92 protein-coding genes, 16 pseudogenes and 1 riboswitch (1 of these 109 only partly in view) are annotated in these 115,343 nt (G+C 69.0%); of the genes and pseudogenes, 67 read left to right on the top strand and 41 right to left on the bottom strand.

Going from position 1 to position 115,343, the window contains the following annotated elements; translation table 11 throughout:
- The 3 genes from OG953_RS04815 to OG953_RS04805 all read left to right on the top strand — a co-directional run.
- Positions 1-657, top strand: partial view of an ABC transporter ATP-binding protein gene (locus tag OG953_RS04815; protein ID WP_405691631.1) — the 3' portion only. It extends 261 nt beyond the left edge of the window; 657 of the gene's 918 nt are visible here — the last part of the coding sequence; its start codon lies beyond the left edge, outside the window; it ends in the stop codon at positions 655-657.
- A complete protein-coding gene (locus OG953_RS04810) occupies positions 650-1,342 on the top strand; it encodes an ABC transporter ATP-binding protein (protein WP_405682692.1) in 693 nt (230 codons plus the stop codon). Before OG953_RS04815 ends, OG953_RS04810 begins: the two co-directional genes overlap by 8 nt.
- A gap of 78 nt (positions 1,343-1,420) precedes the next feature.
- Positions 1,421-1,933, top strand: a complete 513-nt coding sequence (locus OG953_RS04805; protein WP_405682691.1) for a GNAT family N-acetyltransferase — start codon at positions 1,421-1,423, stop codon at positions 1,931-1,933.
- A 368-nt stretch (positions 1,934-2,301) separates the two neighbouring features.
- Here OG953_RS04805 and OG953_RS04800 read toward each other — a convergent pair whose 3' ends face one another.
- The 3 genes from OG953_RS04800 to helR form a co-directional block, all read right to left on the bottom strand.
- A complete protein-coding gene (locus tag OG953_RS04800) occupies positions 2,302-2,670 on the bottom strand; it encodes a DUF4180 domain-containing protein (RefSeq protein WP_405691629.1) in 369 nt (122 codons plus the stop codon).
- Between the two features lie 32 nt (positions 2,671-2,702).
- Positions 2,703-3,137 carry a helix-turn-helix domain-containing protein gene (locus tag OG953_RS04795; protein ID WP_405682690.1) on the bottom strand — a complete coding sequence of 145 codons (435 nt, stop codon included), beginning with the start codon at positions 3,135-3,137 and terminating at the stop codon, positions 2,703-2,705.
- A 146-nt stretch (positions 3,138-3,283) separates the two neighbouring features.
- Entirely contained in the window at positions 3,284-4,960 is a 1,677-nt protein-coding gene (gene helR, locus OG953_RS04790; RefSeq protein ID WP_405682689.1) for an RNA polymerase recycling motor ATPase HelR, read from the bottom strand.
- 91 nt (positions 4,961-5,051) lie between these two features.
- Here helR and OG953_RS04785 point away from each other — a divergent pair, with 91 nt between their 5' ends.
- The 4 genes and pseudogenes from OG953_RS04785 to OG953_RS04770 form a co-directional block, all read left to right on the top strand.
- Positions 5,052-5,453 (top strand): transposase, encoded by a 402-nt coding sequence (locus OG953_RS04785; protein WP_405682687.1) that lies wholly within the window; start codon positions 5,052-5,054, stop codon positions 5,451-5,453.
- 83 nt (positions 5,454-5,536) lie between these two features.
- A complete protein-coding gene (locus tag OG953_RS04780) occupies positions 5,537-6,454 on the top strand; it encodes a phosphatidylinositol-specific phospholipase C/glycerophosphodiester phosphodiesterase family protein (RefSeq protein WP_405682686.1) in 918 nt (305 codons plus the stop codon).
- A gap of 139 nt (positions 6,455-6,593) precedes the next feature.
- The gene (locus tag OG953_RS04775) at positions 6,594-6,788 is read left to right on the top strand and encodes a hypothetical protein (RefSeq protein WP_405682685.1); all 195 of its coding nucleotides are present in this window, start codon (positions 6,594-6,596) and stop codon (positions 6,786-6,788) included.
- A gap of 450 nt (positions 6,789-7,238) precedes the next feature.
- Positions 7,239-7,687: pseudogene (locus tag OG953_RS04770) on the top strand (hypothetical protein); the annotation flags it as partial.
- 169 nt (positions 7,688-7,856) lie between these two features.
- Here OG953_RS04770 and OG953_RS04765 read toward each other — a convergent pair.
- Positions 7,857-8,867, bottom strand: coding sequence for an alpha/beta fold hydrolase (locus OG953_RS04765; RefSeq protein WP_405682684.1), 1,011 nt, complete (start codon positions 8,865-8,867; stop codon positions 7,857-7,859).
- A 174-nt stretch (positions 8,868-9,041) separates the two neighbouring features.
- Positions 9,042-9,380: a DUF779 domain-containing protein gene (locus tag OG953_RS04760; protein ID WP_405691627.1), complete on the bottom strand. Its 339-nt coding sequence runs from the start codon at positions 9,378-9,380 to the stop codon at positions 9,042-9,044.
- 547 nt (positions 9,381-9,927) lie between these two features.
- Between OG953_RS04760 and OG953_RS04755 the strand changes: the two genes are divergently transcribed.
- On the top strand, positions 9,928-10,107 hold the full coding sequence (locus OG953_RS04755) for a hypothetical protein (RefSeq protein ID WP_405682683.1): 180 nt from the start codon (positions 9,928-9,930) through the stop codon (positions 10,105-10,107).
- Positions 10,108-10,132: 25 nt separating this feature from the next.
- Here OG953_RS04755 and OG953_RS04750 read toward each other — a convergent pair whose 3' ends face one another.
- Together OG953_RS04750 and OG953_RS04745 are read right to left on the bottom strand one after the other, a co-directional pair.
- A complete protein-coding gene (locus OG953_RS04750) occupies positions 10,133-10,831 on the bottom strand; it encodes a response regulator (protein ID WP_405682682.1) in 699 nt (232 codons plus the stop codon).
- Complete coding sequence (locus tag OG953_RS04745; RefSeq protein WP_405682681.1) at positions 10,831-12,426, bottom strand: ATP-binding protein; 1,596 nt, start codon at positions 12,424-12,426, stop codon at positions 10,831-10,833. The genes OG953_RS04750 and OG953_RS04745 overlap by 1 nt, the downstream gene beginning before the upstream one ends.
- A 218-nt stretch (positions 12,427-12,644) precedes the next feature.
- On the opposite strand from OG953_RS04745, the gene OG953_RS04740 reads away from it, so the two are divergent.
- From OG953_RS04740 to OG953_RS04730, 3 genes are read left to right on the top strand one after another with little or no spacing between them, the layout of a single operon-like run.
- The gene (locus tag OG953_RS04740) at positions 12,645-13,460 is read left to right on the top strand and encodes an ABC transporter ATP-binding protein (RefSeq protein ID WP_266355177.1); all 816 of its coding nucleotides are present in this window, start codon (positions 12,645-12,647) and stop codon (positions 13,458-13,460) included.
- On the top strand, positions 13,450-14,313 hold the full coding sequence (locus tag OG953_RS04735; RefSeq protein WP_405682679.1) for an ABC transporter permease: 864 nt from the start codon (positions 13,450-13,452) through the stop codon (positions 14,311-14,313). The genes OG953_RS04740 and OG953_RS04735 overlap by 11 nt, the downstream gene beginning before the upstream one ends.
- 52 nt (positions 14,314-14,365) lie before the next feature.
- Positions 14,366-15,403, top strand: a complete 1,038-nt coding sequence (locus OG953_RS04730; protein WP_405682678.1) for an ABC transporter substrate-binding protein — start codon at positions 14,366-14,368, stop codon at positions 15,401-15,403.
- Between the two features lie 111 nt (positions 15,404-15,514).
- Here the strand turns inward: OG953_RS04730 and OG953_RS04725 are convergent, their stop codons facing one another.
- Positions 15,515-16,771, bottom strand: coding sequence for a hypothetical protein (locus tag OG953_RS04725; protein ID WP_405682677.1), 1,257 nt, complete (start codon positions 16,769-16,771; stop codon positions 15,515-15,517).
- Positions 16,772-16,815: 44 nt separating this feature from the next.
- Positions 16,816-18,657, bottom strand: a complete 1,842-nt coding sequence (locus OG953_RS04720; protein WP_405682676.1) for a transglycosylase domain-containing protein — start codon at positions 18,655-18,657, stop codon at positions 16,816-16,818.
- 781 nt (positions 18,658-19,438) lie between these two features.
- On the opposite strand from OG953_RS04720, the gene OG953_RS04715 reads away from it, so the two are divergent.
- The 19 genes and pseudogenes from OG953_RS04715 to OG953_RS04625 all read left to right on the top strand — a co-directional run bounded on the left by OG953_RS04715 (position 19,439) and on the right by OG953_RS04625 (position 38,627).
- Positions 19,439-21,253 (top strand): enoyl-CoA hydratase-related protein, encoded by a 1,815-nt coding sequence (locus OG953_RS04715; protein WP_405682675.1) that lies wholly within the window; start codon positions 19,439-19,441, stop codon positions 21,251-21,253.
- A gap of 48 nt (positions 21,254-21,301) precedes the next feature.
- Complete coding sequence (locus OG953_RS04710) at positions 21,302-22,381, top strand: hydrogenase expression protein HypE (protein ID WP_405682674.1); 1,080 nt, start codon at positions 21,302-21,304, stop codon at positions 22,379-22,381.
- 83 nt (positions 22,382-22,464) lie between these two features.
- The gene (locus OG953_RS04705) at positions 22,465-24,249 is read left to right on the top strand and encodes a nickel-dependent hydrogenase large subunit (protein ID WP_383074164.1); all 1,785 of its coding nucleotides are present in this window, start codon (positions 22,465-22,467) and stop codon (positions 24,247-24,249) included.
- A complete protein-coding gene (locus OG953_RS04700) occupies positions 24,246-24,836 on the top strand; it encodes a hypothetical protein (RefSeq protein WP_405682673.1) in 591 nt (196 codons plus the stop codon). Before OG953_RS04705 ends, OG953_RS04700 begins: the two co-directional genes overlap by 4 nt.
- Positions 24,833-25,501, top strand: coding sequence for a DUF5947 family protein (locus OG953_RS04695; protein ID WP_405682672.1), 669 nt, complete (start codon positions 24,833-24,835; stop codon positions 25,499-25,501). Before OG953_RS04700 ends, OG953_RS04695 begins: the two co-directional genes overlap by 4 nt.
- On the top strand, positions 25,498-26,199 hold the full coding sequence (locus OG953_RS04690; RefSeq protein ID WP_405682671.1) for a DUF6084 family protein: 702 nt from the start codon (positions 25,498-25,500) through the stop codon (positions 26,197-26,199). The genes OG953_RS04695 and OG953_RS04690 overlap by 4 nt, the downstream gene beginning before the upstream one ends.
- Positions 26,196-27,644, top strand: a complete 1,449-nt coding sequence (locus OG953_RS04685; RefSeq protein WP_405682670.1) for a hypothetical protein — start codon at positions 26,196-26,198, stop codon at positions 27,642-27,644. The genes OG953_RS04690 and OG953_RS04685 overlap by 4 nt, the downstream gene beginning before the upstream one ends.
- A complete protein-coding gene (locus tag OG953_RS04680; protein WP_405682669.1) occupies positions 27,641-28,189 on the top strand; it encodes a hydrogenase maturation protease in 549 nt (182 codons plus the stop codon). The genes OG953_RS04685 and OG953_RS04680 overlap by 4 nt, the downstream gene beginning before the upstream one ends.
- A gap of 16 nt (positions 28,190-28,205) precedes the next feature.
- The gene (locus OG953_RS04675) at positions 28,206-28,310 is read left to right on the top strand and encodes a DUF6893 family small protein (protein ID WP_401265188.1); all 105 of its coding nucleotides are present in this window, start codon (positions 28,206-28,208) and stop codon (positions 28,308-28,310) included.
- Positions 28,311-28,433: 123 nt separating this feature from the next.
- The gene (gene hypA, locus OG953_RS04670) at positions 28,434-28,790 is read left to right on the top strand and encodes a hydrogenase maturation nickel metallochaperone HypA (RefSeq protein ID WP_405682668.1); all 357 of its coding nucleotides are present in this window, start codon (positions 28,434-28,436) and stop codon (positions 28,788-28,790) included.
- Between the two features lie 39 nt (positions 28,791-28,829).
- Entirely contained in the window at positions 28,830-29,600 is a 771-nt protein-coding gene (hypB, locus tag OG953_RS04665; RefSeq protein ID WP_405682667.1) for a hydrogenase nickel incorporation protein HypB, read from the top strand.
- Between the two features lie 23 nt (positions 29,601-29,623).
- Positions 29,624-32,035: a carbamoyltransferase HypF gene (hypF, locus tag OG953_RS04660; RefSeq protein ID WP_405691626.1), complete on the top strand. Its 2,412-nt coding sequence runs from the start codon at positions 29,624-29,626 to the stop codon at positions 32,033-32,035.
- Positions 32,036-32,088: 53 nt separating this feature from the next.
- Positions 32,089-32,409: a HypC/HybG/HupF family hydrogenase formation chaperone gene (locus tag OG953_RS04655; protein ID WP_093897385.1), complete on the top strand. Its 321-nt coding sequence runs from the start codon at positions 32,089-32,091 to the stop codon at positions 32,407-32,409.
- Positions 32,406-33,533 carry a hydrogenase formation protein HypD gene (hypD, locus tag OG953_RS04650; RefSeq protein WP_405682665.1) on the top strand — a complete coding sequence of 376 codons (1,128 nt, stop codon included), beginning with the start codon at positions 32,406-32,408 and terminating at the stop codon, positions 33,531-33,533. Before OG953_RS04655 ends, hypD begins: the two co-directional genes overlap by 4 nt.
- Positions 33,534-33,591: 58 nt before the next feature.
- Positions 33,592-34,647, top strand: a complete 1,056-nt coding sequence (gene hypE / locus OG953_RS04645) for a hydrogenase expression/formation protein HypE (RefSeq protein ID WP_405691624.1) — start codon at positions 33,592-33,594, stop codon at positions 34,645-34,647.
- Between the two features lie 487 nt (positions 34,648-35,134).
- Positions 35,135-35,992: pseudogene (locus OG953_RS04640) on the top strand (pyridoxal-phosphate dependent enzyme); the annotation flags it as partial.
- A 178-nt stretch (positions 35,993-36,170) separates the two neighbouring features.
- Positions 36,171-37,397 carry an MFS transporter gene (locus OG953_RS04635; protein ID WP_405682664.1) on the top strand — a complete coding sequence of 409 codons (1,227 nt, stop codon included), beginning with the start codon at positions 36,171-36,173 and terminating at the stop codon, positions 37,395-37,397.
- 55 nt (positions 37,398-37,452) lie between these two features.
- A complete protein-coding gene (locus OG953_RS04630; RefSeq protein ID WP_405682663.1) occupies positions 37,453-37,803 on the top strand; it encodes a hypothetical protein in 351 nt (116 codons plus the stop codon).
- 11 nt (positions 37,804-37,814) lie between these two features.
- Positions 37,815-38,627, top strand: a complete 813-nt coding sequence (locus tag OG953_RS04625) for a class I SAM-dependent methyltransferase (RefSeq protein ID WP_405682662.1) — start codon at positions 37,815-37,817, stop codon at positions 38,625-38,627.
- 19 nt (positions 38,628-38,646) lie between these two features.
- Here OG953_RS04625 and OG953_RS04620 read toward each other — a convergent pair whose 3' ends face one another.
- Positions 38,647-38,808 (bottom strand): hypothetical protein, encoded by a 162-nt coding sequence (locus OG953_RS04620; RefSeq protein WP_405682661.1) that lies wholly within the window; start codon positions 38,806-38,808, stop codon positions 38,647-38,649.
- Between OG953_RS04620 and OG953_RS04615 the strand changes: the two genes are divergently transcribed.
- From OG953_RS04615 to OG953_RS04605, 3 genes are read left to right on the top strand one after another with little or no spacing between them, the layout of a single operon-like run.
- Positions 38,800-39,234, top strand: coding sequence for an AMP-binding protein (locus tag OG953_RS04615; RefSeq protein ID WP_405691622.1), 435 nt, complete (start codon positions 38,800-38,802; stop codon positions 39,232-39,234). The two genes, OG953_RS04620 and OG953_RS04615, sit on opposite strands and share 9 nt — an antisense overlap.
- A complete protein-coding gene (locus OG953_RS04610) occupies positions 39,183-40,121 on the top strand; it encodes a non-ribosomal peptide synthetase (protein ID WP_405682660.1) in 939 nt (312 codons plus the stop codon). Before OG953_RS04615 ends, OG953_RS04610 begins: the two co-directional genes overlap by 52 nt.
- Positions 40,118-42,391 (top strand): M20/M25/M40 family metallo-hydrolase, encoded by a 2,274-nt coding sequence (locus tag OG953_RS04605; protein WP_405682659.1) that lies wholly within the window; start codon positions 40,118-40,120, stop codon positions 42,389-42,391. Before OG953_RS04610 ends, OG953_RS04605 begins: the two co-directional genes overlap by 4 nt.
- Positions 42,392-42,514: 123 nt before the next feature.
- On the opposite strand, the pseudogene OG953_RS04600 reads toward OG953_RS04605, so the two are convergent.
- The 3 genes and pseudogenes from OG953_RS04600 to OG953_RS04590 all read right to left on the bottom strand — a co-directional run.
- Positions 42,515-43,400: pseudogene (locus tag OG953_RS04600) on the bottom strand (FGGY family carbohydrate kinase); the annotation flags it as partial.
- A 45-nt stretch (positions 43,401-43,445) separates the two neighbouring features.
- Positions 43,446-44,291 carry an MIP/aquaporin family protein gene (locus OG953_RS04595; RefSeq protein ID WP_405682658.1) on the bottom strand — a complete coding sequence of 282 codons (846 nt, stop codon included), beginning with the start codon at positions 44,289-44,291 and terminating at the stop codon, positions 43,446-43,448.
- 160 nt (positions 44,292-44,451) lie between these two features.
- Positions 44,452-44,655 (bottom strand): annotated as a pseudogene (locus OG953_RS04590) (MarR family transcriptional regulator); the annotation flags it as partial.
- 90 nt (positions 44,656-44,745) lie between these two features.
- Here OG953_RS04590 and OG953_RS04585 point away from each other — a divergent pair.
- Positions 44,746-45,285, top strand: a complete 540-nt coding sequence (locus tag OG953_RS04585; protein ID WP_405682657.1) for a DUF305 domain-containing protein — start codon at positions 44,746-44,748, stop codon at positions 45,283-45,285.
- Positions 45,286-45,573: 288 nt separating this feature from the next.
- Here the strand turns inward: OG953_RS04585 and OG953_RS04580 are convergent.
- Positions 45,574-45,955: pseudogene (locus OG953_RS04580) on the bottom strand (ATP-binding cassette domain-containing protein); the annotation flags it as partial.
- Between the two features lie 480 nt (positions 45,956-46,435).
- A pseudogene (locus OG953_RS04575) lies at positions 46,436-47,050 on the bottom strand (ATP-binding cassette domain-containing protein); the annotation flags it as partial.
- A 712-nt stretch (positions 47,051-47,762) separates the two neighbouring features.
- Positions 47,763-47,949: riboswitch (cyclic di-AMP (ydaO/yuaA leader) on the top strand.
- A gap of 4 nt (positions 47,950-47,953) precedes the next feature.
- Here OG953_RS04575 and OG953_RS04570 point away from each other — a divergent pair.
- On the top strand, positions 47,954-48,700 hold the full coding sequence (locus tag OG953_RS04570) for a transglycosylase SLT domain-containing protein (protein WP_405682656.1): 747 nt from the start codon (positions 47,954-47,956) through the stop codon (positions 48,698-48,700).
- 138 nt (positions 48,701-48,838) lie between these two features.
- Here OG953_RS04570 and OG953_RS04565 read toward each other — a convergent pair whose 3' ends face one another.
- Positions 48,839-49,489, bottom strand: coding sequence for a DUF2461 family protein (locus OG953_RS04565; RefSeq protein ID WP_405682655.1), 651 nt, complete (start codon positions 49,487-49,489; stop codon positions 48,839-48,841).
- Between the two features lie 82 nt (positions 49,490-49,571).
- Positions 49,572-50,120: a GNAT family N-acetyltransferase gene (locus OG953_RS04560; RefSeq protein WP_405682654.1), complete on the bottom strand. Its 549-nt coding sequence runs from the start codon at positions 50,118-50,120 to the stop codon at positions 49,572-49,574.
- 325 nt (positions 50,121-50,445) lie between these two features.
- Between OG953_RS04560 and OG953_RS04555 the strand changes: the two genes are divergently transcribed.
- Positions 50,446-50,568: a hypothetical protein gene (locus tag OG953_RS04555; protein ID WP_405682653.1), complete on the top strand. Its 123-nt coding sequence runs from the start codon at positions 50,446-50,448 to the stop codon at positions 50,566-50,568.
- Between the two features lie 61 nt (positions 50,569-50,629).
- Here the strand turns inward: OG953_RS04555 and OG953_RS04550 are convergent, their stop codons facing one another.
- Positions 50,630-50,947, bottom strand: coding sequence for a hypothetical protein (locus OG953_RS04550; RefSeq protein ID WP_405682652.1), 318 nt, complete (start codon positions 50,945-50,947; stop codon positions 50,630-50,632).
- A 349-nt stretch (positions 50,948-51,296) separates the two neighbouring features.
- Here OG953_RS04550 and OG953_RS04545 point away from each other — a divergent pair, with 349 nt between their 5' ends.
- Complete coding sequence (locus OG953_RS04545; protein ID WP_405682651.1) at positions 51,297-52,691, top strand: APC family permease; 1,395 nt, start codon at positions 51,297-51,299, stop codon at positions 52,689-52,691.
- 56 nt (positions 52,692-52,747) lie between these two features.
- On the opposite strand, the pseudogene OG953_RS04540 reads toward OG953_RS04545, so the two are convergent.
- From OG953_RS04540 to OG953_RS04530, 3 genes and pseudogenes are all read right to left on the bottom strand, one after another.
- A pseudogene (locus OG953_RS04540) lies at positions 52,748-52,947 on the bottom strand (TolB-like translocation protein); the annotation flags it as partial.
- Position 52,948: 1 nt separating this feature from the next.
- Positions 52,949-53,077 (bottom strand): annotated as a pseudogene (locus OG953_RS04535) (MFS transporter); the annotation flags it as partial.
- A gap of 5 nt (positions 53,078-53,082) precedes the next feature.
- On the bottom strand, positions 53,083-53,973 hold the full coding sequence (locus tag OG953_RS04530) for an alkaline phosphatase family protein (protein WP_405682649.1): 891 nt from the start codon (positions 53,971-53,973) through the stop codon (positions 53,083-53,085).
- A 301-nt stretch (positions 53,974-54,274) separates the two neighbouring features.
- Between OG953_RS04530 and OG953_RS04525 the strand changes: the two genes are divergently transcribed.
- From OG953_RS04525 to OG953_RS04505, 5 genes and pseudogenes are all read left to right on the top strand, one after another.
- The gene (locus OG953_RS04525) at positions 54,275-55,354 is read left to right on the top strand and encodes an NAD(+)/NADH kinase (protein ID WP_405682647.1); all 1,080 of its coding nucleotides are present in this window, start codon (positions 54,275-54,277) and stop codon (positions 55,352-55,354) included.
- Between the two features lie 80 nt (positions 55,355-55,434).
- Positions 55,435-55,779, top strand: a complete 345-nt coding sequence (locus tag OG953_RS04520) for a hypothetical protein (protein ID WP_405682646.1) — start codon at positions 55,435-55,437, stop codon at positions 55,777-55,779.
- 290 nt (positions 55,780-56,069) lie between these two features.
- Entirely contained in the window at positions 56,070-56,978 is a 909-nt protein-coding gene (gene bla / locus OG953_RS04515) for a class A beta-lactamase (protein WP_405682644.1), read from the top strand.
- A 176-nt stretch (positions 56,979-57,154) separates the two neighbouring features.
- Positions 57,155-58,015 carry a Gfo/Idh/MocA family protein gene (locus OG953_RS04510; protein WP_405682642.1) on the top strand — a complete coding sequence of 287 codons (861 nt, stop codon included), beginning with the start codon at positions 57,155-57,157 and terminating at the stop codon, positions 58,013-58,015.
- Between the two features lie 884 nt (positions 58,016-58,899).
- Positions 58,900-59,688: pseudogene (locus OG953_RS04505) on the top strand (cytochrome P450); the annotation flags it as partial.
- Positions 59,689-59,776: 88 nt separating this feature from the next.
- Here OG953_RS04505 and OG953_RS04500 read toward each other — a convergent pair.
- A complete protein-coding gene (locus OG953_RS04500; protein ID WP_405691620.1) occupies positions 59,777-61,066 on the bottom strand; it encodes a cytochrome P450 in 1,290 nt (429 codons plus the stop codon).
- A 503-nt stretch (positions 61,067-61,569) separates the two neighbouring features.
- On the opposite strand from OG953_RS04500, the pseudogene OG953_RS04495 reads away from it, so the two are divergent.
- Positions 61,570-61,968 (top strand): annotated as a pseudogene (locus OG953_RS04495) (DUF6596 domain-containing protein); the annotation flags it as partial.
- Positions 61,969-62,165: 197 nt separating this feature from the next.
- Here the strand turns inward: OG953_RS04495 and OG953_RS04490 are convergent.
- The 3 genes from OG953_RS04490 to OG953_RS04480 all read right to left on the bottom strand — a co-directional run bounded on the left by OG953_RS04490 (position 62,166) and on the right by OG953_RS04480 (position 63,550).
- Positions 62,166-62,534 carry a SpoIIE family protein phosphatase gene (locus OG953_RS04490; RefSeq protein ID WP_405682641.1) on the bottom strand — a complete coding sequence of 123 codons (369 nt, stop codon included), beginning with the start codon at positions 62,532-62,534 and terminating at the stop codon, positions 62,166-62,168.
- A gap of 137 nt (positions 62,535-62,671) precedes the next feature.
- The gene (locus tag OG953_RS04485) at positions 62,672-62,788 is read right to left on the bottom strand and encodes a PAS domain-containing protein (RefSeq protein ID WP_405682639.1); all 117 of its coding nucleotides are present in this window, start codon (positions 62,786-62,788) and stop codon (positions 62,672-62,674) included.
- 141 nt (positions 62,789-62,929) lie between these two features.
- A complete protein-coding gene (locus OG953_RS04480; protein ID WP_405682638.1) occupies positions 62,930-63,550 on the bottom strand; it encodes a TetR/AcrR family transcriptional regulator in 621 nt (206 codons plus the stop codon).
- Positions 63,551-63,774: 224 nt separating this feature from the next.
- On the opposite strand from OG953_RS04480, the gene OG953_RS04475 reads away from it, so the two are divergent.
- From OG953_RS04475 to OG953_RS04465, 3 genes are all read left to right on the top strand, one after another.
- Entirely contained in the window at positions 63,775-64,008 is a 234-nt protein-coding gene (locus tag OG953_RS04475) for a hypothetical protein (RefSeq protein WP_405682636.1), read from the top strand.
- A gap of 230 nt (positions 64,009-64,238) precedes the next feature.
- Entirely contained in the window at positions 64,239-65,435 is a 1,197-nt protein-coding gene (locus OG953_RS04470) for a cytochrome P450 (RefSeq protein ID WP_405682634.1), read from the top strand.
- A gap of 31 nt (positions 65,436-65,466) precedes the next feature.
- Positions 65,467-65,655: a ferredoxin gene (locus OG953_RS04465; RefSeq protein ID WP_093897037.1), complete on the top strand. Its 189-nt coding sequence runs from the start codon at positions 65,467-65,469 to the stop codon at positions 65,653-65,655.
- A 21-nt stretch (positions 65,656-65,676) separates the two neighbouring features.
- On the opposite strand, the gene OG953_RS04460 is transcribed toward OG953_RS04465, so the two are convergent.
- On the bottom strand, positions 65,677-66,417 hold the full coding sequence (locus OG953_RS04460; RefSeq protein WP_405691618.1) for an SDR family oxidoreductase: 741 nt from the start codon (positions 66,415-66,417) through the stop codon (positions 65,677-65,679).
- A 708-nt stretch (positions 66,418-67,125) separates the two neighbouring features.
- Between OG953_RS04460 and OG953_RS04455 the strand changes: the two genes are divergently transcribed.
- The 4 genes from OG953_RS04455 to OG953_RS04440 all read left to right on the top strand — a co-directional run bounded on the left by OG953_RS04455 (position 67,126) and on the right by OG953_RS04440 (position 71,675).
- Positions 67,126-68,583 carry a multicopper oxidase family protein gene (locus OG953_RS04455; protein WP_405682631.1) on the top strand — a complete coding sequence of 486 codons (1,458 nt, stop codon included), beginning with the start codon at positions 67,126-67,128 and terminating at the stop codon, positions 68,581-68,583.
- Positions 68,584-68,690: 107 nt separating this feature from the next.
- The gene (locus tag OG953_RS04450) at positions 68,691-69,320 is read left to right on the top strand and encodes an alpha-ketoglutarate-dependent dioxygenase AlkB (protein WP_405682630.1); all 630 of its coding nucleotides are present in this window, start codon (positions 68,691-68,693) and stop codon (positions 69,318-69,320) included.
- Positions 69,321-69,672: 352 nt separating this feature from the next.
- On the top strand, positions 69,673-70,443 hold the full coding sequence (locus tag OG953_RS04445) for an SDR family NAD(P)-dependent oxidoreductase (protein WP_405682629.1): 771 nt from the start codon (positions 69,673-69,675) through the stop codon (positions 70,441-70,443).
- A gap of 284 nt (positions 70,444-70,727) precedes the next feature.
- Positions 70,728-71,675: an NAD(P)-dependent oxidoreductase gene (locus OG953_RS04440; protein WP_405682628.1), complete on the top strand. Its 948-nt coding sequence runs from the start codon at positions 70,728-70,730 to the stop codon at positions 71,673-71,675.
- Positions 71,676-71,755: 80 nt separating this feature from the next.
- On the opposite strand, the pseudogene OG953_RS04435 reads toward OG953_RS04440, so the two are convergent.
- A pseudogene (locus tag OG953_RS04435) lies at positions 71,756-71,931 on the bottom strand (cysteine hydrolase family protein); the annotation flags it as partial.
- A gap of 558 nt (positions 71,932-72,489) precedes the next feature.
- Between OG953_RS04435 and OG953_RS04430 the strand changes: the two are divergent.
- The 4 genes and pseudogenes from OG953_RS04430 (at position 72,490) to OG953_RS04415 (ending at position 79,986) form a co-directional block, all read left to right on the top strand.
- Entirely contained in the window at positions 72,490-73,053 is a 564-nt protein-coding gene (locus OG953_RS04430) for a hypothetical protein (protein WP_405682626.1), read from the top strand.
- A gap of 97 nt (positions 73,054-73,150) precedes the next feature.
- The gene (locus OG953_RS04425) at positions 73,151-77,743 is read left to right on the top strand and encodes an HAD-IC family P-type ATPase (protein ID WP_405682624.1); all 4,593 of its coding nucleotides are present in this window, start codon (positions 73,151-73,153) and stop codon (positions 77,741-77,743) included.
- A 195-nt stretch (positions 77,744-77,938) separates the two neighbouring features.
- Positions 77,939-78,108: pseudogene (locus OG953_RS04420) on the top strand (molybdenum cofactor biosynthesis protein MoaE); the annotation flags it as partial.
- Between the two features lie 96 nt (positions 78,109-78,204).
- Positions 78,205-79,986 carry an FUSC family protein gene (locus tag OG953_RS04415; RefSeq protein ID WP_405682623.1) on the top strand — a complete coding sequence of 594 codons (1,782 nt, stop codon included), beginning with the start codon at positions 78,205-78,207 and terminating at the stop codon, positions 79,984-79,986.
- A gap of 35 nt (positions 79,987-80,021) precedes the next feature.
- On the opposite strand, the gene OG953_RS04410 is transcribed toward OG953_RS04415, so the two are convergent.
- Positions 80,022-81,842, bottom strand: a complete 1,821-nt coding sequence (locus tag OG953_RS04410) for a molybdopterin-dependent oxidoreductase (protein ID WP_405682621.1) — start codon at positions 81,840-81,842, stop codon at positions 80,022-80,024.
- A 370-nt stretch (positions 81,843-82,212) separates the two neighbouring features.
- Here OG953_RS04410 and OG953_RS04405 point away from each other — a divergent pair.
- The 4 genes and pseudogenes from OG953_RS04405 to OG953_RS04390 form a co-directional block, all read left to right on the top strand.
- A pseudogene (locus OG953_RS04405) lies at positions 82,213-82,629 on the top strand (Dyp-type peroxidase domain-containing protein); the annotation flags it as partial.
- A 57-nt stretch (positions 82,630-82,686) separates the two neighbouring features.
- A pseudogene (locus OG953_RS04400) lies at positions 82,687-83,027 on the top strand (encapsulin); the annotation flags it as partial.
- 41 nt (positions 83,028-83,068) lie between these two features.
- Positions 83,069-83,704: a DUF1345 domain-containing protein gene (locus tag OG953_RS04395; RefSeq protein ID WP_405682619.1), complete on the top strand. Its 636-nt coding sequence runs from the start codon at positions 83,069-83,071 to the stop codon at positions 83,702-83,704.
- Positions 83,705-83,816: 112 nt separating this feature from the next.
- Positions 83,817-84,164, top strand: a complete 348-nt coding sequence (locus OG953_RS04390; protein ID WP_405691616.1) for a LysR family transcriptional regulator — start codon at positions 83,817-83,819, stop codon at positions 84,162-84,164.
- 238 nt (positions 84,165-84,402) lie between these two features.
- Here OG953_RS04390 and argG read toward each other — a convergent pair whose 3' ends face one another.
- Entirely contained in the window at positions 84,403-85,848 is a 1,446-nt protein-coding gene (gene argG / locus OG953_RS04385) for an argininosuccinate synthase (RefSeq protein WP_405682617.1), read from the bottom strand.
- 23 nt (positions 85,849-85,871) lie between these two features.
- Here argG and OG953_RS04380 point away from each other — a divergent pair, with 23 nt between their 5' ends.
- The 4 genes from OG953_RS04380 to OG953_RS04365 all read left to right on the top strand — a co-directional run bounded on the left by OG953_RS04380 (position 85,872) and on the right by OG953_RS04365 (position 88,843).
- Positions 85,872-86,114: a hypothetical protein gene (locus tag OG953_RS04380; RefSeq protein WP_405682616.1), complete on the top strand. Its 243-nt coding sequence runs from the start codon at positions 85,872-85,874 to the stop codon at positions 86,112-86,114.
- Positions 86,105-87,343, top strand: a complete 1,239-nt coding sequence (locus OG953_RS04375; RefSeq protein ID WP_405682615.1) for a sensor histidine kinase — start codon at positions 86,105-86,107, stop codon at positions 87,341-87,343. Before OG953_RS04380 ends, OG953_RS04375 begins: the two co-directional genes overlap by 10 nt.
- Positions 87,315-88,031: a response regulator gene (locus tag OG953_RS04370; protein ID WP_405682613.1), complete on the top strand. Its 717-nt coding sequence runs from the start codon at positions 87,315-87,317 to the stop codon at positions 88,029-88,031. The genes OG953_RS04375 and OG953_RS04370 overlap by 29 nt, the downstream gene beginning before the upstream one ends.
- A gap of 557 nt (positions 88,032-88,588) precedes the next feature.
- Entirely contained in the window at positions 88,589-88,843 is a 255-nt protein-coding gene (locus OG953_RS04365) for a hypothetical protein (protein ID WP_405682612.1), read from the top strand.
- A 267-nt stretch (positions 88,844-89,110) separates the two neighbouring features.
- On the opposite strand, the gene OG953_RS04360 is transcribed toward OG953_RS04365, so the two are convergent.
- Both OG953_RS04360 and OG953_RS04355 read right to left on the bottom strand, forming a co-directional pair.
- Positions 89,111-90,697: a N,N-dimethylformamidase beta subunit family domain-containing protein gene (locus OG953_RS04360; protein WP_405682610.1), complete on the bottom strand. Its 1,587-nt coding sequence runs from the start codon at positions 90,695-90,697 to the stop codon at positions 89,111-89,113.
- A 120-nt stretch (positions 90,698-90,817) separates the two neighbouring features.
- On the bottom strand, positions 90,818-91,009 hold the full coding sequence (locus OG953_RS04355) for a hypothetical protein (protein ID WP_405682609.1): 192 nt from the start codon (positions 91,007-91,009) through the stop codon (positions 90,818-90,820).
- A gap of 107 nt (positions 91,010-91,116) precedes the next feature.
- Here OG953_RS04355 and OG953_RS04350 point away from each other — a divergent pair.
- Positions 91,117-92,465, top strand: a pseudogene (locus OG953_RS04350) (IS30 family transposase).
- On the opposite strand, the gene OG953_RS04345 reads toward OG953_RS04350, so the two are convergent.
- Entirely contained in the window at positions 92,451-92,699 is a 249-nt protein-coding gene (locus OG953_RS04345) for a hypothetical protein (RefSeq protein WP_405682607.1), read from the bottom strand. The pseudogene OG953_RS04350 and the gene OG953_RS04345 sit on opposite strands and share 15 nt — an antisense overlap.
- 838 nt (positions 92,700-93,537) lie before the next feature.
- Here OG953_RS04345 and OG953_RS04340 point away from each other — a divergent pair.
- Both OG953_RS04340 and OG953_RS04335 read left to right on the top strand, forming a co-directional pair.
- A pseudogene (locus tag OG953_RS04340) lies at positions 93,538-93,969 on the top strand (transaldolase family protein); the annotation flags it as partial.
- A gap of 277 nt (positions 93,970-94,246) precedes the next feature.
- Positions 94,247-96,901: a SpoIIE family protein phosphatase gene (locus OG953_RS04335; RefSeq protein ID WP_405682605.1), complete on the top strand. Its 2,655-nt coding sequence runs from the start codon at positions 94,247-94,249 to the stop codon at positions 96,899-96,901.
- A 299-nt stretch (positions 96,902-97,200) separates the two neighbouring features.
- Here the strand turns inward: OG953_RS04335 and OG953_RS04330 are convergent, their stop codons facing one another.
- On the bottom strand, positions 97,201-97,695 hold the full coding sequence (locus tag OG953_RS04330) for an Lrp/AsnC family transcriptional regulator (protein ID WP_405691614.1): 495 nt from the start codon (positions 97,693-97,695) through the stop codon (positions 97,201-97,203).
- An 85-nt stretch (positions 97,696-97,780) separates the two neighbouring features.
- Here OG953_RS04330 and OG953_RS04325 point away from each other — a divergent pair, with 85 nt between their 5' ends.
- Positions 97,781-98,689, top strand: coding sequence for an SMP-30/gluconolactonase/LRE family protein (locus OG953_RS04325; protein WP_405682604.1), 909 nt, complete (start codon positions 97,781-97,783; stop codon positions 98,687-98,689).
- Positions 98,690-99,127: 438 nt separating this feature from the next.
- On the opposite strand, the gene OG953_RS04320 is transcribed toward OG953_RS04325, so the two are convergent.
- The 7 genes from OG953_RS04320 to OG953_RS04290 form a co-directional block, all read right to left on the bottom strand.
- On the bottom strand, positions 99,128-102,877 hold the full coding sequence (locus tag OG953_RS04320) for a S8 family serine peptidase (protein ID WP_405682602.1): 3,750 nt from the start codon (positions 102,875-102,877) through the stop codon (positions 99,128-99,130).
- 480 nt (positions 102,878-103,357) lie between these two features.
- Entirely contained in the window at positions 103,358-106,306 is a 2,949-nt protein-coding gene (locus OG953_RS04315; RefSeq protein ID WP_405682601.1) for an AAA family ATPase, read from the bottom strand.
- A 482-nt stretch (positions 106,307-106,788) separates the two neighbouring features.
- A complete protein-coding gene (locus OG953_RS04310; protein WP_405682599.1) occupies positions 106,789-107,601 on the bottom strand; it encodes an ABC transporter ATP-binding protein in 813 nt (270 codons plus the stop codon).
- A complete protein-coding gene (locus OG953_RS04305) occupies positions 107,598-108,578 on the bottom strand; it encodes an ABC transporter ATP-binding protein (RefSeq protein WP_405682597.1) in 981 nt (326 codons plus the stop codon). The genes OG953_RS04310 and OG953_RS04305 overlap by 4 nt, the downstream gene beginning before the upstream one ends.
- 5 nt (positions 108,579-108,583) lie before the next feature.
- Positions 108,584-109,471, bottom strand: a complete 888-nt coding sequence (locus OG953_RS04300; RefSeq protein WP_398632028.1) for an ABC transporter permease — start codon at positions 109,469-109,471, stop codon at positions 108,584-108,586.
- Complete coding sequence (locus OG953_RS04295; RefSeq protein WP_405682596.1) at positions 109,468-110,421, bottom strand: ABC transporter permease; 954 nt, start codon at positions 110,419-110,421, stop codon at positions 109,468-109,470. Before OG953_RS04295 ends, OG953_RS04300 begins: the two co-directional genes overlap by 4 nt.
- The gene (locus tag OG953_RS04290; RefSeq protein ID WP_405682594.1) at positions 110,421-112,052 is read right to left on the bottom strand and encodes an ABC transporter substrate-binding protein; all 1,632 of its coding nucleotides are present in this window, start codon (positions 112,050-112,052) and stop codon (positions 110,421-110,423) included. The genes OG953_RS04295 and OG953_RS04290 overlap by 1 nt, the downstream gene beginning before the upstream one ends.
- A 136-nt stretch (positions 112,053-112,188) precedes the next feature.
- On the opposite strand from OG953_RS04290, the gene OG953_RS04285 reads away from it, so the two are divergent.
- Positions 112,189-113,238, top strand: a complete 1,050-nt coding sequence (locus OG953_RS04285) for a LacI family DNA-binding transcriptional regulator (protein ID WP_405682593.1) — start codon at positions 112,189-112,191, stop codon at positions 113,236-113,238.
- A 7-nt stretch (positions 113,239-113,245) separates the two neighbouring features.
- Here the strand turns inward: OG953_RS04285 and OG953_RS04280 are convergent, their stop codons facing one another.
- Complete coding sequence (locus tag OG953_RS04280; RefSeq protein WP_405682592.1) at positions 113,246-114,880, bottom strand: amidohydrolase; 1,635 nt, start codon at positions 114,878-114,880, stop codon at positions 113,246-113,248.
- Positions 114,881-115,343 lie beyond the last annotated feature (463 nt).

Genomic DNA, 115,343 nt, shown 5'->3' with positions numbered 1-115,343 from the left:
GCCCACCTCACTCCAGTCCGTACGGTGCGCGCCCAACTGGAGGAGACCGTCCGTGAACTGACCGGCATCCGAAAGCCCACGCTGCGCACCGCGGCGGAGCAAGCCGCCGCGCGTGCCGCTTTCCCGGCCGGCCACCTGGACCGGTATCCGCACGAGCTCTCCGGCGGTCTCGCCCAGCGCGCCGCGACCGCGCTCGCCCTGATCGGTGACGCACCCCTCCTCCTGGCCGACGAGCCGACCACCGGACTCGACCGCGACCTGGTCGAGCGAACCGTCGACGAACTGCGCCGCCACACCGACGGGGGCAGGGCGCTGCTGATCATCACCCATGATCTGGCGGCGGCTGAGCGGATCGCCGACCGGGTCGCCGTGATGTACGCGGGCCGCATCGTCGAACTCGCCGACGCCGACCGGTTCTTCGGAGAGCCGGGACCAGGCCATCCGTACGCGCGCGGTCTCCTCGACGCCCTGCCGGAGCGCGCCTTCGCCCCCGTCCCGGGAATGCCGCCGGAGCTCGGAGCCCTCCCCGACGGGTGCGCGTTCGCGGCCCGCTGCAGCCGCGCCGACGACCGGTGCTCCGTACCACCCCCGTTCGACGGCCGTCTGGCCTGCCACCACGGTGTGCGGGCAGGCGCGGAGGAGTCCGCCCATGCTTGAACTCGCCCGTATCACTGCCGGATACGACCCCCGCGACCCCGTCGTCCGCGATGCATCCCTGACGATCGCGCCGGGGGAGTCCGTCGGACTGCTCGGCCCGAGCGGCTGTGGCAAATCCACCCTGGCCAAGGTCGCCGCCCTGCTGCATCGCCCGGACGCGGGCACGGTCGTACTCGACGGCCGGTCGGTACGGGGCTGGCGGCACCGCGCACCGCGGGCGCAGCGCACCGCGGTCGGCGTCGTCTTCCAACAGCCCCGGCTCTCGGCCGACCCCCGGCTCAGCCTGCGCGAACTCATGGCCCAGCCGCTGCGGGCGACCGGCCGGCGCGCGGAGGTGACGGACCGGGTGGCCGAGCTGGCACCGGCCGTCGGTCTCACGGCCGAACTGCTGAACCGGCGTCCCCACGAGGTGAGCGACGGCCAGTTGCAGCGCGCCTGTCTGGCCAGGGCGCTGGTCCTGCGGCCGCGCTGGCTGATCTGTGACGAGATGACCGCGATGCTCGACGCGTCGACGACCGCCGCTCTGGTGGCGGTGGTAGAGGCCTACCGACGCGAGTCCGGGGCCGGGCTGCTGGCCGTCGGCCACGACCGGGTGCTGCTGGAACGCTGGTGCGACCGTACAGTCGGCTGGCAGGGAATCTCCGGGCCTGTCGCAGCGCAGGAGTCCATGAGCCCGACCGGATGAGCCCACGCCCTTCGCGCATTCGACAATGAGGGTGCTGGGACAAGCCCCGCATTCGGCGGATCCAGGTGGAGGGGAAGCATGGCTGATCAGTGGGTAAAGCTGGAACTTGATGTCAGTGCGTTCGACGCCGACCGATTTGAGGAGTACGTGACGAGATGTCGCGCCGGCGGCATCCGGCTGACCACACTTGCCGAACTGGGAGACACCCCTGAACACCGTCGCGCCCTGTACGAGCTGAACAAGGAGTTCGCCGCCGACATCCCGGAGCGGGGCGAGTTCTACTCGTTCGACGAATACACCGAGCGCCGGCTGGCGGTCCCTTCGTATGATCCGTGCGGTGTCGTGATCGCACTGGACGGCGAAGCCTGGATCGGCATGGCGGCGACCTCCGACCATGGGGACTTCGTCTTCAACGAGATGACCGGAGTGAAGGCCGAGTACCGAGGGCGCGGCTTGTCCATTGCCATGAAGACGTTCGGGATGGGCTTCGCCAGAATGTGCGGAGCGCGCACGGTCCGCACATTCCACCATCCGGCGAACACAAGCGCTATCGCCATGAACCGGACGATGGGCTACGTCGACGCCGACTGACCTGACGGGGGAGCGGCGAAGACGCACCGCCGGGTCGGGATCGCGCCGCGCAACCACGGCACTGGGTATGGCCTGGCTCGTGAAAGGCGATTCGGCTGCTGGACGCCACCGCACGTATGGTCGGGCGGGCGGCGAAGGGCCAGACCGTCGGCTCGGAGTCCGGCTCTGCAGGATTCCTGTCCACTTGAGGCCAGTGGGTACTTGGGCAGCACCTGCAGCACCGTCACGTACCGTATGGTGCTCAACGTGCTCGACCTGCAGCACGCACGGTCCGCGAACTTCTTCCGCTGATCCGGGACAGCGACACCGACTGCGTGACTCGCTCGCCGTCAATACTCATGCTCGCTCGGCGTCTCCTTCTCACCCCGTCAGACCTCTCCCAGCCGTGCGTGCAGGGCGTCGATGTCGGGCAGGAACCAGAGCTGGGTGCCCCGGTTGCTTTCGCGGACGAAGTCCCGCAGGGCGTTGCTGGCATCGGTGTGCCGGGAGATGTCCCCGACGACGGCCAGTTTCAGACGGTAGTTGACGAACTTCTGGACGATGTCGCCCGCGACGCGGGTCCGCAGTCGGAAGAAGTCGTCCGTCAGCCGGCCGACCGGAACCGCGACCCAGGTGGCGTCGTGCTGGAGTCCTTCACCGATCAGGTCGAGCGCGTCCTGCTCGTCGCGCAGCGGTGCGCCGTCCGGCGCGCAGATGAGGACGGGTGTGCTTGCGAGGTGCTGGAGCGTGTCAGGCATGGGGCTGTGTTCATCGGAGGTGTAGGTGCTGCTCATTCCGGTTCCTCGATCAGGGTGTTGATGATCTTCAGCAGGTCCGCCGCGGTGTCCAGGCCGCCCAGGACGATGATCTTGAGAGCGGCTCGTTCCTCGTCGTAGACGGTTTCCACGCGCAGCCGGTCAGCACCTTGCTCGCGGTGTCGGCCCTGTGCGGCGGCCATGACCAGGTTGGTCAGGCGGATGGTCGCCTCAGGGCTGATCGCGTCGATCTGCACGATGCCGGACACCTCGGCATGGCGCGTACGACGGGCGGGGGAGGGGGCGGGGATGCCCGTGAACGCCTCCAGGTCCTCGCGGGTGATCCGGTACTGCCTGCCGACCCGGGTCGCTTTCAGTCGCCCGTCCCGCACATATCCCCGCACGGTTCTGACATGCAGCCCCAGCAGGCCCGCCACTTGCTCCACCGAGTAATAGAGCTGCCGCGCCACGTCGCCCCCAAACTGCTCTTCCGCTCGCCCTGCAGGCTCAATATTTCCTCTAAAGTACATGAGAAGCGGAAGGTGAGGTAATTTTAAGGAGTCTTGAGGCGGAGCGGTACGCAGGCGGAGCCGATCACCGACGCGTCCGGCCGACGTCAGGAGCTCGTGAGGATGACGAGCTGCTGGGTCGCTCGGGTCATCGCGACATAGCGGTCGACCGCTCCTTCGATGCCCTTGCCGAACGCCTCCGGGTCGATGAGGGCGACCAGGTCGAACTCGAGCCCCTTCGACAGCTCCGGGGGCAGCGACCGGACGCGGGACGTCGTCCGGAATGTGGGATCGCCGATGACGCAGGCGATCCCGTCGGCATGTGCGGCGAGCCAGGTGTCGAGGATCGAGCTCAGATCCGAAGCAGATCCGTGTACGACGGGGGCGTTGCTGCTGCGGATGGAGGTCGGCACATTGGCGTCCGGGAGCACGGCCCGGATGACCGGCTCGGCTTCCGCCATGATTTCTTCCGGTGTCCGGTAGTTGATGCTCAGGGAGGCCAGGTTGATCCGGTCGAGCCCGATCCGCTCGAGCCGCTCCTGCCACGACTCCGTGAACCCGTGCCTGGCCTGGGCGCGATCCCCGACGATGGTGAAGCTCCGGGACGGGCACCGGAGCAGCAACATCTGCCACTCCGCGTCGGTCAGTTCCTGAGCCCCGTCCACGACGATGTGTGCGAACGGGCCGGCGAGCAGGTCCGGTTCGGTGCCGGGCGATGCGGTCCCGTCGATCAGGGTGTCCTGAATGTCCTGTCCGCGCAGCATCGTCACCGCACCTTCGCCGTCGTCATCGGCCTCGAGCAGGGCGTCGATGACGTTGGCCATGTGCTCGCGTTCGGCGGCGACAGAGGCGTCATGCCGACGCTTGCGTCGCGAAGCCTCCGGGTCGCCGACCCGCTGCCGTGCCGCGTCCAGGAGCGGCAGGTCGGACACCGTCCAGGCCTGGGCGTCCCCGCGCTGCAGCTGCGACACGTCATCGGGGCTGAGCCAGGGAGCGCACTTGCGCAGGTAGGCGGGTACCGACCACAGGTCTCCGACGACGTCGGCCGCTTCGAGCAGTGGCCACGCGCGGTCGAAGGTCGTGAGCAGCTCCCTGTTCTGCAGCAGCGACTTGCGGAGCAGGTCGGCCGGGACGTCGTCGTCGTGCTCGTCCACCAGGATCGTGAGCAGCTCCTCCCAGATCTGGTCGCGCGCCTCGTTGTGCGGAGCACCGGGTCCTGCTGCTTCGAACGCCAGGGCCCAGTCGTCGGCGCTCAGCCGGATGTCGGACCACTGGGTCGTGATCGTCATCCCCTTGGTGGGCGGCTCCTCGTAGAACCCGACGGCCGTCTCGATCGCCTTCACCAGGTTCGCGGAGGACTTCAGGAGGGCCACGTGCGGGTCGGCCTCGACCGCTGCTGTGGCCCCTTCGGCGACGTAGCCCAGGTAGGGCTGGTGCGGACCGACGAACAGCACGCCGCCCCGGCGGTGACCGAGGCGAGGGTCGGAGTGGAGGAGGTAGGCGGAGCGGTGCAGAGCGACGGCGGTCTTCCCCGTACCCGGACCGCCGTCGACGACGAGAGCGCCGCGGGATCCCGCGCGGATGATGGCGTCCTGGTCGGCCTGGATGGTGCCGAGCACGTCTCGCATCCGTGGCGACCGGTTGCTGCCCAGGCCGGCGATGAAGGCGGACTGGTCGTCGAGCGCGGCGTGCCCGACAAACCCGTCCGACGTGAACACCTCGTCCCAGTAGTCGCTGATCCGGCCGCGGGTCCAGCGATACCTGCGGCGGCTTGCCAGACCCATCGGGTTGGCGTGGGTGGCTCCGAAGAATGGCTCAGCCGCGGGGGAGCGCCAGTCGAGCAGCAGTCGCCGGCGCGATTGACTGGCCCCGCGCGTGCGTGGACGGGTCTCACGTCCGCGCGAAAGAGGGGTTGCCGACAGCGGTCCGTCGCCGGCCGACCGCCGGAAGACAGGCACCAAGCACCACCTGATCTGCGACGGACGCGGCACACCGCTCGAGGTCATCACTACCGCGGCCAACGTCAACGACGTCTCCCGGACCCTCGCCCTGGTCAACAGCATTCCGCCGATCGCCGGCCGTCGCGGCCGTCCGCGCAGGCGCCCCGACGCCCTGCTCGGCGACAAGGGCCACGCGTACCACCTGCGCGCTGTTGTGCCGACGAAGCCCGCTCGGCACCAACGCCGGCAGCGGCATCGTCCACCACCGCTGGACGGTGCCGGCCGACAAGGGGAACGGCAGTCGACGAGCGGACGACGACCCGATCAACTCTTGTGAAGTGCCTTTCCGTTGCAGCGATCACGGTCGCATACTCGGTCGCGTCCGACCGTCCGATCCGCCCCTCGCTCTCGGGAGAATCCATGGCGTTCCCGACCCGCCGAAACGTCGTCACCACCGCGCTCGCCACCGTCGCCGCAGGCGCAGTCCTGTCCCTGCAGACGGCCGTCGCGTCCGAGGCGTCCGCCGCGCCCTCGGCCGCAGGCCGCCACTGTCCGCGCCCGCTGCGCCAGGCCCACGCGCACAACGACTACCTGCACACGCACCCCCTCCACGACGCGCTCGCCCACGGCTTCACCAGCGTCGAGGCAGACATCTTCCTTGTGGACGGGGAGCTGCTGGTCGCCCACGAGGCCACCGACCTCGACCCCACCCGAACCCTTGCTTCTCTCTACCTCGACCCGCTGCTGGCCAGGGTCCGGGCCAACCACGGCACGGTCCACCCCGGCTACCGCGAACCCGTCCAGCTACTGATCGACATCAAGACCGATGGGGCCGCCGCCTACCTCGAACTCGACCGGCAGCTCAGGCGATACCGGCAGATGCTGACGGCGTACCACCACGGCCGGGTGCGGCCCGGCGCGATCACACCCGTCATCTCCGGCGACCGCGCCGCTCGCGTCCCGATGGAGGCGCAGCGCACGCGGTACGCGTTTTACGACGGCCGGCCGGGCGACCTCGGGACCGCGGCCACCGCCTCGTTCATCCCGCTCATCAGCAGCAGCTGGAGCGACAACTTCAGCTGGCTGGGCGCGGGCCCCTTCCCCGTGGCCGAACGGGACAAACTGCGCTCGCTCGTCGCCACGGCCCACCGGAGCGGCCAACGCGTCCGTTTCTGGGCCACGCCCGACGTCGCGGGACCGGAGCGGGACGCCGTATGGACCGAACTGCTGGCCGCCGAGGTCGACCACCTCAACACCGACGACCTGGCAGGGCTCGAACACTTCCTGCGTACACATGACAGGGACGCGAGGACCGAGGCCACTCGCCTCGACGGCTGACCGGACGCGGGCGCACCGTCCGGACCGTGACAGCCAGTCAACACCCATATGGCGGACATGCCAGTCCGCCGGATGGCCTCTCCGCTACGCCACACTGGCGGCCGAATGCCGCATTCCGGCGCGGCGGAGGAGGTTGGCCATGGCCATTTCGATCTCACTGGTGCTGCTTCTGCTGATCCTTGCGGTGATCTTCCTCCGCAACGGGGGGCTGAAGATCACGCATGCGCTGGTCTGCGCCATGCTCGGGTTCTTCCTCGCGGGTACGAGCATGGCGCCGACCATTCAGAACGGCCTGACGGCCACCGCCGACGTCGTCAGCAGCCTCAAGCCCTGACTCCCGCAGCCCGTTCGGTGACCGGGGCCCCAGAGGCGGTCACGCGGACTGCCCGGAGGTCGGGCGCGGGCTTCCGTGCCCGCGGGAATCGATCGGAATCGATCCAGGGTGATCCGGAACAGGACGGACAAGGGCCGGTCCCACGAACAGAAGGTGATCGTCCTGAACAGTCGGCAGCACGATGCCGTCATCCGGGGGCGGCCGGTATGTGGGGATGAAAAGGCCACCGCGTGTACGCAATGCCGAAGGCCCGAGCATCGCTTCGTTCCCTCGATCGCCGACCTGCCGCCACTTCGGACCACGTACGGGCCACGGCCGCCGAGATCCGACGGGCGATGCTCGATCACCGCGACCGTGGGCGACGCCACGCGGCGGTCCGGTCCGTACCCGGCTGACCCCGGCCGGCCGTGGCGCGATGCGCCGAGTTGCGATGTCGTGAAGCGGGCATGAAACACCACGCACTCCATGCACGCCGATGCGGCGGAAAGCGCCACCCATCCGTACTCCGGGCCCCTCGGCCGCAGCCCCGGAGTCCGCAGCGAACAGATCGCCCCGCTCGGCGGGGAGTGCGCCACCGCCACCTTCGACTCGGCGGGCCGGCTGATCACCGTGTGCGGCACGTTCACCGGGGGTTCCTGCTCAAGGTCCTCGATCCCCGCACCCTCGACACACCGGCCGAGTGCAGGCTCCCGCAGCGCTCCTCGACCGTCGAGGCCATCACCCGACTCGACTTCTCGAAGATCTTCAAGGACACCTCGGACGGCGCCTACTTCTACCTCGACAACCAGGACCGGGTGGTTCTCGCCGACTCCCGGCAGCACATCCTGCGGATCGCCCATGAGCAGGCGGCGGACGGCGGCCGGCGCTTCGTCGTCGACATCGACGCCTGGTACCTCACCGCCGTGGACTTCCGCACCGGCGAACGCCGTTGGAAGAAGCTCACCGGCACCGGCCCCCTCGTACGACAACAACTGGGCGCCGATCACGATCGGTCCCGACGGCGTATGTGGGTGTGTTCAACGGCATCGTGGCGGTCCGGGACACGGAGTGACCGTGGCCGGACGCGGCTCACCGGGTGGCGCGCACCTGCGGGGAACGCAGCCATTCGGTGAGCAGACGATTGACGTCGACGGCGCGCTCCTGCTGGATCCAGTGCCCGCACCCCGGCAGGACGTGGGAGGAGACCAGGCCGGGAAGGGTCTCGGGGAAGCTCTCGATGGCGTCGGCCATCCAGGTGGTCGACGCGTCAAGCTCTCCGCCGATGAACAGCGAGGGCTGGGGGATCGGCGCACCGTCCCAGGCGGCGAGGTCCTCCCAGTCCCGGTCGACATTGCGATACCTGTTGAGCGCCCCCGTCAGCCCGGTCCGCTCGAACTCCGCCGCGTAGAAATCGAGATCGGCCTCGCTCAGCCAGGAAGGGAGGCTGTCGGTGGCGAACCGGTCGCGGAGCCGTGCCCCCGGCGGGATGAAGAAGAGACTGCCCTCACCGTCCGAAGGCATCGTGTCGGCGGAGAGTCCGGCGTAGAACCCGGCCAGCCAACCGCGCACATCGGGCTCGATCTCCGCCTCGGCCCGCCCCGGGGACTGGAAGTAACTGACATAGAACTCCTCGGCACCTCCAATACGGCTGAAGACGTCGCTCGGCCGGTGACCGTTCCGCGGTGCGTACGGGATGCTGAGCAGCGCCACGGAGGTGAAGACATCGGGCAAGAGCAGCGCGCTGCCGGCGGCGATGGTCGAACCCCAGTCGTGGCCCACGATCGTCGCGGTCCGTTCACCGAGCGCTTGAACGACACCGACGTTGTCCGAGACATGGGCCGGCATCCGGTACGCCTCCACATCGCCGGGCTTCGACGAGCGCCCGTAGCCGCGTACATCGATGGCAACCGCACGAAACCCTGCTGCGGCAAGGGCCGGAAGCTGGTGGCGCCACGAGTACCACGACTCGGGGAAGCCGTGGACCAGCAGGACCAACGGTCCGGTTCCCTGTTCCAGCAGGTGGATACGGCCTCCGGGCACCTCCACCAGCCGGTGGACGGCGTCCGGCAGCGGAGCGGCGGGAAAGTCGGTGGGCGGCATGTGCTTCTCCTCGCGGATGTGACCAGCTCTCGTGCGGTGGCCGTCGACGCGGAGGTCACCCGGCCGGGAGCGCCTCGCCCATCGGTGCCACCTGTGCCACGATCATTCGGCCACCGCCGTCTCGCCCACAAGAATTCTTGCTGTTACGGCAAACCCGCGGCATGCGGTGCCGCCTCAAAGGCCGACGAGCCGGGACCGGATCAGGAACCGCACCCCCTCCGGAGCCTCCAGAGAGAAGCCACTGCCCCGACCCTCCACCACATCGACGATCAGGCGGGTGTGCGCCCACAGCTCGAACTGACTCTTCGACATCCAGAACGGGACACTCTCCGCCACCCCGTCGACATCGAGCGAGGCCAGCAGCACGTCGGAGCCGCCGGTACGGAATTCTCCGTACGGGTAACACATGGGCGCACTGCCGTCGCAGCAGCCGCCCGACTGGTGGAACATCAACGGGCCGTGGGCCTCCCGCAGTCGACGCACCAGATCGGCGGCGGCGGGGGTGAGCTCCACGAGCGGCGTGTCCTGCGGACTCGTCCGGGATGCCCCGAACGGCAGCTCATCAGAACGCAGTTGGCCGGGGGGCGGATTCTTCGTCTCATCTCGGTTCATGCATCAGCCCTTGTCGCATCGGATGGCGCACCGGTCGGCTGGGACGATATGGGCGAACGCTACCAGTCCGGCTCCGTTCAGCAAGGGGTGTGCGAACGCAGCGGTCCGATCCGCAGCCCCGTTCGCCGCAGGTATCGGTGATCACGGGAAGTGCGCCGAGTGCGGAGCGCCAGGCGCCGGGTGCGGAGGTCACGTCGCTGTCGTGCAGCAGGGTGGTTCCCCACCTGTCATCCGCGCGGCGACGTGTCGCAGCAGTCCCCCGGCCGTCGGTCGCCGACGAAAGGGCGGGCAGCGGCACCCATGTCCGCGGAGCACGCGGCCGACGAAGCCGCCGCTGCGGTGGCCGGGGACCGGTGTCCGACGGCTCGCGATCGGCCGCGCGGCGCCGGCCACCGGTACGCCGCAGACTCACCGGGCGTCCTTCGCCCTCGCGGCCACATCCTGACCGGTGCCGCAGCGCGTCGCGGCCCTCATACGCACCCCGAAGCCTCATAGCCGTCGCACGCCCGCCGCGGTCGGCGCCCTGCTCGTCTGCGTGATGGCCGCCTCGCCCGCCGGGGTGGCGGCCGGTGTGCACGACCTGCACCGAAGCGTGGAGATCGCCCAGGGAGAGCAGCCGAACGGCTGAGATCGGCTGCCGCCTCGTACGCTACTCAGCACGCCTTCGCCCACGCGTAACGGTGTTCGGGCCGGCCGGTGTCGCCGTACTTGAGGCTGAGGCTGATGCGGCCCGCGCCCTCCAGGTACTTGAGGTAACGCTGGGCGGTGGAGCGGCTGAGGCCGGCCCGGGCGGCGACCTCGTGGGCGGACAGCGGCTCGTCGGCGGCCGACAGGACATGGCGGATGACGTCGGCCGTGGGTGCGGAGTGGCCCTTGGGCAGGGCTGCCGCGGGACCGGAACCCGCGGTGCGAAGGGCGCCGAAGATCTGGTCGACCTGCTCCTGCCCCGCCTCGCCGTGGCCGTTTCCCACGCCTTCGAGGGTGCGGCGCAGGGCCGCGTAACTCTCCAGCTTGGACCGCAGACCGGCGAAGCTGAACGGCTTGACCAGGTACTGCAGGGCGCCGTACCGCATGGCGGTCTGGACGGTCGACACATCACGGGCCGCGGTCACCATGATCACATCGGCCGGGTGGCCCAGCTGGCGCAGCCGCCGTACAAGTGTCAGCCCCGTCTCGTCCGGAAGATAGTGATCGAGAAGAACGAGGTCGACATGGTCACGCTCCAGGAAGGCGAGCGTCTGTGCTGCGGTGTGTGCGCGTGAGATGACACGGAAGCCGGGGACCTTGGCGACATATGCGGCATTGATCTCGGCAATGCGGAAGTCGTCGTCCACCACCAGGACATCGATCATCACAACTCTCCCACTTCGGACAGCGGCCGGACGCTGAGTGCCTCTGGCAGGACGACGGTGAAGACCGCGCCACCGCCGGCCCGGGCCGTGACGCGAGCCGCGCCACCGTAGCGCTCGGCCAGCCGGCGCACCAGCGCCAGACCCAGACCGCGTCCGCGATGCGCGGGGGACTCCTTGGTGGACCAGCCCTCGGTGAAGATCTGCTCGCGCATGCCGGGAGGTACCCCGGGACCGTTGTCGCTGACCCGCAGCACCGCGGTGGTGCCCTCGGCGAGAAGCTCGACCTCGATGAGCGAGGCGACGTCCAGCGCGTTGTCGATGAGGTTGCCGAGGACGGTGACCAGATCGCGCGGGTCCACCACCACGTCCGGGAGCCGGGTGGCCGGCGAGATGCGCAAAGAGGCGCCCCGCTCCGCCGCGATGGCCGACTTGCCCACCAACAGCGCCGACAGCAGAGGATCGTTGACGCGTTCCGCGACTTGCTCCGCCGAGGCCCGGTGACCATTGGCCACCTGCGCGACGAACTCCATCGCGGCATCGTGCCTCCCGAGTTCCAACAGTCCGAGCAGGGTGTGCAGCCGGTTGGCGTGCTCGTGGTCCTGGGCGCGCATCGCATCCAGCAGGCCGTGAGTGGAGTCCAGTTCACGGCCGAGCAGCTCCAGCTCGGTACGGTCGCGCAGGGTGACGACGGCTCCGCCGTCACCGGTGGGCATACGGTTGGCGATCAGCACGCGTCCATGGCAGACGGTGATCAGGTTGTCGCCGTCGACCCGTCCCACCAGCACCTCCGTCGTACGGCCTGGCGGTAGCACCTCGCCCAGCGCCCGTCCGACGGCGTCCTGGTCCAGCTCCAGCAGACGCTGCGCCTCATCGTTGAGCAACCGGATCCGGCCCTGGGCGTCGAGGGCGAGAACGGCCTCGCGAATGCTGTGCAGCATGGCCTCGCGCTCGTCCAGCAACGCGGAGATGTCGGCGAAGGCGAGTCCATGGGTACCGCGCTGCAGCCGCCGCGAGACGGCCAGGGCGGCCAGCACGCCCGCGGCGAGCGCCGCTCCGGAGTAGAGCAGCAGACCGGGAATGGCGCCGAGCAGCCGCTCATGGACGCTGTCGTAGGCGATACCCACCGAGACGGCACCCACGATGGTCCCGTCCCTGTCGCGCAGAGGAACCTTCGCGCGTGCCGAGCGGCCCAGGGTTCCGTTGTCGATCTGCATGACCTCCCGGCCGCCCAGAGCCGAGCTGGGATCGGTTGAGACGTGTCTGCTGATCTGTGCGGTGTCGGTGTGCGACCAGCGCACCCCGCGGGTGTCCATGACCACGATGTAGAGCGCTCCGGTGGCCCGCCGGATCCGTTCCGCCTCGGCCTGCACCGGTCCGGTGGGGCTGGGGTCGGTACTGGTCAGGTCGCGCACCAGACCGGGTTCGGCTGCGGCGGTCTGGGCGATGGACAGCGCCTGCTGCATCGCCTGGTCGTCGAGCTGGTGGCTGAGGGGGGCGAGGAAGAGACCTGTCACGAGCATGATCACGCCGGTGGTGATGGCCACCTGGGTGAGGAGCACCTGGGCGAAGACACGACGGGGCCAGTGAATCCGCATGTGCTCGCTCTCTGCCTTCCGCCGGCCAGGAACCTGATGCTCCGATTCGTCCTTGTGTGAACGCAACGTAAACGTTGCCGTCGCCGATGACCAGTCCTCGTGGTGCATTCGTTGCCGCAGCGCGAGCAGAAGGAGCAGAACCACTGGTTATGGGCAGAAGCAGGAGTTGTGGGCGCAAGGGTGCCCACGTCCCCGGGCCGCACTTAGCGTCCCGCTCCATGAACAGCGAAACGAGCCCCGCCATCGAGCTGCGGGGGGCGAGCAAAGCGTTCCGGACTCCGTCGGGGGCGCTCCACACCGCCGTACGGGATCTGGACCTCACGATCGGGCGCGGTGAGTTCGTCGCCGTGGTGGGCCCCACCGGATGCGGCAAGTCGACCACTCTGACTCTGGTCAGTGGTCTGGAGGAGCCCACCGAGGGGGAGGTGCTGGTGGGCGGTGAGCCGGTGCGCGGCATCGGCGACAAGGTCGGCTTCGTCTTCCAGCAGGACGCGGTCTTCCCGTGGCGGACCGTGCTGTCCAATGTGATGGCAGGTCCCCGCTTCCGCGGCGTGCCGAAGCCGGAGGCGAAGGAGCGGGCCAGGGAGTGGCTTGCCCGGGTCGGGCTGTCCTCGTTCGAGGACCGCTATCCCCACCAGCTGTCCGGCGGTCAGCGCAAGCGTGTCGCGCTCGCGGCCACGTTCGTCAACGATCCCGAGATCCTGCTCATGGACGAACCCTTCTCCGCACTCGATGTGCAGACCAGGGCCCTGATGTCGGACGAACTGCTGGAGCTGTGGGCCGGCACCGGAGCCTCCGTCGTCTTCGTCACCCATGACCTGGAGGAGTCCATCGCGCTGGCCGACAAGGTCGTGGTCATGACCGCGGGACCGGCCACGGTCAAGGAGGTCTTCGAGATCGATCTGCCCCGCCCCCGCAAGGTCGAGCAGGTGCGTCTGGAGCCCCGGTTCATCGAGATCTACCGGGAGATCTGGTCCTCGCTCGGCGAAGAGGTCCGCATCACCCGCGAGAGGGGTGCCCTCGATGTCGCCTGAAACGATCACCGCGAACACCGCCGTCACCAAGACCGAGCGGACCCGGGCCAGGGCGCGGGCCGCCCGCAACCGCAAGTATCTGGTGTTCGGGAGCCGGATCGCGGTGCTCTTCGCGGTCGTCGGACTGTGGGAGTGGCTGGCCCGAACGTCGGTCATCGACCCGTTCAACTTCTCCATGCCGTCGAAGATCTGGGACCAGATCCGCACCTGGGTCGTCGACGGCACCGCCCAGGGCTCCCTGTGGGAGCAGATCTGGTACACGCTCTACGAAGCGCTGCTCGGCTGGGTCATCGGTGTGATCGCCGGTGTGCTGCTCGGAATCGCGCTGGGCCGCGTCCGCTTCGCCGCCGATGTCCTCGGCCCGTACATCAAGGTGCTCAACGCCCTGCCGCGCATCGTGCTCGCCCCGATCTTCCTCATCTGGTTCGGCCTCGGCCCGGCCTCGAAGGTCGCCTCCGCGGTCGTCCTCGTGTTCTTCCCCGTCTTCTTCAACGCCTTCCAGGGGGCAAGGGAGGTCGACCGCAATCTCGTGGCCAACTCCCGCATCCTGGGCGCCGGCAACCGCCAGGTCACGCTTCAGGTGGTCATCCCCTCGGCCACGTCCTGGATCTTCACCAGCCTGCATGTGAGCTTCGGCTTTGCCCTCATCGGCGCCATCGTCGGTGAGTACATAGGGGCCACCAAGGGACTCGGGCTGCTGGTCGCCGCCTCTCAGGGCACGTTCAACGCCGCCGGTGTCTACGCCGCGATGGTCATCCTCGCGATCGTCGCGCTGCTGGCCGAAGGCCTGCTGACTTTCCTCGAAAAGCGGCTCTTCCGCTGGAAGCCGGCCGAGGCCGACACCGCCCGCTGACGCCGACCGTCATCCGCACACCCGACTGTTTCTTCACAAGGACGTGAATCAGATGCGTACATCCACCCGGATCTCGGCCGTCGCCGTCGCCGGTGCACTCACCCTGACCGGCCTGACCGCCTGCGGCGGCGGCTCCACCTCGGCCTCCGGTGGCAAGAACGACAAGGTCAAGATCATGGTCGGGGGCCTGGACAAGGTCATCTACCTGCCCGCGATGCTGACCGAGCGGCTCGGCTACTTCAAGGAGGAGGGAGTGTCGGTCCAGCTACTGACCGAGCCCGCGGGTGTCCAGGCCGAAACGGCACTCGTCTCCGGCGACGTCCAGGGCACGGTGGGCTTCTACGACCACACCCTCGACCTTCAGGTGAAGGGCAAGCAGGTCGAGTCGGTCGTCCAGTTCTCCCGGGCTCCCGGCGAGGTCGAGATCGTCTCCAACAAGGCGGCGGGGGACGTCAGGTCGGCGAAGGACTTCAAGGGCAAGAAGCTCGGTGTGACGGGCATCGGCTCCTCGACCGACTTCCTCACGAAGTACCTCGCCGTGAGCAACGATGTGAAGACCAGTGAATTCACGCCCGTGGCGGTCGGAGCGGGGCAGACGTTCATCTCCGCCCTTCAGCAGGGTTCCATCCAGGGCGGTATGACCACCGATCCGACGGTCGCCACCATCCTGGACAAGAAGCTCGGCCGGATCCTCATCGACATGCGGACCCCCGAGGGCTCCAAGCAGGCACTCGGCGGGCTCTACCCGTCCTCCAGCCTCTACATGCAGACCGAGTGGGTCAACAGCCACAAGGAAACCGTCCAGAAGCTGGCCAACGCCTTCGTCAAGACCCTGAAGTGGATGTCCACGCACAGCGCCGACGAGATCGCCGCGAAGATGCCCGCCGACTACGCCCAGGGCGGTGGCAAGGCTCTGTACGCACAGGCGATCAAGAGCACGCTGCCCATGTTCACCACGGACGGCGTCATGCCCGCGGACGGACCCGCCACCGTCGAGCGGGTCCTGAAGGCCTTCAACCCGAACCTGAAGAACGCGAAGGTGGACCTCGCCAAGACGTACACCACGGAGTTCGTCAAGAAGGCAGGCTGACCGAGGGCGTCGACGACGCCTGCGCACACCGGACCGCGGAGCCCCGACCTGAACGATTCGTCAAATCAGGCGAGTTGTTCAGCCGGAGCTCCGCTTTCCGCGTTCATCCGCCTACTGCTTCCAGTTCGGCGGCTGGGCGGGATCGAGTGTCCGCCAATGGGCGAGGACCTTGGGGTCCTGCGCATCGAGCCACTCGGTCAGTTCGCGGAAGGACACACAGCGCACCTCCTTGCGCGGGCAGACCTCTCGCATCGTTTCCTCGACGGCATCCATATAGATCCCGCCGTTCCAGTCCTCGAAGTGATTTCCGATGAACAGCGGTGCGCGGCTGCCGTTGAAAACCCGCTCGAATCCGGCGACGTAGGCATCCCGCGACTCCTGGCGCCACGTCTGGTACTTGCCCGGGTCGCCCTCGGTGCTGCCTTCCGACTGGTTGTAGAGGAAGTTGAAGTCCATGGACAGCACCTGGAAGTCCTTGCCGGGGAACGGCAGCATCTGCAGCGGGAGGTCCCAGATGCCGTTCTTCTTGGACGGCCAGATCTGGAAGTCCCCCGGGGAGCTGGCGTCGTATCGCCAGCCGAACGGCTTGGTCGCCGGCCGAAGGGTCTTCTGGCCTTCGAGGCAGGGGGCCCGACCGCCGACGACCTCGCGGGTGGGGTCGAAGGGCAGCGGATCGAGCTCCTTGAAGCCTGTGTTCGTCTTCCAGTTCTGTACGAAGGAGTAGAACTGGTTGATCTCGCTGATCCACTCGTTCGTACTCCAGTCCCCACCGCCCTTCTTGTCGCAGAAATGGCCGTTGAAGTGCGACCCGATCTCGTTGCCCTCCCGCCAGGCGCCGCCGAGCTGCTCCAGCGTCATGCGGATGTGTTCGCGCGTCGGGTAGGAGATCGCGGCCGCTCCGGGCTTGTGCTGGGGCGGCTCGTAGAGGTTGCTCTTCTCCTTCGGGAGCAGGTAGATACCGGTGAGGAAGAACGTCATGTGTGCATTGCTCTCCTTCGCCGCACGGCGGAAGCGCGAGAACATGCGATCGTCGCCCTCCAGCGCACCGTCCCACGAGAACACCACGAACTGGGGTGGTTTCTCACCCGGCTTGAGTCGCTCGGCCTTCAACTGGCCGGGCTGCGGCCCGGTGTAGGACGTGGAACCGTCTCCCAGAATCTTGACCTTCCCGTCCCACTTCTCCTCTTCCGTCTTCTTTCCGTCACCCCCGCGATGCTCCCGGGCGGTGGGCGTCGGCGCCGCGACGGCGCTCGTGCCCTGCTGAGGGGTCCGGTTGTCCGAGGATTCGTCGGACGCCAGCGGGATGAGCGCCGCGGAACCCGACGCGACTACGCATGCCGTGAGCCCCAGGACGATACGGGGCGTCAAGCGGGCCCGTATTCGGCGAACGGCAGATTTTTCTCTGGTATCTGTCACTTCGTCATGGCTTCCGTGTATGTGTTCCAGATCTGGGACGAGAGCTTCTTGCCGGCCGCCGATTCGCCGCCGAGCCCCTTCAGCGGCAATGGCGCCAGACTCTTCGTCAGGTCCATGCGGTACACGACAACGGCCGTGGACGCGTCCCGGTTGTAACCGACGTACCAGCGCGCGGTGTCGTCCTCGGTGGTTCCGGCCTTGGTGGCGACCGGCGAGGCAAAGGCGGTGCCGCTCGCCCCGCCGGGCCGTGCGAGCGATGCGGTGACCTCGTCGGCGACGGCGGGCCGTACTGCGCGCTTCGCCTGCGGCAGATCCAGCCGGATCGGCTCGCCGTTGCGCGTGACCTTTCGTACCGAGTACGGATCGGTGTGCACGCCGTGAGCCGCGAACGTGCCGTACGCGTCGGCCATGCGGATGGCGCTCGGTGTGGAGTTGCCCATCGAGAACGCGGGAACGGGTGGACCGAAGCTGGACGGGAGCAGCCCGGATGCCTCGGCCGTACTGCGAACCTGCTTCAGTCCCGCGTCCAAACCGAGTTGGAGGAACGGAGAGTTCACGGCCTTCGCCATGGCGTCGTGCAGACTGATGCGGCCGTAGGAGTGGTCGCCGTCGTTCTGGCCCTTGACCATCTTGCCGCTGCTGTCCCAGTAGGGACCTTCGGGCGTGATGACCGGAATGTCGTCGTCACCGTCGTACACGGTCGAGGGCGTCACGCTGGTCCGGGGGCCGTTGCGCTTGCGTGAGATGCCGTGCTCCAAGCCGGCGGCGTAGACGAACGGGGTGAACGCCGAACCGGCGGGGACGGTACTCGCGTTGGATTCGTTGAAGGCCTGCCGCTCGAAGTCCGGTCCGCCGTACACGGCGAGGATCCGGCCGTCCGGGGCGACGGACGAGGCCCCGAACCGGACATGGCGGTCGGCCTTGCGCTGCTCGGGATCGAGCGTGTCGCGCGCTTCCTTCACGGCCCGGGTGAGGGCGGTCATCCGCGGCTTCTCGAACGTCGTGTAGATCTGGTAGCCGCCGAGGTCGAAGCGTGCGTCGGAGATGTGTCCGGCACGCTTGGCGTACGACTCGGCGAGCTGAACGAGGTAACCGTCCTGCCCGGAAGTGCTGTTCGGCCTGTGAGGGGGCTTTGGCTCGGGAAAGGTGGTGTACCGGGCACGCTCGGCCGGGCTCAGCTTGCCGATCTCCACCATGCGGTCCAGCGTCCACTTCCACCGTTCGACGGCGCGGTCACGGTTGCGGGGTTTGATGGCGGGATCGTAGAGCGAGGCCCCCTTGAGCAGGGACGCGAGGAACGCGCCCTCGCTGGCGTTGAGTTGGGTGACCTCCTTGCCGTAGTAGGCCTGGGCCGCGCGCTGGAGACCGTAGGTGCCACGGCCGAACCAGCTGGTGTTCAGATACTCCTCGAGAATCTTGTCCTTGCTCACATGGCGGTCGAGTTTGACCGCGAGCAGCATCTCGGTGAACTTGCGGGAGAAGGACTGGTCCTGCGAGAGGTAGACGTTCTTGACGTACTGCTGGGTGATGGTCGATCCGCCCTGGGTGTCTCCCTCGCCGACCGTGCGCCACAGCGCGCGGGTGATTCCCTGCGTCGATATGCCGTGGTCCGAGTAGAAGTCGGCGTTCTCGGCCGCCAGTACGGCCCACCGGACATCATCGGGAATCTTCGACAGGGGCATCTCCTGGCGGCTCACCCAGCCCGTGCGGGCCATGGGGGTCCCGTCGGCCCAGTAGTAGACGGTGTCCTGCTGGGTGGCGAACGCGTTGAGGTCCTTGGGGATGTCCGTGCGCGCGTAGGCGATGCCCACCACGGTCGTGAGCGTTGCGATGAACATCAGGAACGAACCCACGGCCAGCCGCCACGAGGGCACCCATCTTCGCCAGCCGCACCGGCCCGTGCGCGGATAGTCCGGTTTGCGCGGCAGGCGCAGGTGTGGTCGCTTCACCTGGTTCCGGCGTCCCGTCCCGGGGCGCAGTGCAGACCGAGCGGCGTGCGCCGTTCTGCTGAATAAGTTGTGCTGTGTCATTCCGTCCAGCCATGACAGGCCGGGCCGGCCGCAGACTACGACCGTGCCCGTACACGTGTAGTGGTCATTGCTCCGCCGCCACACTCCATTTCGGCCGGCCCTCGCGGGGCCCTGCGGACGTCTGCCCGCGTCAGGCGGGCGGCGGAGTCATTCGTCTCGGCCGGTGTATGGCATGTGCATCCCCAGGTTCAGTTCAGGCCGTGCGGCTGCCGATTGGACCGAAACGCCCAGACGGCGGCCACACGCTTCCCCCTCGCCGACTCCACCACAGCAACGGCCAAAGCATGACCGAGAGTTGCGGCGCGAAGTCACGTAAAGATAACAGGCCGCCGGGGCGGATCACGCCGACCGGCCCCGATCGGCCTCAGTGGGGTGCGTAGGTGGGCTCGTATCGAACGCCCGGCTCTGCGTCATGTCGCTGCTCGGTTCATTCCGATCCGCTGGGCGCGCGGCTCGCCGCACGGGTTCCACTGAGTGGTCGCCGATGGGTTCGCTTTCGGGTGACTTCGCGGCCGGTTGCCGCTGGAGCCCCGCCCGCAGTGCCTCACCATCGCAACCAGCCGGATCGGCCCGGCGTTGGGAGATCGTTGTGCACATCCTGCTCGTGGCGAGCGCGTTCAACAGCCTTACTCAGCGTGTTCATGCCGAACTGAGGGACCGGGGCCACACCGTAGAGGTGGAACTCGCAGCTCCGGAGCCGTCCGTGCGCGACGAGTCGCTGCGGCGGGCTGTGCGCGAGTTCGCGCCCGACCTCATTCTGGCCCCGCTGCTGAAGACCGCCATCCCCCGGGATGTCTGGGCGGTGCACACCTGCCTCGTCGTCCACCCCGGCCCCCCGGGCGACCGCGGGCCTTCCTCCCTCGACTGGGCCATCCACGAGGGTGCGGACACATGGGGCGTGACGGTTCTGCAGGCCGACGAGGAGATGGATGCCGGGGGCATCTGGGCATCGGCCACCTTCCCGGTGCCCCCGGTGGGCAAGAGCGACCTGTACCGCAACGAAGTCTCCGACGCCGCATTGCAGGCCGTACACCTCGCCGTCGAGCGCTTCTCGTCCGGTACGTACGTTCCTCGACCGCAGACCGGCGGGGATGAGGAGTCACGCATCCGTACGCGGCCGTACCTACGCCAGGAGCACCGTCGCATCGACTGGGAGTCGGACTCCACGGAAGCGGTCCTGCGCAAGCTGCGGGCCGCCGACTCGTACCCCGGCGTGCGCGATGAACTGCTGGGGGACGAATGGTTTCTGCACGGGGGGCACCCGGAGCACGAACTGCGCGGCGGACCGGGCGAGCTGGTGGCCGTACGGGCAGGGGCGGTCTGCCGGGCGACAACCGACGGCGCGGTGTGGATCCCCGAGCTTCGGCCCTGCCGAAGGCCGGGAGGACCCACCACGTTCAAACTGCCCGCTGTGACGGCGCTCGCCGGGCGTCTGCCCGCACTGCCGGAGCACCCTGTGCCGCTGTACGAGGAAGGGCGGCGGCATGGCTGGAGCGACATCGGCTACCGGGAGGTGGGGCAGGCCGGTTTCCTCTCGTTCGCCTTCCCCGGCGGTGCGATGAGCACGGCGCAGTGCCGCCGCCTGCACGACGCCTACCGGCTGGCCTGCCGACGACCCACCTCGGTGCTGGTGCTGGGAGGCGGCCGTGACTTCTTCTCCAACGGCATCCACCTCAATGTCATCGAGGCCGCCGCCGACCCCGGCGAGGAGTCCTGGGCCAACATCAACGCCATGGACGACCTCGTGGAGGCCGTGCTGACCACCACCGACCGGCTGGTGGTCTCCGCCGTGGGCGGCAACGCGGCCGCGGGCGGGGTGATGCTCGCCCTGGCCGCGGACGAGGTCTGGTGCAGGACGGGGGCGGTGCTGAACCCGCACTACCGCCTGATGGGCCTGTACGGCTCCGAGTACTGGACGTACACGCTGCCGCGCAGGGTGGGCTCCGCCGCGGCGGAGCGCCTCACCGGCAAGGCGCTCCCGGTGAGCGCCGAGGCCGCTGTGCGGCTCGGCCTGGTCGACCGGACGGTCGACTGCGACGCGCAGTCGTTCGCGGGCGAGGTCGTCCGGCTGGCGGCCCGTCTCGCCGCGTCGCCCGCGGCACCGTCGCGGACCGCGGCGAAGAAGGCCGAACGGGACCGGGACGAGGCCGACAGACCCCTGGCCGACTACCGGGAGGAGGAGTTGGCCGTGATGCGGCGGACCTTCTTCGACCCACGGTCGCCCTACCACGCACTGCGGCGTGCGTTCGTGCTCAAGGATCCTCCGTCGGGCCGGCCGTCGCACCTCGCCCCGGCCTCGACCGGCAGATCTGCGGGGGACCGGCCCGCCCGGGAGCCCGACGTCACCGGACTGGCGGCACACCATGCCGCACTCGCACCGGGCGCTTGGTACCAAGAACAGTGAAGGTCGATATGTCGGCCTTCGTATGTCTCTTTCCAGGGAGGCATCCTCATGGATGCAGCAACGTCGAACACCGTGGACGCACCTGCTGCGGCCACCGGAGAAGAGTCCCCGATCCACATCCTCTGGATCAACGCGGGGCTGAGCTGTGACGGCGACTCGGTGGCCCTGACTGCCGCGATGCAGCCGAGCATCGAAGAGATCGTCGTCGGTGCGCTGCCCGGTCTGCCCAAGATCGAGGTCCACTGGCCGCTGATCGACTTCGAATGCGGCCCCGTGGGTGGTGCGGACACGTTCATCGAATGGTTCTTCAAGGGCGAGCGCGGCGAGATCGATCCCTTCGTCCTGGTCGTCGAGGGTTCCATCCCGAACGAGACGATCAAGCCGGAGGGGTACTGGTGCGGATTCGGTGACAACCCGGAGACCGGCCAGCCGATGACCACCAGCGAATGGATCGACCGGCTGGCGCCCAAAGCCCTTGCGGTCGTCGCCATCGGCACCTGCGCCACGTACGGCGGCATTCACGCGATGGCCGGTAACCCGACCGGGGCCATGGGCCTGCCCGACTATCTCGGCTGGGACTGGAAGTCGAAGGCCGGTATCCCGATCGTGTGCGTGCCGGGATGCCCGATCCAGCCGGACAACTTCTCGGAGACCCTGACGTACCTGCTGTACCAGGCGGCGGGATCCGCTCCGATGATCCCGCTGGACGACAAGCTCCGTCCGACCTGGCTGTTCGGCGCCACCGTGCACGAGGGGTGCGACCGGGCGGGGTACTACGAACAGGGCGAGTTCGCCCAGACCTACGACTCGCCCAAGTGCCTGGTCAAGCTCGGCTGCTGGGGCCCGGTGGTCAAGTGCAACGTACCCAAACGCGGCTGGATGAACGGCATCGGAGGCTGCCCGAACGTCGGCGGCATCTGTATCGCCTGCACCATGCCGGGCTTCCCCGACAAGTTCATGCCGTTCATGGACGAACCGCCGGGCGCCAAGGTCTCCGCCACCGCCAGTGGTGCGTACGGGGCGGTTATCCGCAGGCTGCGGACGATCACGGCCAGGACCGTGGACAAGGAACCGAAGTGGCGGCACAAGAGGGGCCGGCTGACCACCGGCTACCGGCCCCCGTGGTGAACACGCCCAGGACCTCGACCGCACTCCACACCTCCCGGTGACGACCCCACCTCACGCTTCTCAGAAGGGCTACGGCACACACGATGGCACCGAAAACGAAGGCGGCCGGCGACGGCAGCGGCCTGGTGGAGATGGCCTGGGATCCGATTACCCGGATCGTGGGCAGTCTCGGTATCCACACGAAGATCGACTTCAAGCAGAAGCGGGTCGCGGAGTGCTACAGCACCTCGTCGGTCTTCCGCGGCTACAGCGTCTTCATGCGGGGCAAGGACCCCAGGGACGCGCACTTCATCACCAGCCGCATCTGCGGGATCTGTGGCGACAACCACGCCACGTGTTCCGTGTACACGCAGAACATGGCGTACGGAGTGAAGCCGCCGCACCTCGGTGAGTGGATCATCAACCTCGGCGAGTCCGCAGAGTACATGTTCGACCACAACATCTTCCAGGAGAACCTGGTCGGGGTCGACTACTGCGAAAAGATGGTCCGCGAGACCAATCCCGGCGTCCTGGAACTGGCCGAGCGCACCGAAGCGCCGCACGCCGGGGAGCACGGCTACCGCACGATCGCCGACATCATGCGGTCGCTCAACCCCATCGAGGGCGAGTTCTATCGCGAGGCCCTCCAGGTGAGCCGCTACACCCGGGAGATGTTCTGCCTGATGGAGGGGCGCCATGTGCACCCTTCCACGCTCTATCCGGGCGGCGTGGGCACCATCGCCTCCGTCCAGCTCTTCACGGACTACCTCAGCCGCCTCATGCGCTATGTGGAGTTCATGAAGCGGGTCGTGCCCCTGCACGACGACCTGTTCGACTTCTTCTACGAGGCCCTGCCCGGGTACGAAGAGGTCGGTCGCCGACGGGTGCTGCTCGGCTGCTGGGGAGCGCTCAACGACCCTGAGCACTGCGACTTCACGTACGCCAACATGAGCGACTGGGGACGGAGGATGTTCGTCACCCCCGGTGTGATCGTGGACGGCAAGCTGGTCACCAATGACCTGACCGAGATCAACCTCGGCATCCGGATCCTGCTGGGCAGTTCGTACTACGACGACTGGGAGGGCAAGGAGCAGTTCGTCACCCATGACCCGCTCGGCAACCCGGTCGACCCCCGTCACCCGTGGAACCAGCACACGATCCCGGCGCCGCAGAAGCGGAACTTCGACGACAAGTACAGCTGGGTGATGTCGCCGCGCTGGTTCGACGGGAAGGACCACCTGGCCCTCGACACCGGCGGCGGCCCCATCGCCCGGCTGTGGTCCACCGCGCTCTCCGGACTCGTCGACGTCGGCTACGTCAAGGCCACCGGCCACAGCGTCGTCATCAACCTGCCGCGCACGATGACCAAGCCCGAGACCACCTTCGAGTGGAAGATCCCGAAGTGGAGCAACGCGCTGGAGCGCAACCGCGCCCGCACCTACTTCCAGGCGTACGCGGCCGCGATCGCGCTGCACTGTGCCGAGAAGGGGCTTGAGGAGGTCCGCGCCGGTCGTACGCAGACCTGGGAGAAGTTCGACGTCCCGGACGAGAGCATCGGCGTCGGATTCACCGAGGCCGTGCGCGGCGTGCTGTCGCACCACATGGTGATCAGGGACGGCAAGATCGCCAACTACCACCCGTACCCTCCGACGCCGTGGAACGCCAGCACCAGGGACACCTACGGAACTCCCGGTCCCTACGAGGACGCCGTGCAGAACACGCCGATCTTCGAAGAGAACCCGCCGGAGAACTTCAAGGGCATCGACATCATGCGCACCGTGCGCAGCTTCGACCCCTGCCTTCCGTGCGGCGTCCACATGTACGTCGGTGGAGGCAAGACGGTGCAGAAGATGCACGTGCCCACCGGGCTGAGCGGACTGGGCGGATGAGCGCGACAACACATACCGCGGCAGCGAAGGCGCTCGACGCGGAGCAGGCCGGACGTCGCATCGAAGAGGTGCTCGAGCAACTGACGGCGGCCGGTGACCGGAAGGCATCCGCGGCGGCCGAGGAACTGGTGCGGGTCCTGATGGACTTCTACGGCGCCGGGCTGGCCCGGATCCTCGACGGGCTCCGGGCCGCACCGGGCCGCGAAACCGGCGCCACGCTGGACGAACTCCTGGGCGACGAACTCGTGTCGAGCCTGCTGGTCCTGCACGACCTGCACCCCGAGGACATGGACACGCGCATCGGGCGGGCCCTCGCGGCCGTCCGCGATCCCGTCGAGGTGGTGACCTTCGACGAGAGCACAGGCACTCTGCGCCTGCGTAGCGCCGGCACGGGCGGATGCGGCTGCAGCGGCGCGTCGTCGGCGCAGCAGCCGGTCGAGAACGCCCTGGCCTGCTTCGCACCGGAGGTGACCACGGTCGAGATGGAGTCCGCCTCCGCCACTCAGGAGCCGGCACTCCTTCAAATCGGAACCCGCCCGCCGCAGGGCGCGGCAACCGCCCGGCCGGCCCAGGCCAGAACGTCATGAGCGCGCCCATGACGTGGGCCGGGCTGCCCGCGCCCGCCTCGGGCGTGCACACGCTACGGCGGTTCGCGGCACCGCGTGAACCCCGGCAGGAGCGTTGCGAACTGTGCGGAGTGCCGGTGGCCGAGGGGAACCACCGGCATTTGGTGGACACCGAGCAGCGTTCCCTGGCGTGCGCCTGCACCCCGTGCGCCCTGCTCTTCGAGCGGCCCGGCGCCGCCCACGGCCGGTTCCTGAGAGTCCCGGACCGTTACCTGGCCGACCACGACCACCGTCTCGACGACAACGCGTGGGAACTCCTGCAGATCCCGGTCAGCGTCGCCTTCTTCTTCCGCAACGCCGCACTGGGCCGGCTGGTGGCGCTCTACCCGAGCCCCGCCGGAGCCACCGAGAGCGAACTCGATCCGTCGACCTGGCAGACGGTCCTCGGCGGCAGCCGTCTCTCCCAACTGCTCGAACCCGACGTGGAAGCAATGCTGTTGCGCCGCACCGAGGGCCGGGCCGAGTGCTATCTGGTTCCGATCGACATCTGCTACGAGCTGGTGGGACGCATGCGCCTGCTGTGGCAGGGCTTCGACGGCGGAGCCGAGGCCCGTGCCGATCTGCAGGCCTTCTTCGAACACGTCGAACGCCGAGCCGAGGCAACGGTGGGGGAGCGACGACCATGACGGACTTCACCTTCACCTGCACCGGCGTACGCGCCGACCCGTACGCCGCCGGCCCCACCCTCGTCTTCCGGCTGCGCATCACCGCATCCGAAGAGGCGCGGGTGCACGCACTCGCGCTGCGCTGCCAGATCCGCATCGAGCCGGCCCGGCGCGGCTACGAATCGACTGAGGCCGAGGGCCTGACGGACCTGTTCGGAGAGCGCTCACGCTGGGGCAGCACACTCCAGCCCGTGCAGTTCGCCCAGGTCCCGGTCATGGTTCCCGCGTTCACCGGGGTGACCGAGACGGACGTCGTCGTGCCCTGCACCTATGACCTGGAGATCGCCGCAACACGGTACTTGAACGCGCTGACGGATGGTGAGGTGCCGCTCCTCATGCTCTTCTCCGGCACCGCTTTCACCGGTTCCGGAGGCTTCCGGGTCGAGCCGGTGCCCTGGGACCTGGAGGCGCCCTTCCGGATGCCGGTTGCGGTGTGGCAGGAGATGGTCGACCAGCACTTCCCCGGGTGCGGCTGGATCCGGCTTCCCCGCGACACGATGAGCGACCTGATCGCATTCCGCTCCCGGTACGCATTGCCCTCCTGGGAGGCGACCGTCCGCGCGCTTCTCGACGCGGCCGGGAACATGGCCCTCCCGCCGGCGGACCGGGCATTCGCCGACGCCGGGCTCGCCGGGCTCGCCGAGAGGACGGCGCAATGACCACATCCGCGCTCACTCCCGCGCTGGAATCCCGTTTCGCCGCCGCCCGGGGCGTGGCCGACGCCGTCCTCTTCGAGGGCTATGTCCTGTACCCGTACCGCGCGTCGGCGGCCAAGAACCGGCTCCGCTGGCAGTTCGGGGTGCTCGTACCACAGGCCTGGGCGGCAGCCGCCGAAGAGCACGACTTCCAGCACACCGAGTGCCTGATGGAACCGAAGACCGACGCGACTCTGGCGGCCGAGGCGCGGTTCCTGCACGCCCAACGGCGCACCGTGCAGCGGCTCCGCGACGACGGCACCTTCGAGACCGTCCCCGAACTCCACCTCACCGACCGGGTGCTGGTTCCGTGGGACGAGGGTGCGGAGGAACGGGTCGAAGTGCTCGCCACCGTGGCCGAGCTGACCGGCGACGGAGTCGTCGTCCCCTTCACACGCCCGGCACGCGAGGAGCACGAAACCGTCCGTGACGAGGACGGCCGGATCGTGGGCCGCCTGGTGCGCCGTAGCGAGGAGATCAGCGGCGCTGTGCGGCTGTCCGCTGCCGAACTCGACGGCCCGTACCGGGCGATGCGGCTCACTGTCGTCGTGGAGAACACCAGCACATGGACGCCGGACGCCGGTGACACCGACCGCGACGCGGCTCTGCCCAGGTCACTGGTGGCCGCCCACCTTCTCCTGGGCCTGAGCGCGGGATCGTTCCTGTCGATGACGGACCCTCCCGAGTGGGCCAAGGGAGCAGTCGCGGGCTGCCGGAATCTGCACACCTGGCCCGTACTGGCCGGGGAGCCCGGCCGCGCGGACCTGGTGCTCTCGTCCCCGATCATCCTTGAGGACCACCCGGCCATCGCCCCGGAGAGCCCCGGAGCGCTGTACGACTCCACGGAGATCGACGAGATCCTCGCGCTGCGCACGGCCGCCCTGACGGACCAGGAGAAGCGCGAGGCCCGGGGGACGGACGACCGGGCGGCCGCAGTGATCGACCTGGCCGACTCGATGCCCCCCGAGGTCCTGGAGCGGCTGCACGGCGCGGTGCGGGCCCTGCGGGAAGTCACCGAGCCGGGTGCGCCCGCGGCCGTTCCGTCCGACGGACTTCCGCACATGCCGGAAGGGTCCGACGAGTACGACCTGATCCGGCCGGACCAGCCGTGGTGGGACCCGGCCGCCGACACCGGCGCCGAACCGGCACGCGACCGGATCCTGGTGGACGGCCGGTCGGTGGGCGCGGGCAGCCGCGTACTCCTGCGGCCGGGTCTGCGCCGCACCGACGCCCAGGACCTCTTTCTGCAAGGTCGCAGTGCACTGGTCGAAGCAGTACTCCACGATGTGGACGGGGGAGTGCACCTCGCGGTCACCGTGGAGGGCGATCCGGGTGCGGACATCCGGCGCGAGCAGGGCCGGTTCCTGTACTTCCAGCCCGACGAGGTCGCACCGCTGGAGGACGCATGACAGCGCCCTCGGAGCAGAGAACGACGACTCTGGTGGCGGGCGTCGGCAACATCTTCCTCGGCGACGACGGCTTCGGCGTCGAGACCGTACGACGACTGGCGTCAGAACCCCTGCCCGGCCACGTCGAAGCGGTGGACATCGGGGTGCGCGGAGTCCACCTCGCGTACCAGCTCCTCGACGGATACGACACGCTGGTCCTGATCGATGCCACCGAACGCGGCGGCGATCCAGGAACGCTGTATCTGATCGAGGCCGACCGGCCCGGCCGTATCGCACCGCAGGAGGCTCTGCTCGACGGCCACCGCATGTCCCCCGACGCGGTCCTGGCCCTGCTGGAGACCCTGTGTGCCGGGACGGGCTGCATTCCCCCGAGACGCACGCTGGTCGTCGGATGCGAACCCGCCTGCGTCGAAGAGGGCATCGGCCTCAGCGGTCCCGTGGCCGCTGCCGTACCGGAGGCCGTGAACATGGTCCTGCGCCTTGTGCGGGACGACGAACGGACCGCGCCCACCGCACAGTCGGCGGTCGGCCAGGCCAACAACTGAGGAGAAGAAAACCGTCATGAAGAAGATCATCATCGGCGGCGCGGTCGCCGCCGCCGTTGCCGCACTCGTGGCCCAGGTACTGCCCGACATCAAGCGTTACGTGCGCATGCGGTGCATGTGACGGCACCCGGATCCGTCAGGTCCCGGGCTGCACCGAATGACGTACGTACCGTCCGGCGTCGGCGAGCCAGCCCGGCTGCGGTTGCAACCCACCGGTGTAATGACGGGGGCAGGACGGAGACCCATGCATGAGATGTCCATCGCCGTGGCCGTCGTCGGCCAGGTGGAAGAAGCAGCCCGAGCCGGCGGGGCCGTCGCCGTCACATCCGTCCGGCTCCAGGTCGGCGAGCTGGCCGGAGTGGTCCCCGACGCACTGTCCTTCTGTTTCGAACTGGCCTGCGCCGGAACCGTTCTGGAAGGCGCGGAGCTGGTGGTCGACTCCGTACGGGCGAGAGCACGCTGTGCGCCCTGTGCGGACGAATGGGCGGTCGGAATACCTCCGCAGCTGTGCTGCCCCTTGTGCGGCGAGGCAACCGCGGAGCTGCTCTCGGGCCGCGAACTGCAGATCGCCGACGTCCACTGGGACGAAGGACCTGCGTAGAGACGTACCCGTGAACCGATATCCGAGGAGCGCTGAACCATGTGCCGTGTGGTCGATCTGCAGCAGTCGGTACTCGCGAAGAACGACACGACAGCGCACCGCCTGCGCACCGAACTGGCCGCCCGCGGCACCGCGGTCGTCAATCTGCTCTCCAGCCCGGGCAGCGGGAAGACGGCACTGCTCGAACGCGAACTGGTCCTGGCCCGTGAGACGGGCGTCCCCGTCGCGGCGCTGACCGCCGACCTGGCCACCGAGAACGACGCCATGCGCCTTGCCCGCTCCGGAGCCCCGGTCAAGCAGGTGCTCACCGACGGCCTCTGTCACCTGGAGGCCCGGATGCTGGGCGGGCACCTCGACGGGTGGCTGCCCGAGGACACCCGGCTCCTCTTCGTGGAGAACGTCGGCAACCTGGTCTGCCCGGCCTCGTACGATCTCGGCGAAACTCTGAGGGTCGTCCTCGCCTCGGTCACCGAGGGCGAGGACAAGCCGCTGAAATACCCCACCGCCTTCGGGCTGGCGCACCTGGTGCTCGTCACCAAGACGGACATCGCCGAGGCTGCGGCCTTCGACGAGGACACGTTCCGCGCCCACGTCGAGCAGGTCAATCCCGGTGTGGAGGTGCTCCTCACCTCTGCCCGGCGCGGTGACGGCGTCGGGTCGCTCCTCGAACGGGCTCTGGACGCCGTGAGCGGAGCCCCGGTTCACCGGCCTGTCATGGCCCAGCAGCACCACTCCACGCACACCCATACACACGCAGAGCCCGGCGCTGCGACGGATGCGCCCGGCGCCATGGCGCAGACCCGCGCGTGACGACCCAACGGTCCGGCCCGGCCATGGGTGAGCCGGCGCAACGTCGCCGGGTCACCGTCCGGGGCGTCGTCCAAGGCGTCGGGTTCCGGCCCTACTTGTACACCCGCGCCCTCGCGATGGGCCTGGCGGGACACGTCACCAACACCCCCGAGGGCGTCGTCGCGGAAGTCGAGGGCTCACCTGCCGCCGTGGTCCTGTTCTGCGAAGGGATCGTCGCGAACGCACCGCCCATGGCCGTCCTCGATTCCGTCGAGCACAGGGAAGTCCCCGCCGAGGGCGGTGCCGGATTCACCATCGTCGCCTCCCGGACCGGCGGACCTTCCCGCACGCTGGTCCCCCCGGACGTGGCCACCTGCGCCGACTGCCTCGCCGAGCTGGCCGACCCCGCCGACCGGCGCCACCGGCATCCCTTCATCACCTGCACCAACTGCGGGCCGCGCTTCACCATCGTCACGGATCTGCCGTACGACCGAGCACACACCACCATGGCCCGCTTCCCCATGTGCCCCGACTGCGCCCGCGAGTACGCAGATCCCGCAGACCGCCGCTTCCATGCCCAGCCGGTCGCCTGCCACCGATGCGGGCCGCGCCTCGATCTGCTGGTGGCGTACCCGGATCCGGACAAGGCCCCGCGACGTATCACCGCAACGGACCCGGTCGCCGAGGCCCGCAGACTCCTGGCCGGCGGCGCGATCCTCGCCGTCAAGGGGCTCGGCGGATACCACCTCGCGTGCGATGCGACCAACGCCCGGGCCGTGGCCGCACTCCGCCGCCGCAAGGCCCGTGGAGACAAGCCGTTCGCCCTGATGGCCCGCGACATCGCCGACATCGAACACCTCGTCCATGTCGGCGCAAAGGAGCGGGCGCTGCTCACCGGCGTCGTCCGGCCGATCGTCCTGCTGAGGCGCCGCAGCCGCGCCGTCCCCGGGCCGGACGCCCCGGCACCGTCGGACAACGTCGCCCCGGGCAGCCCCGATCTCGGCGTCATGCTTGCCTACACCCCCCTGCACCACTTGCTCCTCGGCCTGCCCGGCGACCCGGCCGGTCCGCGCCTTCTCGTCATGACGAGCGGCAACGTGGCCGGGGAGCCGATCGTCACCGACGACGCCGAAGCGCTGGACCGGCTCGCCCGTCTGGCCGACGCCTGGCTGACCCACGACCGCCCGATCCAGGTACCGTGCGACGACTCCGTCGTACGCGTCTGCGACGGGGAACTGCTGACCGTGCGCCGCTCACGCGGCTACGCCCCCCGGCCCGTCGAACTGCCGCTCCCGGTACCGGCGATCCTCGCCGCGGGCGGCGACCTCAAGAACACCCTGTGCCTGGCGGAGGGGCGCAGAGCCTGGCTGTCCGCCCACATCGGTGACATGGACGACCTCGCCACACAACATGCCTTCGAGGACGCCGGACAGCAGTTGGAGACCATCACCGGGGTGCGACCCGCACTCCTGGCCGTCGATGGACATCCCGGATACCGCTCGGGACAGCTGACCCGCCGTCTGGCCGGTGAACGGCAGGTCGTACGCGTACAGCACCATCACGCACACATCGCCTCCGCAATGGCCGAACACGGTCTGGACGGCAGCCGACGGGTGATCGGTGTCGCGTTCGACGGCACCGGCTACGGCGACGACGGAGCCGTGTGGGGCGGCGAGATCCTGCTGGCGGACTACGACGGCTACCACCGGTTCGGGCATCTCGCGTATGTCCCTCTGCCGGGCGGCGACGCCGCCGTACGGCGTCCCTACCGCATGGCCCTGGCACATCTGCACGCGGCAGGAATCGGCTGGGCGCAGGACCTGCCGTGCACGGCCGCCTGCCCTCCCGACGAACTGGACGTATTGTCCCGGCAGTTGGAGCGCAATCTCAACTGTGTCCCCACCTCCAGCATGGGCCGGCTGTTCGACGCCGTCTCCTCCCTCACCGGCATCTGTCACCGGGCCGGATACGAGGCCCAGGCCGCCGTCGAACTCGAAACCGCCGCGCTCGGGACGGCCGAGGACGACTGCGCGGGATACGGCTTTGCGCTGCGCTCTCCCGCACGAGGCAGTGGCAGCGCGCTGATCGCCGACCCCGCGCCCGTACTGTCGGCGGTGGTCGAGGACGTGCGCGCGGGTACTGCGCCGGGCGTCATCGCGGCACGCTTCCACGAGTCGGTCGCCGCCCTCGTGCGCAGCACCTGCGTCCTGGCGCGTGAGCGGTACGGCCTGGACACCGTGGCCTTGACCGGCGGAGTGTTCGCCAACACCCGGCTCTCCTCGGCCTGCGCCCGGACGCTTCGCGGACACGACTTCACCGTCCTGCTGCACCACCAGGTGCCCCCGAACGACGGAGGGCTGGCACTGGGGCAGGTGATGGTGGCCGCCCGAACCCGCGCCGCCCGAACATTTGATGGCCGCATCGGTGCGGCGCAGGGGAGTGCGGCCATCCACTGACGGCGTGTCCCGGCAGGACCGGGCAGGCGGATCAACCACAGCAAGGAGAAGCCATGTGCCTGGCGGTGCCCGGCAGAGTACTGGAAATCGAGGAACGGGACGGCACACGCATGGCCACCGTCGATTTCGGCGGAGTGGTCAAGGAAGCATGTCTGGAGTATCTGCCGGACCTTCAGGTCGGCGAGTACGCCATCGTCCACGTGGGGTTCGCCCTGCAGAAACTGGACGAGGAGTCGGCCCGGCAGACACTGGAGCTGTTCGCCCAACTAGGCATGCTCCAGGAAGAGTTCGGTGATCCGTGGGAAATGGCGGCAGAGGCGGGCGGGCTGCCGCTGCCCGGTGCCGGTGAAGCGGCCCAGGAGGCGCAGCAGTGAAGTACATCGACGAATTCCAGGACCCCGCACTGGCCCGGCGACTGCTCGACGAGATCCGCTCCACCGTGACCAGGCCGTGGGCGCTGATGGAGGTCTGCGGCGGGCAGACCCACACCATCATCCGGCACGGCATCGATCAACTGCTTCCGGACCAGGTCGAACTGATCCATGGACCGGGCTGCCCGGTGTGCGTCACCCCTCTGGAGGTCATCGACAAGGCGCTGGAGATCGCCTCCCGCCCGGAGGTGATCTTCTGTTCCTTCGGCGACATGCTCCGCGTCCCCGGCACCGGCCGGGACCTGTTCCGGGTCCGCGGCGAGGGCGGCGACGTACGGGTCGTCTACTCCCCGCTCGACGCGCTGAAGATTGCCCAGCAGAACCCGGATCGGGAGGTCGTTTTCTTCGGAATCGGCTTCGAAACCACCGCTCCTCCCAACGCGATGACGGTCTATCAGGCACGCAGGCTCGGCATCCGCAACTTCAGTCTGCTGGTGTCCCACGTACGGGTGCCACCGGCGATCGAGGCGATCATGCAGTCGCCGAGCTGCCGGGTGCAGGCATTCCTTGCCGCAGGACATGTGTGCAGCGTCATGGGCATGGGTGAGTATCCCGAGCTGGCCGAACGGTTCGGCGTCCCGATCGTGGTGACAGGATTCGAACCGCTGGACATCCTGGAAGGCGTGCGCCGTACCGTGGCCCAGCTGGAACGCGGTGAACACACGGTGGACAACGCCTACCCGCGCGCAGTGCGCCCAGAGGGAAACCCCGCCGCTCTGGCCATGCTGGAGGACGTCTTCGAGGTGACCGACCGGGCCTGGCGCGGCATCGGCGTCATCCCCGGCAGCGGCTGGCGGCTCTCCCCGCGCTATCGGGACTACGATGCCGAATACCGCTTCTCGGTGAACGGTGTCGATACCCGTGAACCCGCTCAGTGCCGCAGCGGAGAGGTCCTGCAGGGCCTGCTGAAGCCTCATGAATGCGAGGCATTCGGCACCATCTGCACTCCTCGCACCCCACTCGGGGCGACCATGGTCTCCAGCGAGGGCGCCTGCGCTGCGTACTACCTCTATCGGCGGCTGGACATGAAGAAGACCGCACCTCTGGAGGCGAGCTCCGTTGGCTGAGACCGTCGAGACCCCCACACGCGGTGACGTAACCGCTTCGGCAACGCCTCCCTCCGGTATCCCGCCGCTCGATCCCACGGCATGGACGTGCCCGGCCCCGCTGCGGGATCACCCGCGCATCGTGATGGGCCACGGCGGTGGCGGCGCGCTTTCCGCAGAGCTGGTCCAGCACATCTTCGCTCCCGCCTTCGGAGGTGAGGTGCTCGCGCAGATGGGCGATTCGGCATCGGTGTCGCTGGGCGGCGCCCGCCTGGCCTTCTCCACCGACTCGTTCGTGGTGCGGCCGCTGTTCTTCCCCGGTGGCAGTATCGGCGACCTCGCGGTCAACGGCACCCTCAACGATCTGGCCATGAGCGGTGCACGGGCCGCCTATCTGTCCTGCGGATTCATCCTGGAGGAGGGCGTCGAGCTCTCTGTCGTCGCGCGCGTGGCCGACGCCTTCGGCGCCGCCGCGCGCAACGCGGGCGTCGAGGTGGCGACGGGGGACACCAAGGTGGTCGAAGCCGGTCACGGCGACGGCATCTTCATCAACACTGCCGGCATCGGCCTCATCCCGGCCGGCGTCGACCTGCGGCCGCAGCGTGTCGTCCCGGGTGACGTCGTGATCGTCAGCGGGGCGATCGGTGTCCACGGCGTGGCGATCATGAGCGTGCGCGAGGGACTGGAGTTCGGCGTCGAGATCGAAAGCGACTGCGCGGCCCTGGGAGGACTTGTGGAGGCCATGCTCGCGGTCACCCCGGACCTGCACGTCCTGCGCGACCCCACCCGTGGGGGGCTCGCCGCATCCCTCAACGAGATCGCGGCCGCGTCGGGCACCGGCGTCGTGATCCAGGAGCGACACGTCCCTGTCCCTCCTCCGGTGGCCAATGCCTGCGCCATTCTGGGCCTCGACCCGATGTACGTCGCCAACGAGGGGAAGCTGGTGGCGTTCGTACCGCGTGAACACGCCGATGCGGTCCTGGACGCGATGCGCGCACACCCGCTTGGCCGGGACGCGGCAGTGATCGGTGAGGTGGTGGACGCCCACCCGGGCATGGTGGTGGCCCGCACCGGGCTCGGCGGTACACGGGTGGTCGACCTGCCGGTCGGGGAGCAACTGCCGCGGATCTGCTGACGACCGCCGCCCTGCGTCGGATCCCACGGCATGCCCGGCCCGAGGGCACGCCGGATTCGGTTGCATCGCACGGGAGTTCACCGACCATGTCGGCGACCTGGCCGGCCTCTGTCCGGCAGTACGGGCCACTACGTAGGGCTTCGACCGCACAGCGATGGAACCGTTCCGGCACAGGGTCGGGACGGTTCTCGTCGTGCGGGTCCGGCACCGACGACAGGTGTTGCGCCGAACCGGCCATTTCGAATTGCCGACCGCACCCCGCGCGCGGCGGACCACTGAGCCGTCCCCCCGCCGGCGCTGGGATCCTCAGCAGGGATGTGGAGGGGCGCGAGGAGCCGTCAAGCGCTGTTCCGGCCAAGAGCGACTCGCGCGCCGGGCAGTGGCGTGGTGACACCGGGGGGTGCGTGCCTAAGGTCTGAGTGCGCGCAGCGGGGCAGACCGGTCGCACCATGGAAAAGGTCAAAGACGCATCGCACAGGGGGAAACAGTGCCGCGTGTCAAACCCGTCCTGGCACGGACCCTCCGCAAGACTCCCTTACTCCACCTGGACGTCGCCCACCGGGGCCGGGTGCGGCGTCCGGGACTGAAACTCGAGGAACACGGCCCCACCGGATCGGTGAAGGACCGCAGCGCCGTGGGGCTGTTACAGGCGCTGCACAACGAACGACCGCTCACCCCGGGCACGGTGGTGGTGGAATCCACCTCCGGCAATCTCGGCCTGGCCCTGGCCCGGCTGCTGCCCTCCATCGACTGCACCTTCCTCGCGGTGGTCGATCCCAAGACCCCGCACGCCACCCGCACCATGCTGACCGGACGCGGCGCCCGGTTGATCACCGTCGACCAACCGGACGGCCAGGGCGGCTACCTGCTGAACCGGCTGCGCAGGGTGCGCGAGCTGTGCGACCGCAACCCCGGATACCGCCGGCCCAACCAGTACGAGAACTGGGCCTCGCCCGACATCCATCGCCGCACCACCGGACCCGAGATCACCGAGCAGGCGGGACCGGAACCAGGCGCGGTGTACGCGCCGGTGTCCACCGGTGGCACCCTCGCCGGCATCAGCGCCCATCTGCACAGGCGCCGGCCCGACGTCGCCGCGGTCGCCGTCGACGTACGCGGTTCGCCGGCCGTCGCAGGCAGCGCCGGACGCCGGCTGCTTCCGGGCATCGGAGTCGGCCGCCCGTCCGCCTTCCTGAAAGGGCCGCACGGCTACGACCATGCCGTGCACGTCGACGACATCGAGGCGATCGCCGTCTGCCGGATCCTCGCCGAGGACGTGGGACTTGTACTCGGGGGATCCAGCGGCTGCGCCGTACGCGCGCTGCTGACCGACCTGGAGAACGGCCGCATGGACGACCGGCTCGCGGTCTGCCCGGCCGCCGACGGCGGTGGCAAATACCGCGACACCCTCTACTGCGACGACTGGGCGACCGAGCAGGGCGTCGTCAGGAGATCACGGCCGCCGTGGAGCAACTGCGCCGCGAAGGCCTCTTCTTCGACCGGAAGCACCAGGAGCACTGACAATGGGAACGAGCCCCACCCTCGACCGGCGGCGGACGGGCCCCGACTACCGGCAGTTCCTGCCGCTGGTCCAGGGTGCCACGCTGATCGAGTGGACAGGTACCGGACTGTTCCTCGCCGTCTCGACCATCTACTTCGTCAAGGTCGCTCATCTCAGCACGTCGTCCGTCGGCACCGGCCTGACGATCGGCGGCGCCGTCGCCATCGCCGCCGCCGTCCCCATCGCCCGGCTGGCCGGACGCTTCGGGCCGAAGCCGGTGCTGATCGGTGTGATGCTGCTGCGCGCCTTGGCAACCGTCGGCTATCTGTGGGTGGACGGCTGGTGGAGTTTTCTCCTCGTGGTCGCCGTCATCGCCGTCACCGAGCAGTCCTCGCCCCCACTGGTGCAGTCGTACGTCGGTGCGAGAGCCCCCGAGAGCCTGCGCGCGAAGGTGATGGCCGTGCAGCGCACCGTCGTCAACCTCGGCATCAGTCTGGGAGGGCTGATCGCCGGAGTCGCCCTGGGTTCCGGAGCGCCCGGTGCCTTCCGGCCGCTGCTGATCGGTGGCGCACTCGCCTATGTGGTGGTGGCCGTGGTGTACGCCACCGCCCAGGGAGAGGAAGCCGCGACCGCTGTCGAGAGCGCCCGTGTCGCGGATCTGCTCAAGGACCGACGGCTGCTGGGCTTCACCGCGTACAACGCACTGGTGTCGCTCTGGATGCCGGTGCTCAACGTGGCCTTCCCGCTGTGGCTCGTCACAGGGACCGACGTACCGGAGCGCTATGTCGGAATCCTGTACGCCGTCAACACCGTGCTGTGCATCGCCCTTCAGTACCCGCTCAACCGCTGCTACAGCACAACGCGCCGGGCGTGGTACTCGTACGCGACCGCGGCACTGCTGCTCAGCTGCGGCACCCTGGCCTTCGCCGCCGCGCCCGGCTTCGGAGCGCGGGAAGCACTGCTGGTGCTCGGTGCTGCCGTCGTCCTCCTGACGTTCGCCGAACTGCTCCAGGTCGGCGCCTCATGGACCCTCTCCTTCGACCTGGCACCCGAGCGGGCGCGCAGCGCCTACCTGGTGCTGTTCAACACCAGCCGCACCGTCGCCAACCGAGTCGCGGGCCCGGTGCTGATGACCGGCGTCGTCCTCGCCCTCGGCACGGCCGGCTGGGTCGCGCTCGCCTGCGTACTGCTGCTCGGCGCGCTCGTCCCCTTCGCGATGCTGCGCGGGCCGCGCGGCACCGGCGACTGAACCACCCCCGGACTCTCCCCACCACCGACCCTCACGCCAAGGAGCCCCGCCCGCAATGGACTTCGAGCAATACCCCGACAGCCGCTTCCGCTATCTGACCCGTGCGGACGTCATCGAGGCGGCCCGCGACGTGGACATCGTGGCGGCGGTGGCCGAGGCGCTCACGCTGCACTCCGCCGGACAGTCGGTCCTGCCCGAGGAGGCCTACCTCGGCTGGACCACGCCACAGGGCGACTCGGCCCGGCTGCTGGCCATGCCCGGCGCGCTGGTCCAGGACGGCCGCCGAGACCGGGACGAGATCGTGATCAGCAACCCGTTCGGTATGTCGATCCTCGACGTCGCTGTCGCCGACCGCATCCACGCCCGCGCCGAAGCCGCCGGTCCGGGCACCCGGCTCACACTCTGAGGGGGATCCGCATGACGATCGATCGACACGTCCAGGAGATCAACCGCACCATGTGGTCGTACGGTGAGTACCGGCACGTCGCCGATCTGCTGCGGCCCGGCGCCGTCGAGCTGGTCGACCGGCTGGCCCCGGAGCCGGACACCCGCCATCTCGACGTCGCCACAGGCAACGGCAACGTCGCGCTGCTGTCCGCCCTGCGCGGCTGTGACGTCACCGGGCTGGATCTGACCGACGAGTTCTTCCCCGACGCGCGCGCACGATTCTCAAGTGCCGGTGTCGAGGTGGAATTGCACCGTGGCGACGCACAGGAACTCCCTTTTGCCGACGCCTCGTTCGATCTCTTGACCTCCACCTACGGGATCCAGTTCGCGCCCGACCACGCCGCTTCATCCGGCGAGATGGCCCGGGTGCTGCGGCCCGGCGGCCGGATCGGTATGTGCAACTGGACGGCACGCAGCTGGACCGCCCACTTCCAGGAGATCCCCTCCGCCTACTTCCCCTCACCCAACGGCCATCAGGGGCAGCCCATGCTGTGGGGCGCCCCGGACTATCTCGCCGAACTCTTCGGCCCCGGATTCACAGTCACGTCCGAACGCCGGGAACTCTTCTACCCGTTCGACACGGCCGAGGATCTGGTCGCCTTCTTCGAGAACTGCTTCGGCCCCTGCATCGCAGCGAAGAACACCATCTCGCCGCCCTCGCGCTGGAAGGAACTGCGAGCGGAGACGGCCGAGATGACCGAGGGCTTCCACACCACCGATGAGCGTGGCACAGGAGTGCCCGTCGAGTATCTGCTCGTCATCGCGGAGAAGAAGGGGGCGTAGTGACCGGCATACCCGAGTATTATCCGACGCTCCCGCTGGCCGAAGGGGCACGGGAGCGGGCCGTCGCCCTGGCGCTGACCCGCAGCGAGCCGTACGAGCTGGGTGAGGGAGTCCACGCGTACGTCGAGCGGTACGCGGCCAGACCCCCGGGCAGGAACCCGACGACGACGCGCTGTTCCACATCGTCTACACCTCGGGGACGACCGGAAACCCCAAGGGCGTACGCATCAGCCGACGTTCGGTCCGCGGACGGCTGGAATGGATGTGGCAGGACCACCCGTTCCCCGACGACGCGGTACTGGCCGTGCAGAAGTCCCTGGCCCTGGTCGCCTCGCCCTGGGAGCTGCTGGGCGGACTGCTGAAAGGCATTCCGTCCGTCGTGCTCGGTACCGACGAACTACTCGACCCGGTGCTGTTCGCCGCCGCCGTCGAGCAGGAGCGGATCACGCATCTCTTCCTGACCCCGCAGCTGATCGCCGGGCTGCTGGAGGAGAGCGCCAATACCCTGGCGGGCACCGGCCCGTGCTGGTCACCAGTGGCGCCGACACCCTGCCGGTGGACACGGTCCTGCGCTTCCGTGAGGTCTGGCCCGACGCCACGCTGCTGAACCTGTACGGCATGACGGAGACCGCCTCCAACGTCGCCGCGTACGACACCGCCCGACTGCCCGCGGACGCCGAACGCGTCCCCGTCGGCAGGCCCGTGGCCGGTGCCTCGCTCTCGGTCCGCGACCGGCTCGGCCGACGGCTGCCATCCGGTGTGGCAGGTGAGGTGTGGGTCTCCGGGCCTCCGCTCGCCCTCGGCTATGTCGGCGGCGACGGCGAAGACCGCTTCACCACGGACGACGCAGGAGTCCTGCACTACCGGACCGGAGACCGAGGCCGCCAACTACCGGACGGGGTACTGGGGATCACCGGACGCGCCGACAACCAGATCACGGTACGCGGCTACCGCGTCGAGCTGGAGGAGATCGAGGCCACGCTGCGCAAGGCGCCGGACATCACCGACGCGGGGGCGTACGCGGAGAGCGAGGGCGGCGACGCACGCATCGTCGCCTGTTTCACCGCCGACGAGGAGAGCGGCCCCGCCGCACTGCGCGGCTATCTGCGCGACCGGCTGCCCGACTACATGCTGCCCGCCCGTATTCAGCAGGTCCCGCGGCTCCCGCTGAGCACCAATGGCAAGCTCGATCGCACCGCCCTGCGCACGCTCGTGGAGAGCATCGGTCAGGAGCAGACGGCCGGATTCACCCCGACCGACGACACCGAGACCGCTGTCGCCGCCCTCTGGCAGGAACTGCTCGGCGCCCCACCGGCCTCGGCGGACCAGAACTTCTTCGACGCCGGAGGCCACTCCCTGCTCGCCGTGCGGCTCGCCAACCGGCTGGCGAAGACAGCAGGCCGACGTGTCCCACTGCGCCGCATCCTCGGCGCACCCACCGTCCCCGCGATCGCCGCACTGTGCCGCGAGACCCAGCAGGAGGAACAGGCATGAACGTCCCATGGTTGAGCGTCCCGGGCGAAACCCCACCGGACAGCGCGGCCGGCACCCTCGCCGTCTGCTTCGGACCCACCGGCGCCCATGGCTCGACGTTCGCGAACTGGCGGGGCCGGCTGCCCGAGGACACCGCACTCGCGCTGATCACACCGCCGGGCCGCGGCACGCGCGTCGACGAGGAACCCGTCACCGACATGACCGCCTACGCGGATGCCGTGGCGGCCGAGATAAGCGCACTGCGGGGAGGGCGGCGACTGGTGCTGATCGGCGTCAGCCTCGGTGCGCTCCTTGCGTACGAGACGTGCTGCCGACTGCTCGACTCCGGGGTGCCGGTCGCGCGGCTGTGCGCGGTGGCCGGACAGTGCCCCGGTGACTTCCACGGCGACGGTGGCGACGTGACCGTCGAGGACGCCCGTGCCTTCGCGACCGGGATCGGACTGACCGACCCGGAGCTGCTGGCGGACCCCGAGTTCGAGGAGGTGCTGCTGCCTGCCGTCATCGCCGATCTGCAGTTGGCCGCAGGCTACGACGGCAGCCGAAGTCCCGTACCGCACGTCGAGTTGCGCGCGGTGTGGGCCACCGAGGACCCGCACGTGCCCGAAGTGACCGTGCGCCGCTGGATCGACTGGACCCGTGGCGAGTGCACTCTGCTGTCCGTCGAGGGCGGTCACTACGCCCACCAGGAGAACCCGGCAGCGGTCATCTCCGCCTGCCTGGACGGACTTCCCGGGGCCCGGCCGTCACGACGTTCCGTGCTCGGCGCCGGAGCGACGGCCGTCGCGGGCACGGTGCTGGGCCTCGGTGCGGTCCAGGCCACGACACCCAGAGCGTCGGCCGCCGCGCCGACTGCCGCGGGCGGTGTCTCCTTCGAGGGCGATCCCACCGACCCCGTGGGCCTCGCCGTGGCCATGATCCGCCAGAACACCAGCAACCCCGGCGACGGTGCGCTCACCCAGCCGTTCGCCCAGATGCTCCAGGGAATCTTTCGCGCGGCCGGGGTGGGCACCGAGATCGTGCCCACCCCCAAGAAAGGCAACGTCCACTTCTTCGCCCGCGTCCCCGGCAGCGGGCCGGCCCGGAAGAAACCACTGGTCCTGCTAGGCCACTCCGACGTAGTCCCCGCCATCGGTGACAAATGGACGACGGACGCCTTCGGCGGAGACATCAAGGACGGCAAGCTGTACGGCCGTGGCTCGCTCGACATGAAGGGCGTCAATGCCGCATTCGTCGCCGCTCTGCTGCGCCATGTCCGCGAGGGCGCGGCCTTCGACCGCGACATCGTCTTCTGGTCCGACTGCGACGAGGAACAGGGGCCCTACGGGGTGCGCTGGTTCCTCACGGAACACCCCGGCAAGGTCGAGGCGGGCGCGGTCATCACCGAGGGCGGCTGGGTGCTCAACCAGCGCGACGGCACGACACCCATGATCGCCTCGCTCACCTGCAACGACAAGCGCTCCCTGCTGCTGCGCCTGGAGACCTCCTCGTACGCCACCCACACGTCCAAGCCATTCACAGGACAGGCCGTGATCCGGCTGGGGGAGGTGCTTGACCAACTCGGGGAGTGGCGCGCACACATCCGTCCCAATGCGCTGTCCCGGCAGTACTTCGCCGAACTGGCCGAGGCCACCACTGACCGGTCGCTCGCCGAGGCGCTGCGCGAGATGCTCAATGCCCGTACGGAACAGCAGCGGGACAGGGCCGGCGAAGCGGTGGTACGGCTCAGCGAGACCCCTGAGCTGCACAACGCGATGCTGCGCACCACGCTCGCCTTCACCTCCGCGCAGTCCGGCTACTACCCGAGCATCGTGCCGGGCACGGCGACCGCGGAGTTCCGGGCCGCCTTCCTCCCCGGGGCCGACGACCCCGGCCGCATCGTCGCCGAACTGCGCTCGCTGATCGGCAACCGGGCGGCGCTGACCGTGGTCGGCAACTCCGGCGAGAGCGAGCAACAGGCCCTGGACCGGCTGCGCGGCTATCTGGCCGTGCCCGACTCCGGCCATGACACGGACGTCTTCCGCGCCTGGCAGACAGCCGTACGCAGGACACACCCCGGAGTACGGGCCACCGCCTGCCAGTTCGAGGCCGTCACCAGCGCGGTGCCGTTCCGGGAGCAGAACGTGCCCGTCTACGGCATGTACCCGTTCACCGTGAACCGGGACATGCTCAAGCGCATGCACGGCACTGACGAACACATCGGCGTCGAAGCCCTGCGGCAAGGCACCGAAACCGTCTATCAACTGCTGGCCGGACTGCGCACCGAGGCCTGACCCGACCGCACCGTACGGGCGTATCCGGCCGGGCATGCCCGTACGGTCGTCGGACCCCTGACGTCATCCCACCCTCACCCAGTCGAGAGTGCGCTCGACCGCTCTCTTCCGATCGGCGTAACGATGGGCGTTGGTGTTGTAGCGGGCGAGACCGACGATGGCGCCGCGGGCGTCCGAGCGCCAGTAGGGAGCGAAGAGGCCCGAGAACGCCGGCACGAAGTACATCCCGCCGTTGTCCTCGACGGTTCTGGCGAGCCGTTCGCTCTCGGCGGCTTCGCTGATGATCTTCATCTGGTCCCGCAGCCACTGCACGGCGGACCCCGTGACCGCGATGGAGCCCTCCAGGGCGTAGACCGCCGGGCTCTTGTCGAACTGGTAGGCGACGGTGGTGAGCAGGCCGTGCCGTGACCGGATCAGCTTCGTACCGGTGTTGAGCACGAGGAAGTTTCCGGTGCACGTCGGTGGCGTGGATGCCGCCTTCGGGGCCGCCGGTGAGGTTCCACAACACCCAGCAGTCCGTGTTCCCGAACACCGCATGGCCCTGTTCCGCAGCCTCGCGGACCCCCTCGACATTGTCGAGGATCCACTTGATCTTCCCGCCGGAGAAGTAAGTGGCCGGTGGCAGGCCCGACTTGCGGCGGATGATCTCGCCATGGCCCTCGTTCTCCAGGGCCTTGGCGATCGAGTCGGTCCGGGTGTCCTGCCACACGATGGCGTTGCAGTACGGACGACCGGTGCGGGGGTCCCAGACGACGGTGGTCTCGCGCTGGTTCGTGATCCCGATGGCATCGAGATCGGTGGCGCTCAGACCTCCGGTGCGCAGAGCGTTCTGCATCACCGAGTTGGTGCGCTCCCAGATCTCCACCGGGTCGTGCTCCACCCAGCCGGGGCGGGGCAGGATCTGCTCGTGCTCCAACTGGTGTTTGGCCACTTCGTTCCCGTCGTGATCGAAGATCATGAAGCGGCTGCTGGTGGTGCCTTGGTCCACCGCGCCGATGAAGTCCGCCATGGCGTGCTGCCTCTCCTGAGTCCCCGCTCGATGAAGGACCGGGCGTCACTCCTCCTGTGGCATGGGGATGCTGCCCTCCGGCTCCGCCTCCGCGGTGGGCAGGAAACGGCCGACGAGGGTCTTGTAGAGGAACGCACCGACCAGGCCACCCACGAGTGGGCCCACAATGGGCACCCAGTAGTAGAAGTTCCCGTACTGGTCCCGCCACGCTCCTCCGTAGCCGGTGAGGAAGCTCGCGAGCCGGGGCCCGAAGTCACGGGCCGGATTGATCGCGTACCCGGCGTTGGTGCCCCACGCCATACCGATGCCCACCACGATGAGGCCCACGATGAACGGGCCGAGATTGGCGCCCGGTGGCGTATTGAGAAGATCCGTGACGGCGAAGATCAGCAGCACAAGAATGGCGGTTCCGATGACCTGGTCCCGCAGCGCCCCCCATTCGTGAACCGGAAGCGCGGGGTTCCCGTTGGCAGGCAGCGTCGAGAAAACGATTTGCGTCTTGATCGTGTGCCCCGGGTCCGCCTTCGCCAGGGCCTCGGTGTAATTCCATCGCACCACCAGTGCCCCGACGAACGCTCCTGCGAGCTGCGCGAGTGCGTAAGGAGCCACTTTCCTCCAGGGAAAATCTTTGAAAGCGGCAAGCGAAAGAGTCACGGCGGGATTGAGGTGCGCTCCGCTCAGCCTGCCCGCCACATAGACACCCAAGGTGACTCCGAGACCCCATGCCCAGGCGATGCTGTCGTGATTTCCGAGACCCCCCGGCGGGTCGGTGAGTGCTCCGCCGGCTACGACCTGCGCCACCACACCACAGCCGAAGAGGATGAGAATCATCGTTCCGAGGAACTCCGCCGAGAGCTCCCCGACGATTCCCGACATCTTGAGCCGCTCCATGGGTTCTCGCTTCCTGTCGAGTCACGACCGTTGGCGGCATAGATCCACACTGAGCGTAGACGCAGAGAATTGGTTCCGCATTTGGTGGCCATTTGGTGGCCGAAGCCTTGCAGTCGGTGCGGGTCTCGTCTGGTGAAGGGGCCAGAACCCGGGCCCGGTGTCAGTCCACGTCGACGTTGTCGAAGAGTTCAAGCAGGCTGCTGAGCACCCGTACGCAGGCCGTCACGTCGGCGTCGGTCGGGTTCCCGTCCACCTGGCGCAGCAGGGCCTGCTCGCGGGCGAGGGCGGCGGTGATCGCCGCCCTGCCGCCGTCGGTCAGCCGGATCGACGAAGACCGCTGGTGAGCGGGGTTCGGGATGACCTCGCCGCAGGCACCGTCGCCGCCCTCGCATTGACGCTGGTGGCCTGCGGCTCCTCCGAAGGATCCAAGACCGACGGCTCGTCCATGCCCGGCATGGACCACGGCTCCGCCGGCGCCTCCGTGCCTGCCACCCCCGACGGTGCGTTCAACGACGCGGACGTGAAGTTCGCGCAGCAGATGATCCCGCACCACCAGCAGGCCGTCGAGATGGCGGAGCTGGCCGACGGCCGCGCCGCCGACCCCGAGATCAAGGAGCTGGCCGCCGCGATCGAGAAGGCCCAGGACCCCGAGATCAACACCATGAAGGGCTGGCTGACGTCCTGGGGCAAGCCGCTGCCCTCGGCCTCGTCCTCGATGGGGGACATGCCCGGAATGGACCACGGCTCGGACGGTTCGGGAATGCCCGGGATGATGTCCGACAAGGACATGAGCGACCTCGAGGCAGCCAAGGGCAAGGACTTCGACAAGAAGTTCGCCCAGCTCATGACCGGCCACCACGAGGGCGCGGTCACCATGGCCGAGGACGAGCAGAAGAACGGCAGCAACGCCGACGCGAAGAAGCTCGCCGGCGCCGTGATCACGGCCCAGACCGCCGAGATCGAGAAGATGAACAAGATCATCGCCAGGCTCTGACCCCTGGCAGGGGGTGCGGGCCTTCGTCATGCTGAAGGCTCGCACCCCCTCCCGTACGTCCGAGGGGCTGGACAGGCCCGGCCTCTCGGACGTACGCGGCCGCTCAGTCCGCTTCCGGTGTTGCGAGCAGGTCGCCCACCTCCTCCGCTGTGGTGTCCCGGAGCTCCTCCGCGAGGAGCAGCCAGCGGGTGATGCCGACCGATTCGAGGAACGGCAGGTCGTGACTGGCGATCAGCAGCGCACCCTCGTAGGACTCAAGTGCGCTGGTCAGCTGTCGCACGCTGGCGATGTCGAGATTGTTGGTCGGCTCGTCCAGCATCAGCAGCTGCGGGGCCGGTGCGGCGAGCATCGTCGCCGCGAGCGCGGCACGGAAGCGTTCCCCGCCCGAGAGGGTGCCCGCCGGCTGTTCCGCGCGTTTCCCCTGGAACAGGAAGCGCGCGAGCTGGGAGCGGATGTGGTTGTCGGTGACCCCGGGAGCCATGCGGGCGACGTTCGCCGCGACGCTCAGCTCCTCGTCCAGCACATCCAGCCGCTGTGGAAGGAACCGCAGCGGTACGAACGTCCTGGCCTCGCCGGACAGCGGAGCCAGCTCGCCGGTGAGGGTGCGCAGCAGTGTCGTCTTGCCGGAGCCGTTGCGCCCGACGAGCGCGATCCGTTCGGGACCGTGCACATGGAGGTTGCCCTCATGCAGCCTGCCGAACCGGGGACGCAGTTCGTGCAGGGTCAGCACGGTGCGGCCGGTGGGAACGGCGGTGTGGGGAAGGCTCACCCGGATCTCGGCATCGTCACGGACGGCGTCCGCGGCCTCCTCGCGGCGCTCGCGCGCCTCACTCAGCCGGTCCTCCTGGAGGCCGCGAAGCTTGCCCGCCGACTCCTGCGCGGACCGCTTCCGCGCGCCGGCGAGGATCTTCGGGAGCCGCCGCTCGGCCTCGATCTTCCTGCCATGCCGCTGACGGCGCGCCAACTTCACATGGGTCTCCTCCAGCTCGCGCTTCTGTCGGCGTACGTCGGCCTCGGCGGCCCGCAACGTCCGTCCGGCTGCTTCCTGTTCGGTGGCCAGGGCTTCTTCGTAGGCGGACCAGCCGCCTCCGTACCAGTTCACGGATCCGGAGCGCAGTTCGGCGATGCGGTCCACGCGCTCCAGCAGTTCGAGGTCGTGGCTCACCACGACCAGGACACCGGAGCGCCAGGAGTCGACGGCTTCGTAGAGCCTGCGGCGAGCGAACACATCGAGGTTGTTGGTCGGTTCGTCCAGCAGGAGAACGTCGGGATGCTCCAGCAGCAGTGCGGCCAGGCGCAGCAGGACGGTCTCCCCGCCGGACATCTGGCCCACGGTGCGGTCCAGTTCGACATCGCCCAGTCCGAGTGACCCCAGTGTCGCGAGGGCTCGTTCCTCGACGTCCCAGTCGTCGCCGATCGTCTCGAAGTGTTTCTCGTCCACATCCCCGGCTTCGATGGCGCGCAGCGCATTGCGCCGCCCGGCGATGCCCAGGGCCTCGTCCACCCGCAGCGTCGTGTCGAGGGTGATGTTCTGAGGGAGATGGGCGAGGCTGCCACCGACGGTCACCGAGCCCTGGGAGGGGCGCAGTTGGCCGGCCAGTAGTCGCAGAAGTGTCGACTTGCCCGCGCCGTTGGCCCCGACGAGACCGGTGCGGCCGCGGCCGATGCTGAGGGAGAGCCCGTCGAAGACGGATGTGCCGTCCGGCCACTGGAAGGACAGGGCGGAGCAGGTCAGAGAGGCGCTGGGGGCGGTGGGTGTCGCCATGGTGATCCTCGCAGTCGCAAGCGCGGTGAATGGGGGGCTTCGTATGCGAGCACCACGCAGCGACCGAACCGAGAGGGAGGTGCGGCGGTCCGAAAGATCGAGGGACGGCTCATGCACCGAGGTCGCATCCACGCGGGGTCACGGGCAGGACTGAACACTGCTACTGCGTGACAGGCGTACGGCTGAAGCCGTACGGCGCGATGATCGCGAACCTCAGATGCGCAACGTCCACCTCTATCGGAGACAACAGAGCCGTTGGGAACGATAGCGACCCGGAGGGCGAAAGGCAAAGCCTCGATGTCGTGTGGGGGACTGCGACGAGCGGCCCGCGGGCCGCTCGGCCGGGAGGCCGGAGGTCATGGAGCCCTGTCGGGTGCGATCGGCCCGAGAGGCATCCGGATCGCCATGCAAATATCCCGGTGTGGGTGATTTGCATGTAAGTGATCCCTTAGTCAACAAAGAGGCATTTGGTAAGAGTTGCGACCTTTGGAGGCTGACCGAATTGCCCCTTTTGAGAACTCCGTGGCGTGAGTCACGTTCAGAGTTCAACACGCTGTGGCGCGCTGCCCGGTTCCCTTCTGTGCGAGGAAATTTGGCTTCGCGGTGTGAGGCGGATTACTGTCAATTCCCCGATTCGATCTTGCAAATGAATTGTGATCCAAAAATATGGGCTTGTTCCTTTCGCTGTTTCTCGCCTACGGTCACCGTCAATCCGGATGGAACGCCGAATCCTGCCGCCGTCCGGCAATCCGACCACTCATGTACGGCAGGAGCGGGGGACCCAGGTAAGCCGCCGATCCGGTATCCGGAACGGCTCGGGGTGAAGCCCGCATTCGCGTGCGGCCAGACATCTCCAGTCTGAACCCGACAGCTCACCTCGTAGGCGACGGAGAGGAATTCGCTATGTCCGCAACGGGTAACCACCTTCGTCGTAAGTCCACTTCGCTGACCCGCGGTCTCATCGTCGCGACCACGAGCGGAGCCGCTCTCGTGCTTCCGCTGGTCGGTGCCGGCTTCGCCTCGGCCGCCCCGGCGCAGTCCGTCACCGCCGAAAAGGCTGCGGCGTCGACCGTCGCCGCCGACAAAGAAAAGACCGCCCAGGAGGCCGCGCCCACCATCTATTCCGTGATCGCGGGCGATACCCTTTCCAAGATCGCGCGGGGGCATTCGCTCAGCGGTGGCTGGCAGAAGCTGTACGAGGACAATCGAGAGATCGTCGGCGACAACCCCGCAGAGATTCGCGCGGGCATGAAGCTGACGATCGGCGCCCAGGCCGAGTCCAAGACTTCTGCCACTGCCACTGCCACTGCCGCACCGGCCGCGACGTACACGAACGATCTGGACGGCTGGATCAAGGAGTCGCTGGCCGTCATGGCCAAGCACAGCATCCCCGGCAGCTACGACGGAATCCACCGCAACGTCCTGCGCGAGTCCTCCGGCAACCCCCTGGCCATCAACAATTGGGACTCGAACGCCGTCAAGGGCACGCCGTCCAAGGGCCTCCTTCAGATCATCGACCCGACGTTCCGTGCCTACCACGTGCCCGGTACGTCGATGGACAGCTACGACCCGGTCGCCAACATCACCGCAGCGTGCAACTACGCCGCCGACAAGTACGGCTCCATCGACAACGTGTTCGGGGCCTACTGACGCACAGCAGCGCCGATGGCGGTTCATTACCGACGGGTGACGAGGGGTCGAACAGGCCCCTCGGAAGGGACCGCACCCGCCGGTCAGGGAACGCCTTTCGGCCGTTCACCCGCGTGGACAGCATGTGCGGAGGCGACCCTAGACGCCGCACCGGCGGGAACCGGGAACGGTCACGTGGCCGGCGAGCCAGGAGAGCAGGGGTTCCAACTCCTTTGCCGCTCGGAGCACGGCGTCGACCAATGCCGGCGTGTGCTGTGCACAGTCCCCGCCGAGGGGACGGGCAGCGGAGACCGAGCGGTACCGGAGCAGGTCGGCACGGGGGTGACCGGCGTCATGGCCGCGTGGCATGCGCTTCATGGTGTCCCCGCTGATCTCGTACCCCTGCGCCCCCAGCGCCTCGATGGCGCGCACCAGCTCGGGACCACTGCCCTGTGCGGCAACGGCCGTACGGAACAACGGGACCTGCCCCGGATCCGGGTAGGTCCAGCTGCCCTTGATCCGGAGCCCGTCGAGGTCGAAGCGGAGACCGATCTCGACGTTGCGCGCGATCCGGATCACCGCCACTTGGTGCTGCCACCACCACGGGTCCTTGCGGAACCCCCAGACGGAGAAGTCTTCATACGCCTGGTTCGCGTCGGCCACATCGTTCAGCAACGCGATCATGGGCTGCCGTACGAGACGCTCCCGGTCCTTTCGGTGCTTCTCGCGAACTTCTTGCGAGGGCATGCCGTCCAACTGCAGAAGCAGCTCGAATGCTTGCTCTGTCCAGCCGCTGAATGCTCTGCTCACGCAAGGGATCCCAGTGATCCGGACCGGAGGGCGCGCGGGCCGGGCCCGAAGTCGAAACCGTGCCCTGCTTGCCTGCTGAGGCTCATCCGCGGTCGTCAGGGCGGTTCAAGCGCCAGATCACGTCTGTGCCGGTGTCTGAGGGGGCTGCGGGTGCCACCTGCTTGCGTCCGGCCTCGAAGAACCCCAGGCGCCGCGGTACAGCGCCGCTGGCGGTGTTCGCCAGATCGTGCGCGATTTCCAGGTACTCCACGTCCGGCAGGGCGAACGCCTCGGCCGCCAGGGCCGCCGCTGCCCGGGTCGCTATGCCTTGTCCGGTGGCGGCAGCGTGCAGCCAGTACCCCATGACCCGGCCCCGTGGTTCGGCGGCGCGATAGATGGAGCAGGAGCCGACGAGTGTGCCGTCCTTGACGATCGCGTAGTTGAACGAGTCACCGCTCTGCCACTTCGGATCGCAGTCGGCGAGGAAGTCGCGGGTGGTTTCCCGGCTGTGGCGGGCGATCCATGGCATCCATGGGCGGAGGTGGTCGAGCGATTCCTCGATCATCAGGAACAGGGAATCGATGTCGCTCGCCGCCCGCCAGCGCCGCAGGGCGAAGTCGTCACAGGCGATGATCTCGTTCGGCCGCTTCATGACGGTCATCATTCCCGGGCGGAGGAGATCACCGCAATCGGATATCGAACGGCTGAGGGAGCCGCCCGGGCGTCCGACCTGTTGACGGACGGTGTCAACGCCGAGTGGGCGCCTGCATCGAGGCCCAGGCAATTGATCGGATCTATTGGTGTGCGAACCCTGGTGCGGCTCGGATGCGCGCAGTAGGGTCCCCTCCCAGCTCAGTGGTCTATGCCACTGCGCCACGATCGTTCCGAAGGGAACGGTGATCGCGGCCGACGGAGGCAAGGTCAACGGCAGCGGCCGGGCATAGACCACACGTACCGCAAAGCTCTGCACAATTGGAGTGGACGTCGATCCGTCCAGACAGCTCGCGTCGATCACCCTGCCGTCCGGCCCTCGGTACATGGGCTCCAAGACCCCGGCACTCCACGTCTTCGCCATCGCCACGGACCGCCACACCGCCTGAACCGGGCTGTCAACCGGTGATCGGGACCGCAACGCCCGGCGCGTGCCCGTCGACGTAGGCCTCACTCCTGGGCACTCTCCGTCGGCTGCTCCGGCTTCTGTGGCGGAGGCCTCGGAACCGTGGCCGCCGCTCCCTCCCGGACGGACTCCACCACCGCCTCGTGAAGGCGCCGGCTGTCGTCCTCCGAGCAGCACGGCACTGGGCTGCCCGACATGGTGAACCAGTCGATCGCACCCGTGTACTGCACAGTGACCTGGGCCGTGTCATCGGCCCAGGTCGTGTGAACGGTCAGGTCTCCGGACAGGACGCCGACCTCGTCCGTGAGCACGCCACCGTGCCCGGAGAACACACCGCGAGTCGTCCATGACGCCCAAGCCATGTCTCCAGGCTGGCATCAAGACCGTGGATGCGCGACCCGCGGCCATCCGCGCATCGCGGCGCTCCGGGACGTCCGCAACCTTCCGGAATCTGGAATGGGTGAAACTTTGCACCGGATCCTGCTGCGGTTCCCGCACCCGCCGATCCCCATGGAATGACGCACTCTTAACGTCAAATCGTCAGATCTGATCGCCGAAACGACGAATTCCGAAGGTGAACACCTCTTGACCTGCGGAACTCGTCAGGATTGCATGTCGCGCTGGGAGCGACGAAACCACTCACCACGTCCTCGTCTGGAGGCGATACCGCTCCTGCGCTCAGACACCGCACCTGTTGATCGGAATCGCACGATGACCGAAACGCTCAGCGCTCCCCAGGCGCTCGCCCCAGCGACCGGCCCCACTCCACAGAAACTCAAGCGTTCCATCGGCGTCGTGGGCGGGACGCTGCTCACGCTCTCCTGCGTGACGCCCGCTTCGACACTTTTCGTGGTCGTACCCGACCTGTTCTCCAGCCTGGGCACGTACGCCGCCCTCACCATCGCCATCGGCTCGCTGCTCTGTATCGCGGTCGCCTTCTGTTACTCGGAGCTGGGCACCCTCATACCGAGCGCGGGAGGTGAGTACGCCATGGTGTCGACCATGGCGGGACGGCTGGCCGGGTGGCTCGTCTCCGTGCTCTCCCTGCTGGTCGTGATGATCGTGCCCCCGGTCATCGCCATGGGGACGGCCGACTATCTCGCTCCCGTCGTGCACATTCCGGCTCCCGTCGCGGGCGCCGGGGTCATGGTCCTCGCCACCCTCGCCGGTCTCCTGGACCTGCGCGCCAACGCGTGGATCACCGGGATCTTCCTCGTCCTCGAAGTGATCGCGGCGGGCGTCGTCGCCGTTCTCGGCTTCGCGCACTCCGAGCGCGGGGCCTCCGCGCTGGTGCACGGGTCGGTCGCCTCGGGCAGCACGACCTCCACGGTCACCGCGATGATGGTGGTCTCCGGGCTCGCGATCGCGCTCTTCATCACTCAGGGCTTCTCCACGGCCGTCTATCTCTCGGAGGAACTGGAGAACCCGCGGTGCAACGTGGCCCGCACCGTGCTCGCCACCCTCGCCATCTCCACCGCGGTCATCCTCGTCCCGGTCATCGCCATCACGCTGGGCGCCCCGGACCTTGCGGCCCTGACCTCGGGCGACCTCAACACCATGGTCGCCGCCTGGTCGAACTCGGCCGTCGGTACGTTCGTCAGCCTCTGCGTGGCCCTCGCGATTATCAACGCGGGCATCGTCATGGTCATCCAGAACTCACGGGTCCTGTTCGCCTCCGCCCGTGACAAGGCGTGGCCCGAGCCGATCAACAACGCCCTGTCCCGACTCGGCCGGTTCGGCTCCCCGTGGGTGGCGACCCTGGTCGTCGGAGTCCCCGGCGCGGCGCTCTGCTTCGTCAACCTCGACACCCTGTACGGCGTCACCGGCGTCTCCGTCACCGGCATGTACCTGCTGGTCGCGGTCGCCGCACTGCTCTGCCGCCGCGGCACGCACCGCGAGGCACCGGCCTGGCGCATGCCCCTGTGGCCGGCGATTCCCGTACTGCTCATCGCCGTGCTCGCGTACATCCTGACCCAGCAGGAGACCGAGTACCTGCTGTGGACCGGCGGGATCACAGCGGTCGCCACGCTCTACTGGGCGCTGTATCTGAGGCCCCGCCGGGAGACCCGCTGGCTGGTCAGCATTCCGGAGGACGCGCAGTCCTGACCGGATGACCGGGACTCGCGACCCGCATCCCGCACTCGGCCCGGTCTGCTGAGCCGTCACCCCGGATAGGCCGGGGCGACGGCGGACGTCATCAGCCGGCGGGCCGCACCGGTGCCGTCGGCCGGGACGGTCCACAGGCCCCAGCCGTAGCGCCCGGGAGGGCGTGGACGAGAGTGGAGTCGTCCGCCCACACCGCTTGGTCGTCGATGTTGCGTTGCTCGGCGGTCGCGGTCTGCGACATGCGGCGCAGATCGAGCCGAGGAGATGTCCGTGATCAGGCTGACGGCGCCGAGAGCAAGGACAATGCCGGGTACCGCGGCCGGCCGCCGCCCCGGACGGGTGTCCGGGGCGGCGGCTTCGTCGCTGCGGGAGTCTGCGAGATACACAGATGTCAGTTCCAGATGCCGGAGATGTCGGACGCCGAGGCCGCGTTGCCGGCGTGCGTCGTCAGGCCGGCCAGGTCCTCCAGGGTGCGGAGCACGTTGTAGTGGTTGTAGGTGGCACCGCTGGAGCTGCCGGGGGTGACGTGCTGACCGTAGAAGACGGTGGGGATGTGGTTCCCCGACAGCTTGTTGTCCTCGTCGAACGTGACGACCAGGAGGCTGTTGTGGGTCTTGGCCCAGTCGGCATAGGCGCCCAGCTTGTTCTTGATCCACGTGTCACCGGTGGAGACCGAGCAGTCGTGCATGTCGCTGCACAGGTTCGGCACGACGAACGAGACCTTCGGCAGAGCGGTGAAGTCGGCCGGGAACTGCGTCATGGTCTTCGCCGTGCTGGTCGGCACATTGGAGAAACCGAACCAGGGGTTGTGCTTCTGGGCGTAGTCACCGCTGCTGCAGACGGTCGAACCCTGGCTGGGCAGCGTCTCGTTGTAGCTCGCCCAGGTCTTTTTGGCGGCGATCAGCTCGGAGGCGAGATTGGGCGCGGACAGGGAACCGACGCCCACGCAACTGTCGTCGGTGCGGCCCTGGTTGGAGCCGGAGAACAGCATGTAGTAGTTCGGCTCGCTGGGGTGGGTCAGCCCGAAGGACTGGGTGAGGTCGGCGCCACCCGCCTTGAGAGTGTTGTTGATGTACGGGGCGCCGGAGCCGCCGATCACCTGGGTGTAGGCGTGGTTCTCCATCATCACGACCACCACATGATCGGGGGCCGGGAGACCGGCGGCCTGTGCGGTGGAACCGGTGGTGGCCCAGAGGCCGATCGAGGCGGCGGTGAGAGCCACGGCCCCGGCCAGCGCGGTGAGGGAGCGTCGGCTGCGCCTGGACGCCTGGGCTGCGGTCATGACTGTCCTCCGGACAGAAGTGACGAGCACACGGGTGCGGGGCGTCGCAACCCCAGGAGCCGCCGGGTGGACTCGGCCGCGTCCCGTGCATGAAGAGCAGGCGAACCTTTCCCCACCATTCTGCCGCGCGGCGGGCGGACCACGCCGCGCCCGCGGCGGCCCGATCACGCTGCCCTCCCAGGGGCCCGATCGCCTGACCGGGAACGGTCTGTCGGCCCGGCGACGAAGCCGGCACATCCATGGACCAGCAAGGTGGGACCAGGACATTGCCACATCGTCGGAGTACGGGAGCCGGAGCGAGATGAGTGTCGAGCGGGTGGGAGTCGTTGTCCACCAGGGCCGTCCCGAGGCCGTTGCCGCGGCGCGCGTCGTACGCGACTGGTGTGCGCGCGAAGTCGTTCCGTGCACGGACATCGACGTGTGGCGCGACGACGCACGCCGGCGTGGCGGACGGGAGGAGGCCCATGTCGCGGGCAATCCCGATCTCGTCGTGACGCTCGGAGGCGACGGCACATTTCTGCGCGGCGCCAGGATCGCGGCCAAGAACCACGCCGCCGTCCTCGGGATCGACCTGGGCCGGGTCGGCTTCCTCACCGAGGTGCCGGCCGAGGACGTCGTCCGGGCGCTCGACGCCGTCCACCGCGGGCGGGCGGACGTCGAGGAGCGCATGACGCTGACGATGAGGACCTCCCGCGTACTTGAAGTGCCCAAGGACATCGACGCCCTGATGGGCTACGGACGACGTCCGATGCTGCCGCCTCCCCATGTCGACCTGGAGGCGGAGGCCGCGGCGGAGGGCTGGGGCGTGGCGCTGGATGTCACGGCCCTCAACGACGTCGTCGTGGAGAAGCTCGCACGCGACCGGCAGGTGAGTCTCGGCGTCTATATCGGCGGCCGGCTCCTCGCCTCGTACTCGGCCGATGCCGTCATCATGGCCACCCCCACCGGGTCGACCGCCTACAGCTTCGCCGCTGGCGGTCCGGTGGTCTCACCACGAATGGACGCCGTCCTCTTCACACCCGTCGCACCGCACATGACCTTCAATCGCACAGTGGTCGTCGCGCCGGACGAACCGGTCGCGGTGCGGGTCCTGCCCAACTCGGGACAGGGCGCGGTCACGATCGACGGCCAGCTGCGCGGCGTACTGGACGCCGGAGACTGGCTCGGGGTGTACGCGGCCCCGCGTCGTCTGCGCGTCATCAGGCTCGGCCCGCACGATTTCTACGGGCGGCTGCGCACCCGCCTTCGCCTCACGGACGCTCCGGCCGCGGCCGCCGAGGGGGAGACCGCGCCCCTGTTCCGTCCCGACGGCCCAATCCCGCACGACCTGGCCCATCTCCATTTCTCCCCGGCGGACAGGGATGAGGCAGCCGGTGGTTGACCGGGCGGGGGAGGGCTGCAGGCTGAACCCGGGCCTTCACCGAAGGCATCGAAGCCGAGCCGGACACCACTTTCGGCAATGTGGTTCAGGTGTCGCGGCTGCGCGGGCTCGGGGACGACCCCTATCCCGCGGTCGCCCGTCTGTGGCGGTCGACGCCGGGCACGTTGCTCGGCAACGGCGTTCTGGTTTACGGGCCGCACTGCCTCCAGGAACGCAACGAGACCTTCGAGGTACCCAGGTACGCGCCCGACTGGGTGCTGGTCGGCGACGACAGCGGGGGCGGCGGACTGTTCATGCGCCGCCACGGCCGCGACCGCACCCGTGTGTACCGTCTCGATCTGGGCGCGATCGACGAGGACGTCGAAGCGGACGGCGACCTGATGACGGACGATCTGCTCGGCTGGCTGAGCGCGGGCCGGGCCTGACGAACCCTGGCCCATGCTTGGGCGCCGGAGCTGGGCGCGGCGGGGTCACACACACCGGGGTCCGTCGTCTCCCGGGAGTCGCCCATCCCGCAGGTGACATCGTGACGTCGGAACGGCACTCATCGAGGAACCGGGCAGGCATACCTCTGATCCGCTACGGAGAGCCATATGCCGGGTGGCGGGCAGCCGTATGGGAACAGGGCCTGCTTTGCTTCGTGGTGCAACCCGGTGGGCTGCCGGAAGCGTCGTGTGCAGGCAGTACGACCACACGAGTAGGAAGGCAGGAGTTCTTGAAATCGAGCAGGGGTGCGTCACGCCGTGCAGTGCTCGCCGGTGGCCTGGGGGCGGCGCTGGCCGCTGTCCCCAGGCCATCGGCCGCGGAGGCCTTCGGCCCGGGGAGCGAGGCGGTGCGGGAGTTGCGCGGCCTCGAACGGGAGCATGCCGCTCGGCTGGGGGTGTTCGGGTGGAACACGGTGACGGGCAGGAGCGTCCTCCACCGGGGGGAAGAGCGCTTCCCCATGTGTTCGACGTTCAAGACGTTAGCCGTCGGGACCGTTCTTAGGGACCTCGACCATGACGGGACGTTCCTTTCGAAAGTCATTCACTACACGAAGCAGGACATCAAGAGGTCGGGAGGCGCGCCGGTGACCGGTCTGCCCGAGAATCTCGCGCAGGGGATGACGGTCGAGGATCTGTGCGGCGCGGCCATCTCGTACAGCGACAACACTGCAGCGAATCTCCTGCTGGAAAGGCTCTGCGGACCGACGACCGTCACTCGCTTCTGCCGGTCCATCGGAGACTCGGTGACCCGGCTCGACCGCTGGGAGCCGGAGCTGAACTCGGCGGAACCAGGGCGTGTGACCGACACCACCAGCCCTCGCGCCATTGGGAAGACCTACGCGCAGCTCGTCCTCGGGGGCGCGCTGGAGGCGCGGGACCGGAAACGATTGACCGGGTGGCTGCTGGCCAACACGACTGGCGGCACACGCCTGCGCGCCGGCCTTCCTGAGGACTGGACCGTCGGCGACAAGACCGGCACCGGCAGCTACGGGACCTCGAACGACGTGGGCATCGTCTGGCCATCCGGTCAGGGGCCGATCGTGATGGCTGTCCTGTCCACCAAGCATGACGTCGATGCCGAGGCGGACAACCCTTTGATCGCCAAGGCCGCTGCCATCCTGGCAGTCGCCCTCGGCTGACGTCCGGCGCGGCTGTACGGTCGGGGCCGTCGGCCGGCAGCTCTGCTCTGTCGGCGCAGTGCAGGGTTCGTGGCCCCTTGCGGGACGCTCCACGTAGCGACAGCGCCAGGGGTGCCCTCCCTGTGGCCGGGGGAGGGCCCTCAACCTGCCTGTCACCGTGAAGGTAGCCTCTCCTGATGCGCATCGGGATCGTTGGCACCGAGAACACTCATGTCGACCACATCATCGGCCACCTCAACGTCCACGAGGCGGGCGGCGACGCCCGCGTCGTGGCTCTCAGCGGTGGGCACAGTCGGCGCAACGACACGCTGGCGTCCACCGGGGGGATAGAAAAGATCGTCGACGAGCCCACCGGCATGCTCGGACTGGTGGACGCCGTCATCGTCGCGGACCGGCACGGCGCGCACCACCGCGACCGGGCGACCCCCTTCCTGACCGAAGGGCTTCCGGTATTCGTCGACAAGCCGCTGGCCTGCACCGTCGAGGATGCCCAGGCCATGATCGACATCGCGCTCGCCCATGACGCGCCGCTCACGTCATCCTCGGCGCTCCGCTGGATTCCCGACACCGACGCGCTGGTGGCCCGGACTGCGCGGGGCGGGCAACCGCACGTGGTTGTCACGTCCGGACCCGCCGATCCCGATGGCGAGTACGGCGGGATCTTCTTCTACGGCATCCACCCGGTGGACGTCGCTCTCCGGCTCGCCCCCGGTGAGATCTCCGACGTACGCACGGTCACCACCGACACCACAGTCACCGCGTCATTCACCGCGGGCGGCACCCGTGTCGTCGTGAACTTCGTCAAGCCGAACAACACGCACCAGATTCCGTTCCACGGAATGGCGCTCACTCAGGACACCGTGGTCGAACAGACTCTCACCCTCGACGCCCACTACTGCGTGCCGGGTCTCGCAGCGTTCCTGGAGATGGCCCGTACGGGCAGGCCACCGATCGGTTATGGGGACTTGCTGCGCCCCATCGAGGTGCTGGAGTCCGTTGCCGCTGCCGTGCGCACGCAGTCGGCCGATCCTCGGTGAGGTGGCGCACCTTGATCCACCTGGGCCTCGGCGGCCGCAGGGACGTCTGACGAGTTCCCTGTGTCCACCGACTGGTGGACGTGTGGTTCAACCGGTACGGGCTGCCGGAGGATTGGTCCTGCGGATCAGCATGTGAGGTGTGAGAAACCTCAATCACCCAGTACGTATAGCTCGTTGGAGCGCCAGGCATCCGTGGCGCTCGATCACCGGTTGGTTCGTCTCTGTCATTCTGTGTCTCGGCGCCGGGACGGCCGTCGGCAGCAACGCGGCCACCACCGAAGACTTCTGGGTGGGGGAGGCGGGCACGCCGAATCGAATGGCCACCGAAGGCGGGCTGCAGCGCCGGCCCACCGAGCACGTGATGATTTCCTCCCGGTCCGGCCCACTGGACGCGGCGGCGGCCGCTTCCGCGGTCCGCGACCTCACAGGCCGGATGGCCGAGTTGCCCGAGGTGGACAGTGTGGCGACCCCGGTCCGTACCGAGGACGGCGCGACTCTGCGCGTCATGGTGGTCCTGAAGTGCCCGGAGTGGACGGCAAGAAGAACGTCGTTCGCTGGTCACCGACCACCCGGGCCTCTGCCTCGGGGGGCCTGCGGCCACTCCCCGGATTCGCGCCACTCATCCAGTCCCCGGGAGGGGTCAACACCGGCACCGCTGACATGCAGTCAAGGACCGGTGGGTTCCCCTGCCGGGCTCCGGCATCAGACGCTCAACCATCAACACGCTGCCGGACATCCGAGACCTCCAACCGAGACGATCTCTGACACGGTCGCCGCCCTGGATCCGGCGTTTATGAGCCACGGCAGACCCGCTTACGTCCCGCGAGTCCGGCCGTCCGATCGCGAGGCCGCCCAGAGGTTCACCGCTGTCCGCGTAGACGGCCTTCACCCTTCCGCTCCCGGTCGAGGTGATCAGCCGGCTGATGGGTCTCGACGCCCCGGCACGGGAACGGCTTCGCCACTGGAGCCAGTACGCCTTCTCCGACGGCTCCCACCCCAAGGAGGAGATGGAGTCGGCGCTGGCGGAGCTCGCCGCTTTCGGAAGCGCGCTGCTGGCCGAGCGGCGAAGCGCTCCGGGCGACGATCTGACCAGCGTGCTCGTCCGGGCGGCCGATGACGAGGGCGGTATCCCGGAGGGGCAACTGGTCGACCTCGTGTGCGGACTGGTGGTGGGCGGACACGACAGCACGATGACGATGCTGGGCAACTCCCTGCTCCACCTGCTCGGCGAACGGCCGGAAAGCTGGCCCCGGCTCGGCGCGGACGAACAGGCCGCCGGTGCGGTGGCCGAGCGGCTGCTGCACCTCGTTCCGCTCGGCGACGACCGGGGGACCGCGCGCCACGCCGCCGCCGACGCGGAGGACGGCGGCGTGACCATCCCGGCGGGCTCGGTGGTTCTCGCCGACTGCGGCATGGCCAACCGTGACCCCGATGTGTTCCCGCCCCGGCAGTTCGCCGACCTGTTCGCCCCCTTGGAGGCCCCCACTCTGTCGTTCGGCGCCGGCCCGCACTACTGCCTGGGCGCCTGGCTGGCCCGGCTCGAACTCCGACTGTCCCTGCACCGGCTCGCCGCCCGCTTCCCCGGCCTCCGGCCGGCGCGGCCCGCAGACGGAGTGGAGTGGCGACGCGGCACCACATCCCGTAGTCCTCAGCGGATCACAGTCACCTGGTAGGAGGACGACATCCACGCCGCCGACCGGGGGAGCCGGCCCACGTACGGCTCGCTGTCGCTGTGCAGGTGTCCTGAGGGTGTGCGCCAGCTCAGCGCAGGTGCACCGGCAGCGATTCGATGCCGTAGACGATCGACAGCTTGCGGAAGGCCAGGTCCTGGGGCGGGACGGCGAGGCGCATTCGGGGAAACCGCCGCGCCAGGGCCGGGTAGGCGGAGCGCAGTTCCATGCGCGCCAGTTCGGCGCCGATGCAGCGGTGGATTCCGTAGCCGAAGGCGAGATGCCCTGAGGTGTTGCGGTGCGGGTCGAAGTGTCCGTTGCCCATGACGTATGACGCGTCGCGGTTGGCACTGCTCAGTGAGCAGAGCACCATGTCGCCCCGGGGAATGACCACCCCCGCTATCTCTATGTCCTCGCGGGCGAACCGTGGGAAGGCGATCTGCACCGCGGAGAGGTAGCGCAGCACCTCCTCGACGAACGGCGCGGCCTGTGCGTCGTCCGTCCGTATTCGCTCGAAGACGTCCTTGTTCTGAAGCAACACGAGGGAGCCGAGGGCAATCGTGCTGGCGGTCGTCTCGAACCCGCCGGTGAGCACGCCGTCGGCGAGGCCCGCGAGTTCCTCGTTGTCGATGCTGTCGCCGTGCTCCTTCACGATCATGCCGAGCAGCCCGTCGCCCGGTTCCTCGCGCTGCATCTTGACCACGTTCCTGAAGTACGCCAGCGACTCCGACATGGCGCCGAAGGGTGCGGTCGTCCCACCGAAGAGGTCGAAGCGGTCCATGGCCAGCTGCTGGAAGTCCTGGCGGTCCTCGTAGGGAATGCCGAGCAGCTCACAGATCGTGAGGGAGGGGATCGGCAGCGCGAACTCCTGCACCAGGTCGACCGGGCCCTGACGGGCTTCCATCGCGTCGAGGCGCTCCTCGACGATGGCATCGATCCTGGGGGTGAGGCGACGCAGTCGGCGCATCGTGAATTCCGGGGTCAGGATGCGGCGCAGCCGCGTGTGCACGGGAGGATCGCTGAACCCGAGCCCGCCGGGGCTCTGCTCCGTTGCGACTCCGGCGTTCGTGGCGAGGTGGGCGAAGTCGGTGCTGAACCCGTCGGCCGATCCGAGGACGGCTTTCGACTCCTCGTAGCCGGTGACCACCCAGGCGTCCATACCGAACGGCAGCGAGACCTTGGACACCGGCGCCTTCGCCCGGAGCCCGGCCAGCTTGTCCACCGGGTCCAGGCCATCCCTGCGCAGCAGCATCAGCAGGTCTTCGGGCAGCAGCCTGATCGTGGAAGAACCGATCCCGTACTTCTGGATCCTGGACAGGTAGGTGCGCCCGAACCGGGCGGTGATACGAGAACGGAACGTCGTCCTCAACGTGCACTCCATTAGTCGTCGCGCGGTCCGCACACACGGTGCGGACATGAGAAGGCTTTGCAATAGGCATGGACACGGACATTGGCCGGCGCCAACACGGTTTGTGCCGAGAGACGTTGTGTCGCAGGGCAGGAGCCGGAAGAGCGCTGGTAGCACACGGTAGCTGAGCGGACGGAGTGGGCAGTCGGCATGTCTTCGAAGCCAGGACAGGCCGACCGCCGCTGCATCTGTTGCGGGGCGTGATCACTGGCCACGCGGCCGGACGCGGGACGGCCGGGCGATCCGTGTGGCGCTCGGGTCCGGGATCCCGGCGAAACAGTGAACGCAGCGGGTCGTGCGTCCGTCGCTGGTTGTCCGCCCGTCGGCCGACTGTTTCGCGAGGCACAGCTTCAGGGGCGACGTCGGGCCTGCCAGGGATTCACGGCACAAGCCAAGAGCGGGCACGCGTCCCGTGGCGAGGGCACGCTGCGTGACGCGACTGGACCGAGCCAGTCCATCTACTCAAAGACGTAGACGTGATCGAGACCGAGCGCCTGTCCCTACACCCTCTTGAGATCTCCGACGTCGATGCCTTCGTCGAGCTCCATGCCGACCGGAGCCAGCCGGTTCGTCGGAGCCTTCTCCCGTCAACAGGCGTCAAAACGGCTCGCTTCGTCGAGAGTCGATGGGCTTGGCGAGGTCATGGACTGCGCGCCGTCAAGGGCTGCATCGCGAGCTCCGGACCGGATCTGCACCACAACGAACTGACCTCCGAGGCGATCCGGCTCACCCGCGCGGTGCACCGGGCGGTGCCGGACGACGGTGAGGTGACCGGGCTGCTCGCATCGATGCTGCTGACCGACGCCCGGCGGCCGGCGCGCATCGACGCCGACGGCGACCTGGTCCCGCTTGCCGAACAGGACCGCGCCCGCTGGGACATCGCAGCAATGGGGGGACTTGCTACACGGACCACGGCAAGGTCATCTGGACGGAACAGACGCTGCCGGCCGCCCCGCCGCCGAGCAGCCCATCGGCTCCGTGACGCGGCCCCGGCGGCCTCCTTCGGACCTGGCACCTGCAGACCTCTGGCCGGCGTGCCGAGGCAGGAGCCGAGGTCTGGGCCCAGGGACGCCTACGTCAAGGTGAGGGCGATCACGGCCCGGTCGTCTTTCCCTCCGGTCGACCACTTGTCCGTGTCGGCCCTGATGAAGGAAACGAGAGTCTCGGGATCCAGAGCCCTGTGGCCGTCACCGAAATGAGCCGTCAGCCGGTCCAACACCGGATAGAAGTCGCCGCCCGCGTTCCGCGCCTCGCTCACCCCGTCCGTGTACAGAAGGATCACCTCCCCTGTCCGCAGCGGGTGAGTAGTGACTTCGGCGCTTCCGAGGCCCAGCTCGCCCAGCCCCAGAGGCAGGCCAGGGGTGCCGTGGGGAGTGAGCAGAAGCGGTGACGGATGCCCGCGATCGACGATCCAGCACCTCTGCGAAGCCTTTCCGGACAATCCGGCGGACCCCGACGCGGACGGTGTGCGGAATCTGGGTGCCTCGCTGCGCCGCGTCCTCGGTTCGAAAGAGCCGGATCATCCGCCGGGTGGAGCCCATTCCCGGAACGGCTCGGTCCGGTGCGGGCAGCGGGCTTCTACGAGGCGGGGGAGGGCGGCACGCTCGTCTGTCCGATCAGGTCCTGCCTGCTCCGGCCGGCCGCCCGCAGATACGCCTCGTTGACGTCGATGATCATCAGGTCGGGGTCCAGCACCAGGTGCGGACCATGAGATGCGCATAGGGTTCCCATATGTCACATGCCAGTGAAGGCGGCGCGGGGCTCGCCAATTTACGAAGCACGTGGCGTCCGCGCCCGCCCTGATCCGCCATCCGCTGCCGGTCGGGGAGGGCGCCGTCAGCCGGGGGTGGCCGAGGGGGCACCTGCGCAGCGCAGTGACATCGCCATCAGCTCGGCGACCAGATGATCGGCCGCGTCGCCGGTGGGAGCGGACAACGGGTCCACCAACACCTCTCCGATCGCGCCTGTCAGCGCGGTGGCCGTGACCTCCGGATCCTGTTGGGGGAACAATCCGGCGGCGACGCCCTCGCGAACCACATCGGTGAACACTGCGCGATAGCGGCGACGGAATTCCGAACGGGCCTCACCCAGCGCGGGCTCGGCCGGGGCTGCGAGCAGGGCGTAGGCCAGTCCAGGGTGTTGCAGGGCGCGGCGGGCGAAGACGCTGACTCCGCACGCGAGTCGTTCCGCCGCGTCGCCGCTGCCGTCCCGGAGCACTTCTCCGAGCACCTCGACCTCGCGTGCCGAGGCGCGCCGGAAGACTTCCACGGCCAGGGCACCCTTCGAGGGGAAGTGCTGGTAGACGGATCCGACCGACATTCCGGCAGCGGCGGCGACCGCGGTGACGGAGGCATTCGCCCAGCCCACGTCGGCGACGACAGCCGTGGCGCACTGGATGAGACGGTCCTTCGCGGCGGCGAGCCGGTCCTGCACTGCGGGGGTTTTGCGGTAGGGCATGAAAGAAGTGGACCATTGTTCAGATCTTCTGTCATTCTCCCTGCGAGGAGACCCTGCGCCGCCCGTGCGCCGACCTTGTAGGTGCCGGACTTCCTGACCGTGAACGCGTAGTCGATCCACTCTCCGCCGCGGATCCAGCACACCGCGACCGCACCGTTGGGGTCGCAGATGTCGACGTCCTCATCGATACGGGCCGCGGATTCCCGGTCGCCCTTGTCGGCGTCGTGGTACGTGACACCCTCGCCGCGCCCCGGACCAAGCCCGGCGGCGGCGCGGACCCGTTCCTCGGGAACGCACTTGTCGCGGGGGCCGACCATCGGGACCAGGCCGGAGGCAACGGCTATGCCGTCCATGTCTTTGCCACCACATCGTTCCAGGTCCCGGAGGACGAGCGGATCAAGAGCGTGACGCTTCCTCGCAACCTTGACCTGCACATCTTCGCCACCGGGCTCGGCTGACACGAGCACGGTGCGTGGTGTGGCGCGGGCCGGAGCAGCCGCCGGGGCTGCCGGTCCGCGCGGTTGTGTCCGCCGGTGGCTCGCGGGGCGGGACGCGGGTCGCGGCGTTACGCTTCGGGGGGCCGCACACCCGGCGAGTTGGCCGAACATTGCGTAGACTCGTTAGGTGACTGAGGCATCTAGTGGGGGAGACCGGTAGGAACCCCTACGTCCTCTTTGCGAGGCCCGCCATGGCAGACACCGAGACCGTCTCCTTTCCGCAGGACCGCACCTGCCCGTACCACCCGCCGGCGGAGTACCGGCCACAGCACGACGGGCAAGAGCCGCTGTCTCCCGCCAGACTCTTCGACGGCCGCCGGGTGTGGCTGGTGACCGGGCATGCCGAGGCGCGTGCGCTGCTGGTCGACCGGCGACTGTCGGCCGACCGGGAGAACCCCGCGTTCCCGGTGTTCACCGAGCGGGTGGCCCGGAGCACCAAACGGCGTATCGAACTGATCGGAGTCGACGACCCCGAGCACAACGCGCAGCGCCGGATGCTGATCCCGAGCTTCTCCGTGAAGCGGACCGCCGCATTGCGGCCGAGCATCCAGGAGACCGTGGACCGGCTGCTGGACGCCATGATCGAGCAGGGCCCGCCCGCCGATCTGGTGAGCGCCTTCGCGCTGCCCGTTCCCTCAATGGTGATCTGTGCGCTTCTCGGCGTTCCGTACGTCGACCACGACTTCTTCGAGTCCCAGTCGCGCAGGTTGCTGCGCGGTCCCGGGGCTGCGGATATCGAGGCCGCGCGGGCGGCGCTCGACGAGTACTTCCGGTCGCTGATCGAGCGCAAGCGGTCCGACCGGGGCGAGGGGTTGCTCGACGAGCTCATCACCCAGCAGCTCGACACCGGGGCCATCAGCCGCGACGAACTGGTCCAGCTGGCCGAGATCCTGCTGGTAGCGGGCCACGAGACGACCGCGAACATGATCTCGCTGGGTACGTTCACTCTCCTTCAGTATCCGGACCAGCTGGACCGGTTGCGCACGTCCGGGGATCTGATGCCCGCCGCGGTCGAGGAGTTGCTGCGATTCCTGTCCATTGCCGACGGCATCTCACGGGTGGCGACGGAGGACATCGAGGTGGGTGGGGTGACCATCCGGGCAGGTGAGGGCGTCGTACTGTCCACTTCGGTGATCAACCGGGACGAAGCCGCGTACCCGTCGCCGGACGATCTGGACCTCGGCCGGCAGTCGCGTCACCATGTCGCCTTCGGCTTCGGGGTCCATCAGTGCCTCGGCCAGAACCTCGCGCGGGCCGAGTTGGAGATCGCACTGCGCACCCTCTTCGACCGGCTGCCGGAGCTGCGGCTGGCGGCACCCGTCGACGAGATCCCGTTCAAGCCCGGCGACACGATCCAGGGCATGCTCGAACTGCCCGTGGCGTGGTGACCGGACCCCTTCTGGAAAGGATGCTGTGGTGATGCGGATCAGTATCGACAGGGATGTGTGCATCGGCGCCGGCCAGTGCGCGCTGACCGCGCCGAAGGTCTTCACACAGGACGACGACGGCTTCAGCGAACTGCTGCCGGGTCACGAGGAGGACGTGGATGACCCGATGGTCAAGGAAGCCGCCCGCGTCTGCCCGGTGCAGGCGATCACGGTGGAGTAAGGGAGCGGCGGAGCAGTCCGGCTACGGCTGCTGCTGAAGCCAGTCCGTGTAGTGCGTGGGGGCAAGGTCGGCGTCCTCCGGCGCGGTCAGGACGTCGCCGGTGACCATGGCGAACATGCCCGCCCGGTCGTCGGTGACTACATGGCGGCCGTCGGGGCGCGCGGCCAGAGTGATCCGGCCGAGCTCGTCGAGAGGGACGACGTCAGGGCCCGCGATGTTCCGGATGCCGTGCAACGGCCTTTCGGAGGCGGCCCTCGCGACAGCCGCGGCGACGTCGGCAGCAGCCATCGGCTGCAAAGGGGTGGAAGGCAGACGGACGGTGTCGCCGTCGGTCGTCCAGGACAGGACCGCTTCGACGAACTCGAAGAACTGCGTGGCGCGCACAATCGAGTACGGCGTCGGTGCGTTCTTGAGGATGGTCTCCTGGGCGACCTTGGCCCGGTAGTAGTCGAGCTGCGGCACTTGGTCCGTGCCGACGATCGAGAGAATCACATGGTGGCGGACACCGGCCGCCTCCGCCGCGGCCCCGAGGTTGTTCATCGACGTTTCGAAGAAGTCGATGGAAGATTCGTCGAATGCCGGGGAGTTCGTCAGGTTGATCACCACATCGGCGCCCGCGAGAACCCGCTCCAGGCCTTCGCCGCTGATCACATCGACTCCGGTGGACAGCGAAGCAGGTACCACATCATGGCCGGCCGCTCTCAGCCGTTCGACCACCTGTGTGCCGATCAGGCCGCGTCCCCCCAGGACTGTGAACTTCATGGCGCACCCTTCGTCGAGTGTTTCAGGGCCCCGCGGCGTCCGGGGCCCAAGCTCCGTCCCGTACGCCCTTCGTCGTAGAAGCCTTCCACACCGCTCGCGGCGCGGCTCGCCCGCGGGTGCGGCGCTGTCCTGCTCGCGCGCGTCGTCGGCCGGGGCGTCCGCCACCGACGGCACCACCTGCGGAGCGGGAATCGAGCGGACCAGCAGACTGACCGCGCACGCCACCGTGGTCACTGTCATCACCAGGTACATGACCCGGTAGTCCAGCACCCCGATCAGCGCCGCGCCCGCTCCCGCTGGGCCTCCGGACTGAGCGCTCCGTAAGCCGGCGTCGTGCATGTGCGGACCGTCTGTTCCACGTGGCACAGTTCGTCCGGGCGGCGGGCCACATCGGCGAGCAGCCTCGGCTACCGCAGTCCCGCTGACTACGAGACCGCACTCGCAGCCCGACCACCACACCAATGCTGTCCGCCAAAGCGGAACAAGCTCACCCCCTGTCCCCTGTGCACGCATTCACCCAAAGCCGTCGCCGGGGGACCGTGCCGTTCCGGCCCGCTGTCCCGTCCGCGCCCGCAGCCCCGGGCGACGTCCGTACATCTGGCGTGGCTGTGTCGCGCGAACGCTCCACCGGGGTAGCGCACAGGCTGGACCCCGTGCTTGCTGGTGGTGAGCTACGTGCGATGTGGGAGTCCCAGGAGTGGAGATGTAATGCGGTCTCGGTCCAAGCTGCCCGAACTGGCCACTGCCGTCGTTGTCGTCATCGCCCTCCTGGTCGGTGGCTGTGCCGGCGAGCGGCCACCGGACCGGGAACCGGCGCAGGCGCAGCCGGCGGCTGTCCCCCTGCAGTCACCGGCGGTTGCGCAGGGCGCCCCGCTGAAGGAGCCGGCGCAGATGGTGAGCCGCAACGGCGTCCTGCGGGTGGAACTCGTCGTGGCGAGGCGAAAGGTGGAGGTGGGTGGCCGCAAGCTGTGGGCTCTCACCTACAACGGCAGTTACATGCCCCCCACGCTGCGGATCCGGCCGGGGGACAAGGTGGACCTGTCGATGAAGAACTCGCTGAACGAGTTCACCAATCTGCATCTTCACGGACTTCATGTGTCGCCGAGCGGCAACTCCGACAACATCTTCGTCCACATTCATCCTGGCCAGACGTTTCACTACGCTTACCGATTCCCGAACACCCTGCGGCCCGGCACCTACTGGTACCACTCACATGCGCACTCGATCTCGGCACCGCAGGTCGCCGGGGGCATGTCGGGCGTCCTGATCGTCGACGGGCTGCAGGAGTACCTGCCGACGAAGTTGCGCCACATCACCGAGCACGTCATCGGGCTCAAGGACTTCCAGGTCCAGGGTGATGCGGTGCGGACCCAGAACCTGCACATCGGCGCGTCCACCAATCGCACCGTCAACGGTCAGCTGAACCCGACCATCCGCATCCGGCCGGGTGAGACCCAGCTGTGGCGGCTGGCCAACATCAGCGCCAACATCTACTACAACGTCCGCCTGCAGGGTCAGCGGTTCCATGTGATCGCCCACGACGGCACCCCCGTCGACCGGATCTGGACGGCCGACTCGCTCCTTCTCGCGGCAGGCGCGCGCTTCGACGTGCTCGTACAAGGCGGTCCGACCGGCCGTACCCAACTGCAGACGCTCGCGTACAACACCGGGCCGGCCGGTAACAAGTTCCCGCAGGCGACCCTGGCGACCCTGGTCTCCGAAGGACCTTCCGCGCCCCCGGAGGCCCTGCCTACCTCGGCCTTCGCGCCGGTTGCGGACCTGAGCCACTCGGCGATCGCCGCCCGGCGCACCCTCGTGTTCTCCGAGAACAAGGACGGCAGCAAGTTCTACATCAACGGCAAGCAGTTCGATCCGAACCGGGTGGACGTGCGGTCCAAGCTGAACACGGTCGAGGAGTGGACCGTGCGCAACGACAGCAACGAGGAACACTCGTTTCACGTGCACGTCAACAAATTCCAGTTGATGAGCATCAACGGCCGACCGCACCACGGCCACGGCTTGCAGGACACGGCGAGCGTGCCCGCCAAGGGGAAGCTCGTCGTCCGGATCCACTTCAGGAACTACACCGGCAAGACCGTGCTTCACTGCCACATCCTCAACCACGAGGACGCGGGCATGATGGCGGTGCTGGAGATCGTCAAGTAACGTGCCGGCGCCCGCAGCGCCCATCGGCGACACCCAGGCGCCCACGGACGACAGGGGTGCGCGCTTCTTAATGGCGCACATGTTCGAATGCGAGGTACGCTGCATGCATGGCGTCGCACCAGCTCCAGGGGTCCCTGTTCGATCAGAGCGACGACGTGCGTCTACGCCCACTGCACGGGCTTCGCAGAACAGGGCTCGGTGAAGGCGCCTGGATCGACCTTCTGCCGAGCTGGCTGAGTGGCGCCGACGCCCTGTTCGAACAACTGGCCACGGACGTTCCCTGGAAGGCCGAGCGACGGCAGATGTACGAGCGGGTCGTGGACGTCCCGCGCCTGCTCGCTTTCTACCGCGCCGGCGAACCGCTGCCGCACCCCGTCCTCGACGAGGCGCGGCAGGCACTCTCCGCGTACTACGCCGTCGAGCTCGGCGAACCCTTCACGACGGCAGGCCTGTGCCACTACCGCGACGGGCGCGACAGCGTGGCCTGGCACGGCGACCGCATCGGTCGGGGGGCCCGCGAGGACACGATGGTCGCCATCCTCTCCGTGGGAGCGCCCCGCGACCTGTTGCTGCGCCCGCGCCGCGGCGGTGATGTCGTCCGGCGGTCACTCGGACACGGCGACCTGATCGTGATGGGCGGTTCCTGCCAGCGGACCTGGGAGCACGCCATCCCCAAGACCGCGCGGGCTGCGGGAGGACGCATCAGCATCCAGTTCCGGCCGCACGGGGTGCAGTGACCTCTCACCTCGCAGGGGGCGCACTCGCAGGATGGACGCACCTTCGTCCTTGGACACAGTCAGCAAACCCCCCAATGGGCGCGCCCCGGGGCGAGCTGGTGCCGGAACGGCGGGTGTGCCACTCGGGGCCGGAATTTGCTCCGAGTGGCGCCGGCGCCCCGGCCGGGGCGATTCTGATGCTTACGGCCCGGTGGTGAACGAGTACGCGCCCACCGTGACGAGGACGATCGCGGAAGTCCTCCACTGCGTATGCGCGGTGAAGAATCATCTGCTTCCGTGAGTCCCGGGACCCATACGCCGCGTTACCCGCATTCGGCATGATTGCCGGATTCCCGTGGACGGGAGAAGACCGATGAGCGGAAAGCTGACAGGCAGGAAGGCCCTGGTCACCGGTGGCGCACGAGGGATCGGTGCGGCTGTGGCCCGCCGGCTCGCCTCTGACGGAGCCGACGTGGCGATCAACTACCGGAGCAGCGGTGACGCGGCCGAATCGCTCGCCGCCGAGATCACCGCCGATGGCCGCCGCGTGGTCGCGATCAAGGCGGACGTCAGCGATCCGGACGAGATCCGTCGGCTGGCCGATCAGGCCGCCGAAGCTCTTGGTGGACTCGACATTCTCGTCAGCAACGCCGGAATTGAGCACTTCGGCAAGCTGGACGACGTCACCCCGGCCGACTTCGACCGTGTCTTCGCCATCAATACACGAGCCCAGTTCTTCGCCGTGCAGCACGCGGTACGGCATATGGGCGAAGGAGGGAGGATCGTACTGACGTCATCGCAGAGTGCCCACAAGGCGGTTTTCTACCACGCCCTTTATGCGTCGAGTAAGGCTGCCGTCGAATGCATCGCGCTCAACCTCAGCCCCGAACTCGGCCGGCGCGGCATCACCATCAACGCCATCGCGCCCGGGGGAACCGTCACCGACATGTCCGCCCAAGCGGCTTCCCACTACGTCCATCCCGACGCCGTCGACACTGATTTCCACACCCTCATTCGCACTGCCAGTTCGCTCGGGCGGATGGCCCAGCCCTCCGAAATCGCCGCGGTCGTCTCGTTCCTGGTGTCGGACGATGCCTCGTTCATCACGGGTAGGACGGTCCAGGCCGACGGCGGCTGGTTCTGACCCAAGAAGGGCAGGGGCGTGCGGTGGAGCATCAGGTGGTTGGGGGCCGTCACAGCGTCCTGCCGGGCCCTCTCGCGCCACTCCGGCCGTCGCCCGCACATGAACGAGGTGCTGAGCGCAGTAGTTGGCCGACGACACGCAATGAGATCGTCACCGTGTCCGGCAGGGCGGGGGTGCTCGTGCAAGCATGCTGAGGCTGTCGCCTGTCGGTTGTATGCCGCCGTCCGGCCGGTGAGCCGCAGGGCCGCATCAGTTGAGCCGACTTCCAGGACTGAGGTGGAGAAATGACGTATGTCGCCCGGGACCACCCGCGTATCGGCTGGATCGGTACAGGCCGCATGGGCTTCCAACTTGCCGCCCGGCTGCTGGACGCGGGGCACGACGTAGCCGTCTACAACAGGACCCGATCCAAGGCCGAACCGCTGGCGGAACAGGGAGCGACGATCGTCGACCGGCCGGTCGATCTGGCCGACCGGGATGTCGTCTTCACCATGGTCTACGCCTCGCCTGACCTGGAGGCGGTCACCACGGGCCCCTGCGGCGTGCTGACCTCGCCGGACACCGCGCCCGGAGTGCTGATCGACAGTTCGACGGTCTCGACCCGGACGTCCGCGCTGATCCGGAGCGAATCCGCCAACCGGGGGACCGAATTCCTGGCCGCCCCGGTGAGTGGGAACCCGAAGGTGATTGCCGCAGGGAAGCTGACGGTCGCAGTCTCCGGCTCGCGCGAGGTGTTCGGCCGGGTCGAGCCGTTGCTGGCACTCCTCGGGCGCGGGGTGACCTACGTCGGCGAGGACGAAGTCGCCCGTCTCGTCAAGATTGCGCACAACGTCTTTCTGGGTGTCGTCACCCAGTCGCTCGCCGAGATCACCGTCCTCGCAGAGAAGGGCGGTGTCAGCCGTGCCGCCTTCCTGGAATTCCTCAACGACTCCGTGATGGGTTCGGACTACACCCGCTACAAGTCGCCCGCGCTGGTCAACCTGGACTTCACACCGACGTTCACCATGCCGCTGCTGCGCAAGGACCTCGACCTGGGATTGTCCGAGGCCCGTGAGCTGGAGGTTCCGATGCCGCTCGCCGCCGCCACCGCTCAACTCGTCGCGGCTGCCATAGGTGCGGGGCACGTCGAGGAGGATTTCGCCACCTTGATTCTCGAACAGGCCAGGAAATCCGGCATCACGCTGTGCCCCCAGAACGTGGCCGTGGACGACGGTCTGTCACCGCAGGCATGACCTGCCGACTGACACCACCGGTGCGGCCCGTCGGCCCCGGCCGACGGGCCGCTGCGCGACGGCGATGAACCCTGTTGGTGCCATGCCGTCTGGTCCTCCGTCGTGTGGGCGTCGCTGACGAGAATGCTGTCGTACCCCTGGCGAACGCGCCGTGGAGCGTCGAGCGGACGCACGCGTCGGTCTGTGCGCCGCCGACGACGAGTCGCCCGGTTCCGAGTCCCGACAGGACGGTTTCGAGGGTGGTGTCCTCGAAGGAGAACCGGCTTGTGTACCGCAGGGCTGGGCGGAGCAGTTCGGTGGCGGGAAGGTCGGGGAGGGCCAAGGTCAGGGTCCGGTCTTCGGCGTCAGGGCGTGGCCACGTCAGTTCGATGCGCATGAAACGGCCTCCACTGGAGGTAGGGCGCCTGACGCGGCCCGGCCGGTCAGGCAGAGTGCAGTGTTTTGGCGGGTCGGTCGACGAGCGCAGGGGCCGTTGTCAGGCGGTGACGTCGTCGGTGGGCGATCGTTCGGGAAGTCGGCTCTGGGCTGGGACGGGCGCTCATGTCCTCATCTCCTCGCGGCCAGGGCACACGCGGGTGTCGGTCAGCGATCCGCAACGACCCGCTGTCGGGACCGGACAGCTCGTCTTCTCGGAATTGCCGCAGCCGGGAAGGCCCTTGGCGTTGAGGTGTCCACCGCCTGTTACCTCACATGGCGGTAAGTAGATATGTTCAGGCTTGCCGGAGTTGCGTGATCTTGTCAAGGTTGCTGAAAGGTGAGAGGCGTCACGGCCACGTGCCGTCCGCAGCCCTGCCCCCACGGAGAGAGAGCGACCATGACTGACAGTTCCAATGTGTCTGGCTCAGGGGACACGAAGGTGCAGCATCCTGTCCAGGAGACACTGGCGCACCCCGTGCAGAGGGTGACGACAGCAGTGGAGAGGGTCCCCGGGGTGGATCGGGTCAAGGGGATCGTCGACGGTGTTCTGGACTCCGTCGGGATCGTCTCGCCGCATGCACGGCGTGTCGCGGCGTACACCGGTGCCGGACTGCTCGGCGTAGCCGGTGTGGTCGAGTGGCCGGTGGTCATGGCGGGCGCTGCGGTGGTGTGGCTCACGCAGCCGCGTCCGAAGGATGCCGCGGCGGCCCCCGCCGCCAGGTCGGCCAAGGCGCAGACCACCGCGAGGCCGGCGAGGACCCGCCCGGCCAAAGCATCGACCACCTCGAAAACGGCAAAGAAACGTCCGGCCAAGTCCTCGACCGCCAGCGGGAAGGCGAAGACCCGCCCGGCCAAGGCGTCGACTGCCTCCGGGACGGCGAAGGCCCGCGCGTCCAAGCGCGCAGCCACGAGCGCCACGGGCACCTCGCGCGCCAAGGCAGGTGGGCGCAAGAAGGTCTGAGGTCGCCTCCCATCCGTTGTTAGGACCGTTCCGTGCCCGGCGCCGGTTACGACCGTTTCGCCCCCGGCCGCGTGCGGCAAGCCCGCGAAGGTGAGACATGCTGCTCCGCTTCCTGACCGGGCTGCCCGCCGTGGCCCTCCAGAGCGCCTTGGCTGTGCCGGTCGAGGCCACCCGCCGGATCCCCCCGCCGACCGCAGATGCGGCGCGGTTGGCCGCTGAGCTTGTGAACGCCGGTGCGCGCGGCGTGGTGGACGGGGCGGCGGCGGTGTCGGCGACCGCGCTGAGGGTCGGCAGGGTCGCCCGCAACGCGATGACTCCTCAGGTCGGTTACTGGCGCGCCGGATCCCGGATGCACCTCGCACTGGAGCACCACCCGGACGCGCCCGTTCGAACCGTGGAACGGCTCGAGGCCACCGCGAGAAAGGTGGCCGTCGAGCTGGCCGAGCACCCTGACGTGCTGATCGCCTACTGGGACGGCGGCCTGGGGCGGCTGGTCGTGCAGACCACCGACGACGCGGTCAGCGAGCGGGTCGTGGAGCAGGTGTCCGAACTGGCTGCCGAACACGGGCTTGTGCACGTCGGCGATCAGACGCTGGAACACGTGCACCCGGGCGCCGCCGGGGGCGTGCGCGCCAACGCTGTCGCCCTGGCGTGCGACGCGGCGGGCATCGGCGTCGCAGTCGCGGCACGGGCAGCCTTTCTGAAGCGCGCGCCGGAGGCCATGGTGGCCGCGGTCGTCATGATGCGTGAGGACTCGCGGGTACGCGTGGTGCTGAGCCGTGCGCTGGGCCCGGATGCAGCCGATCTGCTGCTGGCTGCGGCCCATGCGGCCGTCTGCGGGATCGGACAGTCGCCGAGTCCGCTGCTGCTCGACGCGGCACTGCGGACGGCCCAGTTGGTGGAATCGCTGGCTCAGCTCGCGACGTTCGACGCCGTACACGACACGCTGTGCGCCCCGGACCGGCTGACTGTAGCCAACACCGACGTCGTACGTCCGCCGCTGCGTTCATGCCCGGGCGAGGAATATGCCGCCGCCGCGGTCAACGGGATGCTGGGCGGCGCCGCCACCACGCTCCTGTTCACCCGCAGCCTCGACGAGGCGGCCGAGACCGTACTGGCCGGTTCGCCCAAGGCCGCACGTTACGGCCCGGCGGCCTTCACCGCGGCTCTCGGCAGTGTCCTGGCACGCGAGGACGTGCTGGTCCGCGACCCCGAGCGGCTGCGCCAACTGGAGATTGTGGACACCGTGGTCCTGCACCCCGAAGCACTGCGCAGCACTCGGCGCACTGTGCTCGAGGTCCACCCCAGCACGACCGGCTGGGATCACCAGCGGTTGTGGCAGGAAGCCACTGCGGCGCTGAGTGCGCCCGACGACGCGGCAACGCCGTCCGAGGAGTCGTGCATCGGCCTTCGCTCAGTGCCCGATGGGACGGCGCCGGACGCGGGACTGATGATCGCGTCGGTTCGCGGAACGGACGTCGGCACCGTCCTGGTCGGCTGGGAGGTCGACCCCATGGCCGAAGCCGCGCTGAACGCAGCGCGCCGAGCCGGTCTGCACGTCGTGGTGGTGGACGACTACTCGCTCGGCGAGTTCGGGACCCTGGCCGACCAACTCGTCTCTGCCGAGATCCCGTTGGCCGAGGTGGTGGCTGCCCTGCAGAGCGAGGGCCGAACGGTCCTCACGGTGGCGCGCGTCCCGCACGACCGGGCGGCAGCCGAACGGGAGTTGACTGCCGCCGCCCACGACGTACTCGACGGACTGCTCCGCAGTGACATCGCTGTCGCAGTCACCGACGAGCGCAGCGCCATCGTCTGGGGCGCCGACCTTCTGCCCCTGCGCGGACTGGAGGGCGTGTGGCGGCTGCTGTCCGCCGTACCCGCAGCGCGGGCGGTCAGCCGGCGTGCCAAGTTCTGCGCCGAAGCGGGCGCCACACTCTCCGAGCTTCTGGTACTCACCCGGGGGGCTCGGTCGCAGCGGCTTCCCTTCCCCCTCGAAGTGCGGCTCAGCCCCGTCAGTATCGCCACGGCCTCGGCCCTGGTCATGGGCTGGTGCGCCGCATTCGGTGTAGCCGCCGGTACGACCCCCCACCCCAGGCCGCGGGTGCCCTGGCACGCCCTGCAGCCCGAGCAGGTCATGGTCCGGCTGGCGAAGGCGTCACGCGTCGCGCCCACCGCCCTGACGGTGGTACGGACCCGGGTCGGCCACATCGCGGGCACCGCTGCCACGCACCCGGCCTTCGCGCCTGCACGGGTGAGCGCACGTCTGGCCGGCGCCGTGTGGGCCGAACTGGACGACCCGTTCACCCCGGTCCTGGTGGTCGGTGCCACAGCGCAGGCACTGCTGGGGTCCGCGGTGGACGCATTCCTGGTCATCGCCGCCGTGGCGGTGAACGCCCTGGTCGGCGGGGTGCAGCGATTGCGCGCGGAGCAGGCGCTGTCCGCACTGGTGACCGGGCAGCGGCGAACCGCCCGGCGACTCGCTCACCCGTCAGCAGGGGAGGCATCCGTCGTCGAGGCGGTGCGGTTGAAGCCCGGCGAGATCATCGAGCTGCGCACCAACGATGTGGTGCCGGCCGACGCGCGGCTGCTGGAGGTCAGTGGCTTCGAGGTGGACGAGTCCTCGCTGACGGGCGAGTCACTGCCCACCCGCAAACAAGTGGCCGCCGTGCCGCAGGCGTCCGTCGCCGACCGCAGCTGCATGGTGTTCGAAGGCACCACGGTGGTGGCCGGCCACGCCCGTGCAGTGGTGGTGGGCACGGGTGACCAGACCGAAGCCGGCCGCGCGGCGTCCCTCGCCGCCAGGGTTCCCACCTCGGCGGGGGTTCAGGCACGATTGCACCGGCTGACCCGCCGGGTGCTGCCACTCACCCTCGCCGGTGGCGCCGTCGTGGCCGGCCTGTCCATGGTGCGCGGCCGCCCGGTGCGCACAGCCCTCCAGGGCGGACTGGCAGTCGCAGTGGCCGCCGTACCCGAGGGTATGCCTCTGGTGGCGACCGTCGCGCAGATGGCCGCGGCACGGCGGCTGAGCAAGCTCGGCGTCCTGGTACGCACGCCACGCAGCCTGGAAGCGCTCGGACGCGTGGACACCATCTGCTTCGACAAGACCGGGACCCTCACCGAGAACCGGTTGCGGGTCGTCCGCCTGATCGCCGGCACAGGCGCCGAGCACCCGGCCGACGCCGTCGCGGCGGAGCACATCCTGCGCATTGCCGCCCGGGCCTGCCCCCGTGTTGCCGAGCAGCCGGGTGTCCATGCTCATGCCACCGACGAGGCGGTCCTGGCAGTCACGCCGCCCGAGGCAGGGTGGACCACCGTACTGGCCCACCCCTTCGAGGCGAGCCGGGGTTACGCCGCCGCCGTAGGAAGAGACGCGGACGGCGCGAACATGCTGGTCGTCAAGGGCGCGCCGGAAGTCGTGCTGCCCTGCTGCCCGGATACGGATCCGACAGCCGTCGAAGAGGCGCACTCCCTCGCCGGCCAGGGCCTGCGGCTCCTGGCCGTCGCCCAGCGCCGTCTCGCGACGGACGACGAGGCGAGGGAGGCACTGGACAAGCCTCTCGAACTGCTGGAGCTCATCGGGTTCGTGGCACTGGCCGACACCCCCCGCCCCAGCTCCGCACCGCTCGTGGCCGGTCTCGGAGAGGTCGGCGTGCGCCCCGTCATGCTCACCGGCGACCACCCGCAGACCGCCCGCTCCGTGGCCGTCGCCCTGGGCTGGCCCGAGGATGTCACGGTCGTCACCGGTAACGAGTTGGCTTCACTGGACCGGGCGGGACGGGCCCGCCTGCTCCGGGACTGCGGCGTCGTGGCCCGCGTCGCACCCGAGCAGAAGCTCCAGGTCGTCGAGGCACTCCGGGAGGCGGGTTGCGTCGTGGGCATGGTCGGGGACGGCGCCAACGACGCCGCCGCAATCCGCGCCGCCGATGTCGGGGTCGGTATCGCCGCGCGCGGATCGGCAGCCGCGCGCAACGCCGCAGACCTCGTGATCACCAACGACGAACTGTCGGTTCTCATCGACGCCATCGGCGAAGGCCGAGCCCTCTGGCGCAGCGTGGCCGACGCGATCAGCATCCTGCTCGGCGGGAACGCCGGCGAGGTCGGCTTCTCCGTACTGGGCACACTGCTGTCCGGCACGTCGCCGCTGTCGACACGTCAGCTGCTGCTGGTCAACCTGCTCACCGACATGTTCCCGGCGATGGCGGTCGCGGTCACTCCCCACGACCCGGAACCCGCCGACGAGTCCGCCGCAGCCGACACCGTACCCGTGGGCCTCGCCGTCCTCGGGCAACCGCTGACACGCCAGATCCGCCATCGTGGCCTGATCACCGGTATCGGTGCGGCCGTCGCATGGCTCATCGGCACCCTCACTCCCGGCTCAGCGCGTCGCACCAGCACCATGGCCCTGTGCGGTGTGGTCGGCGCCCAACTCACGCAGACCGTCGTCGGACGCCGCCACAGCCCGCTGGTCCTGACCACGGTCCTCGGCACCGCCGCCGTGCTCATCGCCCTGGTCCAGACACCCGTCGTCAGCCACTTCTTCGGATGCACGCCGCTGGGCCCACTTGCCTGGACCGGAGTGGCAGTCGCCGTCGGCACCGCCTCCCTCGGACCCCACTTACTGCCACAGGCTGAACAGCTGCTGGCCGACCTCACGTCGCGACTGCGTCCCATGGTCCGGCTCGTCCGCTGACACCCTGTATGAACAACGGTCACATGCCCGAGCACTGCCGGCTCCTGGAGCCCCCTTCGCGAGGTGAGCCAGGCAGTACCGGGCTCGACAATGACTGGCTTGACAGGTTGAGCGCCTGAGGTGTCTGAGATGTCAGCGTTGACTCCACCGTCGCCCGGGCTGACCAGCACGCCGCTGGGGCGCATCCGGGAGACGGGCCACCTGGCTGTGGGCGACATCGCAATGATCGCGGCAGTCTCCTGCCCGCACCGCGCGGAGGCCTTTGCCGCCTGCAGCCCACGGTCGAGGACCTGAAGCACGAGGTGCCGATCTTGAAGTGCCAGATCTTCGCGGACGGTGAGGAGGAGTGGGTCGGTGCGTGCTGAGTTTTAGTGTGCCTCCGGTGCGGAACCTCCGGCGTACCAGTGGATTCAGTGATCAATGATCCGCCGGGCAGCAGAAGCAGGTGATATACACCGCATATGCCCCGTTTGCGCATTCCGCTCCCTGCTGTGATCGGGAGCGGTCGGCGGCGTTCGGCAGCCCGTGTGGGGCGCGCGCTCTCCCCGCGTGGCGCGCTTGCCCTGCAGAGCGTGGACGGTGCCCTGTCCTTCGCTCTGCGTGCAGCGCTGGCCATGGCGTTGCCGGCGTTGCCGATGGCATTGGCCGGGCGGGCCGATCAGGCTGTCTACGCCATCCTGGGCTCCTTCACCACCACGTTCGGCCGCGGTCTGCCCTACGCGCATCGTGCCCGCGTCCTCGCGCTGGTCGCGGCAGCCATGACAGCGTGTGTGGGCTGCGGTTCGGCTCTCGCCGCGTGGGCCCATCCACGGGACGGGGGAGCAGGCGCCGCCGTGGTGGTCGCGGCCATGGCCGCAGTGGCCGGTGTTGCGAAGCTCGCCTGTGACGCGGCACGTCTGAGCGGGCTGGGCGCGGTGCTGCTGCTCTTCTCCTTCGCCGTAGCGGCCAACGGTTCGCCGGCCCCCGCCGACATCCTTCCCCAGACCGCCCTGGCCGCATCGGGTGCGGCCGTTGCCTGGGTACTGGCCGTGTCGGGCTGGTTCGTGCACCCGGATCGTCCGCAGCGTCTCGCTGTGGCCGCGGCTCTGCGCGAGCTCGCGGAGCTGTGGGAAGCCACCGGCGCGGCGGACGGAAGCGGTCTCGTCCGGCACCGGGCGATCGCTGCTGTTCTGCAGGCGTATCGGACTCTCGGCGTCATTCCTCCGACAGCCGCAGAGTGGGGCGGCCGGGGCGGCACGTGCGTGCGCCTGACCGACCTCGCCTGGTCGCTGCTGATCGGTTCCGCCAGCCGGCCACCGGATGAACCCACCGGCCTGGCGCGGCACCTGCGCCGCCAGGTTCGCCTGCTCGTGAGCCGTCGCCACCGAGTTCCGCAGTTGCTGCCCGAGCTGTCGTTCCCGTCCGTGGTCGCCCAGGCCGGCATGGTCTCCGTGGTCGGCTCCGAGCCGGTTCCGGTCGATCCCGCCACCCGGCGCGCTGCCGAACTGCGCGCCGCGGAACTGGTGACGGGGCAGCGCCACGGCGGCCCCGGTCATGCGTCGGTCCTGCTCGTTCCCGCCCTGCGGATGGTCCTGGGCACCGGGCTGGCGGGAGGGACGGCCCTTCTGCTGGGCCTCGGACACGGCTACTGGGCGGCGATCTCCGCCGCCGCGGTGTTGCACTCGATCAACGTCCGTACGGCGGCACAGCGGGCCGTGCAGCGCACCTTGGGCACGGTCGCCGGACTGGTGATCGCTCTCGGCGTGCTGGCCGCGCGCCCCGATCCCGTGGTGCTCGTCCTCGTGATCGTTCTTCTGGAGTTCCTGCTGGAGTACGTCGTGGCCCGCAACTACGGTCTCGGCGTCGTCTTCCTGACGCCGCTGGCGCTGCTGCTGACAGACCTGGCCGCTCCCTCACCTGCCGGAGCCCTCGTCCAGGACCGGGCGCTGAGCAGCGTTCTCGGGATCGTCATCGCGCTGGGCTGTGCGCTTGTGGTGGTCCATGACCACGCCGCGGTCCGAGCTGAGCGCGCGCTGGCCGCGTGCACGGAGGCGTCCGAGCGTGCGGAGCAAGCGTTGGACGACCGCTTGGCGTCGTCGTTCGCGATCGTCCAGACGCACCTGGCGGCAGCTGTGGTGGAGTTGCGTGAGGCCGACGACGCCGCGGCGGGGGAGCTCTGGCCGGCGGAGATCGACCCCACCGAACTTGCCGCCGCGGAGCAGCGTGCCTACCTGCTCCTGGAGCGGCTCGTCCGGTGGCGGTGACGCTGCGCGGAACTCTGCCCGTGCGCGCTCCCTGATCAGGCGGCGGGGCCGATGGTGACCTTGACGTGCTTCATGATCGGCTGGTCACTCTGGGTGCTGTAGTCGCTGAGCGCGCACAGCACGTTCATCTCGGGCATGTAGCCGGCTGCGCAGCCGCGGGGGATGTCGTAGGGGATGGCGAGGTAGCCGTTGAGGGACCGCTGACTGCCGTCCTTCGCGGTGCTCGTGATGTCGACGGGGCCGAGGTCTGCGATAGCGCGTTCGCGCATGTCGGCCCGGTTCATGACGACGAGCGTGCGCAGGTTCTTGATGCCGCGGTAGCGGTCGTTGTCGGAGTAGATGGTGGTGTTCCACTGGTCGTGGGACCGCATGGTGCCCAGTGCCAGGGTGCCGGGGGCGGGGACGACGTCGGGCAGGACGGCGGTGGAGAACTCGGCGCGTCCGGACGGGGTGAAGAAGACCAGTTCACGGGCGGGCTGCTTGATGCGGAAGCCGAGGGGCAGGCGCACGCGGCGGTTGAAGTCCTCGAAGCCGTCGCGGGCCTGGGCCATGGTGTCCCGGATACGGTCGTAGTCCTCGATCGCGAGGGCGAAGTTGCCGCCCATGCCGACGAACACCTTCACATCGCCGTGGTGCATTGCCTGGATGGTGCGGACGGTGTCCATGCCGTGCTCACGGGGCGGCTGGATCCTGCAGACCTCGGCGAGGCGGTCCAGGAACTCGTCCGTGGGTCGGTGATCGATGCCGCAGGTGCGGTTGCCCTGGACGTTGCTGTGCCCTCGCACGGGGGAGGGGCCTGCCCCTTCCCGTCCCAGATTGCCGCGCAGCAGAAGCAGGTTGACGATCTCCCGGACGGTGTCGACGCCGTGCTCGTGCTGGGTGAGACCCAGGCACCAGCTGACGATGCTGCGGTCGGCTTCGCCGTACACGCGCGCCGCTTCGAGGATGTCGGCGCGGCTCATTCCGGACTGGTTCTCGATCTCCTCCCACGGCGTGGCCTCGCACAGTGCGCGGTATTCCTCGAAGCCGGCGGTATGGCGGTCGATGAACTCCCGGTCCAGAGCCTTGGGGTCGGTTGCGGACTGCTCCAGGATCGCCTTGGCCATGCCGCGCAGAAGAGCCATGTCGCCGCCGATGCGCGGCTGTAGGTTCAGGGTACTGGTCCGGGTCGTCTTGAAGAGGGCCATGTCCATGAAGTCGTGGGGGACGATGGTGCGTGTGGCGGCCGCCTCGACCAGCGGATTGATGTGCACGATCTGGGCGCCGCGGTGGTAAGCCTCGGCGAGGGCGGTGAGCATCCGGGGCGCGTTGGAGGCGGCATTGACTCCCAGGATGAACAGCGCGTCGGCGGTCTCCCAGTCCATGAGGTCGACGGTCCCCTTGCTGGTGCCCAGGGACGCCTGGAGGGCGCGACCGCTGGCCTCGTGACACATGTTGGAGCAGTCCGGCAGGTTGTTCGTGCCCAGTTCACGGGCCATCAACTGGTAGAGGAAGGTGGCCTCGTTGCCGAGACGGCCGGAGGTGTAGAACGATGCCTGATTCGGGTTGTCCAGCCCGCGCAGAGCACGGCCGGTCACCTCGAACGCGTTCTTCCAGCTGATCGGGACGTAGTGGTCGGAATCCGGGTCGTAGACCATCGGTTCGGTCAACCGGCCCTGGTTCTCGAGGTCGTGGTCGCTCCACCCGGACAGCTCGGTCACCGAGTGGGCGGCGAAGAACTCGCGTCCGACCCGCTTGCGGGTCATCTTCCAGGTGACGTGCTTGATTCCGTTCTCGCAGATGTCCAGGTGCAGCCCCTTGGTGTCGTCCGGCCACGCGCATCCGGGGCAGTCGAACCCGGTGTTCTCATGGTTCATCCGCATGATTGCCCGAGGGCCGTCCACCAGCGCCCCCTCGCGCACCAGGAAACGGCTCACGCTCTTGGCTGCGCCCCAGCTTGCAGCGGGGTGGTGGTAGGGGTGAAACTCCGGATCCCCTTCGGGGGCGGGCCCCACTCTGCGCTCCAGGGGTTCCTCTCTTCATTATTGGCGCTCAAGACTCTCAACCCTTCCACCATTGGGGTATGAGGTGACAAAATGACATTTCCGGGCAGGCTATGCCCGTTGATCAATGCACGCCACCCGACTCTCGCGGCCGCTGCCTCACCTGTGACGGAGCGCGTTGTTCCGCACGCCGGAGTCCCGGCCCGGTGAGGCATGGTGCGGCCTGGGACGATCCTCCGCGGGGGTGCGTCGTCGTGCTGTCGGGCTGCACCCCGGTTCACACACGGATACTCTGACGCTGTCCTATCTATTCGCCCTGCGTCTCATTTGTCCGACGGGAGTCACATGGTCGTGGCCCAGCCCGTCGTCGCAGCCGCCCTCGAGGGCGGCTGCGTTCCTGGTGGCCACTGTGGCCCCCGGCGGTGAGGCCACCGTGAGGGAGGGGCTCCAGGATCTGGCGGGTCTGACTCGCTCGGTGGCGTTCCGTTCCCCCGACGACTGCCTCACCTGCGTCGTCGGCGCCGGTTCCGAGGGATGGGACCGGCTCGTCGACGGACTGCGGCCGCGCGAACTGCACTGCGTCCAGCCCCTGCAAGACCCCCGCCACCGGGCGCCGGCGACACGGGCGATCTGCTCTTCGATCTGCGCGCCCGGCGCCATGGATCTCTGCTTCGAACCGGCCAGGCTGATTGTGGAGAGGCTGAGTACTGCGGTGACCGCGGTCAGCCGGGCTCTGACATCGCTGCGGCTGGCCGGTGGCGACGGCCAGTACGCGTTCCTGCTCGGCATCGACGAGTACCGGGCGGTCAGCGAGACCACCGACCATGGTTACCCGATCGCGGCTCACCCGGGTCGGATGCCGGACGGCTCCCGATCCGGGCGTCGGCCGGCGGTGGCTTCGTCCTGTCCACCCGTGGCGGCGACTTCGAACTGCTCCTCGGCCAGGATATGGCGATCGGCTGAACGGCGTACGACGCGAGCGGTATCGAGTTGTACTTCCACGAGACGCTGACGTTGCTGACATATGCGGACGAGGCCGTGGTCGTACCGAAAGCCTGAGCCCCTTCACCGAGCTATCGAGGCGGTCGCTCTTGAGGCCCATGAACCACTGGTTGGCGCTTTCCGCCGTTCCTCGACTGGTCGGCGCGACGGTCGCCGGAGCGGTGATCGGCGCGGTCGTCGGTGTACTGACCAACACACCGCTGGGAATTCTGGCCGGAATCGCCGCGGCGGAGACGACCTTCGTCGTGGCAGGGTGGATCGTCCTGTGGCCCATGGACGCCGCCACCACCCATCACAACGTCCGACGCGAGGAGTTCCGGCCCTTCACCGAGGAACTCGTCGTCGTCGCGGCCGCCCTGTGCGGGCTGGTCGGCATCGTGGTGCTGCTCCTGGTCGGCGACTCGGCCCTGAGCCATGCCGCGGCCGCGACGGCACTCTGTGGCGTGTTCATGGCCTGGGCGGCACTCCACCTGATGTACGCCACCCGCTACGCGTACCTTTATTACCTGACACCCGAAGGCGGGATCGACTTCAATTCCAACGACCCGCCGCAGTACAGCGACTTCCTCTACTTCAGTTACAACCTCGGAATGACCTATCAGGTCTCCGACACCGACGTCTCCAGTTCCACGATTCGCGCGGTCGCCCTCCGGCACTGCCTGCTGTCCTATGCCTTCGGCGCCAGCATCCTGGCCACCACCATCAACCTTGTTGCCGGAATCGTCACGGGCTGATGTGAGGGCGGTCCCGTACGGTCATGCCGGGGCCGCGTCCCCCTGCCGATGCGCGCCGAGAGGCACGGCACGGACATCGAAGTCGGCGTCGAGAGTATGAACGCCGAGCGCGATCGCGAAGAGCGGCGGCCTCGCTCCGGCGGCGCGTGTGCTCGGCCATACGCGTTCGGCGGTTTCACAGCAACTGGCAATTCTGGAACGAGAAGTGGGCCTGCCCCTGGTCGACCGTTCGGGCACACGAATGGAACTCACAGCGGCCGGACGGCTGCTCGCCGCCACGCCGGTGGCGATCGGGGCGACGTCGTGGGCGCTTGCCGGATCGCGGTCCGGGCGCTGCGGCTGCTTGCCCGAGTGCACGGCCTGCGGCAGCTGCGGCTGGGCGAGTTGGACGTCCTGGTCATCACCGACGGCCGGGACACCGCGTTGCCGCTGCCACCCTCGGTGCGGGCGCAGGTGCTGAGCGAGGACGACTACCGCGTGCTCGTCCCGGCCACCTGGAACGTGCCGACCGCCGCCGCCGAACTCTCCGGCCGTCCGTGGACCAGCGCACCTGCGCACTCCGCTCGCGGTCGTGCTTTCGCCCGGTTGGCGAGCGCCCACGGGGTCGAAGGCGGGCTCGGCGCCGTTGGTGCCGAGCCCGCCTTTTCGGTGGTGCATCCGCCTTCGCGGGTGCCGAGCCTTTCGTTCGACGGGGCTGGTCAGTCCGTGCCGAACTCCATCGCGGCGCGGTCCAGCATCTCGTCGTCACCGGAGACCTCGCCGCGGGAGGCGATGGCCTCGGCGCCGCCCTCCGGCATGGTGCCGATCAGTCCGGTCGCGGCCGCCTGGGCGGCACCGATGGCCGTATCGGCGGTGCCGATCAGGCCGAGCCCGGCGTACTGCTCCAGCTTGGCGCGCGAGTCCGCGATGTCGAGGTTGCGCATGGTGAGCTGGCCGATCCGGTCCACCGGGCCGAACGCCGAGTCCTCGGTGCGCTCCATGGACAGCTTGTCCGGGTGGTAGCTGAACGCCGGGCCTGTGGTGTCGAGGATCGAGTAGTCCTCGCCGCGCCGCAGCCGCAGCATCACCTCGCCGGTGACGGCGGCGCCGACCCAGCGCTGCAGCGACTCGCGCACCATCAGCGCCTGCGGGTCCAGCCAGCGGCCCTCGTACATCAGCCGGCCGAGGCGCCGTCCCTCGTTGTGGTACTGGGCGAGGGTGTCCTCGTTGTGGATCGCGTTGACCAGACGCTCGTACGCCGCGTGCAGCAGGGCCATGCCGGGCGCCTCGTAGATGCCGCGGCTCTTGGCCTCGATGATCCGGTTCTCGATCTGGTCGGACATGCCCATGCCGTGGCGGCCGCCGATGGCGTTCGCCTCCATCACCAGGTCGACGGGGGAGGCGAACTCCTTGCCGTTGATCGTCACCGGGCGGCCCTGGTCGAAGCCGATCGTCACGTCCTCCGTGGCGATCTCGACCGAGGGGTCCCAGAACCGCACGCCCATGATCGGCTCCACGGTCTCGACGCCGGTGTCGAGGTGCTCCAGGGTCTTGGCCTCGTGGGTGGCGCCCCAGATGTTGGCGTCGGTGGAGTAGGCCTTCTCGGTGCTGTCGCGGTAGGGGAGGTCGTGGGCGAGCAGCCACTCCGACATTTCCTTGCGGCCGCCGAGCTCGGTCACGAAGTCCGCGTCGAGCCACGGCTTGTAGATGCGCAGGTGCGGGTTGGCGAGCAGGCCGTACCGGTAGAACCGCTCGATGTCGTTGCCCTTGAAGGTCGAGCCGTCGCCCCAGATCTGAACGTTGTCCTCGAGCATCGCCCGGACCAGGAGGGTGCCCGTGACGGCGCGGCCGAGCGGCGTGGTGTTGAAGTAGGCACGCCCGCCCGAGCGGATGTGGAACGCCCCGCAGGTGAGCGCGGCCAGGCCCTCCTCGACCAGCGCCGCGCGGCAGTCGACCAGGCGCGCGATCTCGGCACCGTAGGTTTTCGCACGGCCGGGCACCGAGGCGATGTCGGGCTCGTCGTACTGGCCGATGTCGGCGGTGTAGGTGCATGGGACGGCGCCCTTGTCGCGCATCCACGCGACCGCGACCGAAGTGTCGAGGCCGCCCGAGAAGGCGATGCCGACGCGCTCGCCGGCGGGAAGGGAGGTGAGGACCTTAGACATAGGAAGAGTATGCATCATCTCGCATGATCATGCAAAGCGGCTCGTCGCCGCTGAAACGAAGCGCCCCGCCGCGCTCTGGCGGCGCAACCGATCCGGGCCGTTTCGTCCTTGAGGCGATGGAGCCACAGGTCGTACAGCACACCGTGGATTTGCTGTTCGCCGCCCAAAGCTCCGCGAACGGGCGGACGCCGACGGTCGAGGCACCCCTGTCACGCCAGACGATGCCCGATGCAGCCATCGCCCCTACCGTGGTGACATGGCGGTGATCAGCGGTTGGAAACGGGGGGCGCGGCCCCGGATCGGTGTGGCGGAGGCACTGGGCGTGGCGCTGCTGTTCGTGCTGTCGGTCGCGGCTGCCTCGGTCGTACGGCATGGGCACCAGTTCGCCCTGCGGTGGCCTGTCGTGGTGCTGGCGGGTGTCGGTTGCGCTGCATTGGTGTGGCGCCGCCGTTACCCTTTCGGCGTACTGGCCGTCGCAGTTGCCTGCGGGGTGGCCTTTCAGATAATCGGGATTCGGGAGAGCCCGCTGGTGATCAGCCCGGTCCTGGTGTCGGTCTACAACGTGGCCGCGCTGACCGACCGGCGCGCCACCTGGGCGGCGGCATCATTTTCGGCCGTCGTACTGGTGGGCGCCGCCGTGCTGTGCGACCCGCACTCATGGCTGGCCCCCGACAACGCGGCGATGCTGGCGTGGACGGCGCTGCCTGCTGCTGTCGGGGACGGGGTGCGCTCACGTCGCGCCTATGTGGCGGCCGTGGAGGAGCGGGCGGAACACGCGGAGCGCACGCGTGAGCAGGAGGCGCAGCAGCGGGTGGCGGCCGAGCGGGTGCGGATCGCGCGCGAGCTGCACGACATCGTCGCGCACCACATCGCCTTGATCAACGCTCAGGCAGGCGTGGCCGTCCATCTGGTGGAACGGCGCCCGGAACAGATCCTGGCCGCTTTGGAGGACATCCGGGACACCAGCCGGTCCGCGCTGGACGAACTACGGGTGACCGTAGGGCTGCTGCGGCAGTCCGGCGATCCGGTGGCGCCGCGTGATCCGATGCCGGGCCTTGCGCGCGTACCGGCGCTTCTGGCGTCGTTCGAACGCGCCGGCCTGACCGTGAGCCATACCCGGCGGGGCATCGCCGAACCACTGGCGCCGACGGTCGACCTGGCCGCCTACCGCATCGTGCAGGAGGCCCTGACCAACGTGCACAAGCACGCCGGCGCCGACCATGCCCGGTTGTTCCTGCACTACCGCCCCGAGCGGCTGACGATCACCGTTGAGGACGACGGACGGCCCGGGGGGAACCACGCCCATCCGGGGACGGGCCACGGGCTGATCGGAATGCGTGAGCGCGCTTCCACGGTCGGGGGTTGGCTGTACGCGGGAGAGCGTCCGGAGGGCGGCTTCATCGTGACGGCCGAACTGCCGCTACGTCCCGGCCTGGTAATGGGCAAACCACCGAGGAGAGACGGGCATGACGATTCGCGTACTGCTTGCGGATGACCAGGCCCTGTTGCGGGGTACCTTCAGGATGCTGTTCGACTCCACGGACGACATGGAGACGGTGGGGGAGGCGTCCAATGGGCAGGAGGCACTGGAACTGGCGCGTGCAGAGCGCCCGCATGTGGTCCTGATGGATATCCGCATGCCGGAGATGGACGGCCTCGACGCCACACGGCTCATCAGTGAGTCCGAGGACCTCTCAGGGGTGAAGGTGCTCATCCTGACCACCTTCGAGGACGACGAGCACGTCGCCGAGGCTCTGCGCGCCGGTGCGAGCGGCTTTCTCGGCAAGGGGGCCCGGCCCGAGGAGCTTCTCGACGCCGTCCGCACGATCGCCGCCGGCGAGGCACTGCTGTCCCCGTCAGCGACGCGTGCGCTGATCAAGCGTTTTCTTGCGCAGCCGGACCCGTGCTCGGCGGACGTGCACGAGCGGCTGGAGTGCCTGACGCGGCGGGAACGCGACGTCGTGGGGCTGGCGGCACTGGGGCTGTCGAACGACCAGATTGCAGAACATTTGTTCGTCAGCCCGCTGACTGCCAAGACCCACGTCAACCGGGCCATGACCAAGCTGGCGGCTCGTGACCGGGCCCAGCTCGTCGTCATCGCCTATCAGTGCGGGCTGGTCAGTCCAGCAACGGAATCTGTCGGTCCAGCAACGGAATCTGGGCGCTCACAGGCGTCCGAGTAATCGTCGGCGCGGTATGTGCATGTCGTCCCAGTCGTAGGCAGGCGTTGCAGATACCGCAGCCGTGGTAGCCGGGAATCGCTGCGGGGGGACGACGCGCGAGGGGCCGTTCCTGGGCGAAGGTGAGAGGGCGAACGGAGGTTTCGCCATGATCGAAGCCCACTGCCCGACCAGGCGATACAACGCCGAACCGATCAAACCGCACATCGCGCGCCGATCACACTGCGTGCTCGCACGCTTGACCGCGGCCTGCGTCGCTGTTCTCTTCGGCAGCCGGGCGGTCCCGTCCTCGCATCACCTGACCACACACTTTCCACCCCCAGCATCACCCGTGTGATCTTCGGTACCGCCCTCCATCTCACCACCGTCGGACTGCTCGGCGTCGCCCTCGGCGCCATCATCCGCAGTTCCGCCGGAACCATTGCAGCCCCGGTGGGCATCCATCGCGTCCTGCCCGGTCCGGCAGCCCCGCTGCCGGCCGACTGGGCCCAGTTCACCACCCCCTTCGTGGCCGCGACGACCGCGCGAGGGGCACCCAAGCACAGGAAGGACCTCCTCCCATGCTCACAGCATCCGAGAAGCGCCGCACGATCAGTGAACGACCGGCAACCTGCCCCCCGTGCCGGGACGGGGACGACTTCAGTGCAGCCCTGCCCGTGCACCTGTCCCTTCTCCGCGACGCCCTGGCCGACAGCACCGGCCGATACCAGGGGACGTCCAGGGACGGACAGGCCGAACGCCGCCATGTGGCACCCACACAGCTCACCCTGTCCCAGTGGGTCAGCAGGACCGCGAGGATCGGGGACCAAAGCTGACGCGAAAGCAACGACGAGCCCGGGGCGGCCAGGCACACGGCCGCCGGGGCTGAGAGGTCCTACCGTATGTCGGGGCAGCGCGGCCGACGGGGCCGCGCTGGTGATCGCGCTGCTGACCGACAACGGGCAGCGGGTTCGCCCGCCACCGCTTGAACGTCTTGTGGGCCCTCGTACGCGACGGCCGCACCGTCGAGATCACCGCACCACCGAACCCCATGGTGCTGGAGCCTGTGGCGAACGTTCACCGACAGGGCAGTCCCCACGACGTCAGCGTGGTGCGGACGCGTATACGTCTCTCACATTGTCCCTGGGCTTCGGCCTGCTCCGGCCGCACGGGCCCGTCGCGAACGCGTGCAGCAGATTCTCCGTCGCGCGGGTGACGAAAGCCCCCGTACGGGCGTCCATGCCGTGGTTGCGTCCGTTCTCACGGGTCCCCGCCATCAGAGCCTCGACCCACCGCATCGTCCCGGAGGCGAAAACGCCCGCTCCGCTCGGCACGGTGTAGTAGGCGGAGTCGGCATGACTGTGTCTGCCCTCGCAAACGAGAGGGGAATGGGCGACGATCTCGAGCGGCGCCGGGGTGGGCATGTCCGGAGTGACCCGGTCGTACTCCACCCCGACCAGGTGGTCGAAGGAGTCTCCTCGCTTCACCCCCGTCCCCTCGAAGAGCCAGTGATCGCTCCGGTGGACGACATACGGGGCGTCCACCGGATAGCCCTCGTAGAGGACACCGGTCAGGGACGACTCGGGGGAGGCGCCGGGCGGCAGGCGGAAGTCGTTGGTCGGCATGTCCGCGTGGTCGGCGAGGTACGGGTCTTTCCGGTAGTCGGTCTTGTAACAGACGACAGTGCGGTCGGCGCCGGTGGCGTCCGGCTCCAGCCTGACCCTGCGGAAGCAGGCGTTGGCGCCGAGGAAGGCCACGTTGGTGCCCGCGTCGCGCGCCCGGGTGACGTACGCCCGTTGCTGCGGCGTCCAGTACTCGTCATGTCCCAGCGAGAGAGCTCCGGCGGCGTTTTTGAGAATGCCGGGGTCGCGATGGATGTCCGCGCCCGTGGTGTAGGCGAGCGGGATGCCCAGCTTCTCCGCCAGGACCACCGCCGCCCGTTCGTAGACCATGAACTTCTCGGCGCCATTGCCGTCATAGGGACGGTCGAAGCTGACAGCGAGCGACCGCGTGCTGTATGCACCGTTCTCGCCCTGGTACAGGCTGTAGCCGCCCCACACGTTGTACGCCTGCCATGTTGCTACGGCGTGCATCAGCACGATTCTGCCCGCCGCGCTCACCGAGCGGACGATCAGTGGCACATAGCGCTGGTGGCCGTTGTCCGAGTCCAGCCGGAGCAGATACGCGCCCTCCGGCCAGCCGCTGGTGCGGACACGGAGTGTGCGCCGCCAGTCTGCCCGTACGGTACGGGTGACCTGGAGCAGCCGGGGGCGGGCCTGGACCGACCCGGAAACACGGTACGAACGCCAGATCAGTCGCGCCTGCGCCCCGTCGTACCAGCCGACGCGGTAGGCCGAGACTCGGAATGCGGGGGCGGTGGTGGAGACGTACATGCCGAACTCCTCACCCGGCACCACGCTTACTTTGTCGGCATAGCCCTCGATGGCCCCGGGCGGCCCCACCGAACGGATACGCCAGTCGGAGTCCGCGGCCCGAGCCCTGTCCTCTTCCTCGGTGCGGCGGTCGGCGCCGGGCGGGGGGGACCCGGCGCGGTTCCCCCCGGCCGCAGAGGAGTGGCAACCGGTCACTGCCATGCCGCCGGCCACCACCCCGCCCGCTGCGGCAGCGAGGAGGAGCCTGCGGTCCAGCCGACCGGCGATCCCGGCGTTCTGCCCCTCATCATGCTTCATGTCGCCCGCCGAACCCGTCCCGCAGCGCTGTCACGGGCCATCGTCGCCCGCCACCTGCTCGGGCACGACCCGGGAAGGGCCGAATCGGGGACGGGCTGCGTCGTGCGCACCGGTGCCCGGTCAGCGCCGGGGACCGTCCTTGTCGCCTCGCCGGATCCAGTGTGCCCGGCGCTGGTAGCGGGCGACCGGCGGGGTGACCGCAGGACCGGGTGACGGCGCAGCCTCGCCGGTCGGGGGCGCGGTCGGGGCGGGCGTGTCGCTGGGCGGGCGGAGCCCTTCCGCCGAGTACTGCGTCGTCGCGATGCTCTCCACGAGCTGCTCTTCGGTGAAGCTCTCTGAGCCGGGAACATGAGGCGGATTCAACCGGTCGTTGCAACACCTCGTCCTCGGAGGTGTTGATGGGCAGGCCAGCAGGGTGGATGGCAGCGTTGACCGGGCGTTCGCCGATGAAGTCACCAGGTGCGCCGGCGCTACGGCGGGAAGCGGAACGTCAGTTCTGGCGGGAGATCGCGAAGGGACTGCTCCCGGAGGAGGCGGCAGCTTCGGTCGGCGTATCCCGAGCGGCGGGGGAAGATGGTTCCGCCACGGTGGCGGCATGCCACCAATGGATCTTGCTCCGCAGTCCGGCCGGTACCTGTCCTTTCACGAGCGGGAAGAGATCGCGATCCTGAAAGCGCAGGGCATCGGGGTCCGGGAGACCGCGCGACGTCTTGGCCGTGATCCTTCGACGGTGTCCCGGGAACTGAGGCGCAACGCCGCGACTCGTGGCGGCTGGCTGGACTACAGGGCTTCGGTCGCCCAGTGGAAGGCCGATCTGGTGGCCCGGCGCCCGAAAACCGCGAAACTGGCGGCCAACGACCGGTTGCGCGACTACGTACAGGAAAGGCTTTCCGGCCAGGTCAGCCGCCCCGACGGGACGATGATGGGGCCAGAGGGGCCGCGGTGGAAGGGAAGGAACAAGCCGCACCGCGGCGACCGCCGGTGGGTCATGGCGTGGAGTCCGGAGCAGATCGCGAACCGGCTGAAGGTCGACTTTCCCGATGATGAGTCCATGCGTATCAGCCACGAGGCGATCTATCAGGCCCTGTTCATCGAAGGCCGGGGAACGCTCAAGCGCGAGCTCGTCGCCTGCCTGCGCACCGGCAGGGCCCTGCGGGTGCCCCGAGCTCGGTCCAAGCGGACGTCGTGGGCCCACGTCACGCCCGAGGTGTTGATCAGTGAACGGTCGGCCGAAGCCGACGACCGGGCCGTTCCGGGACACTGGGAGGGCGATCTTCTGATCGGACTGGAGAGGTCGGCGATCGGCACGCTGGTCGAGCGCACCACCCGGTTCACGGTGCTCGTCCACCTTCCCCGCGAGGACGGCTACGGCACGGTTCCCCGCACCAAGAACGGGCCGCCGCTGGCCGGCTACGGAGCGGTGACGATGAAGAACGCGCTGGCAGCAACGGTCGGCACCCTGCCCGGGCAACTATGGCGGTCGCTGACCTGGGACCGCGGCAAGGAGCTGTCGGCACACGCCCAGTTCACGATCGAGACCGGCATCCCGGTCTACTTCGCCGACCCGCACAGCCCCTGGCAGCGCGGCACCAACGAGAACACGAACGGCCTGTTGCGCCAATACTTCCCGAAGGGAACTGACCTTTCTCGATGGGCGGCTGAGGATATCGAGGCGGTCGCTGCCACGCTCAACAGCCGGCCCCGGAAGAGCCTCGGTTGGAAGACGCCCGCCGAGGCCCTCAACGACCATCTACTATCGATGAAATAAGCCGGTGTTGCATCCACTGGTTGAACCTGGTTGAGGTACGAAGCCGATGAGCACTCCGTCGCTGACGATTTCCGCGTCGAGCCCCGAGGCCCCGTCGACGTCCCACAGCGCCTCGATCCCCTCGTCGAGGACGACCCGGATCCCGAACTCGTAGACGCCCGCCTCTACGAGATGGGCCATCACGCCACGGGCACGAAGCGCCGACACCAAACGGCCGGCACGTTCCGAATCCATACCGGGCGCACCTCCTTCGAGTACGGACGCGCGAGGTGGACAACCGAACAGGGGCTCGTCCCGAGTACCTCGGAACCGTCCTGGCGAACGGCGCCCCGGCCGGTTGTGGCAGCCAGTCCGGGCCGGCCCCCGGCGCGCAGTACGTGGGCGGCGTGGTGCCGAGCGCTGTCGCGCAGCGCAGTGCCCCCCTCCGGGGCCGCTGACTTCACGGAGTTCGGCTGCGGCGGAACCGGGAAACGGGACGGCGCACAGAGCCCCTTCCAGAGCGAACCGGCAAGGAGCCCTACTGTACGACCGCCGCCTCTGTCAGCTCTCGGTATCTCCGCCAGGCGCTCACCCTCCGCCCGGGACGGCTGGGTGCGATACGTGGCGGGATACTTCGCCTCGGCCGGGTCCATGTCCCCTTCCCGCCTCTCGCCCTGCGACGGCGTCGGGTACTCGACGTTCTGGCTCAAGGCCGCCTCCGCTGACGCAACGCGTGCCTACAAAATGAGCCTAACGCGTCGCCCGGTTGGCGGCCTGGGCTGCCCGCATCGCCGCGCAGGTCGGGCCCGGACAGCAGCTGCTGGGCGAGTTCGAGCTCGCTGTCGGCCCGGCCGGGGCCGGTGAAGGAAAGGACGAATGCGCGCTGGGCCTGGCTGGTGGTCCGTTCACCTGCGACACCGTGCTGTTCGGCTTCGTTCCCGGCCGCTCCGTACGCTGCGCCGGAGCGGCCCATGTCGCTTCCCGGCGGGCTGAGCGATGCGGCGGAGCGGCTCGGCGAGGGCAGCAACTCGCCCGACATCCTGCTGGACAGCCATACGCCGGTCCTCACCGTGCAGTTCGCGGTGCAGACGCTGGTCGTCCGGGCCGGCTCGCGACGGAAGACGGCCGTCTCCCGGGCAGTCCACGGGCGCGTCCGCTCGCAGGTCACCGCCCGGACGGCCGTCGGCCTTCTCCACCACGCCCCGTCGACCGGCTCGTTGTCGTAGAGCACCGTGCCGCGATCGGGTGCTGCATGCCGAACGGCTTCGTGAACGCCGTCGACAACGCCGGCCGGCGCCAGGCGACCCTCGACGCCACAGCCGACCACGGCGACGTCCACGGCGACTCGGTGACCGGCGGCTATGCCCAGGCCCGCGCCGACCTCGCAGCCCTCGAGCGGCTCGGGATCCCGTACGACGAGGTCGTGAAGCAGCTGGAGGACGAGGGCGTCTCGAAGTTCGAGGCGGCCTGGGAAGACCTGTTGGGCGCGGTTGCGACCTCACTGAGCAGCAAGGGAGTTGAGGGGGGAATGAGTGGGCGCGAGACGAACGACGGGGTGCCGCCCGGTGCGGCGCGCCGGCTGCCCGAAGCCCGCGTCGTCAACGGCCACCGGGCCGCCTTCCTGTACGGTGCCGCGCTCGTCGAGGCAGCGCCGCGGTCCCGCCCGACTGGACGGGCGGCAGCCCGGTACCACTATTCCTGCTGACAGCGACGTAGATCATCCAGCCGGTCTCCCGTGGCAGGCCTCCTCGCCTGCGGTGAAAATGGTGACCGGAAGGCAAATGAGGAGGTTGGCATCCGGTGTGAAGCTCTCCCGTAGCCGTGCTGCGTCCGACGCGCGGCTCGCGCTCGGCTCAGGCGCGGGCAGGAAAGGGCTCAAATCCGGTGCCCTGGGACTGTGGTCCTCCGTTGCCATCGGCCTGGCGTCCACCGCCCCGGCGTACAGCCTCGCGGCCACGCTCGGCCTCATCGTGGCGGCCGTCGGCCTGCAGGCCCCGGTCATCACGATGCTGGCTTTCGTCCCGATGCTGCTGATCGCGTACGCCTACAAGGAGCTCAACGCGAGCAACGCCGACTGCGGGACCACCTTCACCTGGGCGACACGTGCCTTCGGCCCGCGCACCGGCTGGATGGGCGGCTGGGGCATCATCGTCGCCGACATCATCGTCATGGCGAACCTCGCCGAGATCGCCGGCATCTACGGTTTCCGGCTCCTGGGCTACGACTCACTCGCGGCAAGCAGGGTGTGGACCACCATCGCGGGCGTCGTCTGGATCACCGTGATGACCGCGATCTGCTACGTCGGCATCAAGATCTCGGCTGCCGTTCAGTGCTGGCTCCTGTTCATCGAGGTCGCCGTACTGGTGCTGTTCGCCGTCACCGCCCTGGTCAAGGTCTATACCAGCGCACCCGAGACGGCGATCCATGTCTCCGCCTCCTGGTTCAACCCCTTCCACGTGCCATCGGCCGAAGCGCTGACCTCGGGCATCCTGGCGGCCGTCTTCATCTACTGGGGCTGGGACACCGCCGTCACGGTCAACGAGGAGACCGCGGACAGCACGCGCATCCCCGGGCGCTCCGCCGTCATTTCCGTTGTGCTCCTGCTGTTCCTCTACGCCCTGGTCGCCACCTCGGCGCAGGCCTTCGCCGGAGTCGGCTCCACCGGAATCGGGCTGGGCAACAAGGAACACGAGGGCGACGTGCTCTCGGGCCTGGGCAACGCCGTCTTCGGCAGTCAGGGCCTCGGGCCCGCCCTCTCCAAGCTGCTGATCCTCATGGTGCTGACCTCTGCGGCGGCCTCCACCCAGACCACCATCCTCCCGATGGCCCGGACCGTCTTCTCCATGGCCGCGCACAAGGCCATCCCCTCCCGATTCGCCCGCGTGCACCGCAGATACCTCACCCCGACCTGGTCGACCGTCGGCTTGGGCCTGGCCTCCATCGGCTTCTTCGTCCTCCTGACGGCATTCAGCCGCAACGTCCTGGCCGACTCCATCGGGTCGGTCGGCCTCGCGATCGCGTTCTACTACGGTCTCACCGGCTTCGCCTGTGTCTGGTACTTCCGCAAGGTGCTCACCCGCAGCCGCAGGGACTTGCTGTTCAAGGGCCTGCTGCCGGGTCTGGGCGGGCTGACGATGCTCTTTCTCTTCTGCTACGCCGCCTTCGGCGTCTACGCCGACCCCGATTACGGTGAGACCTCCTTCGACCTGCCGTTCATCGGACGGACGGGCGGAGTGACCGTCGTGGGCCTCGGCGCCCTGCTGCTCGGCGTCGTGCTGATGCTGATCGTCACGCGCGAACACACCGCGGCCCTCAGGCTTCAACGCATCCTGCTGCCTCACCGGCTGCCGCAGCGGACCGCTGTCGAGATGGCGAGCCGCTATGTGCCCGCCGACAGCCGGTCCGGGGTGGGCGGTGACTGGTTCGACGTCATCCCGCTGTCGGGCGCGCGTGTCGGCCTGGTCGTCGGGGAGGTGATCGGCCATGGACTGCTCGCCGCCGCCACCATGGGGCGCCTGCGTACCGGTGTGCGTGTCCTCGCCCGCCTGGACCTCGCCCCGGACGAGCTCCTCTCGCGCCTGGACGACCTGGTCGGCCAGACCGCCAAGGAGCAGGCGGCCGCTCAGGGCTCGGGCGGCGTGCGGTCCGGGGACGACGAAGCCCTCGGGGTGACGTGCCTGTACGCGGTGTACGACCCGGTGTCGGGGCAGTGCAGCATGGCACGTGCCGGCCATGCGCTGGCTGCGGTCGTCCTGACGGGCAGTGGCGTCGCCACCTGCCCGGAACTCCCGCCGGGCCTTCCGCTGGGACTGGGTGGTCCGCCCTACGAGACCACGGAATTCCAGCTGCCGCGGGGCAGCCTTGTCGCCCTCTTCACCGACGGCCTCGTCCAGACGGCCGCCGACGACCTCGACGTCGGACTCCGCCTGCTCGCCGAAATCCTCGCCCAGTCCCGGCGTCCCTTGGAAGAACTCTGTGACCGCGCAGTCGCGACCCTGGTGCCGGGGCCGGCGAACGACGACGCGGTCCTGCTTCTCGTACGCACGCGGATGCTCGACGATCACCGGGTGGCCGTGTGGGAACTGACCGCGGAGCCGGCGATGGTCGGCAACGCCCGCGCCATGGCCACGGGGCAACTCGGAGCATGGGGATTGGACGAGCTGTCGTTCACCACCGAACTCATCGTCAGTGAGTTGGTCACCAACGCCATCCGCTACGCCGCCGGGCCGATCCACGTCCGGCTCATCCGCGACCAAACCCTCATTTGCGAGGTCGACGACACAGGGCACACCTCACCCCATCTGCGCCACGCCGCGGCTGACGACGAGAGCGGCCGCGGCCTGTTCATCGTCGCCCAGATCGCGCAGCAGTGGGGCACGCGCTACACGCCCACCGGCAAGACCATTTGGGTGGAGCAGGCCCTGCCGGCAGCCCCTGCCGTCGGTGAAGCGCCCTGACAGAGCGATTCGTCCCGGGACCCCCGGGCGGCATCCGTGCCGGCCACGACTCGTCCAGGCTTACCTGGCCCTTTGTGGCTTGGAAACACTCTTCCATGCACCAGCTGATCCCGGCGACGCGCGCCAGAGTGAACGGGGGTTCACGGCGGGGATCTCACGATTCCCTCATGATGAGCGCTACGCACTCTTCGAAGGTTATGCGTCTACCAGCCACCCTGGAGAGAATCCTCTTGCGCTCCGGCGGGCTGAACCGGCGCCGAATAACCCGTTCTACGTGACGGAATCCCGGGCCGCGGGGCTCACCGGCGTCGCGCAGATGCCGCCCCTCCGAGTCGGGCTGATCCGAGAGGCAAGGCCTGACCGGCGTCCAACGGCCGTTCGAAGAAGGTTTCCAGAACCACCGTTGCCTGCGTCCCGCTGACCCCGTCGATCGCGTACAGGCGGCGCAACACGTCCTGGAGCCGCTCGGTGGTCGAGGTGCGCACCTTTATCAGGACGGCCGCGCTGCCGGCGATGACGTGCGCCTCCTGGATCTCCGGAACGGCGGCGAAGTCCTCGGCACGGTCGCCCATCCACGCAGTCGAGTCGACCAGCACGAAGGCGAGGACCCCGCGGTCGAGTGCCGCGGGGTCGACGTCGACCGTCGTGGCCCGGATGACCCCCTGTTCGCGCAGCTTGCGCACGCGCTCGTGCGCGGCACCCGCCGACAGGCCGACCGCCTTGCCCAGCGCGGCGTACGACTGGGTGGCGTCCTGCTGGAGCAGCGCGATCAGTTGACGGTCGATGTCATCCACTGGTTTCATGCGAAGACCATACCTGGTTCGGTCATATGCGTGTTACGTTGAATCAGATCCTGGTCAATTCCTCCGAGGGGACGCCATGTTCGCCGACGGCCTGTACGAGATCCTGGACGACCGCTTCCGCACCGGACGCTGTGCGAACGGCGACAGCAGGCTGGAGGTCCTGCACGACGGTTGCCGCTGGGCCGAGGGCCCGCTGTACCTCCCCGCCTGGCGCCAGCTCATCTGGAGCGACATCCCGAACGACCGCATCCTGCGCTGGGACGAGGCCACCGGCACGGTCGGCGTCTTCCGCGCCCCGGCCGGCCACAGCAACGGCAACACCCTCGACCGGCAGGGCCGCCTGGTCACCTGCGAGCAGGGCAACCGTCGCGTCACCCGCACCGAGCCCGACGGGACCGTGACCGTCCTCGCCGACCGGTACGCCGGCAAGCGGCTCAACAGCCCGAACGACTCCGTCGTACGCTCCGACGGCACGATCTGGTTCTCCGACCCGGACTTCGGCATCACCAGCGACTACGAGGGCCATCGCGCCGAGTCCGAGATCGGAGAGTGCAATGTGTACCGGATCGACCCCGCGACGGGGGACGTGCACCTCGCCGCCGACGGGTTCGCAGGACCCAACGGCGTCATCCTGTCGCCCGACGAGACGCGGCTGTACGTCTCCGACTCGCGGACCGCCAGGATCCACATGTTCGACATCCGCGAGGACGGCACGCTCTGCGACGGGAAGGTCTTCGCCGAGGGCCGGGGCGACGTCCGCTTCGACAACATCCGCTTCGACGACGAGGGCCGCCTGTGGGCCGCCGCCCTGAACGACGGCGTCCACTGCTACGACCCCGACGGCACCCTCATCGGCCGGCTGCGCGTGCCCGAGCCCGTCTCCAACATCGCCTTCGGCGGCCCGAAGAACAACCGCCTGTTCATCACGGCCACCACCTCCCTGTACTCGCTGGTGATGTCGGTGACAGGGGCGCCGCGCCTCTAGCGCTGCAGCAGTGTTTCGCTATTTCACCTGGTCGCAGGGGTGTTTTCGAGTTGTGAGCGGGACGGCGTACAGCCCATGGCGCCCTGTGCGGGTCTTGTTGGTTGCCGAGCACGTCAGAAGCGCGGCCGGCACGGCGGAAGCGGGTGACCGCTTCGGCATCCACCTTGCGGCGGCCGACCTGGACGTTGACGGTCTACTGCCCTGGTTGTCGGAGCCCCGGGCGAGGACATCGGCAGTGCGCGTGACGTCGGGCTGCACACCGTCCTGTGGGGAGGTTCGGGCGGGCTCGCTACCACCACCGTCGGTCAGGGTCGGGCGGAGACCCAGCCTGATCACGATGAGTTGGCGCGCTCAGCTGGACCGACGGGGTGCGCCCCTGGCACAAGGACATGCCTCGTGCCAGGGGCGCGGTCAGCAACTCAGGGTCTGCCGTGACGGTCAGCGTACGGCGTAGGCCCTGATCAGGGTCTGTTCGATCTTGCTGCCGTTGGCGTCCTGTGCCTTGACGCGCAGGGACACGTAGCCCGATGCCGGGTTGCGGACGGACACCTTGTAGTGGCCGTCGGTCTTGGTCTTCACCGTCGCGGGGCTCCAGGTGGCACCGTCGTCGGTGGACGCCTCCACCTCGACCCCGTCGATGTCCGGGGTAGCGCCGGTCTGGAGCGCGAACGCCAGATCGAAGTTGTCGATGGCGCCACCGACGGCGGTGTTCTCCGCATCCAGGTCGAAGCCGTACTTCGGCCAGAGCAGCGCGAGGTTCTCCTTGCCGCTCGCCGCCCGGGCGGACTTGAACGTCCATGCGGTGCTGGTCTGCGTGGACAGCGGGAACCACGCCGGGCGCTGGGTGTCCAGGGTGACGCGGTAGCTCGCCTGGTCAGGGCTGACCGGCAGCGTGGTGTTCAAGAGCCGCGGCGTCTCCTTGAGGAGCTTCCCGTCCTGGTATATCCGCGCCGTCCGCTTGTCGGCGGGGTGTTCGAAGAAGCCGAAGTGCCCCTGGCTGTCACTCATCTCCGGCACCGTGAGGGTGATGTTGTCACCCTCGCGGACCGCCTGGGTGGCCTCCGTTCCGGCCGGGCCGTTCGCCGCGCCCAGCCAGGTCTGCTCGTGCTGCTCGCCCGGCTGGTAGGTGCGGATTTCCTCCCTCACACTGCGGCTGATGTCGGTGCGGTCCGGGTAGACGCTGTGCCACCACCGCAACTCCTCCATCATCGGCTGCTTGCTGCCGGTGGAGTACCACTCCTCCCGGTCCACCGGCGCGTCGAAGAAGTCCGGGACGCCGGCGACGAGGGAATCGTCCGGGCGGAACGCCAAGTTGACGTCGCCGATCAGGGTGCCCTTGGTGCTGCGGTAGTGCGACTTCACCACGGCCGAGTTCTCCGCGGTGACCGCGTCGACGGGGTCGGCCGGAATCCTGCCGGGAACCCTCGTCGCGATGTTGTACACCTGGGGAACGCCTGTGATGCCCTTCAGGACGATCTGCGTGGGACCGTCGGCCATCCGGCCGAAGAGCACCGCGCCCTCGTCCTGGGTGAGGGACCAGGCCGGGATGGCAGTGCCGGTGCTCTTCGGCACGCTGGTGCCGAAGGGGCCGGGCTTGTCGTTGACGAGGATCACTGCCTTCGCGCCGGCATTGGCCACTGCGGCGATCAGTTCGGCAGACTTCGTGTAGCTGAACGGGGTGCTCGCGCGGGTGACGACCGCGAGCTTGCCACGGAGGTCCTTGCCGGCCAGGTCCTCCGGCCGTGCCATGCCGGCGTCGACCGCCTGGAGCGTGCTGGTGCCGTACAGCCGGGCCGCATAGACCACTGGCTCAAGCGGGAGCGCCTGCCCGTCATAGGTCGCCCGGATCACCGGCGAGTGCCTGCGCTGCTGGAAGTGGAACTCGAACGTGCCGAGCTCCACCGGCTTGGTGGGCACCACATAGGAGTGGTCCCAGAGCGGGCTGAACGCGGGCTTCATGAAGTCGATCCCCAGCTTGCCGGGGAGCCGCTGGCGGTACCCGAGTTTGAAGCCGCTCTGCTCGGACTTCTTGGGCGTGGCGACCTTGACCTCCTTGCCCAGCCGGGCATCCAGCGTGATCGTCCGCTCCGCCTTCACTTCCACCACGGGCTCACCGGCGAGGGTGTAGTCCGTGACGAGGGACGAGGCCTCGTCCCTCGTGTGGACGACACCCATGACGGAGTAGCGTCCCAGCGGCACCGCGACAGTCTTGGTTCCGTCCTGGGGGAAGACCTGCTGCAAAGCCCCCGTGTCCAGGTTGAACACCGCAAGCTCGCCGGTCGCCGGGTTTCCGTGCCGGTCGATCGTGTCGACGGTGAGGTCGACGGTGGGCACCCCCTTCGTCGCGCCGACGGTCGTGTGAATCGCGGTGCCGTCGGTCGCGGTGGCGGTGATGACACCGGTGTAGTCACCCAGGGCGCCGAGTTCGGGGTGGTAGGTCACCGTCACGCTCGCGGTGGAGTTCGCCGGGACCGTCACGCTGTTGGCGCTGAGCGTGAACGTGCCGTCCGGTGCGGGCCCGGTCTCCCCGGAAGAGGCCAGGCCGAGCGACAGTGTGGTGTCCGCCGCGGAGGTGTTGACGTAGGTGATCGTCTTGGTGACCGGCGCGCTCTCGGCCGTCGACTTGCCCATGCTGACGACGGCGGGGCTGGAGTAGACCGTGGCGTCGATGGCCTTGGGCACGTCGACCCGGCCGCTGCCCTGCTGGTAGGCGGTGTACGAGCCCTGCTTGGCGGTGCCGGCCAGCACCTGCTTGAGCCGGTCGGCGGTCCAGTCCGGATGGCGCTGGGCCAGGATCGCCGCGGCGCCGGCCACATGCGGGGTGGCCATCGAGGTGCCGCTGGCCGCGGTGTAGTTGGCGTCGACGGCGGTACCCATCGAGGTGCCGGCGGCGCGCGCGGCGACGATGCCCACGCCCGGTGCGGTGATCTCCGGCTTGACCGCGAAGGTGTCCTTGAGCGGGCCGCGGCTGGAGAAGTTCGCGAGCTGGTCCTGCTTGGACACCGCGCCGACGGTCAGCGCGGCGTCGGCGGCACCCGGCGAGCCCACGGTCGACTTGCCCGGGCCCGTGTTGCCGGCCGCGATGACGAACAGCGAGCCGGAGGACGCGGTGAGCTGGTTGACGGCCTCGCTGATCGGGTCGGTGCCGTCACTGGGGGCCTCCGAACCCAGGCTCATGCTGACGACGTCCGCACCCTCGGCCACCGCCCACTCCATGCCGGCGATGACCCCCGACTGGGGGCCCTCACCGGCATTGTTGAGCACCTTGCCGACGTACAGGTCGGCGCCCGGCGCCACACCCTTGTACTTGCCGCCCGACGCGGCACCCGAGCCGGCGATGGTCGAGGCGACATGCGTGCCGTGACCGTGGTGGTCGACCGCATCGGGGTCGCCGGTGAAGTTCTGCGTCTTCTTCACCCGCCCCGCCACATCAGGGTGGTTGGGGTCGACACCGGTGTCGAGGACGGCCACCTTGGTGCCGGTGCCGTCGTAGCCCTTCGCCCACGCCTCCGGCGCACCGATCTGCGGGACACTCTGATCCAGCGTCACCTTCACCGGCCGGTCGAGCCAGAGCTTCTTGATGCCGTCGGCGAGCTTCGGTGCCTTCGTCGCGGCGGCGCTGTCGTCGTCGACCGCCTCCCAGAACGTCGCCGCCTTCTTCTTGCTCGCACGCAGCGCCACCGCGTTGGCGCTGGGCAGCTCGTCGGCCTTCACCGAACCGGCCGGCGCGGCCTGCTTGAGCGCCTTGCCCGCCTTGCCCGGCGCGCCCGCGAAGGTCGCCATCAGCGGCACGGCGGGGCGGTGCGCGTCGTCGTAGCCGTACTCGACGAGCTTGGTGACGTTGAACAGCTCGCGGTCGAGCTTGTTCGCGGCAAGGTACGGCTGGGCCTTGTCCGGGATGACATAGACCTCGTCGCCCACCTTGATGGTGGAGAACGCCGCCGGGGTGCCGTCGGGCGCGGGCTCGATCGTCGCCGCCTGCAAGCCGTTGGCATGGCGCTCCAGCGTCACGACCTCGCCCGTGACGAGGGTGAGCGTGTGTGTGGCGACGACCGGGCTGTTCTGCTGCGACTGGCTCGCCCGGGTGGTCGGCGTTTCGGCGGCTGCGACGGCGGGGATGCCGAGCGTCCCGGCCACGCAGGCCGTGGCCAGCAGCGCCGTGAGCGCGCGCTGTGAGCGGTGTGGCAAGCGCCGGAGTATGGGGATGGTCAGGTGGACCGGGAGCCTGGATGCCCCAGCCGGTGGTGACTGTCTCATGCGGCAATGACCTTTTCTGAGGGGAGAATGCGCGCGAGTACCGCGCGGTTGCGGGGATTACGCATCGCGCCGAATGGCTGCGATGAATGTGGTGGGTGCCGGGCGGTGCTGCTTCGGGCCGATCGGTGGCGCAGCGCCGGCCGGCGAACGACGCGTCCCGCTGCTGCGGCAGTGACCTGGCATCGGTCGGTCGGCCTGCGGGGTTCGCCCCGGAACCCGGTCTCGTCGGGAAAACAGGAGGGCTGGGCCGGTCGAGGCGATCCGTCAGATTCGACCGTGCGCCAGAAGCCTTGCGGACGCGGGGAGATGAACGGCGACAGACGGAGGTAATGATTCCATGCCGTTGAGTGTTGTTCGCGCACTGGCTACCGGACGATTGGGCAGATGACCCATCTTTGCTTCCGCGCCCGCCTAACGGTGGGCGCAGGCCCTGCCGTCGTCGACGACGCCGGCTTCGACGACCTTCACGGCCAGCGCCGTCCGGGACGACACCTCAAGTTTGCGCATCGCTCCTTCCAGGTGCCGCGCGACCGTCTTCGGCGACAGGATGAGGACACCGGCGATCTCCCGGTTGGTCCGGCCTCCGACGAGCAGCCGGACCACGTCGAGCTCCCGGGGAGACAGCTGGTCGCCGTAGCTGCGCCGTCCACCGTGCCACGACGGACGCTTCACCCCGACACCGTATCCACGCAGTGTGTGCATGACGCGCTCGGCGTCGCCACGAGCGCCGAGGGTGGACAACCCCTGGAAGGTCTCCGCAAGGATGGAGAGCGCCGCATCGGACTGGTCCGCACGTAGCAGACAGCGGGCCTGTCGCTCACGGCTGAGCAGGACGTCGTACGGCCGCGGAAGGCCCTGCCACGCGTCGGCCGCACGCGCGAACAGTTCGGCGGCGCCGAGGGAATCGCCTTGATGCTGGGCCAGGATCGCCCTGCAGGTCGACAAGGCGGCGTGCGGGCCAGGTGCGCGGCGATCGCGCACTCCCGCTGCGAAAGCGTCGATCAGGTCGCCGGCTTCGTCGGCGCGGCCGGCCATGAGCAGTGCCTCGGCCCGGACCGGGGCGAGTTCGGTGGCCCAGATCCAGGTGCCCTTGCGTTCCAGGAACCGGATCGGCTCGTCGGTCAGCTGCAGCACGTCGTCGATCCGCCCGGCGCCGAGCCGGAGCCTGGCCAGGGCGCCGGCAGGTTCGACGGAGTACTCCGCCCCGCCGTGCAGGTCCGCCTGTTCAAGGACGAGCCGCAGGCGCTCGTCCGCTCTGTCCTGATCACCGCGGGCCGCATACAGCAAGCCGGTGACCATGGCCGGCGCCAGGCGGCTCACCGGCTGCAGGAGTTCCTCGTCGCCGGCCAGCAATCCGGCCCGGTCGGCCAGCCCGTCCCAGTCTCCGGTGAGCCAGTCCAGGTGGGCCAGTGTCACCTGCCCCTTCCTGAGGAGCTTCTGGTACTGATACGTGTCGGCCAGCCCTACGGCCAGCGTGAGAACCCGCCTGGCCTCAGGGTACCTCCCCCAGATCAACGCCATGTGCCCGACGTTGAGTTGGCCGACCGTGATCTGCTGCCTCTCCGCGGCGGTGGACGCATCATCGGCGATCAACGCTGCCTCCGCCCACCCCTCCTCCTCACCGAGCAGCAAAAGCCCGCTCGCCCGTCCGACCCGGATGCTCAGTCGGTCCCCCGGCGCCATCGAGACCGGCACCTGCGCAACGCGCCGAAGCCACCTGAGGTGTTCGGCCGCCGGTGTCGTCGTCCCGTACGGCAGGCCGAGGAACATCATTGCGCGGGCTGCCTTCGCCAAGTCGTGCCCGAGGTCGGGCAGCGCGCGTTCCATCTCGATCCGCGACTGCTCGAACCCCTCCATCTGCTGCAGCAGCCGGGCGACGTGGAAGCGGATCTCCGCCGCCTCGCTCGGCGCCGGCTCGCCGGTGTCCAGCACGAGGCGGAGGGCGTCCATCAGTTCGCGGTAGCGTTCGTGCCCGCTGAGCAGACAGAACGGAACCTTGCCGGTCAGCCGGACCACGTCGGCGGGCGGCAGGCCGGCGTCGGTGAGCAGATCGTGCAGCAGGATGAGCGCCGTCGCATCGTCACCCGAGGCGAGGGCGAGGTCGGCAGACTGTTCCGCGTACCGGCACCACGCCCTCGTGTCGCCGGCCTCCCGGAAGTGGCGCGCCAGCTGGGCGACCGGGGGCGGGGGGGCGCCTTCGAGGACATGTGCGGCACGCAGGTGCATCGCCCGCCGCTGCGGCCCAGGAATCGCCTCGTACACCGCGCGGCACGCCAGCTTGTGCCGGAACGAGACCAGCCCGCTCGGGTCCTCCCTCAGCAGCCCCGAACCCACCGCCTCCGCCAGGCCTGCCAGCCTGCTCGCCGGATCGCCTTCCGGAGCCATCACCTCAACGACGGCGTCCTCGGGGGCGGGGTCGGTGAGTACGGCGGCCGCGCGCAACGCCGCCTGCGCCGCCGGGCCGAGCCGTGCGCCGCGTTCCAGTACGACGTCCCGCACCGTCGGCGGTACGTCGATCTCACTCAGTCGCTGCCGCACCCAGGAATCATCCCGTCGGGTCGGGTCAGCGCGGTTCCACATCAGCCGGACGGACTCCTCGACCGCGAGCGGAAGCCCGTCGGTCCGGTCGTGCAGGATGGTCGCGAACTCGTCGGAAACCCGTTCCCCACCCAGCATCGAGGACACCATCGCGGCAGTCCCGGGAACATCCAATGGCTCCAACGACAGCCGCAGCCGCGCCGCTCCCGCCGGTTGCCTCGACGACAACCGCAGCAGCAGGGAGTCCGGCGCGATTTCCTCCGGGCGGTAGCTCATCAGCAGACTGACCTGTTGTCGCGGACGTGATGTCAGGAACAGCAGAAACTCCAGGGTGGCCTCATCTGCCCAGTGCACGTCCTCGACCGCGAGCAACCCGATTTCGAGCCGTTCGAGGATCTCCTCGATGGCCCGGAACAGTCGGTGTCGTGCCGCTGCTGCGTCTTCGGCCGGGTCGGGTGTGGGCGGCAACGCCGATGCCCACTCGGGGAACAACGGCCGGAGCGCCCCCGCCAGCCCGCTCAGGCCGAGCCGGGCGACATCCTCGGTCGCGGGTCGGATCGCGTCCACCACCGGACCGAGCGTGAAGGGCTGTCGAACAGCCGGGCAGGCCGCCAGCAGCACCCGCTGCCGGGCCGGGGCATGCGCCGAGAGCAGCTCCTGGACCAGTCGGCTCTTACCGATCCCGGCCTCGCCCTCGATCAGCACGACCACCGGCGGGTCGGACAACGCCGCTCTCAAAGCGGCGAGTTCGCGCTCGCGTCCGACCAAGCCGGGTGATGCGATCGCCAGTAGGCTGCGTGTGTCGGAATCGCTGGTAGACATGCGCCCCACCGTGGGAGACAGACAACGGCGTGCCCGAACCGTCGTCCTCCGTGAACAATATGATCAGAGGGTACAAGGCAAGGCGGCAGGGGGATAGGCCATGTCCACAGGCGTGGTGCGGAAGGCGATCACTGTGGAGTTCCGGGGCTGAATCTCCTTCGTGACCGAGCCCGCGGATGGTGTCGAGCGGTTCCGACGGCTGGTCGCAGGGAACCGTAGTCGCTTCCGGATGTCGGGCCGGTCGGTGGCCTGCCACCGGGGGCGGCGTGCGGGCGTTCGTGGTTGCAGTAGTTGAGGAAGTCGGCGAGCGGGGCTCGTCGTTCCTGCTCGGAGGCGTCATCGCGCGGCCGAGCCGCAGCCGACGCGGGCCGTGAATGACCGGCTCATCGACGAGCCGGTCGCCCGCGCCCAGGCCGAGGGCCTTCAGGCCCTTCGGTAGGAAGTTGAAGGGCGCAGCGGTGACCGGGCTCGGAACGGCTTGGTCAACCGAGGGAGCGCCGGGCGGCCGCGGCGTCGGCGGGGTTCCAGCCGCGTCGGGGGACGGAGCTGAGCAGCAGACGTGTGTAGGGGTGGTGAGGCGCGTCCAGGATCTCGGCCGTAGGGCCCGCCTCCACCACCTGTCCCTCCCTGAGGACCATTACCTCGTCGGTGATGTGCCGGACGACGGCGAGGTCATGGGTGACGAAGAGGAAGCCGATGCCGACCTCGCGCCGGATGGTGCCCAGGAGTTCGAGGACCTGCGCCTGAATGGACACGTCCAAGGCCGCCACGGCCTCGTCGAGGACGAGGACGCGCGGTTCGGCGGCCAGCGCGCGGGCGATCGCCACGCGCTGGCGCTGGCCGCCGGACAGCTTGCCGGGCAGGGCGGCCGCCTCCCGTTCGCCGAGCCCGACCTGGTCGAGGAGTTCGGCGACGCGCTTTCGCCGGGCCGTCGTCTCCATCGGGAAGTGGAGGCGCAGGACCTCTTCGACGCACCGGCCCACGGTCACCCGTGGATCGAGGGACAGGTACGGATCCTGGAAGACCATCTGGATCTCGCGTGCGCGGGCGAGTCGCTCGGCTCTGCCCCGGGCGGGCGCCGAGCGGTCACGTCCACCGATGCGGATGGTGCCGCCGTCGGGGCGCTCCAGGCCGACGAGCATCCGCACCGTCGTGGTCTTGCCGCTGCCGGATTCGCCGACGATGCCAAGAGAGGAGCCCGGCGACAGGGTGAAGGACACGTCCTCCACCGCCGTGTGGTCTCCGTACCGCTTGCGCAGCCTCTGAACGACGAGTTCCTCGGTCGCCCCGGTCACAGTGTGATCCCTTCGTCGGCGCGGTGGCACGCGGCGAGTCCGTCGCCGTGGTGCGCAAGTTCGGGCGTCTCCTCAAAACAGCGCGGCTGCGCATGGGCGCAGCGCGCTGCGAAGGCGCACCCCGGTGGGGCCTCGGCGAGGGAGACGGGTCGGCCCGGGATGGGGCGTGGGGCGGCGGCTCCGGCCTCGATACGGGGCGTGCAGGCGAGGAGTCCCGCCGTGTACGGGTGGCGTGGACGGTCGAACAGTGCGTCGGTGCTGCTGGTTTCGACGATCCGGCCGGCGTACATGACGTACACGCGGTCGCAGATCGCCGAGGCCAGTTCGAGGTCGTGGGTGACGAAGAGCATTCCGGTGCCGCGTGCGGCCTGGAGGCGCGTGAGGATCGCGATGATCTCCGCCTGGGTGGTGACGTCGAGGGCCGTGGTCGGCTCGTCGGCGACCAGCAGAGCGGGCTCGCCCGCGAGGGCGGCCGCAATGACCACGCGCTGGAGCATCCCGCCGGAGAACTGGTGCGGGTAGCGGCGCAGCGCGCCCCGCGGATCTCGGATGCCCACCGCGTCGAGGAGTTCCTCGGCCCGGTGCTCGGCCGCGGCGGCGGGGGTTCCCGCACCGCGCAGTCCCTCAGTGAGGAAGTCGCCCACGCGGCGCAGCGGGTTCACGGACGCGCGCGGGTCCTGGAAGATCATCGCGACCTGTCCGGCACGCAGCCCGGCCAGTTCGGCGCGGTTCATGGTCAGGACGTCGCGGCCCGCGACCCGCACCTCACCACTCGTGCGCGCCCCGGCCGGCAGCAGCCCGAGCACGCTGCGGCACGCGACCGACTTGCCCGAGCCGGACTCGCCGACCAGGCCGACGGTCTCGCCGGCCCCGACCCGCAGTGTGACGCCGTCGAGGATGGGCCGGGCCGCCTGCTCGCCGGGCAGGCGGATGCCGAGCCCGTCGATCTCCAGCGCGGGGGTTTCATACTCGGTCATGGCACTCACCGCTCCCGCTTCGCGATTCGGTCGGCGAGCCCTTCGCCGACGATGCCGAAGGCGACCACGGCGAGGACGATGCATGCGGACGGCGCGAGCGCGGGCAGCATCGCCCCCTGCTGGATCGCCGATTGGCCTTCGTTGATCATGGCTCCCCAGTCGGCCGTGGGCGGCTGCACCCCGAACCCGAGGAAGGACAGCGCGGCGAGATCCATCAGTACATAGCCGAAGTTCATCGCGGACTGCGCGAACACCGTCGGTGCGATGTTCGGCAGCAGATGACGCAGGCAGATCGTCCACCCCGACCAGCCCTGCACGCGGTACGACTCGATGTAGGCGCGGGCCTTCTCCTGGCGGGCGATACCTCGGACCAGGCGTCCGACGTACGGGGTGTAGGCCACGGCCATGGCGATCACGGGCGCGGCCATGCCCGAGCCGAGGACAGCTACCAGGAGGATGGCCAGCAGCAGTCCGGGGATTGCGAAGGCCAGGTCCATCGACCGGGACAGCAGGGCATCGGCCCAGCCACCGCGCCAGGCGGCGACCATGCCGACGAGCGTGCCCAGGAGGGTCGAGACGCCGACCACGAGGAGCGGTCCGAGCAGGCCCGTCCGCGCGCCGTGGATCAGCCTCGACAGGATGTCGCGGCCCGACTGGTCGGTGCCGAGGAGGTGGTCGGCGCTGGTGCCCGTCAGGCTCGCCGACAGGTCGAGCACTTCGGGGTCGTACGGTGCGAGCACGGGGGCGAGGACGGCGATCAGGACGAGCACCGCGAGGATGACGACACCTGCGGTGAACAGTGGGCCCTGGCTGAGTACCCGCAGTCCGCGCAGGCCCCGGCGGCGGCGCAGCGCATCCGGGGAGGAGGACGCGGGCGAGACGGCGGTGGTCATCGGGAAGCCTCCCCGTAGAGGGACAGCCGGGGATCGATGACCGGCACAAGCAGGTCGACGATCAGGTTGACAAGGACGAACGCCGCCACGCTGAGCAGAGTGATCGCCTGAACGACGGCGAAGTCCTTGGCTGTCACCGCCTGCACCAGCAGGGAGCCGATACCGGACACGTTGAAGGCGGTTTCGACGATCGAGGTGCTGATCAGCAGGCCGGCGAGCATGGTGCCGCCGACGGTGACAATGGGGCCCAGCGCGTTGCGCAGCACATGCCGACGGACCACGGCGCCTCCCGCGACCCCGCGGGCGCGCGCCACCTCGACGTGTTCGCGTCCGAGTTCGTCGAGCATGGCCGACCGGGTGACCCGGGCCAGCAGTCCGCCGAACGTGACCGCCAGGGCGAAGGCGGGCAGCGTCAGATGGTAGAGGCGGTCGCCGAGGCCCTCGGGAGTGCCACCGGGCCCGGGAAACCAACCCAGTTGGACGGAGAAGAGCGAGACGAGCGCGATGGCGCTGACGAACGAGGGAGTGGCCGTGGCGACGCCGGTGCCGAGGAGCACCGCGCGGTCCACCGCACCGGGGCGCAGGGCGGCCAGGATGCCGCCCGTCACCCCGAGGACTGCGACCAGCAGTGCCGCGTAGCCGACGAGCAGCGCGGTGCCCGGCAGACGGGAGGCGATGAGGGAACCGACGTCCTGGTGGAACTGGGTGGAGCGGCCGAAGTCGCCGTGCAGGACGCCGCCGAGCCACTTCGCGTACTGGACCGGCAGCGGGTCGTCCAAGTGGTACTGCGTGCGCAGTGCCGCGACCGCGTCCGGGGTCGCGGGGCGACCGTGGAGCAGGAAGGTCACCGGGTCGCCCGGCGCGAGATGCACGGTGCCGAAGACGACGAACGAGGTGACGAGCAGCACCGCCATCAGGCCGAGCAGGCGGCTCATCAGATAACGCGTCATTACTGCGCGGCCCCGATCGTCGCGGCCCACGGGTAGTACAGCTGGGCGATGCCGGTCGGGGCACCCGTGACCCGGCTGCCGAGGAAGACCGAGTAAGGGGCTTCGTACAGCGGGATGACCGGGAGCTCGCGCACGGCGATGCGCTGGAGTTCGGCGGTCAGCTCCGCGCGGCGCGCCGCATCGGGCTCCGCGTTCGCCTTGTCGAATATGGCGTCGAACTCGGCGTTGGACCAGTTGCCGTAGTTGCCGAAGTCGCCGGTGCGCAGGTACTGGTAGAACTCCAGCGGGTCGGGAGTGTTGTCGTACCCGTTGGTGATGACGAGGTCCAGTCCCTTACGGGCGCCGGCGTCGACGAAGACGCTGGTGTACGCCTCCGGGGCAACGGACTTCAGCTGGACGTCGAGGCCGATCTGTTTGCCGGCGGCCTGGACGGCATTGGCCACGACGCTGATCTCCGGGGCGAGCGAACTGGTGACGAGGGTGATCTTGCGCCCCGTGGCACCGGCCTCGGCGATCAGCTTCTTCGCGCCGGCCACGTCGTACACGGGCTCGGGCAGCGCCTTGAAGTAGTCGTCGGCCTTCTCGGGCGTCAGCCCCCACGCGTCACGCGCGGCGGGCGCCTTCGCGGGAGTGCCGATGCCGCCGGCGGCAGCCTTGATGATGTTCTTGCGGTCGAGGGCCATGGAGAGGGCCTGGCGGACCTTGAGGTCTCCGAGTGGGCCCTTGAGGTCGAGTACGGCGAGTTCGGAGACCCCGGTGTTGGGGCCGAAGTACACCGTGCCCTTGGAGCTGGTGCGCAGCTGGGCGAGGGAGGAGGAGGGCACCAGGTAGCCGCCGTCGGCCGTGCCGGACAGGAAGGCGTTGGTGCGGGCGGACGGGTCCTCGATGAAGGTGAACTTCACGGTGTCGGTCTTGGGAGTCAGCGACCGGTCCCAGTAAGCGGTGTTCTTCTTCAGGTTGATGCTGTCGCCCTGGGCCCAACTGTCGAGCGCGTAGGGGCCGGTGCAGTTGACCTTGCCCTTGGGGCCGCCGTAGTCCTTGCCGGCCTTGGCCAGGAAGGCGGCGCTCTCGACGGTGCCGGGAGAGGCCGCCATGAGTTCGTTGAGGAGCACGTCGGGCTTGTTGAGCCGGATCGTCACCTCCAGCGGGCCGCTCCTCTTGATGGAGGCGACGTTCTTGAAGGTCGAGCCCCACGGGGAGCCGGTGGCCGGATCCATGTGGCGTTCGAGGGAGGCGACCACGTCGTCCGCCGTCATGGTCGATCCGTCGTGGAACTTCACGCCCGGTCGAAGGGTGTACACCCAGGTTTTCGGGTCCGGGTTCGTGTACTTCACGGCCAGCCCGGGTTCGATCTTCATGTCGGGGGTGATCCGCAGCAGTTGCTCGCACACGTTGGCGAGCACGGAGTTCGGCGGGTAGTCGTAGGCGAGGGCGTAGTCGAGCGTGTAGGGCTCGGCGTACAGCGACCAGGTGAGGGAGTCGAGGGAGCCTTTCGCCGCCGGGGAGTTCGGGGTGACGGTGTAGGCGTGGGCACCGCCGCCGCCGGACTGGGATTTGGTTGCGCCGGAACAGCCGGCGGCGGTGGCCGTGACGACGGTGGAACAGACAAGCAGCGCGGTGGTTCTGGACATGCGCAAGGAGACCCACCCCTTTACGGGTGTAGTGACGGGCGCTGGGAGATGGAGCGAGTATTGATGCGGGAACGTTCCCGCGCAAGACTTTGCGGGAACGGTTTTGCTGAGGTCGCGAGGGTGGCAACATCGGTGCATGACCTCAGCTCCCCAACGCGGCGGGCACACTGTGCGGACCGCCCCGCCCCGCGTCCGTCTCGTCGATGTCGCCCGCGAGGCGGGCCTCTCCAAGACCACCGTCTCGGCGGCCCTCAACGGCACGGGACGGCTCTCGCCGGCCGTGCGGGAGAAGGCCAGGGAGACAGCGCGCAGGATGGGATACCGGCCCAACGCCACCGCCCGGCAGCTGCGTGTGGGGCGGGCCCCGCTGATCGGTTATGTCGTGGGGGAGTTCGCAGGGACCCCGTGGACGTATCTGGAGTCGCCGTACTTCGCCCAGCTGACCAGCGCCACGGCGGCTGCGGCACTCAAACACGGATACGCCCTGGTGATGCTGCCCGCGGGATCGCTGCACAGCGAGTGGGCCGACCTGCCGCTCGAAGCGGTGATAGTTGCCGATCCGGTTGCCGACGACCGGGTGGTGGAGGATCTGCTTGCCGCCCGTATCCCCGTCTTCAGCGACGGATCGGTGGACGGCAGACCCGGAGCGCACTGGGTGGACGTCGATGCCGAGGAGGCGGTCCGCGGAACCCTGGAGCATCTGGGATCGCAGGGCGCACGGCGGACGGCGCTCGTGCTGCCCGACAGCACCACCCGCTTCCACCGCGGGGTTCTGGCCGCCTACCGGGGCTGGTGTGCCGCACGCGGCTGCACGGCCCGGGTGACCCTCGCCGCCGACGCCGGCAACGGCCCGGTGGTCCGGGCGGTGGACAGCGCGCTGACCGCTGCCGAGCGGCCCGACGCTCTCCTCGTGGTGGCGGAGCTGAGCCCGCCGCTCGTCCTGGAGGCGGCACGCCGCCACGGCTACGACGTACCCGGCGACCTTCTCGTGGTGTGCGTGAGTGAGAGCAGTACCGCCGAACACACCGAACCTCCGGTCTCCACACTGAGCCTTCAGCCCCGGAAGATCGCCGAGGCCGGGATCGAACTCCTCGTCGCCGCCCTGGAGAACGGCGACGAAGGGCCCTCGGGCGTGCTCGTGCCGACGCGCCTGATAGTCCGGGAGTCCTCGCGGCGGCCGTCCTAGGCCCTCCTCAGGCGGAGTGCACCAGCGTGCCGCCGACGTAGGTGCGCAGGACCTGGGCCTCGGCGATCTCCTCCGGGGGCAGCGTGAAGATGTCCCGGTCCAGCACCACCAGGTCGGCCAAGTGGCCGGGGAGCAGACTGCCGGTGTCGTCGAGCCCGTTCACATGTGCCGAGCCGGCCGTGTAGGCGGCGACCGCGGTGGCGAGGTCGAGGCGCTGCTCCGGCAGGAAGACCCGCCCGTCGGTGGCCTCGGGCTCCATCCGGTTCACCGCGACATGGATTCCGGCGATCGGATCGGGGCTGCTGACGGGCCAGTCGCTTCCCGCGGCCAGAGTGGCTCCAGCGCGCAGCAGGGAGCCGAACGGGTACTGCCAGGAGGCCCGTTCGGGTCCGAGGAAGGGGATCGTCAGCTCGTCCATCTGGGGTTCGTGCGCGGCCCAGAGCGGCTGGATGTTGGCGATGGCGCCGAGCCGTGCGAAGCGATCCAGATCGTCGGGGTGGACCACCTGGAGGTGGGCGAGATGGTGGCGGTTGCCACGCCGCCCATGGGCCTCGACGGCTGCCTCGACCGCGTCCAGGGCCTCGCGCACCCCCCGGTCGCCCAGCGCGTGGAAGTGGACCTGGAAGTCGTGGGCGTCGAGCTCGGTGACGTACGAGCGCAGGGCGACGGGGTCGACGAAGCTCAGACCCGAGTTGGCGGTGGCGCAGCCGCAGCCGTCGAGGTAGGGGGTGGTCATGGCCGCCGTGAAGTTCTCGGCGATGCCGTCCTGCATGATCTTCACCGCACGGGCCCGGAACCGTCCGTGGCTCAACTGCTCTCGCTGGGACAGCAGATCGGCGATCTGCTCGGCCCCCCGCTCGCGGTCCCACCACAGGGCCCCGGTCACCCGGGCGGTGAGCGTGCCTTCACGGGCGGCCGCCAGATAGGCGTCGGACGGGTCCGGCTTGCCGCCGAACACGCCCAGGAGGGCGTCCTGCCAGCCGGTGATTCCGAGGGAATGCAGCAGCTTCTGGGCCCGCAGCAGACCGGCGAGGCGCTCCGCTGGTGTGCTCGGCGGAACGATCCGGGAGACCAGGGCGGTGGCGCCCTCCTGCAGCATTCCGCTCGGGGTGCCGTCCGGCTCGCGCTCGATCCGGCCGTCGAAGGGATCGGCGGATTCCCGGGTGAGACCGGCCAGTTCGAGTGCCCGGGTGTTGGCCCAGGCGCCGTGGTGGTCGCGGTTGACCAGAAGGACCGGGCGGTCCGGGATCACCGAGTCGAGGAGCTGCCGGGTGGGCAGTCCGCCGTCGAAGCTCTCCATGGACCAGCCGCCGCCCGTGATCCACGAGCGGTCCGGGTGCGCGTCGGCGTAGGAGCGTATGCGGGTGAGGTAGTCCTCGACGCCCACCGTGCCGGTCAGATCGCACTCGGCCAGTTCCATTCCGCCGAACACGGCGTGGATGTGCGAGTCCTGGAATCCGGGGAGCAGCAACTTGCCCTGGAGATCGATGACTTCGGTGTCCGGGCCGATCAGTTCGCGCACCTCGTCATGGCCGACGGCGGTGATGCGCTCCCCGGTGACGGCCAGGCTGCTTGCCCGGGTGCGCGCGGGATCGCCGGTGTGGATGGGGCCACGAGTGAAGATCAGATCGGGCTTGGCCATGAGGTGCTCCAAGGCGAGAGGGAGGGATGTGTCGAGCGGTCATGCAACCGAGGTGCGCATTTGAATGTCAACGCTGTTGTCGTAAGACGCGTCCAGCGAGGGGTTTCCGAGGTGTGGCGGGGCGCAGGCGGCCGTAGGGCGCCGTGCTGTCGGAGCGGCTGATCGTCGGGGACGGCCCTGCCGGTGGTCGCGCGGCGCTGACGCCCTCTCGGTGCGACGGATCGGCGCAGCTCTGGCTGTTGACCGCGGTTTCTTGTACCGGTACTCCTGGAGTGCCGACGACTTGCTGCTCACTCTCGTCGACGAGCTCATCGCCCGCGCGCGGGAGGGCTGGGAGTCCACCGGGGACCCGCGCGGCGACCTGCGGGAGATCGGGCTCCGGCTCCACGCCTTTCGCCGGCCGACCCGCAGTCGGCCCTGCTTGTGGCGCACCGGACGGCCGGGCGGTGCCATGAGCGCGCCC

The organism is Streptomyces sp. NBC_00057 (assembly GCF_045041165.1).
GTDB lineage: Bacteria > Actinomycetota > Actinomycetes > Streptomycetales > Streptomycetaceae > Streptomyces.
The sequence above is the reverse complement of the archived record's forward strand: the minus strand, read 5'-3'. Positions and strand labels throughout refer to the sequence as shown.

What these genes read in the sequence shown, in the direction of transcription:
- OG953_RS04395 (WP_405682619.1), top strand. Translation starts at nt 83,069, where the DNA reads ATGAACCACTGGTTGGCGCTTTCCGCCGTTCCTCGACTGGTCGGCGCG.
- OG953_RS04295 (WP_405682596.1), bottom strand. Translation starts at nt 110,421, where the DNA reads ATGACGCGTTATCTGATGAGCCGCCTGCTCGGCCTGATGGCGGTGCTG.
- OG953_RS04685 (WP_405682670.1), top strand. Translation starts at nt 26,196, where the DNA reads ATGACCACATCCGCGCTCACTCCCGCGCTGGAATCCCGTTTCGCCGCC.
- OG953_RS04800 (WP_405691629.1), bottom strand. Translation starts at nt 2,670, where the DNA reads ATGCCTGACACGCTCCAGCACCTCGCAAGCACACCCGTCCTCATCTGC.
- OG953_RS04460 (WP_405691618.1), bottom strand. Translation starts at nt 66,417, where the DNA reads ATGAAGTTCACAGTCCTGGGGGGACGCGGCCTGATCGGCACACAGGTG.
- OG953_RS04510 (WP_405682642.1), top strand. Translation starts at nt 57,155, where the DNA reads ATGCGCATCGGGATCGTTGGCACCGAGAACACTCATGTCGACCACATC.
- OG953_RS04680 (WP_405682669.1), top strand. Translation starts at nt 27,641, where the DNA reads ATGACAGCGCCCTCGGAGCAGAGAACGACGACTCTGGTGGCGGGCGTC.
- OG953_RS04740 (WP_266355177.1), top strand. Translation starts at nt 12,645, where the DNA reads ATGAACAGCGAAACGAGCCCCGCCATCGAGCTGCGGGGGGCGAGCAAA.
- OG953_RS04525 (WP_405682647.1), top strand. Translation starts at nt 54,275, where the DNA reads ATGAGTGTCGAGCGGGTGGGAGTCGTTGTCCACCAGGGCCGTCCCGAG.
- OG953_RS04805 (WP_405682691.1), top strand. Translation starts at nt 1,421, where the DNA reads ATGGCTGATCAGTGGGTAAAGCTGGAACTTGATGTCAGTGCGTTCGAC.
- OG953_RS04470 (WP_405682634.1), top strand. Translation starts at nt 64,239, where the DNA reads ATGGCAGACACCGAGACCGTCTCCTTTCCGCAGGACCGCACCTGCCCG.
- OG953_RS04705 (WP_383074164.1), top strand. Translation starts at nt 22,465, where the DNA reads ATGGCACCGAAAACGAAGGCGGCCGGCGACGGCAGCGGCCTGGTGGAG.
- OG953_RS04450 (WP_405682630.1), top strand. Translation starts at nt 68,691, where the DNA reads ATGGCGTCGCACCAGCTCCAGGGGTCCCTGTTCGATCAGAGCGACGAC.
- OG953_RS04360 (WP_405682610.1), bottom strand. Translation starts at nt 90,697, where the DNA reads ATGAAGCATGATGAGGGGCAGAACGCCGGGATCGCCGGTCGGCTGGAC.
- OG953_RS04570 (WP_405682656.1), top strand. Translation starts at nt 47,954, where the DNA reads ATGTCCGCAACGGGTAACCACCTTCGTCGTAAGTCCACTTCGCTGACC.
- OG953_RS04280 (WP_405682592.1), bottom strand. Translation starts at nt 114,880, where the DNA reads ATGGCCAAGCCCGATCTGATCTTCACTCGTGGCCCCATCCACACCGGC.
- helR (WP_405682689.1), bottom strand. Translation starts at nt 4,960, where the DNA reads ATGGGTCTGGCAAGCCGCCGCAGGTATCGCTGGACCCGCGGCCGGATC.
- hypF (WP_405691626.1), top strand. Translation starts at nt 29,624, where the DNA reads ATGGGTGAGCCGGCGCAACGTCGCCGGGTCACCGTCCGGGGCGTCGTC.
- OG953_RS04300 (WP_398632028.1), bottom strand. Translation starts at nt 109,471, where the DNA reads ATGACCACCGCCGTCTCGCCCGCGTCCTCCTCCCCGGATGCGCTGCGC.
- OG953_RS04695 (WP_405682672.1), top strand. Translation starts at nt 24,833, where the DNA reads ATGAGCGCGCCCATGACGTGGGCCGGGCTGCCCGCGCCCGCCTCGGGC.
- OG953_RS04345 (WP_405682607.1), bottom strand. Translation starts at nt 92,699, where the DNA reads ATGGATTCGGAACGTGCCGGCCGTTTGGTGTCGGCGCTTCGTGCCCGT.
- OG953_RS04425 (WP_405682624.1), top strand. Translation starts at nt 73,151, where the DNA reads ATGCTGCTCCGCTTCCTGACCGGGCTGCCCGCCGTGGCCCTCCAGAGC.
- OG953_RS04430 (WP_405682626.1), top strand. Translation starts at nt 72,490, where the DNA reads ATGACTGACAGTTCCAATGTGTCTGGCTCAGGGGACACGAAGGTGCAG.
- OG953_RS04625 (WP_405682662.1), top strand. Translation starts at nt 37,815, where the DNA reads ATGACGATCGATCGACACGTCCAGGAGATCAACCGCACCATGTGGTCG.
- OG953_RS04445 (WP_405682629.1), top strand. Translation starts at nt 69,673, where the DNA reads ATGAGCGGAAAGCTGACAGGCAGGAAGGCCCTGGTCACCGGTGGCGCA.
- OG953_RS04415 (WP_405682623.1), top strand. Translation starts at nt 78,205, where the DNA reads ATGCCCCGTTTGCGCATTCCGCTCCCTGCTGTGATCGGGAGCGGTCGG.
- OG953_RS04370 (WP_405682613.1), top strand. Translation starts at nt 87,315, where the DNA reads ATGACGATTCGCGTACTGCTTGCGGATGACCAGGCCCTGTTGCGGGGT.
- OG953_RS04655 (WP_093897385.1), top strand. Translation starts at nt 32,089, where the DNA reads ATGTGCCTGGCGGTGCCCGGCAGAGTACTGGAAATCGAGGAACGGGAC.
- OG953_RS04605 (WP_405682659.1), top strand. Translation starts at nt 40,118, where the DNA reads ATGAACGTCCCATGGTTGAGCGTCCCGGGCGAAACCCCACCGGACAGC.
- hypB (WP_405682667.1), top strand. Translation starts at nt 28,830, where the DNA reads ATGTGCCGTGTGGTCGATCTGCAGCAGTCGGTACTCGCGAAGAACGAC.
- OG953_RS04530 (WP_405682649.1), bottom strand. Translation starts at nt 53,973, where the DNA reads ATGACCGCAGCCCAGGCGTCCAGGCGCAGCCGACGCTCCCTCACCGCG.
- OG953_RS04285 (WP_405682593.1), top strand. Translation starts at nt 112,189, where the DNA reads ATGACCTCAGCTCCCCAACGCGGCGGGCACACTGTGCGGACCGCCCCG.
- OG953_RS04380 (WP_405682616.1), top strand. Translation starts at nt 85,872, where the DNA reads ATGATCATGCAAAGCGGCTCGTCGCCGCTGAAACGAAGCGCCCCGCCG.
- OG953_RS04290 (WP_405682594.1), bottom strand. Translation starts at nt 112,052, where the DNA reads ATGTCCAGAACCACCGCGCTGCTTGTCTGTTCCACCGTCGTCACGGCC.
- OG953_RS04730 (WP_405682678.1), top strand. Translation starts at nt 14,366, where the DNA reads ATGCGTACATCCACCCGGATCTCGGCCGTCGCCGTCGCCGGTGCACTC.
- OG953_RS04305 (WP_405682597.1), bottom strand. Translation starts at nt 108,578, where the DNA reads ATGACCGAGTATGAAACCCCCGCGCTGGAGATCGACGGGCTCGGCATC.
- OG953_RS04315 (WP_405682601.1), bottom strand. Translation starts at nt 106,306, where the DNA reads ATGTCTACCAGCGATTCCGACACACGCAGCCTACTGGCGATCGCATCA.
- OG953_RS04585 (WP_405682657.1), top strand. Translation starts at nt 44,746, where the DNA reads ATGGACCACGGCTCCGCCGGCGCCTCCGTGCCTGCCACCCCCGACGGT.
- OG953_RS04500 (WP_405691620.1), bottom strand. Translation starts at nt 61,066, where the DNA reads ATGGAGTGCACGTTGAGGACGACGTTCCGTTCTCGTATCACCGCCCGG.
- OG953_RS04635 (WP_405682664.1), top strand. Translation starts at nt 36,171, where the DNA reads ATGGGAACGAGCCCCACCCTCGACCGGCGGCGGACGGGCCCCGACTAC.
- OG953_RS04750 (WP_405682682.1), bottom strand. Translation starts at nt 10,831, where the DNA reads ATGATCGATGTCCTGGTGGTGGACGACGACTTCCGCATTGCCGAGATC.
- OG953_RS04630 (WP_405682663.1), top strand. Translation starts at nt 37,453, where the DNA reads ATGGACTTCGAGCAATACCCCGACAGCCGCTTCCGCTATCTGACCCGT.
- hypA (WP_405682668.1), top strand. Translation starts at nt 28,434, where the DNA reads ATGCATGAGATGTCCATCGCCGTGGCCGTCGTCGGCCAGGTGGAAGAA.
- OG953_RS04675 (WP_401265188.1), top strand. Translation starts at nt 28,206, where the DNA reads ATGAAGAAGATCATCATCGGCGGCGCGGTCGCCGCCGCCGTTGCCGCA.
- OG953_RS04550 (WP_405682652.1), bottom strand. Translation starts at nt 50,947, where the DNA reads ATGGCTTGGGCGTCATGGACGACTCGCGGTGTGTTCTCCGGGCACGGT.
- OG953_RS04455 (WP_405682631.1), top strand. Translation starts at nt 67,126, where the DNA reads ATGCGGTCTCGGTCCAAGCTGCCCGAACTGGCCACTGCCGTCGTTGTC.
- OG953_RS04375 (WP_405682615.1), top strand. Translation starts at nt 86,105, where the DNA reads ATGGCGGTGATCAGCGGTTGGAAACGGGGGGCGCGGCCCCGGATCGGT.
- OG953_RS04480 (WP_405682638.1), bottom strand. Translation starts at nt 63,550, where the DNA reads ATGCCCTACCGCAAAACCCCCGCAGTGCAGGACCGGCTCGCCGCCGCG.
- OG953_RS04595 (WP_405682658.1), bottom strand. Translation starts at nt 44,291, where the DNA reads ATGGAGCGGCTCAAGATGTCGGGAATCGTCGGGGAGCTCTCGGCGGAG.
- OG953_RS04710 (WP_405682674.1), top strand. Translation starts at nt 21,302, where the DNA reads ATGGATGCAGCAACGTCGAACACCGTGGACGCACCTGCTGCGGCCACC.
- OG953_RS04810 (WP_405682692.1), top strand. Translation starts at nt 650, where the DNA reads ATGCTTGAACTCGCCCGTATCACTGCCGGATACGACCCCCGCGACCCC.
- OG953_RS04465 (WP_093897037.1), top strand. Translation starts at nt 65,467, where the DNA reads ATGCGGATCAGTATCGACAGGGATGTGTGCATCGGCGCCGGCCAGTGC.
- OG953_RS04745 (WP_405682681.1), bottom strand. Translation starts at nt 12,426, where the DNA reads ATGCGGATTCACTGGCCCCGTCGTGTCTTCGCCCAGGTGCTCCTCACC.
- OG953_RS04365 (WP_405682612.1), top strand. Translation starts at nt 88,589, where the DNA reads ATGCTCACAGCATCCGAGAAGCGCCGCACGATCAGTGAACGACCGGCA.
- OG953_RS04440 (WP_405682628.1), top strand. Translation starts at nt 70,728, where the DNA reads ATGACGTATGTCGCCCGGGACCACCCGCGTATCGGCTGGATCGGTACA.
- OG953_RS04325 (WP_405682604.1), top strand. Translation starts at nt 97,781, where the DNA reads ATGTTCGCCGACGGCCTGTACGAGATCCTGGACGACCGCTTCCGCACC.
- OG953_RS04780 (WP_405682686.1), top strand. Translation starts at nt 5,537, where the DNA reads ATGGCGTTCCCGACCCGCCGAAACGTCGTCACCACCGCGCTCGCCACC.
- OG953_RS04690 (WP_405682671.1), top strand. Translation starts at nt 25,498, where the DNA reads ATGACGGACTTCACCTTCACCTGCACCGGCGTACGCGCCGACCCGTAC.
- OG953_RS04410 (WP_405682621.1), bottom strand. Translation starts at nt 81,842, where the DNA reads ATGAACCATGAGAACACCGGGTTCGACTGCCCCGGATGCGCGTGGCCG.
- OG953_RS04545 (WP_405682651.1), top strand. Translation starts at nt 51,297, where the DNA reads ATGACCGAAACGCTCAGCGCTCCCCAGGCGCTCGCCCCAGCGACCGGC.
- OG953_RS04765 (WP_405682684.1), bottom strand. Translation starts at nt 8,867, where the DNA reads ATGCCGCCCACCGACTTTCCCGCCGCTCCGCTGCCGGACGCCGTCCAC.
- OG953_RS04775 (WP_405682685.1), top strand. Translation starts at nt 6,594, where the DNA reads ATGGCCATTTCGATCTCACTGGTGCTGCTTCTGCTGATCCTTGCGGTG.
- OG953_RS04735 (WP_405682679.1), top strand. Translation starts at nt 13,450, where the DNA reads ATGTCGCCTGAAACGATCACCGCGAACACCGCCGTCACCAAGACCGAG.
- OG953_RS04560 (WP_405682654.1), bottom strand. Translation starts at nt 50,120, where the DNA reads ATGAAGCGGCCGAACGAGATCATCGCCTGTGACGACTTCGCCCTGCGG.
- OG953_RS04700 (WP_405682673.1), top strand. Translation starts at nt 24,246, where the DNA reads ATGAGCGCGACAACACATACCGCGGCAGCGAAGGCGCTCGACGCGGAG.
- argG (WP_405682617.1), bottom strand. Translation starts at nt 85,848, where the DNA reads ATGTCTAAGGTCCTCACCTCCCTTCCCGCCGGCGAGCGCGTCGGCATC.
- OG953_RS04720 (WP_405682676.1), bottom strand. Translation starts at nt 18,657, where the DNA reads ATGTTCATCGCAACGCTCACGACCGTGGTGGGCATCGCCTACGCGCGC.